This window comes from Streptomyces sp. NPDC005808 (assembly GCF_042871385.1).
In the GTDB taxonomy this organism is placed as follows: Bacteria; Actinomycetota; Actinomycetes; order Streptomycetales; family Streptomycetaceae; genus Streptomyces.
In genome coordinates this window covers 57,070-172,412 of sequence record NZ_JBIAIK010000014.1, presented here as the reverse complement: position 1 = coordinate 172,412, position 115,343 = coordinate 57,070, and the positions used below count along the sequence as shown (strand labels likewise).

The 115,343-nt window shown below is 69.3% G+C and carries 93 protein-coding genes, 3 pseudogenes and 1 riboswitch (2 of these 97 only partly in view); of the genes and pseudogenes, 51 read left to right on the top strand and 45 right to left on the bottom strand.

Annotated elements, in window-relative coordinates:
- Positions 1 to 440, bottom strand: the 5' end (the start) of a protein-coding gene (locus ACFYPC_RS28045) for a GMC oxidoreductase (protein WP_388681594.1). The gene continues 1,204 nt to the left of window position 1, outside the view; only the first 440 of its 1,644 coding nucleotides appear in the window; the start codon lies at positions 438 to 440; the stop codon falls past the left edge of the window.
- A gap of 347 nt (positions 441 to 787) precedes the next feature.
- On the opposite strand from ACFYPC_RS28045, the gene ACFYPC_RS28040 reads away from it, so the two are divergent.
- Positions 788 to 1,237: a DUF1931 family protein gene (locus ACFYPC_RS28040; RefSeq protein ID WP_388681592.1), complete on the top strand. Its 450-nt coding sequence runs from the start codon at positions 788 to 790 to the stop codon at positions 1,235 to 1,237.
- A gap of 126 nt (positions 1,238 to 1,363) precedes the next feature.
- On the opposite strand, the gene ACFYPC_RS28035 is transcribed toward ACFYPC_RS28040, so the two are convergent.
- Complete coding sequence (locus ACFYPC_RS28035; RefSeq protein WP_388681589.1) at positions 1,364 to 1,756, bottom strand: DUF2267 domain-containing protein; 393 nt, start codon at positions 1,754 to 1,756, stop codon at positions 1,364 to 1,366.
- Positions 1,757 to 1,785: 29 nt separating this feature from the next.
- Positions 1,786 to 1,974 carry a hypothetical protein gene (locus ACFYPC_RS28030; protein WP_388681791.1) on the bottom strand — a complete coding sequence of 63 codons (189 nt, stop codon included), beginning with the start codon at positions 1,972 to 1,974 and terminating at the stop codon, positions 1,786 to 1,788.
- A gap of 388 nt (positions 1,975 to 2,362) precedes the next feature.
- On the opposite strand from ACFYPC_RS28030, the gene ACFYPC_RS28025 reads away from it, so the two are divergent.
- Positions 2,363 to 4,123 (top strand): PucR family transcriptional regulator, encoded by a 1,761-nt coding sequence (locus tag ACFYPC_RS28025; RefSeq protein WP_388681587.1) that lies wholly within the window; start codon positions 2,363 to 2,365, stop codon positions 4,121 to 4,123.
- Between the two features lie 176 nt (positions 4,124 to 4,299).
- Here ACFYPC_RS28025 and ACFYPC_RS28020 read toward each other — a convergent pair whose 3' ends face one another.
- Positions 4,300 to 4,833 carry a GNAT family N-acetyltransferase gene (locus tag ACFYPC_RS28020; protein WP_388681585.1) on the bottom strand — a complete coding sequence of 178 codons (534 nt, stop codon included), beginning with the start codon at positions 4,831 to 4,833 and terminating at the stop codon, positions 4,300 to 4,302.
- 191 nt (positions 4,834 to 5,024) lie between these two features.
- On the opposite strand from ACFYPC_RS28020, the gene ACFYPC_RS28015 reads away from it, so the two are divergent.
- The 5 genes from ACFYPC_RS28015 (at position 5,025) to pknB (ending at position 12,253) form a co-directional block, all read left to right on the top strand.
- Positions 5,025 to 6,170: a VOC family protein gene (locus tag ACFYPC_RS28015; RefSeq protein ID WP_388681583.1), complete on the top strand. Its 1,146-nt coding sequence runs from the start codon at positions 5,025 to 5,027 to the stop codon at positions 6,168 to 6,170.
- A 28-nt stretch (positions 6,171 to 6,198) separates the two neighbouring features.
- Positions 6,199 to 7,185 carry a fumarylacetoacetate hydrolase family protein gene (locus ACFYPC_RS28010; RefSeq protein WP_388681581.1) on the top strand — a complete coding sequence of 329 codons (987 nt, stop codon included), beginning with the start codon at positions 6,199 to 6,201 and terminating at the stop codon, positions 7,183 to 7,185.
- Positions 7,182 to 9,155: an acetoacetate--CoA ligase gene (locus ACFYPC_RS28005; protein ID WP_388681579.1), complete on the top strand. Its 1,974-nt coding sequence runs from the start codon at positions 7,182 to 7,184 to the stop codon at positions 9,153 to 9,155. Before ACFYPC_RS28010 ends, ACFYPC_RS28005 begins: the two co-directional genes overlap by 4 nt.
- Before the next feature lie 227 nt (positions 9,156 to 9,382).
- On the top strand, positions 9,383 to 10,030 hold the full coding sequence (locus ACFYPC_RS28000) for a TetR family transcriptional regulator (protein WP_388681577.1): 648 nt from the start codon (positions 9,383 to 9,385) through the stop codon (positions 10,028 to 10,030).
- A gap of 195 nt (positions 10,031 to 10,225) precedes the next feature.
- Entirely contained in the window at positions 10,226 to 12,253 is a 2,028-nt protein-coding gene (gene pknB / locus ACFYPC_RS27995) for a Stk1 family PASTA domain-containing Ser/Thr kinase (protein ID WP_388681574.1), read from the top strand.
- A 101-nt stretch (positions 12,254 to 12,354) separates the two neighbouring features.
- Here pknB and ACFYPC_RS27990 read toward each other — a convergent pair whose 3' ends face one another.
- The 14 genes and pseudogenes from ACFYPC_RS27990 to ACFYPC_RS27925 all read right to left on the bottom strand — a co-directional run bounded on the left by ACFYPC_RS27990 (position 12,355) and on the right by ACFYPC_RS27925 (position 27,925).
- Positions 12,355 to 12,990, bottom strand: a complete 636-nt coding sequence (locus ACFYPC_RS27990; RefSeq protein WP_388681571.1) for a TetR/AcrR family transcriptional regulator — start codon at positions 12,988 to 12,990, stop codon at positions 12,355 to 12,357.
- A 194-nt stretch (positions 12,991 to 13,184) separates the two neighbouring features.
- Positions 13,185 to 14,465 carry an MFS transporter gene (locus tag ACFYPC_RS27985; protein ID WP_388681568.1) on the bottom strand — a complete coding sequence of 427 codons (1,281 nt, stop codon included), beginning with the start codon at positions 14,463 to 14,465 and terminating at the stop codon, positions 13,185 to 13,187.
- Entirely contained in the window at positions 14,462 to 15,706 is a 1,245-nt protein-coding gene (locus ACFYPC_RS27980) for an ATP-grasp domain-containing protein (RefSeq protein ID WP_388681565.1), read from the bottom strand. Before ACFYPC_RS27980 ends, ACFYPC_RS27985 begins: the two co-directional genes overlap by 4 nt.
- Positions 15,703 to 16,917, bottom strand: a complete 1,215-nt coding sequence (locus ACFYPC_RS27975; RefSeq protein WP_388681562.1) for a pyridoxal-phosphate dependent enzyme — start codon at positions 16,915 to 16,917, stop codon at positions 15,703 to 15,705. Before ACFYPC_RS27975 ends, ACFYPC_RS27980 begins: the two co-directional genes overlap by 4 nt.
- Positions 16,914 to 17,921: an ABC transporter substrate-binding protein gene (locus ACFYPC_RS27970; RefSeq protein ID WP_388681559.1), complete on the bottom strand. Its 1,008-nt coding sequence runs from the start codon at positions 17,919 to 17,921 to the stop codon at positions 16,914 to 16,916. The genes ACFYPC_RS27975 and ACFYPC_RS27970 overlap by 4 nt, the downstream gene beginning before the upstream one ends.
- Positions 17,918 to 18,757, bottom strand: a complete 840-nt coding sequence (locus ACFYPC_RS27965; protein WP_388681557.1) for an ABC transporter ATP-binding protein — start codon at positions 18,755 to 18,757, stop codon at positions 17,918 to 17,920. The genes ACFYPC_RS27970 and ACFYPC_RS27965 overlap by 4 nt, the downstream gene beginning before the upstream one ends.
- Positions 18,758 to 19,882 carry a FecCD family ABC transporter permease gene (locus ACFYPC_RS27960; protein ID WP_388681555.1) on the bottom strand — a complete coding sequence of 375 codons (1,125 nt, stop codon included), beginning with the start codon at positions 19,880 to 19,882 and terminating at the stop codon, positions 18,758 to 18,760.
- A gap of 58 nt (positions 19,883 to 19,940) precedes the next feature.
- Positions 19,941 to 20,729, bottom strand: a complete 789-nt coding sequence (locus ACFYPC_RS27955) for a class I SAM-dependent methyltransferase (RefSeq protein WP_388681553.1) — start codon at positions 20,727 to 20,729, stop codon at positions 19,941 to 19,943.
- A 246-nt stretch (positions 20,730 to 20,975) separates the two neighbouring features.
- Positions 20,976 to 21,138, bottom strand: a pseudogene (locus tag ACFYPC_RS27950) (pyridoxal-phosphate dependent enzyme); the annotation flags it as partial.
- A gap of 279 nt (positions 21,139 to 21,417) precedes the next feature.
- Positions 21,418 to 22,440: an LLM class flavin-dependent oxidoreductase gene (locus ACFYPC_RS27945; RefSeq protein WP_388681551.1), complete on the bottom strand. Its 1,023-nt coding sequence runs from the start codon at positions 22,438 to 22,440 to the stop codon at positions 21,418 to 21,420.
- A gap of 67 nt (positions 22,441 to 22,507) precedes the next feature.
- Complete coding sequence (locus ACFYPC_RS27940) at positions 22,508 to 24,382, bottom strand: dipeptide ABC transporter ATP-binding protein (RefSeq protein WP_388681549.1); 1,875 nt, start codon at positions 24,380 to 24,382, stop codon at positions 22,508 to 22,510.
- On the bottom strand, positions 24,364 to 25,290 hold the full coding sequence (locus ACFYPC_RS27935; protein ID WP_388681547.1) for an ABC transporter permease: 927 nt from the start codon (positions 25,288 to 25,290) through the stop codon (positions 24,364 to 24,366). Before ACFYPC_RS27935 ends, ACFYPC_RS27940 begins: the two co-directional genes overlap by 19 nt.
- The gene (locus ACFYPC_RS27930; protein WP_388681545.1) at positions 25,287 to 26,246 is read right to left on the bottom strand and encodes an ABC transporter permease; all 960 of its coding nucleotides are present in this window, start codon (positions 26,244 to 26,246) and stop codon (positions 25,287 to 25,289) included. Before ACFYPC_RS27930 ends, ACFYPC_RS27935 begins: the two co-directional genes overlap by 4 nt.
- A 62-nt stretch (positions 26,247 to 26,308) precedes the next feature.
- On the bottom strand, positions 26,309 to 27,925 hold the full coding sequence (locus ACFYPC_RS27925) for an ABC transporter substrate-binding protein (RefSeq protein WP_388681543.1): 1,617 nt from the start codon (positions 27,923 to 27,925) through the stop codon (positions 26,309 to 26,311).
- Positions 27,926 to 28,315: 390 nt separating this feature from the next.
- Positions 28,316 to 28,425, bottom strand: a riboswitch (SAM riboswitch).
- A 341-nt stretch (positions 28,426 to 28,766) separates the two neighbouring features.
- On the opposite strand from ACFYPC_RS27925, the gene ACFYPC_RS27920 reads away from it, so the two are divergent.
- The gene (locus ACFYPC_RS27920) at positions 28,767 to 29,633 is read left to right on the top strand and encodes a YoaK family protein (RefSeq protein ID WP_388681541.1); all 867 of its coding nucleotides are present in this window, start codon (positions 28,767 to 28,769) and stop codon (positions 29,631 to 29,633) included.
- Between the two features lie 229 nt (positions 29,634 to 29,862).
- Here the strand turns inward: ACFYPC_RS27920 and ACFYPC_RS27915 are convergent, their stop codons facing one another.
- A complete protein-coding gene (locus tag ACFYPC_RS27915) occupies positions 29,863 to 30,936 on the bottom strand; it encodes a lipocalin-like domain-containing protein (protein WP_388681538.1) in 1,074 nt (357 codons plus the stop codon).
- A 500-nt stretch (positions 30,937 to 31,436) separates the two neighbouring features.
- On the opposite strand from ACFYPC_RS27915, the pseudogene ACFYPC_RS27910 reads away from it, so the two are divergent.
- The 5 genes and pseudogenes from ACFYPC_RS27910 to ACFYPC_RS27890 all read left to right on the top strand — a co-directional run.
- Positions 31,437 to 31,736 (top strand): annotated as a pseudogene (locus ACFYPC_RS27910) (hypothetical protein); the annotation flags it as partial.
- A 262-nt stretch (positions 31,737 to 31,998) separates the two neighbouring features.
- A complete protein-coding gene (locus ACFYPC_RS27905; RefSeq protein ID WP_388681535.1) occupies positions 31,999 to 32,199 on the top strand; it encodes a hypothetical protein in 201 nt (66 codons plus the stop codon).
- 26 nt (positions 32,200 to 32,225) lie between these two features.
- Positions 32,226 to 32,450: pseudogene (locus ACFYPC_RS27900) on the top strand (transcriptional regulator); the annotation flags it as partial.
- Between the two features lie 413 nt (positions 32,451 to 32,863).
- On the top strand, positions 32,864 to 33,067 hold the full coding sequence (locus ACFYPC_RS27895) for a cold-shock protein (RefSeq protein ID WP_126388790.1): 204 nt from the start codon (positions 32,864 to 32,866) through the stop codon (positions 33,065 to 33,067).
- Between the two features lie 290 nt (positions 33,068 to 33,357).
- Positions 33,358 to 34,911 carry a DEAD/DEAH box helicase gene (locus ACFYPC_RS27890; RefSeq protein WP_388681533.1) on the top strand — a complete coding sequence of 518 codons (1,554 nt, stop codon included), beginning with the start codon at positions 33,358 to 33,360 and terminating at the stop codon, positions 34,909 to 34,911.
- A gap of 63 nt (positions 34,912 to 34,974) precedes the next feature.
- Here the strand turns inward: ACFYPC_RS27890 and ACFYPC_RS27885 are convergent, their stop codons facing one another.
- Complete coding sequence (locus ACFYPC_RS27885; RefSeq protein WP_388681530.1) at positions 34,975 to 35,475, bottom strand: cysteine dioxygenase; 501 nt, start codon at positions 35,473 to 35,475, stop codon at positions 34,975 to 34,977.
- Positions 35,472 to 36,374, bottom strand: a complete 903-nt coding sequence (locus ACFYPC_RS27880; RefSeq protein WP_388681527.1) for an amidohydrolase — start codon at positions 36,372 to 36,374, stop codon at positions 35,472 to 35,474. The genes ACFYPC_RS27885 and ACFYPC_RS27880 overlap by 4 nt, the downstream gene beginning before the upstream one ends.
- Positions 36,375 to 36,517: 143 nt before the next feature.
- On the opposite strand from ACFYPC_RS27880, the gene ACFYPC_RS27875 reads away from it, so the two are divergent.
- The gene (locus ACFYPC_RS27875; protein ID WP_388681524.1) at positions 36,518 to 37,531 is read left to right on the top strand and encodes a LacI family DNA-binding transcriptional regulator; all 1,014 of its coding nucleotides are present in this window, start codon (positions 36,518 to 36,520) and stop codon (positions 37,529 to 37,531) included.
- Positions 37,532 to 37,601: 70 nt separating this feature from the next.
- Here ACFYPC_RS27875 and ACFYPC_RS27870 read toward each other — a convergent pair whose 3' ends face one another.
- The 3 genes from ACFYPC_RS27870 to ACFYPC_RS27860 form a co-directional block, all read right to left on the bottom strand.
- Positions 37,602 to 38,588: an endonuclease/exonuclease/phosphatase family protein gene (locus ACFYPC_RS27870; protein WP_388681768.1), complete on the bottom strand. Its 987-nt coding sequence runs from the start codon at positions 38,586 to 38,588 to the stop codon at positions 37,602 to 37,604.
- Positions 38,589 to 38,697: 109 nt separating this feature from the next.
- Complete coding sequence (locus ACFYPC_RS27865) at positions 38,698 to 39,834, bottom strand: sensor histidine kinase (RefSeq protein ID WP_388681521.1); 1,137 nt, start codon at positions 39,832 to 39,834, stop codon at positions 38,698 to 38,700.
- A complete protein-coding gene (locus ACFYPC_RS27860; RefSeq protein WP_388681519.1) occupies positions 39,827 to 40,522 on the bottom strand; it encodes a response regulator transcription factor in 696 nt (231 codons plus the stop codon). Before ACFYPC_RS27860 ends, ACFYPC_RS27865 begins: the two co-directional genes overlap by 8 nt.
- Positions 40,523 to 40,736: 214 nt before the next feature.
- On the opposite strand from ACFYPC_RS27860, the gene ACFYPC_RS27855 reads away from it, so the two are divergent.
- The 5 genes from ACFYPC_RS27855 (at position 40,737) to ACFYPC_RS27835 (ending at position 45,607) form a co-directional block, all read left to right on the top strand.
- Positions 40,737 to 41,672, top strand: coding sequence for an ATP-binding cassette domain-containing protein (locus tag ACFYPC_RS27855; RefSeq protein WP_388681517.1), 936 nt, complete (start codon positions 40,737 to 40,739; stop codon positions 41,670 to 41,672).
- Positions 41,669 to 42,496: an ABC transporter permease gene (locus ACFYPC_RS27850; protein ID WP_388681514.1), complete on the top strand. Its 828-nt coding sequence runs from the start codon at positions 41,669 to 41,671 to the stop codon at positions 42,494 to 42,496. Before ACFYPC_RS27855 ends, ACFYPC_RS27850 begins: the two co-directional genes overlap by 4 nt.
- A 103-nt stretch (positions 42,497 to 42,599) precedes the next feature.
- Positions 42,600 to 43,913, top strand: coding sequence for a sensor histidine kinase (locus ACFYPC_RS27845; protein WP_388681511.1), 1,314 nt, complete (start codon positions 42,600 to 42,602; stop codon positions 43,911 to 43,913).
- Positions 43,910 to 44,587 carry a response regulator gene (locus tag ACFYPC_RS27840; RefSeq protein WP_388681509.1) on the top strand — a complete coding sequence of 226 codons (678 nt, stop codon included), beginning with the start codon at positions 43,910 to 43,912 and terminating at the stop codon, positions 44,585 to 44,587. Before ACFYPC_RS27845 ends, ACFYPC_RS27840 begins: the two co-directional genes overlap by 4 nt.
- Before the next feature lie 162 nt (positions 44,588 to 44,749).
- Positions 44,750 to 45,607 carry a DMT family transporter gene (locus tag ACFYPC_RS27835; protein ID WP_388681506.1) on the top strand — a complete coding sequence of 286 codons (858 nt, stop codon included), beginning with the start codon at positions 44,750 to 44,752 and terminating at the stop codon, positions 45,605 to 45,607.
- Between the two features lie 27 nt (positions 45,608 to 45,634).
- Here ACFYPC_RS27835 and ACFYPC_RS27830 read toward each other — a convergent pair whose 3' ends face one another.
- From ACFYPC_RS27830 to ACFYPC_RS27810, 5 genes are all read right to left on the bottom strand, one after another.
- Positions 45,635 to 46,465, bottom strand: a complete 831-nt coding sequence (locus ACFYPC_RS27830) for an aldo/keto reductase (protein ID WP_388681504.1) — start codon at positions 46,463 to 46,465, stop codon at positions 45,635 to 45,637.
- Between the two features lie 91 nt (positions 46,466 to 46,556).
- Positions 46,557 to 48,059, bottom strand: a complete 1,503-nt coding sequence (locus ACFYPC_RS27825) for a CoA transferase (protein ID WP_388681502.1) — start codon at positions 48,057 to 48,059, stop codon at positions 46,557 to 46,559.
- A 115-nt stretch (positions 48,060 to 48,174) separates the two neighbouring features.
- A complete protein-coding gene (locus ACFYPC_RS27820; protein WP_388681500.1) occupies positions 48,175 to 49,137 on the bottom strand; it encodes a 3-hydroxyacyl-CoA dehydrogenase NAD-binding domain-containing protein in 963 nt (320 codons plus the stop codon).
- A 101-nt stretch (positions 49,138 to 49,238) separates the two neighbouring features.
- Complete coding sequence (locus ACFYPC_RS27815) at positions 49,239 to 49,973, bottom strand: acetoacetate decarboxylase (protein ID WP_388681498.1); 735 nt, start codon at positions 49,971 to 49,973, stop codon at positions 49,239 to 49,241.
- A 183-nt stretch (positions 49,974 to 50,156) separates the two neighbouring features.
- Entirely contained in the window at positions 50,157 to 51,158 is a 1,002-nt protein-coding gene (locus tag ACFYPC_RS27810; protein ID WP_388681496.1) for a helix-turn-helix domain-containing protein, read from the bottom strand.
- A 162-nt stretch (positions 51,159 to 51,320) separates the two neighbouring features.
- Here ACFYPC_RS27810 and ACFYPC_RS27805 point away from each other — a divergent pair, with 162 nt between their 5' ends.
- Together ACFYPC_RS27805 and ACFYPC_RS27800 are read left to right on the top strand one after the other, a co-directional pair.
- Complete coding sequence (locus ACFYPC_RS27805; protein ID WP_388681493.1) at positions 51,321 to 55,583, top strand: hypothetical protein; 4,263 nt, start codon at positions 51,321 to 51,323, stop codon at positions 55,581 to 55,583.
- 302 nt (positions 55,584 to 55,885) lie between these two features.
- On the top strand, positions 55,886 to 59,155 hold the full coding sequence (locus ACFYPC_RS27800) for a S8 family serine peptidase (RefSeq protein ID WP_388681490.1): 3,270 nt from the start codon (positions 55,886 to 55,888) through the stop codon (positions 59,153 to 59,155).
- 86 nt (positions 59,156 to 59,241) lie between these two features.
- Here the strand turns inward: ACFYPC_RS27800 and ACFYPC_RS27795 are convergent, their stop codons facing one another.
- Positions 59,242 to 61,245, bottom strand: coding sequence for a hypothetical protein (locus ACFYPC_RS27795; protein ID WP_388681488.1), 2,004 nt, complete (start codon positions 61,243 to 61,245; stop codon positions 59,242 to 59,244).
- A 243-nt stretch (positions 61,246 to 61,488) separates the two neighbouring features.
- On the opposite strand from ACFYPC_RS27795, the gene ACFYPC_RS27790 reads away from it, so the two are divergent.
- Genes ACFYPC_RS27790 through ACFYPC_RS27770 form a run of 5 tightly spaced genes read left to right on the top strand, consistent with a single transcriptional unit; the run spans position 61,489 to position 67,517 of the window.
- A complete protein-coding gene (locus tag ACFYPC_RS27790; RefSeq protein ID WP_388681485.1) occupies positions 61,489 to 62,880 on the top strand; it encodes an ABC transporter substrate-binding protein in 1,392 nt (463 codons plus the stop codon).
- The gene (locus ACFYPC_RS27785; RefSeq protein WP_388681482.1) at positions 62,877 to 63,815 is read left to right on the top strand and encodes a carbohydrate ABC transporter permease; all 939 of its coding nucleotides are present in this window, start codon (positions 62,877 to 62,879) and stop codon (positions 63,813 to 63,815) included. Before ACFYPC_RS27790 ends, ACFYPC_RS27785 begins: the two co-directional genes overlap by 4 nt.
- On the top strand, positions 63,812 to 64,666 hold the full coding sequence (locus ACFYPC_RS27780) for a carbohydrate ABC transporter permease (RefSeq protein WP_388681479.1): 855 nt from the start codon (positions 63,812 to 63,814) through the stop codon (positions 64,664 to 64,666). The genes ACFYPC_RS27785 and ACFYPC_RS27780 overlap by 4 nt, the downstream gene beginning before the upstream one ends.
- 8 nt (positions 64,667 to 64,674) lie before the next feature.
- The gene (locus ACFYPC_RS27775; RefSeq protein WP_388681477.1) at positions 64,675 to 66,522 is read left to right on the top strand and encodes a glycoside hydrolase family 36 protein; all 1,848 of its coding nucleotides are present in this window, start codon (positions 64,675 to 64,677) and stop codon (positions 66,520 to 66,522) included.
- Positions 66,519 to 67,517: a LacI family DNA-binding transcriptional regulator gene (locus ACFYPC_RS27770; RefSeq protein ID WP_388681475.1), complete on the top strand. Its 999-nt coding sequence runs from the start codon at positions 66,519 to 66,521 to the stop codon at positions 67,515 to 67,517. Before ACFYPC_RS27775 ends, ACFYPC_RS27770 begins: the two co-directional genes overlap by 4 nt.
- Before the next feature lie 94 nt (positions 67,518 to 67,611).
- Here the strand turns inward: ACFYPC_RS27770 and ACFYPC_RS27765 are convergent, their stop codons facing one another.
- Positions 67,612 to 68,538: a LysR family transcriptional regulator gene (locus tag ACFYPC_RS27765; protein ID WP_388681473.1), complete on the bottom strand. Its 927-nt coding sequence runs from the start codon at positions 68,536 to 68,538 to the stop codon at positions 67,612 to 67,614.
- Positions 68,539 to 68,645: 107 nt separating this feature from the next.
- Between ACFYPC_RS27765 and ACFYPC_RS27760 the strand changes: the two genes are divergently transcribed.
- Positions 68,646 to 69,938 carry an MFS transporter gene (locus ACFYPC_RS27760; RefSeq protein ID WP_388681470.1) on the top strand — a complete coding sequence of 431 codons (1,293 nt, stop codon included), beginning with the start codon at positions 68,646 to 68,648 and terminating at the stop codon, positions 69,936 to 69,938.
- 169 nt (positions 69,939 to 70,107) lie between these two features.
- Here ACFYPC_RS27760 and abc-f read toward each other — a convergent pair whose 3' ends face one another.
- Positions 70,108 to 71,760: a ribosomal protection-like ABC-F family protein gene (gene abc-f, locus ACFYPC_RS27755; protein ID WP_388681467.1), complete on the bottom strand. Its 1,653-nt coding sequence runs from the start codon at positions 71,758 to 71,760 to the stop codon at positions 70,108 to 70,110.
- Between the two features lie 270 nt (positions 71,761 to 72,030).
- On the opposite strand from abc-f, the gene ACFYPC_RS27750 reads away from it, so the two are divergent.
- Entirely contained in the window at positions 72,031 to 72,603 is a 573-nt protein-coding gene (locus tag ACFYPC_RS27750; protein ID WP_388681765.1) for an FABP family protein, read from the top strand.
- 32 nt (positions 72,604 to 72,635) lie between these two features.
- Here the strand turns inward: ACFYPC_RS27750 and ACFYPC_RS27745 are convergent, their stop codons facing one another.
- Together ACFYPC_RS27745 and ACFYPC_RS27740 are read right to left on the bottom strand one after the other, a co-directional pair.
- Positions 72,636 to 73,424, bottom strand: a complete 789-nt coding sequence (locus ACFYPC_RS27745; RefSeq protein WP_388681464.1) for an SAM-dependent methyltransferase — start codon at positions 73,422 to 73,424, stop codon at positions 72,636 to 72,638.
- 339 nt (positions 73,425 to 73,763) lie between these two features.
- Complete coding sequence (locus ACFYPC_RS27740) at positions 73,764 to 75,476, bottom strand: xylosidase (RefSeq protein ID WP_388681462.1); 1,713 nt, start codon at positions 75,474 to 75,476, stop codon at positions 73,764 to 73,766.
- A gap of 393 nt (positions 75,477 to 75,869) precedes the next feature.
- Between ACFYPC_RS27740 and ACFYPC_RS27735 the strand changes: the two genes are divergently transcribed.
- The gene (locus tag ACFYPC_RS27735; protein ID WP_388681459.1) at positions 75,870 to 77,096 is read left to right on the top strand and encodes a glycoside hydrolase family 88 protein; all 1,227 of its coding nucleotides are present in this window, start codon (positions 75,870 to 75,872) and stop codon (positions 77,094 to 77,096) included.
- A 118-nt stretch (positions 77,097 to 77,214) separates the two neighbouring features.
- On the opposite strand, the gene ACFYPC_RS27730 is transcribed toward ACFYPC_RS27735, so the two are convergent.
- Positions 77,215 to 77,880: a GNAT family N-acetyltransferase gene (locus ACFYPC_RS27730; protein ID WP_388681457.1), complete on the bottom strand. Its 666-nt coding sequence runs from the start codon at positions 77,878 to 77,880 to the stop codon at positions 77,215 to 77,217.
- An 814-nt stretch (positions 77,881 to 78,694) separates the two neighbouring features.
- Between ACFYPC_RS27730 and ACFYPC_RS27725 the strand changes: the two genes are divergently transcribed.
- From ACFYPC_RS27725 to ACFYPC_RS27650, 16 genes are all read left to right on the top strand, one after another.
- Positions 78,695 to 79,726 (top strand): hypothetical protein, encoded by a 1,032-nt coding sequence (locus tag ACFYPC_RS27725; protein ID WP_388681454.1) that lies wholly within the window; start codon positions 78,695 to 78,697, stop codon positions 79,724 to 79,726.
- A gap of 85 nt (positions 79,727 to 79,811) precedes the next feature.
- Positions 79,812 to 81,083, top strand: coding sequence for an FAD-dependent monooxygenase (locus tag ACFYPC_RS27720; RefSeq protein WP_388681451.1), 1,272 nt, complete (start codon positions 79,812 to 79,814; stop codon positions 81,081 to 81,083).
- 77 nt (positions 81,084 to 81,160) lie between these two features.
- A complete protein-coding gene (locus ACFYPC_RS27715; protein ID WP_388681449.1) occupies positions 81,161 to 82,558 on the top strand; it encodes an MFS transporter in 1,398 nt (465 codons plus the stop codon).
- 40 nt (positions 82,559 to 82,598) lie between these two features.
- Positions 82,599 to 83,447: an FAD binding domain-containing protein gene (locus ACFYPC_RS27710; RefSeq protein WP_388681447.1), complete on the top strand. Its 849-nt coding sequence runs from the start codon at positions 82,599 to 82,601 to the stop codon at positions 83,445 to 83,447.
- Positions 83,444 to 85,798, top strand: coding sequence for a xanthine dehydrogenase family protein molybdopterin-binding subunit (locus ACFYPC_RS27705; RefSeq protein WP_388681445.1), 2,355 nt, complete (start codon positions 83,444 to 83,446; stop codon positions 85,796 to 85,798). The genes ACFYPC_RS27710 and ACFYPC_RS27705 overlap by 4 nt, the downstream gene beginning before the upstream one ends.
- Positions 85,795 to 86,328, top strand: coding sequence for a (2Fe-2S)-binding protein (locus tag ACFYPC_RS27700; protein ID WP_388681442.1), 534 nt, complete (start codon positions 85,795 to 85,797; stop codon positions 86,326 to 86,328). The genes ACFYPC_RS27705 and ACFYPC_RS27700 overlap by 4 nt, the downstream gene beginning before the upstream one ends.
- Positions 86,329 to 86,331: 3 nt before the next feature.
- Entirely contained in the window at positions 86,332 to 87,030 is a 699-nt protein-coding gene (locus ACFYPC_RS27695; RefSeq protein ID WP_388681440.1) for an SRPBCC family protein, read from the top strand.
- Positions 87,027 to 87,689, top strand: coding sequence for an isochorismatase family protein (locus ACFYPC_RS27690; protein ID WP_388681439.1), 663 nt, complete (start codon positions 87,027 to 87,029; stop codon positions 87,687 to 87,689). Before ACFYPC_RS27695 ends, ACFYPC_RS27690 begins: the two co-directional genes overlap by 4 nt.
- On the top strand, positions 87,686 to 88,564 hold the full coding sequence (locus tag ACFYPC_RS27685; RefSeq protein ID WP_388681437.1) for an alpha/beta fold hydrolase: 879 nt from the start codon (positions 87,686 to 87,688) through the stop codon (positions 88,562 to 88,564). The genes ACFYPC_RS27690 and ACFYPC_RS27685 overlap by 4 nt, the downstream gene beginning before the upstream one ends.
- Before the next feature lie 77 nt (positions 88,565 to 88,641).
- The gene (locus tag ACFYPC_RS27680; RefSeq protein ID WP_385729731.1) at positions 88,642 to 89,124 is read left to right on the top strand and encodes a MarR family winged helix-turn-helix transcriptional regulator; all 483 of its coding nucleotides are present in this window, start codon (positions 88,642 to 88,644) and stop codon (positions 89,122 to 89,124) included.
- Between the two features lie 70 nt (positions 89,125 to 89,194).
- On the top strand, positions 89,195 to 89,965 hold the full coding sequence (locus ACFYPC_RS27675) for an Asp/Glu racemase (RefSeq protein ID WP_388681434.1): 771 nt from the start codon (positions 89,195 to 89,197) through the stop codon (positions 89,963 to 89,965).
- Positions 89,966 to 89,969: 4 nt separating this feature from the next.
- Positions 89,970 to 91,223: an XdhC family protein gene (locus tag ACFYPC_RS27670; RefSeq protein WP_388681432.1), complete on the top strand. Its 1,254-nt coding sequence runs from the start codon at positions 89,970 to 89,972 to the stop codon at positions 91,221 to 91,223.
- Between the two features lie 664 nt (positions 91,224 to 91,887).
- Positions 91,888 to 93,408, top strand: a complete 1,521-nt coding sequence (locus ACFYPC_RS27665) for a purine-cytosine permease family protein (protein ID WP_388681429.1) — start codon at positions 91,888 to 91,890, stop codon at positions 93,406 to 93,408.
- A complete protein-coding gene (locus tag ACFYPC_RS27660; protein ID WP_388681428.1) occupies positions 93,405 to 96,053 on the top strand; it encodes a hypothetical protein in 2,649 nt (882 codons plus the stop codon). The genes ACFYPC_RS27665 and ACFYPC_RS27660 overlap by 4 nt, the downstream gene beginning before the upstream one ends.
- A 337-nt stretch (positions 96,054 to 96,390) precedes the next feature.
- Positions 96,391 to 97,314 carry a peptidase gene (locus ACFYPC_RS27655; RefSeq protein WP_388681426.1) on the top strand — a complete coding sequence of 308 codons (924 nt, stop codon included), beginning with the start codon at positions 96,391 to 96,393 and terminating at the stop codon, positions 97,312 to 97,314.
- Positions 97,315 to 97,708: 394 nt separating this feature from the next.
- Positions 97,709 to 99,061 (top strand): MFS transporter, encoded by a 1,353-nt coding sequence (locus ACFYPC_RS27650; protein ID WP_388681424.1) that lies wholly within the window; start codon positions 97,709 to 97,711, stop codon positions 99,059 to 99,061.
- Between the two features lie 229 nt (positions 99,062 to 99,290).
- Here the strand turns inward: ACFYPC_RS27650 and ACFYPC_RS27645 are convergent, their stop codons facing one another.
- Complete coding sequence (locus tag ACFYPC_RS27645; protein WP_388681422.1) at positions 99,291 to 99,698, bottom strand: nuclear transport factor 2 family protein; 408 nt, start codon at positions 99,696 to 99,698, stop codon at positions 99,291 to 99,293.
- Positions 99,699 to 99,775: 77 nt separating this feature from the next.
- Positions 99,776 to 100,339 (bottom strand): isochorismatase family protein, encoded by a 564-nt coding sequence (locus ACFYPC_RS27640; RefSeq protein WP_388681420.1) that lies wholly within the window; start codon positions 100,337 to 100,339, stop codon positions 99,776 to 99,778.
- A 212-nt stretch (positions 100,340 to 100,551) separates the two neighbouring features.
- On the opposite strand from ACFYPC_RS27640, the gene ACFYPC_RS27635 reads away from it, so the two are divergent.
- The 4 genes from ACFYPC_RS27635 (at position 100,552) to ACFYPC_RS27620 (ending at position 104,755) form a co-directional block, all read left to right on the top strand.
- On the top strand, positions 100,552 to 101,802 hold the full coding sequence (locus tag ACFYPC_RS27635) for a serine hydrolase domain-containing protein (RefSeq protein ID WP_388681417.1): 1,251 nt from the start codon (positions 100,552 to 100,554) through the stop codon (positions 101,800 to 101,802).
- A gap of 418 nt (positions 101,803 to 102,220) precedes the next feature.
- Entirely contained in the window at positions 102,221 to 103,396 is a 1,176-nt protein-coding gene (locus ACFYPC_RS27630) for an epoxide hydrolase family protein (RefSeq protein WP_388681414.1), read from the top strand.
- 305 nt (positions 103,397 to 103,701) lie between these two features.
- Positions 103,702 to 103,959, top strand: coding sequence for a hypothetical protein (locus ACFYPC_RS27625; protein ID WP_388681411.1), 258 nt, complete (start codon positions 103,702 to 103,704; stop codon positions 103,957 to 103,959).
- 85 nt (positions 103,960 to 104,044) lie between these two features.
- Positions 104,045 to 104,755: a chitinase gene (locus ACFYPC_RS27620; protein ID WP_388681408.1), complete on the top strand. Its 711-nt coding sequence runs from the start codon at positions 104,045 to 104,047 to the stop codon at positions 104,753 to 104,755.
- A gap of 227 nt (positions 104,756 to 104,982) precedes the next feature.
- On the opposite strand, the gene ACFYPC_RS27615 is transcribed toward ACFYPC_RS27620, so the two are convergent.
- From ACFYPC_RS27615 to ACFYPC_RS27595, 5 genes are all read right to left on the bottom strand, one after another.
- Positions 104,983 to 106,875, bottom strand: a complete 1,893-nt coding sequence (locus ACFYPC_RS27615; RefSeq protein WP_388681406.1) for an SMI1/KNR4 family protein — start codon at positions 106,873 to 106,875, stop codon at positions 104,983 to 104,985.
- 342 nt (positions 106,876 to 107,217) lie between these two features.
- On the bottom strand, positions 107,218 to 107,940 hold the full coding sequence (locus ACFYPC_RS27610) for a dienelactone hydrolase family protein (RefSeq protein WP_388681404.1): 723 nt from the start codon (positions 107,938 to 107,940) through the stop codon (positions 107,218 to 107,220).
- A gap of 207 nt (positions 107,941 to 108,147) precedes the next feature.
- Positions 108,148 to 109,851 carry an alpha-amylase family protein gene (locus ACFYPC_RS27605; RefSeq protein ID WP_388681402.1) on the bottom strand — a complete coding sequence of 568 codons (1,704 nt, stop codon included), beginning with the start codon at positions 109,849 to 109,851 and terminating at the stop codon, positions 108,148 to 108,150.
- A complete protein-coding gene (locus tag ACFYPC_RS27600; protein ID WP_388681400.1) occupies positions 109,842 to 110,846 on the bottom strand; it encodes a TIGR03885 family FMN-dependent LLM class oxidoreductase in 1,005 nt (334 codons plus the stop codon). The genes ACFYPC_RS27605 and ACFYPC_RS27600 overlap by 10 nt, the downstream gene beginning before the upstream one ends.
- A 323-nt stretch (positions 110,847 to 111,169) precedes the next feature.
- Positions 111,170 to 111,970, bottom strand: coding sequence for an anti-sigma factor antagonist (locus ACFYPC_RS27595; RefSeq protein WP_388681398.1), 801 nt, complete (start codon positions 111,968 to 111,970; stop codon positions 111,170 to 111,172).
- A 134-nt stretch (positions 111,971 to 112,104) separates the two neighbouring features.
- Between ACFYPC_RS27595 and ACFYPC_RS27590 the strand changes: the two genes are divergently transcribed.
- Positions 112,105 to 112,458, top strand: coding sequence for a helix-turn-helix transcriptional regulator (locus ACFYPC_RS27590; protein ID WP_388681395.1), 354 nt, complete (start codon positions 112,105 to 112,107; stop codon positions 112,456 to 112,458).
- Positions 112,459 to 112,605: 147 nt separating this feature from the next.
- Here the strand turns inward: ACFYPC_RS27590 and ACFYPC_RS27585 are convergent, their stop codons facing one another.
- Both ACFYPC_RS27585 and ACFYPC_RS27580 read right to left on the bottom strand, forming a co-directional pair.
- Positions 112,606 to 112,818 carry a hypothetical protein gene (locus ACFYPC_RS27585; RefSeq protein ID WP_388681393.1) on the bottom strand — a complete coding sequence of 71 codons (213 nt, stop codon included), beginning with the start codon at positions 112,816 to 112,818 and terminating at the stop codon, positions 112,606 to 112,608.
- 136 nt (positions 112,819 to 112,954) lie between these two features.
- Positions 112,955 to 113,524: a pyridoxamine 5'-phosphate oxidase family protein gene (locus tag ACFYPC_RS27580; protein WP_388681390.1), complete on the bottom strand. Its 570-nt coding sequence runs from the start codon at positions 113,522 to 113,524 to the stop codon at positions 112,955 to 112,957.
- Positions 113,525 to 113,575: 51 nt separating this feature from the next.
- Here ACFYPC_RS27580 and ACFYPC_RS27575 point away from each other — a divergent pair, with 51 nt between their 5' ends.
- Positions 113,576 to 114,394 (top strand): SAM-dependent methyltransferase, encoded by an 819-nt coding sequence (locus ACFYPC_RS27575; RefSeq protein WP_388681387.1) that lies wholly within the window; start codon positions 113,576 to 113,578, stop codon positions 114,392 to 114,394.
- A 492-nt stretch (positions 114,395 to 114,886) separates the two neighbouring features.
- Here ACFYPC_RS27575 and ACFYPC_RS27570 read toward each other — a convergent pair whose 3' ends face one another.
- Positions 114,887 to 115,343 carry the final stretch of a glycoside hydrolase family 2 TIM barrel-domain containing protein gene (locus ACFYPC_RS27570; protein ID WP_388681385.1) on the bottom strand. 2,531 nt of this gene lie beyond the right edge of the window, so 457 of the gene's 2,988 nt are visible here — the last part of the coding sequence; the start codon falls outside the window, past its right edge; its stop codon occupies positions 114,887 to 114,889.

Genomic DNA, 115,343 nt, shown 5'->3' with positions numbered 1-115,343 from the left:
CCGCCCATCTCCTCGGCGTCCAGGATCCCGGTGTAGCGGGGGACGTCCTTGTCGATCGGGAAGCCGAGGAAGTTGCTCAGGGGCTGTTTGGTCCTGGTGCGGAGCCAGTAGGACCGGTAGTCCGGGGTGGTGGTGTTGGCGAAGATCTTGCCGTCCGTGCCGGGGGTGTCCCAGGCCATGCCCATCTCGATCATGTGGACGTCGACGCCTGCCTGGGCGAGACGCAGGGCGGCGACGGCGCCGCCGTACCCGGTGCCGATGACCAGGGCGGCGACATGGGCGCCGGGGGCGATCGGACCGGCCGCCGCGACCGCCTGCTCCTTGGCCGACGCGACGTGAGCCGAGAGAGTTACGGCCCCAAGAATAGAACCTGTTCCAGTGATGAAACTGCGGCGGGAGACGCCTCTGGTGGGCTGGTCGTGGATGGTAGTGTCGTTCATGTGACACTCCTCACTCTTGACGAGTGAGAACACGTTCTACTGTTGCGAGCGTGTTAAGTCACTACATACCTATAGGTAACTTGCGTCCGATTTCTGGACGGAGGGTGGCTCCCGGCCGGGGGAGCCTCTACGTGAGGCCGCTCCGCGTCGCGGTGGTACCCCTGCTGTTGATCCGCACGCTCGTCCGACTCCGCAGGCAATTGGACGCCTGGGCCTGGCAGAGCAACGCAGGGAAGGTAATTGGGCCCGGCATGCGCATGCGTTCGCGCGCTCCCGTCGGCAAGGCTGACTGGGAAGCCAAAGAGTGCCGGGAGCCACCCCGGCGCCCGCAGCCGGAGGTTGCCGTCATGACCGTGATGTCCATCGCCAGGTTCGAAAGGTTCTTCCGCGCGGCAGCGGGGCTGGACGTCGACAAGAACGATCTCAAGCGCTACAGCGACTTCGTCGACGCCAGGCTCTACGATCTGCTGACCGTCGCCCAGGCCACTGCCAAGGCCAACGGGCGCGACATCATCCGGACCTGTGACCTGCCGATCACCAAAGGCCTGCAGGAGAGCATCCACCACTTCCGGAAGATCGACCAGGATGTAGAACTCAAGCCGATCCTGGAACAGCTCGCCACCCATCCCGCTCTGGACCGCGTGCCCGACGAGGAGACCGAGGCGGCCTACCCGGACATCATCGGCGGGCTCAGCCTGGCCCTTGCCCAGAGCTTCAAGATCCTCCACCCCGACCTGAAGAACCCCCGGACCCAGCACTGGGACGAGGCCCGAGCCGTCTTCGACCTCCTGCTCTGAGGGGCGTTCCCGGCCAGGCGGTTCTGAGTCCGTCGGAGCGCCGCGGCCACGTCGAACTCGTCGCGGGGCGGGTGGCAACGCCCGACGCGCGCTGGGTGCTTCACGGGCTCAGCTCGCCTTCACGGCTCAGTCCGCGAGGTCGGCCTTGCCGAACAGGACCGCGTAACTTGAGGGGAGTTGGCTGATGATCTGGTTCAGTTCTCCGCCGGTGACAGCGTCGGCAACGGTGGTCAGGACCGCGCTGGCATCCCACTGCGCCGTACGCGGCCGGGCATGGGTGCGCTCGGCGACCCGGCGGTAGAACTCTTCGATCCCGAAGCTCCGCGCCTGTTGCGGCGTGGCACGGTTCAGAACCTGTCCCAGTGGGCCGGGCAGCTGGGACGCGAGGTCCTTGACCTCTCCCGGGCTGATCCGTTGGGCCAGTACTTCCAGCACGGCGTTGGTGACGTCCGCGGCTTCGTCCTGGTCGTTGTATTCGCCCAGCTCTCGTACACGGGCGAGGAATCCGTCGTACTTCATCGCTGCCTCCTTCTGCCCCGGTCACCTGGTCATGGGGGTCGCCCGGTGTGCTGGGTCGACGGCCGTGCTGCGCTACGCGCGGCACCCTTCGCCACGATCTCGCCGGGTTGACGCTCGTGGTGGGGTCCTTGCCGGCGTACGACCGTGGACTCGCCGCCCTCTCCGACGGCGATCACCGAGCTCGTGGTGCCCAGGTCGATGCCTTCAGCCTCGGCCACGAGGAACTCCTTCCGCGACGGGCGGCCCCGTTCGCCTCGGAGTCACGCCCGGTCCCTCCGTACTTGCTCAGCGGACGGCTGGACCGCTCCGCGGTGGCTGCCGGCTGTGCTGCACGAAGCTCACCGAGGCGAAGTGCCCGCGGCCACGCTGTGCCACGGCACTGGTACACCGGCGATCCCTGACAAGCCCAGAGTGGCAAGAGCGCCGCGCGCTCCGCCTGCACCCGACAGGTCGGAAATCGGCGCAGTCGGTCGGTCCACGAGAACAAGGCGTATATGCGGACAAGTCGCTCGGTCTTGCCTACGCTGGGTACTCAGGACTCGTCCAGGCGTGGATCCCACGACTCGCTGGATCGCCTCCGATGACCGGAGCAGAACGGAGTGATCTATGGTCTGCCGTCCGTCACAGAGGCTGTCCACCGATGTCTCCGACCAGGAACCGACCAGCCGCCCCGGCAACACCGCGGCCACCGACCGGCACGACCCCCGTCCGCTCGCGGCGCTGGACCCGCACGGGCTGCTGGTGCTGTCCCACACCCTGTTCGGCTGCGCGGAACAGAGTGAGATCGTGCGGTTGGCCATGCGGCACGTCAGTGCCCTCGGTCCCTATCGCGCCGAGGCCGGATACCTCGCGACGGTCGACGGTTTGTCCCGCGTCTCCGGCCACGACGCGGGAGCGCCAACGGTCGACGACGAACGGATGACGGAGCTGGGCGAGGCTGACGGCTCCGTATCCCTTCCAGAGCGGTCCTGGAACTGGGCGTTCGGCCTACGCGGGGCCGGGGGTCTGCTCGGTTACATCGTGGTCTCCTCCCACTCCGGGCCCGATGAGCGGGGGCACTTCCTCCTCTCGACCCTCGTGAGGCTCACATCGGCGGCCCTGTCGCTGACGGTCACGCGTCCGGCGCACCACGACGGCGCCGGTGACCTGAGCCGTCTCCGTACCGAACGGGACACCGCGCTGCGGCAGCTGGACACCTTGCACTCCGAACTGCACCTGCAGCAGACCGTGCACGAGACCCTCGCCCGTGTCGCTGCCCGGGGCGGCGGCGAGGATGCCATCACCCAAGCGCTGTACGAACTCACCGGGCTGCCGGCGCTCATCGAGGACCGGTTCGGCAACCTGAGGTCCTGGGCCGGTCCCGACCGGCCCGACCTCCATCCGGTCCGGTCCTCGACCTACCAGGAGGAGATGCTGCGGCAGGTCGCGCGCGAGGCGGGCCCGGTCAGAGTCAAGGACCGGCTGATCGCCCTGGCCCGCCCGCGCGGCGAAGTCCTCGGCGTCCTCGTCATCGAGGACCCCGAGGTGACGGCCGACGAGCACACCATGTTCGCCCTGGACCACGCCCAGCGGTCGCTCGCCCAGGAGCTCATGCATATGCGCGAACTCACCGAGGTCGAACTGCGGCTGCGCCGCCAGCTGATCGACGACCTGTTGGAGGGCACTGACGAGACGAGCGCCTACGCCCGGGCCGAAGCTGTAGGACATGACCTGCAACGTACGCACTACGTCGTCGTAATGCACTGGCCGGGCAACGCCGCAGACGGCTCCTACACCCGTGCCGTGGAGCAAGCGACGGCCACCACGACGACCCGTCCGCTGATCACCCGTCGCGGCGACCGGGTGGTCCTGCTGACCGAAGCGAGGCCCGACGACGATGCCGTGCACGCGGCGCTCGCCCATGAGCTGGGGACGCCCGACGGGGCGATCGGGGTGAGCACCCGCTGCGAATCCCCGGACGGCATCCCCCGCTGCTATCAGGAGGCACTGCGGGCCCTGGAGGTGCGGCAGAACTCCCGCCAGCGCAGCGGGACGACGTTCTTCGACGAGCTCGGGCTGTACCGGATCCTGGGGCCCGGCAACGATCTGCGGGAACTCGAAGGCTTCGTGCATGAGTGGCTCGGCCGGCTGATCGACTACGACGCAGGGCACGACACGGAGTTGGTGGAGACGCTCTCACGCTACTTCGACAGCGGAGGCAACTACGACGATGCGGCCGCCGCGCTGACGGTGCACCGCAGCACCCTGCGCTACCGGCTGCAGCGCATCCGTGAGATCAGCGACCGCGACCTGGCGGATGTGGACACCCGGCTCAATCTGCAGGTGGCAACACGCGTCTGGAAGATCATCTTGAGCGGGAGGCGCTGACCGCGGATACCCGTCCGCCAGGGCCGGGGCTGGTGCGCCACGAAGGGCGGGTCATCGCCCGGCAGGCCAGGGCTGCATTCACGGGCGTCCTGCGCCCGTGGGTGGGGAACACCTCCCCGGACGCAGGCCCGGCCCGCCTTCACAAGGGGCCGTCCCGGGGCTGTACGCCGCCGGGATCAGCCTTCGAACTCGGTGAGATCGATGGCGTGAACGTGCAGCGGATAGCCGTACACCGGGTGGGTCGTCTCGCGTTCCTGCACCATGCCGAGCTTGGTGATGATGTTCTCGGATGCGTCGTTGCCCATCCGGTTGATGGCGATGACACGGTCGAGGCCGCGGTCCTGAAGGGCGAACTCCAGCGTGGCATGGGCGGCTTCGGAAGCGTATCCCTGGCCCCAGAACTGGGAGCCGAGACGCCAGCTGATCGCCACGGCGGGCAGCACCTCCGGCAAGAACTCGGGCACGGACAGACCGACGAAGCCGGCCACTTCGCCGGAGGCGAGCAGCTCGACCGCGAAGATCCCGAATCCCTCCTCGTCCCACTCCTCCTCCCACCGCTCGATCTCCGCGGCGGAGTACTCCGGGTCGCGCACCGAGCCGTCGTCGATCCAGTGCATGACCTGGGAGTCCGCGTTGATGTCCGCCATGGGCGTGAGGTCGTCGGCGTACCAGCGGCGGAGGAGGAGGCGGGGGGTGTGGATCTCGGTCATGGCGCCCATCCTGCCTCATCCGAAGGCTCGGTCGGTCCCGGGAGCGGCCCTGCGTCGAGTCCGGCCAGGGAGACGACTGCAAGTAGATAGCAGTCTTGATAAATGCATCATTCACTGCGGTAGGCATCTTGACGAGGAGTCCGTCACAGTTGATGATTTCATCACTGCAATGACGCGGCTCGGAGGGCACCATGTCTGAAACCCATGTCGACGGTGCTGATGTCAGGACGGCCCACCAGGACCTCCACAGCGAGCAGGGCGCCCTGCGCGGTGAGCATCCGGGCAGATCCCGGAATCCCGTGATCAAGGTGGCGGACCTGGCCTGGCTGGAGTTCGAGAAGCCCGACCTGGACCGGGCCGAGGTCTTCGCCCGCGACTTCGGCTTCCAGATCGCCGGGCGCACCGAGAACGAGCTGTGGCTGCGGGGCACCTTCGCAGGCTCGCCCTGCATGGTGATCCGGCGCGGGCGTACGTCCCGTTTCATCGGCCCGGCGTTCCGTGCCGCCGAGCGGGCCGACCTGGACCGGCTCGCCCGGGCGACGGGGACGGACGTACGGGACGCGGACGTCCCCGGTGGTGGCAAGGTGGTCGGCCTGCTCGACCCGTCCGGTTTCCCGGTACGGGTCGTGCACTGCGCCGAACCGCTCCCCGAGCTACCGGAGCAGCGGCCGCTGCTGCTCAACTTCGGTACGGAACACCGTCGTACGAACGCAACCCAGCGCCCGCCGCGAGAACCGTCCCGCATCCAGCGGCTCGGCCATGTGGTGCTGGAGACACGGGTGTTCGCCCGGGCCCTGGACTGGTATCTGGATACCCTCGGAATGATCGTGTCCGACTTCCTGTTCCTGGACGGGCAGCGCGGATGTGGCCCGTCCATGGCGTTCATACGCTGCGATCAGGGCGCCCTGGCCGTCGACCACCACACCCTGGCCATGCACCTCGGGCCGGGCAACGCCTATGTGCACTCCGCCTATCAGGTGGCCGACCTCGACTCGATCGCGGCCGGCGGCGAGTACCTGAACGAGCGCGGCTACAAGCGCAGTTGGGGCATCGGGCGGCACGTCCTGGGCAGTCAGCTCTTCGACTACTGGCGCGACCCGGACCGCTTCATACTGGAGCACTTCGCCGACGGCGACCTGTTCTCCTGTGACCTCGAACCCGGCTGGGCGCCCATGTCGACGAGCGGGCTGGCTCAGTGGGGCCCTCCCGCCACCAGTGACTTCATCGGCGCCAGCCCCTCCCCGCAGCGGGTCCGCGACGTCCTCGAAGCCCTGCGCGGCGACAACGAGATCGACCCGGCGCGTCTGCTGGGTCTGCTCAAGGCCGCCAAATCCTGACCCCCACCCCTCTGATGAAGGCAAAGACATGAGTACCAACGTCCTGCGCACCGCCGACGGCTGGTGGGCCGTCCGCGACGGCCGCGCCGTCCTCGTCGACACCAAAGCCGTCACCACAGCCGAACTGATCGCCGACCGTGCCGCCGTGCGAGAGGCAGCCACTTCAGGCGAAGCGGGCACGCCGGTCGCCGACTTGGTGGCGCTCAGCCCGGTGACCACCCCTTGTCGAGTGGTCGCCCAGATGATCAACTACCGCAGCCACGCCCGCGATTCGGGCTTCACCGGTGACATCCCGCCCGCCTTCTTCCGCAAGGCGTCCGGCTCGGTCAGCGGCCCGCGCGAGAGCATCGTCCGGCCCGGCCATGTGAATTTCCTCGACTACGAGATCGAGCTCGGCCTCGTCATGGGCGCGCCGCTGCCGGTGGGCACGGTGGTGGCGGAGGGGGACCTGCCGTCGTACGTCGCCGGACTCGTGATCACCAACGACGTCAGCGCCCGTGACGTACAGCTGACCAAGACGCAGTTCTACGAGAGCAAGTCGTACCCGACCTTCACACCGACCGGTCCCTATCTGGCGCTCCTCGATCCGGAGGACTTCGCCCGTTTCCTCGATCTGCGGCTGAAGTTGTCGGTCAACGGTGAGCTGCGCCAGGACCGCACCCTCGCCGACATGATCGTCCGCCCGGCGCAGGCCCTCACCCTGCTCGCCCGCTTCCAGACCCTGGACCCCGGCGACCTGCTCCTGACCGGCACCCCCGGTGGGACCGCTCTCAAGGCCCCGCCGAAGCCGCTCGAGAAGATCGGCGCGCTGCTGCCACCCGCCGTGAAGTGGAAGGCGTTCTTCAAGAGCCAGGCCAGGAACCCGCGTTACCTGCACACGGGCGACGTGATCACGGCGACCATCGCGACCCCGGACGGCCGGATCGACCTCGGCGAGCAGCGCACACCCGTCGCACACGCGAATGAGCCGCACATGAGGGCCGAGCACAATAGTTCGAGGAGCGCCGCACGATGACCAGCCCGTACCCGGAACCCTTCACGACACCCGATCCGCAGGCCGTCGCCGACAGCCGCATCGTGGACTTCGCCCGCCATGTCGGCCTGGACGGCACCGACTACGCCGCCCTGCACCGTTGGTCCGTCACCGATCTGACGGGCTTCTGGGGTGCGGTGTGGGAGTACTTCGACATAGACGCGGACACCCCGTACGAACAGGTGCTGGCCGAGGAGACCATGCCCGGCGCCCGCTGGTTCCCGGGTGCAACCCTCAACTACGTTCACCACGCTCTGCGCAACCTGTCCTCCGACGGTCCGGCGATCCTCGCCCTGGACGAGACCGGCAGCAGCTACGAGGTGACCGGAGAACAGCTCCGTGCCCAGGTCGCCTCCGTCGCGGCAACCCTGCGCGAACTGGGCGTGGGGATGGGCGACCGGGTGGTGGGTTACCTGCCCAACACCCCGCACGCGATCGTCGCGTTCCTTGCTGCCGCGAGCCTGGGTGCCGTGTGGTCGGTGTGCGGACAGGACTACGCGCCTCAGGCGGCCGCCGACCGGTTCGGCCAGCTCGAACCCACCGTGCTGGTCGCCGCCGACGGCTACCTCTTCAACGGCACCACCCATGACCGCCGCGACGCCGCTCTCGAACTCGCCGCCGCGCTCCCGGCGTTGAAGGCGACGCTGCTGGTGGACCACGTGGGCCTGTCGTGGCCGTCGAGGGCGTACCCGTCGCTGGTGGTCCCGTGGGAGGACGCCTCCACCCGCACCGAGCAACTCGCCTGCACGCCGGTGCCGTTCGACCACCCTCTGTGGGTCGTGTTCTCCTCCGGCACGACCGGTCTGCCCAAGGGCATCGTGCACGGCCATGGCGGCGTGCTGGTGGAGCATCTGAAGTCCCTGGGGCTGCACTCCGACCTGGGTCCCGGAGACCGCCTCCTGTGGTACACCACCACCAACTGGATGCTGTGGAACATGGTCGCCTCGACGCTGCTGACCGGGGCCACGACATGCACGTACGACGGCAGCCCGGCGCCGTTCGCCAAGCTCGACATCCTGTGGGAGCTGGCGGCGCGCCACCGGGTCACCGCGTTCGGCACCAGCCCTCAGTACCTGCTGGGCATGGCCAAGTTCGGTATCGATCCGTCGGGACACGATCTGTCGTCCGTCCGCGTGGTGGGCTGTACCGGCTCCGCGCTGCCCGCCTCCGCCTACCCATGGGTCCGCGACCACGTGGGCGAGGACGTGCTGCTGGGCTCGGTCTGCGGTGGCACGGACGTGGTGGCCGGCTTCGCCGGCAGCGCGCCCAACACACCCATCTGGGCGGGGGAGTTGTCGGCGCCGCACCTGGGGGTTTCCCTGGCGGCCTTCGACGACGAGGGCTTCCCGGTCGTGGACCAGGTCGGCGAGCTGGTCGTGACCCGGCCCATGCCGTCGATGCCGTTGTACTTCTGGAACGACGCCGACGGCCGCCGCTACCACGACGCCTACTTCTCGACGTATCCCGGCGTGTGGCGACACGGAGACTGGATCACGGTCACCGGACACGGCTCGGTGATCGTGCACGGCCGTTCGGACTCCACCCTGAACCGCAACGGCGTACGGCTCGGCAGCGCCGACATCCACGACGTCGTCGAACGGCTTCCGGAGATCACGGAGGCGCTGGTGATCGGCGCGGAGGAGCCGGACGGCGGCTACTGGATGCCGCTCTTCGTCGTCCTCGCCGCCGAGGCGACCCTCGACGACACCCTCCGGGAGAAGATCCGCGGCGCCATCCGCAGCGGAGCCTCCCCGCGCCATGTCCCCGACGAGATCCTCGAGGTGCCGGGCATCCCGCACACCCGCACCGGCAAGAAGCTGGAGGTCCCGATCAAGCGCCTGCTTCAGGGCGCCCCGGTGGACCAGGTCGTCAATCGGGATGCCGTGGACGAGCCCACCCTCATCGACTACTTCGCTCGGCTGGGCGCCGAACGCCGGGACCGGTCCGTGTGACAGCCGCACAGATCGCCCTCGCCGTCGTCGCACGAGGGAGGTTCCAGGCGGCCGGCCCTCGGATCGGCCACGGGTGACCCGCTCCACTCGTCCAGGGATCGCGTACGACTCCCGTGGCGCTGCCGCGGGAGCCGTCGGCGTCCGCTCGGATCGGCCACGGATCGAGCCGGGCGTACGTGACAAAATGAAGGGCCCGTTCTTTGTCCTGCCTTCATCGAGGTTCTTCCGTGTCCCAGCCCGTCGGCCGCGTGCCGCAGCGACGCAACGCACGGTCCAACCGGGCGCGGATCCTGGCCACCGCGCGCCAGGAACTCGGGCGGAACCCCGACACCACCCTTGAGGAGCTGGCCCGCGCCTCCGGTGTTGTCAGGCGCACTCTTTTCGGGCACTTCCCCGGACGGGCGGCGCTCCTGGAGGCGCTGGCCGAGGAGGCCGCCGAGGCGGTCCAGGCCGCCGTGGCGGTCGGAGAGACGGTGACGGAGCCGGCCGAGCGGGCACTCGCGCACTTCTGCTTGTCGGTCTGGCCGGTCGGCGACCGGTACCGGATGCTGCTGGCGCTTGCCCAGCGGGACCTGGGCAGGGAGCGTGTTGCCGACATCCTTGAGCCCGCCCGAGTCAAGGTCACGGCCATCGTGGAGCGGGGGCAGCGGGACGGCGTCTTCCCTTCCCATCTGCCACCCGCCGTACTGAGTGCCGCTCTGGAGGCGATGACGGTCGCGCTGCTGACGGAGGTCAACACCGGGGCGCTGGAGGACGACGGCACACGCACGGCCGTCGCCACGCTCATCGCGGCCGGTGTGCCGGAGAAGCAGGCGCGCTTCGTGGTCGATGCTGTGGTCGATGAGGCGGCCGCCAAGGCCGCGAGGAGCCTGTAGCCGACGGCTGAGCCGCGGCGTGGCCGGCGACAAAACGGTTCGAACGGACCCCGGCGCGAAGGTGCCTGGCTCTTCCCGAATCTGACAGCTTCTTTAATTACCCTCTGCTGTGCAATTATCTGCTCGTGCTCCGGTGGCTTGGCGGGTCGGCCCTCTGTCGATCCCTGCTCAGACCCCGACTTCCCCGATCCCGTAGTGGAGAAGCCAGTGAACTTCGGCGGACCAGACGACCTGACCTTCTCCCCTCCGGTGCCGACGGCCGTCATCGGGGGCCGCTACGAGCTGCGCCTGCTGCTCGGCTCCGGGGGCATGGCCGAAGTACATCTCGCGCACGACGCCCGACTCGACCGACTCGTCGCCGTGAAGACCCCGCGCGCCGATCTCGCCCACGACGCGGTGTTCCAGGAACGGTTCCGCCGGGAGGCCATGTCGACGGCATCCCTCAACCACCCCGCAATCGCTGCGGTGTACGACACGGGCGAGGACGCCTCCATGTCGTACGGCGGTGCATGGGCGGGCGCCGGTTTCCCTCTGCCGTATCTCGTGATGGAGTACGTCGACGGGACGACCCTGCGTGAAGCCCTCTACTCGGGACCGCAGTTGACCCTCGAACGGGCCCTGGACCTGACGGCCGGCGTCCTGCGGGCCCTCGACCACTCCCACCAGCAGGGCATCGTGCACCGGGACATCAAACCCGCCAACGTCATGGTGACGCAGGCCGGTCAGGTCAAGGTCATGGACTTCGGGATCGCCCGCGACGCGCGGGACGTCGGCATGACACAGACGTCCGTAGTCATCGGCACCGCGCAGTACCTCTCGCCGGAACAGGCGCTCGGGCAGGACATCGACGCACGGTCCGACCTGTACTCGGTGGGCTGTCTGCTGTACGAACTGCTCACCTTCCGCACGCCGTTCACCGGTGACTCGCCGATGGCGGTGATGTACCAGCACATCCAGGAGGCTCCGAGTCCGCCGAGCCTCTACAACCCCGAGATCGGTCCGGCCGTGGACGCGATCGTCCTGCGCGCCCTTCAGAAGGAGCCCTGGTACCGCTACCAGTCCGCCGGGGAGATGATCGCCGACATCGAGGCGCTGCTGAGTACGGGTTCGAGTACGGGAACGGCGGCGGGTGCTGCGCCCCGGACGGAGTGGACCGGCGATTCGTACGACGGCGGTGGCTCGTACGACGGCGGTGACTCCTACGACCGCGACGGCTCGGGTGGTGACGAGGAGGAGGCCGGCCGCCGCCGGGGGAGCGTGGCGCTCGTCGTGGCCGGCGTCGCCGTCCTTGTCGCGACGCTCCTTGTCGGCTGGCTCATTTTCGGGCGGGGCGGAGCCGACGACGGCAAGGTGGCCGTGCCGGCGCTGGTCGGCATGACGGTCGACGAGGCTCGGAGCGCGGCGGACAACGTCGGCCTCACGCTCACCGTGGCGAAGCGGGAGTCCTGCGCCGACCAGCCCACGGACCACGTCTGCACGCAGAGCCCGACGGACGGCGAACTCGACAAGGGGGAGGCCGTGTCGGTGACTGTCTCCACCGGGGCGCCGAAGGTGGAGGTGCCGGATGTCGTCGACAAGAACGAGGACGACGCGGCCGGCATCCTGGACGACGAGGGTTTCAAGGTGAAGCTCGTGCACGTCGAGTCCAAGGAGGATCCCGGTACCGTCCTCGAGCAGGATCCCGCGGGTGGCGACCAGGTCGAGAAGGGCACCGAGATCACCCTCACGGTGGCCAAGGAAGCCGAGAAATCCACCGTCCCGGACCTCACCGGAAAAACGGCGAGCGAGGCCCGGGAACTGCTGGCCGAACAGGACCTGAAGCTGGGTGACACGACCGAGGTCGACAACGGTGCCGAGGCGGGCACTGTCGTCGGACAGAGCGTCCCCTCCGGCGAGGAGGTCGACCCGGGCTCCACTGTCGACATCCAGGTCGCCAAAACCGTGGAGACCGTGCAGATCCCCACCGACATCATCGGCAGAACCCTCGCCGAGGTCCAGAACGAACTGGGCGGGCTCGGGCTCCAGGTCAGCGTCGTCTCCGGGTACTCCCAGGCGTCCGACGCCGTGGTGACGTCGAGTTCCCCGCAGGCGGGAAGCGAGGTCGAGGCCGGCAGCACCGTGATCGTCGTCACCGAGGACACGAGTGACGAGTCGTCGGACGACGAGACACCGGCCGACGACACGGCGACGGCGGCGACTTCACCGACGGACGGCGCTCAGTAGAACCTCACCAATGCCGGACGTCACCGAGCCCTCAAACGGACCGTGTGCGGTTGAGGGCTCGGGTGTGCGACGACGGCGTTGGTCCCCAGGGCTTTCCCTCGTCAGCAAAGATCGGGCAGGGGGCGCCAGGCGATTTCACGGGCGTCCTCCGGCGGGACGCCCAGCATGCGCAGAAGCATTTCCACCAGGCTCGACGCCGCCTCGTCGCCATCGCGCTCGGGGTAGGCGAACCGGAGCTCCACCAGCGCCAGCAGGGAACCGCCCAGGGCGGTCACCGCGGCGGTCGGGTCGGTGATGGTGAAACGGCCGGAGTGCATGCCGGCCTCCACGTCGCGGATGGCGCGCGGAGCCAGGCCCGAGTCCGAGTGGAGGTGGCTGAGGGCGCGGTGACGCAGGACCTGCATCAGTTCGGGCCGGGAGTTGGCCAGACGTGCGGTGAGGCGGAAGCCACCCGCAAGGAGTTCCGCAGGGTCGTCGATGTCCCGCAGGTGCTCGTCGAAGGCTTGGCCGAGCTCTTCGAGGGCGTCCAGCACCGCCGCGTCGAACAACTCGGCCTTCGACTCGAAGTGGTTGTAGAAGGTGCCGAAGCCGACGTCCGCCCTGTCGGCGATCGCCTGGATGCTCGCGCTGGTGTCGCCGGTCTCGGCGAGTATCTGCCGGGCCGCGCGGACGAGCGCCTGACGCGTCTCGGCGCGGCGTCGTTCGAAGCGGTTGCGAGGGGGCGCTGACGTGGGCATACGGGCGACTCTACCAATGTGACCCATCCGCCACAGTTCTGATGAGCTGGTCAGTACATTGCTGATGTATTCATCACCGCCTTGAGGCCGGCGGCGCCCCACGAGAGGCGGCCCGGCGGCCAGAGCCGGGCTGAGGTCGCGGTTGGCCGCCTCGAAGAGACCGACTTGACGCAGCCGTGTCCGTCCCGTCGGCGTCAATGTGTCCGTGCCGTGGCCGGGCAGCCCGGGTCCGCTGTGGTGGGGCAGGGGCGGAGGCGGCGCAGCGTAAGGATCAGCAGCGGGGGAAGCAGGGCGCCCTGCACCGCGATCGCTGCCCAGAAGAGTCCGGCGTGACCGGACCGCTCTGCCAGTTCGTAGCCCTCGCCTCCCGCGATGCCGCTGGCGAACGCGCCAACTCCGGCCGCCAGACGTTGGTGGCCGAAGATGACGGCGGGACTGCGGCTGGACCGCCTCAGGGCTTCGAGGTCGTTCTTGAGGAAGAGGATGATCTCGCCGAGGCAGATGAGCAGGGCTCCGGCAAGGATGGCGACCGGGCGGCCGAGCGCGAGGGTGACCATCCCGGTGGCCAGAGCGGCGAAGCCGAGTCGCAGGGCGCGGGCATAGGGCTGGCGGGCTATCCAGTCCGACATGAGGGGCTGTGCGACGACCAGAAGCAGGGCGTACAGCGCGAGGACCAGGGCGTAGAAGAACGTCGAGGTCCGGGGTACGGCGTAGACCGCGAGGTAGTGCTGGAAGAACATGAAGACGTACACGCTCAGCACGGTGATCGCGAAGGGCATGAGGGACAGTCCGGCGAGTGTTTTCTCCCGGCGCCGGGGCGGCCCCTCGGTGTCGACTCTCCCTTCGTCCGGTCGGCGGTCGGGTTTCTCCACGGGGAGCAGCGCGTGCCCCACTGCGATCGCGGCGAACAGCAGGGAGACCACCGTGAACAGCCCTGCCGAGGAGTTGAGGACGAAGGGCGCGGCGGCGATCGGGCCCAGCGCGACACCGGCGTTGAGGGCGGAGCTGCTCGCGGACAGCAGCAGTGGGCGCTGCTCCTCCTCCACCTCGTGCACCAAGTACCCCTTGTTGGCAGGCAGATAGAGCGCTGCGCCACAGGACACGAGGAACAGCGCGGTGACGGCTGCGGCCGGCTGACTCAGTCCCGGCAGGAAGCAGGTGAAGCCCGCCGTGCGGATGGCCAGGGCGAGCAGCATGGTGCGCTGCAGCCCGATCCGCTCGGCGATCGCCGCCCCGACGACACCGCCGGCGAACTGCACGAGCGAGGCGACGGCGAGCACCACACCGACGGTTCCGAGTCCCATGCCCAGCCGCTCGTGCAGCAGGATCGACATGAAGGGCAGCACGGCGTAGCTGCCCAGAGGGATCAGGAACGATCCGGCCAGCAGGAAGTACTGCGGGCCGGTGAGCGACTTGAGCGGAGCCAGGCGGGAGCGCGGACGACCGCCCGCCTTCCGCGACGAGGTCGTGGTCATCCCCGGTCTTCGTCGTCCGTCGAGATGACCGGCCGTACGCTCCCGGCGGCGCTGAGCGCCCGGTGCAGGGCGAGCTCGGCCGTCGCCGCCTCGGCCAGGACGATGCCTGTGCAACTGCGCTGGTCGCTCAGGTGCTCCACGCGCCGCCCCGGCACGGCAGTGGGGTACCACTCGGGCGAGCCGGGGAAGGCGGACAGACCCTCCAGGCCGGTCCAGCCGGTGAGGGTGCCGGGCCGGTCGGGGTAGACGAGCACGAAAGCGGTGGCAGGACCGGGCATGTCATCGACGGCGACGGCGTCCAGCAGCGCGGGACGGCGGCCGAGAGCCGTGTCGACCATGGCGTCGTAGACGTTGGTCCCCAGGGCGCGGCAGAGTGCCTCGCCGACGAGCGCGCCGCCGATACGGCGGTTGATCTCGACGAGTTCCGGGCCCTCGGCGGTGAGGACGAACTCCACGTGTGCGAAGCCGCTGTCGTGGCCCGCGATCTCCAGTACGCGCGCCACCCAGTCCTGGATCAGGTCGAGTTCGAGGTGGGGGAGGGCGACGGGGAAGGCCGCCGCCTCCTCGCGTACGGAGGGCTCGGGGGACATCTGCCGGCTCAGGACGCCGAGCAGCTTCGTCTCGTTCTCCCAGCTGAGGGTTTCCGCGCTGTAGACGGGGCCGGAGAAGAAGGGCTCGGCGAACAGCCGCCCGTTGAGGGGGCGTTGGGCAGCCTCGGTGAGGGCCGTGCGCAGTTGGTGTTCGTCGCGTACCGGCCAGACGTTGCGGGAGGAGGTGCCCGCGGAGTCCTTGAGGATGGCGGGCAGACCGATCTCACGGAGGATCTCGTCGGCCGCCGCGGAGGGATCGGCGGGGACGGCGAGAGCGCCACCGCGGCTCAGCCCGCGCTCGTGGAGGAGGTTACGCACCCGGCTCTTGTCCCGCAGTTGACGGACTGCGTTCGGGTCCGGTCCCGGCAGCCCGTATTTGGCGGCGAGGTCTGCGCCCGGGACGCTCCAGGTGTCGGTCGAGTTGATGAGCCCGCGCAGGTCGGGCACGGCGGCCAGAGCGGCGGCGCATGCGGCTTCGTCGGTCGTGTCGAGGTCGACGATGTCGAGTGCCTTGGGGGCGAGGTGGGCGAGTTCGTGGCGGTAGACGTCCCGGTTGCCGGTGAGCAGACACAGGCGGTGTCCGGCGTTGTCGGCCGCCTCGATCAGACGTCCCAGGCCGAAGGTGAGTGCCTCCAGGGCGGCGATGGTCACGATGCCTGGTCCTCCTTGGTCGGTGCGGCGAGCGAGGCCGTTGCCTGCGCGGGAACAGCGGTAACAGCGGGAACAGCAGGAACAGCAGGAACAGCAGGAACAGCAGGAACAGCAGGTACGCCGGGTACGGCGGGAGCAGAGGGCACGACGGGAGCGGAGGACACCGCGGATTGCCGTACGTCGTACCGTCGCCGCTGCCAGTCCATGACCGACCAGGGCAGCGCGAGGTCGGTGAGGCTGGTGATCTGGTGCGGCTTGAGCGTGCGAGGGTCGAGGGCCTCGTGATGGCGGGCGAAGACGCGTTCGGTGTAGCGGTGGCCGGTGTCGGCGCCGATGACCAGGTGTGTGCGCTCGGGGTCGCGGGCGGCCTCCCAGCCGGCGACGAGGTGGGCGGCTCCGGTGGACAGGCCGGCGAACACGGCGTGTTCCCGCAAGAGGCCGACGGCGCCGGCCATGGCGTGCCGGAAGTCGAGCCAGTGGAGGGTGTCGTAGAGGTCGTGGCGGACGTTGTCGAAGGGGATCGAGCTGCCGATCCCGGCGATGATCGCCTCGGGGTCGCTGAACCCCTCGCTGCCGAAGGTGACGCTGCCGAAGGGCTGGAGTCCCAGCAGGCGTACGTCTCGCCCGCGTCCGCGCAGCGCCTCGGCCAGCCCGCCGCTGGAGGAGCCCGTGCCGACGGCTCCCACGACGGTCAGCGGCACATCGGGCAGTGCCCGGTCCACCAGGTCGGCGAACTCCTGGTAGCCGGTGTAGTGGACGCCGTCGTGGTACTGACGCATCCAGTACAGGCCCGGCCGTTCGGCCAGCAGCTGCCGGACCCGGCGGACCCGTCCTTCCTGGTCGAGTCGCAGGTCCTTCGAGGGCGGCATCTGGTCCACGGTGGCGCCGAGGATCTCCAACTGGGCGCGCATCGTGGCGTCGACGGTGGTGGAGGCCACGATGTGGCAGTGCAGGCCGTAGCGGTGGCAGGCCATCGCGAGGGCGAGGGCGTAGATGCCGCTGGAGCTGTCGACGAGGGTCTGGCCCGGTTTCACCGTCCCGCGCTCCAGCAGGGTGCGGACCGCGCCGAGGGCGGCGTACACCTTCAGCGTCTCGAAGCGGGCGAGGACAACGTTGCCGGACAGCCGCAGCAGGTCGGGAGCCTTGATCGCGTCGGTGATGTGCTCGTGGACCGGGGCGGCGGGTGCGATACGCGCCGAGGTCACCGTCATCGCCCGACCGAACGCAGGTAGCGGCCCAGGTCTTCGGCACCCGTGACATTGCGCGGGCCGCTGACAGCGTCGCCGTAGGACATGACGAGGAAGTGGTTGCCCTTCACCGCCGGTATCGACTTCAGGCCGGGCAGCGACTTGAGGTAGGCGATCTTGTCCTTGGCCGGCTGGTCGGCGTAGTCGATGATCACGATCACCTCGGGCTTGGCCTCGATGACCGGTTCCCAGCCCACCGTCGTCCAGCCCTTGTCGAGATCACCGAAGACGTTGGTGCCTCCGGCCGCGGTGATGATGTCGTTCGGAGCGGCGTGGCGGCCGGCGGTGAACGGCTGGTCGGTGCCCGAGTCGTAGACGAACACCTTTGCCGGGTCGCCCCCGGCGGGCCAGGTCTTCTTCAACGCGGTGACACGGTCCTGGAGGCCGGTGACGAGTTCGTCGGCCCACTTCTCGACGCCGAAGATCTTCCCCAGGTTGTCGAGGTCGGTGTAGAGCGCCTCCAGCGGTGTCGCGTCGACGCTCTTGTCGCCGTAGTCCCAGCAGGTCTCGGTGTGCAGATAGCTGGCGATGCCGACCTTGTCGAGCAGGGCCGGGGTGATACCGCGTTCCTCGCTGAAGCCGGAGTTCCAGCCGGCCAGTACCCAGTCGGCCTTGGCGTCGACGACGATCTCACGGGTGATGCGCTCGGTGCCCAGCCGTTCGACCTCGGTGTAGTCCTCGCGCCAGGGCGAGCCCTCGATGGACGGGTCGCCGAGCTCGTTCATGACGTAACCGCGCATCTCGTCGGCCAGGCCGAGGGAGAACATCTTTTCCGCCCCGCTGACGTCGTAGGCGACCGGGCGCTCCGGGCGGGTGTACGTGACGTCCTCGCCGCAGTTGGAGAGGGTGACGGTGTCCGGCTTGGCGTCCGCCGCCGGTTCGACCTCGGCGCCACAGCTGGTGGTCAGCAGGAATCCGGCCGCCATCAGTCCGGCGGTGAGGGCGCGGGGGAGCGGTGGTCTGATCACGAGTGTGGTCCTTCCGGGGGAGCGTCGGCTGGTGTGGGGGTGCCGGCGGGCGCCGGATCGAGGTCGTAGAGCAGTTGGGGGGTTCCGGTACGTGGATGGGGCACGACCATGGCGTCGACGCCGAACACCTTGCGGACCAGCTCGGGCGTCAGGACCTCCGCCGGAGTGCCCGAGGAGACCAGACATCCGGAGCCGAGTACGGCGATGCGGTCGCAGACCTGGGCCGCCAGGTTGAGGTCGTGCAGGGCGGTGAGGACGGTCAGTTCGGATGAGCGCAGGAAGGAGAGCAGCTCGACCTGGTGCCGTACGTCCAGGTGGTTGGTGGGTTCGTCGAGGACCAGGACGCGGGGCTCCTGGACGAGGGCGCGGGCGACGAGAACGCGCTGGCGCTCGCCTCCGGACAGGGTCAGCACGCTGCGGTCCGCGAGGTGGGCGATGTCCAGCCGGTCCATCGCCTGCCGGCACAGCTCGCGCTCGCGAGCGGTCAGCGGATGGTTGCCGCGTGCGTGCGGAGCGCGGCCGAGGGCCACCACCTCCTCGACGGTGAAGTCGAGTTCGGTGTGGCTCTCCTGGGTCAGTGCGGCGATCGAGCGGGCGCTGTCGCGCAGCTTCAGCGAGGTGAGGTCGGTGCCGTCGAGCAGGACGGCTCCGGAGGTCGGCTTCAGCGCCCGGTAGACGCAGCGCAGGGCGGTGGACTTGCCGCTGCCGTTCGGTCCGACGAGCCCCACGATCGAACCGGCGGCCACGTCGATGTTCAACCGGTCGACGAGCGCCCGCCCGGCCGCTTCGACGGACAGGTCGCGCAGCGAGAGGACAGAGGGGACAGAGGGGGCCATCTACTGACCCCCGAACAGATAGCCGCGCCGCCGCATCAGCACGACGAACACGGGCACCCCGATCAGCGCGGTGATCACTCCGAGCGGCAACTCCTCGGGCGCGAAGGCGGTACGGGCCACCAGGTCGACCCAGACCATGAAGCAGGCCCCGGCCAGCGGCGCGACGGCCAGCACCCGCCGGTGGGTCGAGCCGACCCAGATCCGTACGACATGGGGAAGCACCAGGCCGACGAAGCCGATCGCGCCGCTGACCGCCACGATCAGGCCTGTGACGGCTGCCGTGAGGACGAACAGTCCCCGGCGCAGGGCGTCCGCGTCCACGCCGAGGCTTGCCGCCGTCTCGTCCCCCAGCGACAGCACGTCCAGCGACCGGCTCTGCCGCAACAGCACCACGACCGCGACCAGAACAGCCGCCGCCACCAGCGGCAGCGACTCCCAGGTCGCCGACCCCAGGCTGCCCAGCAGCCAGAACAGCACCGTCCGTGCGGCCTGCCCGTTCGGGGAGAGAAAGACCAGGGCGCTCATCAACGCCTGGAATCCGTACGCCAGCGCCACCCCGGTCAGCACCAGCCTCAGCGGTGTCAGGCCCAGCGGACCGCGTGCGGCGAGGTACACCAGCACCGTCGCACCGAGGGCACCGAGGAACGCGGCGGCCGACAGGGCGAACACCCCGAGCCCCGCGAAGATCCCGAACACCACGACGGCCGTCGCCCCCACGGACGCACCCGACGAGATGCCCAGCACGAACGGATCCGCCAGGGCATTGCGCACCAGTGCCTGGATGGCGACGCCGACGACGGAGAGCCCGGCGCCGACGACCGTCGCGAGCAGCACCCTGGGGGTGCGCACATGCCAGACGATGGAGTACCCGGTCACCTCGTCCGCCCCGATGCGGCCGCCGGTGAGAGCCGCCCACAGGAAGTGCACGACGTCGGCCGGTGGTACGACGGTCGGCCCCAGCGCGATGCCGGCCACGACGGAGACCGTCAGCGTGACGGACAGCGCCACGAGTATGGTCAGCAGCCTGCCGCGGCCTGCGGGGCGCTCCTCCGGATCCTGGTGCGGCTCCCTCTCCGAGGAGACGGCGGGACCTGCGGAAGAGGTCCCGGATGAGGCCCCGGTCATGAAGTCCCTTCATTCGCACGGAAATGGTCGTCCGGGCGCCTCGAACTCCGCCCACTGATCAGTAGTCGGAGCGGGGTGCCTCAGAGTTCCCGCGTATCGACGGTGAGTTCGGCCGTGTTCCGCGCACAATCAGCCGCCGCGCGTGGTTGTCGTACGGGCCACCGTCGAAGTCGCCGTAGCACCGCACGTCGGTGAAGCCGGCCGCCTCGAACAGGGCGCGCAGTTCGGCCGCGCTGTAGAGGAAGGAGGTGATCGACGCCTCGCGCGCCTCGCCGTCGCGCACCAGCGTCCAGTCGGTACGCAGCCGCGTCCAGTCGTCCAGGACGGTGTCGCGCTGCACCACGTACGCTCCGCTGTCGAGCTCGACGAGCTGGGGCCGGCCGATCCAGCCGGCGAGGACCTCCTTGCCCAGCAGGTCGATCAGCAGCAGTCCGCCCGGTGCGAGCGAGTCGTGGGCGTTGCGTAACACCCGTGCGTTGTCGGCCGGTTCGTCGAAGTAGCCGAACGATGTGAAGACGTTGAGTATTACGTCGTACGACTCCGGCTCGACGTGCGTCAGCATGTCCGCCTGGATCAGCCGGACTTCGACCCCGGCCGCCGCGCAGGCGGCTTCGGCCCGTTTCAGCATGACCGGGCTGAGATCCACCCCCGTCACCTTGTGACCCCGACGGGCCAGCGGCACCAGATACAGGCCGGGCCCGCAGCACAGGTCCAACACCCGGCTTTCGACCGGGAATTGCAGCAGTGGCGATTCGGCGACGACGTCCGCCGTCTCCGCTCGCCTGCGCTCGGAGAACATGGTCTCGGAGAAGTCCGACCAGAATCCGTCGTCCTCGTACCAGTGCATACGGCTGCAACCTCTCACCGGGGCCGGGTGGGGCCGGGCGCCGGGGCGCCGCGACCTCGCGAGTGCGGGGCGTCTCCTGCAGTTGTCGGATGCCGGTGGGCTCTGGTTCCCGGCCGGCTTCGAGAGGGGGGCGGGCCGAACGTCCCCCGGCTTCGGGAGGGTTCGAGGGCCGCGGCCCGCACGCCCTCCGGATTCCGGCGTCGACGAAGAGGCGGTGCGGTGAACTCGGGCGTGCCCTCTCGGCTAGGACGGGCAGACGATGACCTCGGCGCCGTAGGCCCGCAGTACAGCGATCTTTTAGGCTGCCACCGGGATTGACGTACTCCAGTTTCATGTAGACCGGCGTGGACACCGCGCCGGTGACACGGTTGAGCCACACCAGTGGGGTGTTGCCGACCACGTCGGCCAGGGATGCGTGGACGTCCGAGGCAGTGCTCCTTGCGTCAGGCTGTGCCGCCGAATTCGGGACACCCGCACAGTGCCCGGGCCACAGTGGGGTCCGGGACGAACGCGACGAGGCCGCCCGCGTACGGCGGCGGAGGCCTCGCGTCGGACCACTCGGCTATGAACTCGTCCGGCAGCAGAGTCGCGGTTCCAGACGGCCCGAGACCGGCGCCCGGCCGGCCGACCGGCCTTCCTCCGCGACGCCGGCCCACTCTTCCCCGACGGCGGCCCGGTCGTACGGATCTCATCGCACGGCCTCCAACTGCGCGGGCTGCCAGCCCAGTTCGGGCGCGACCAGGTGGCGTACGTCGTGCAGGATCTGCTCGTACTCCTCCCGCCGGAACTCGTACGGCAACTCGATACGCAGCTCCGACACCGCCGAGACCACCGGGTCCGCCGCCAGCTGTTCCAGGATCTGCTCCGCCGTGCCGACCACATCGGGGGCGAACAGGATCCGCTTCGGGCCCTGCGGGGCCAGAGTGCGGGCGTGGCGGCTCGCCGCGTACTCCAGGTAGCGGGTGCGGGTGGCCCGGTCGGCGCTGTCGAACGGCACGATCACGCGGCCCACCGCGACGCGGGCGGTGGACCGGGCACGCCGGTATTCGGTGAGGAGGTTCAGCTGGGCCGTGGTGAAGTCGTCGGTGTTCTCGCCGGTGACGATGTTGCCGGACAGCAGGTTGAGGCCGTTCTCGGCGGCCCAGCGAACCGAGCGCAAACTCCCCCCGCCGTACCAGATGCGGTCCACCAGGCCGGGGTTGTGTGGTTGCAGGCGCGGCCGTTGCGTGTTGCCCGGCGACTGGATCACCGTGTCCGGGCCCCCGAGATACTCGCCGCGCAGGTTGTCGACGACGCGGAGGACCCTGCCGTAGGACAGGTCGTAGGAGCGCCAGTCACCGTCGTACACGAGGTCGCCGAGGAGTTCGGCGTGCGGCATTCCCGTGCTGAAGCCGACCTGGAGCCGGCCGCGGGACAGCACGTCGGCCAACGCCAGGTCCTCAGCCAGCCGGAACGGGCTCTCGTAGCCGATCGGGATGACCGCGGTGCCCAGCTCGATCCGCTGGGTACGCTGGCCGGCCGCGGCGAGGAACACCGCGGCCGAGCCCACACCGTGTTCGAGATGGCGTTGCCGGATCCACGCGCCGTCGAAGCCCGAACGCTCGCCGTACTCGAAGAGTCGGAGGGTCTCCTCCAGACCGGTGTACGGGTCGTCGTCGGCGAAGTTGCCCGGGGTGAGGAAGGCCAGCGTACTGATCGTGGAGTTGCTCATGCGGTGTTCGTCCTCGTGTGGTGTCCGGCGCGGCGTTCGGTCCTCATGGCAGTGCTGTCCGGAGGCATCACCGGCTCATGTCCTTGACCGGGAGGTCCGGGGAGATCAGGTCGGCGGACTCGCTTCCGTCCGAGGACCGTCCGGCGGCGACCGCCGAGGCATGCCGCCCGCCGGGGATCGCCGCGAGCAGCTCGCGGGTGTAGTCGTGGCCGGGGCGGGTGAACAGCTCTTCGCTGGTGCCTGTCTCGACTACGCGGCCGGCGCGCATGACGGCGACCTGATGCGCTATCTGGCGTACGACGGCCAGGTCGTGCGAGATGAACAGGTACGCCACTGCGATGTCGGCCTGCAGTTCGGCGAGCAGGTCGAGGACCTGGGCCTGGACGGAGACGTCGAGCGCGGACACCGGTTCGTCGCAGACCACCAGGTCCGGAGAGAGCGCGAGGGCCCGTGCGATCGCGACGCGTTGCCGCTGCCCGCCGGACAGCTCCGCCGGGCGACGGCCGAGGACCGAGGCGGGCAGCGCCACCCGGTCGAGGAGTTCCTTCGCCCGGCCCGTCCGGGAGGCGCGGTCGCCGACCTTGAACGCGCGCAACGGCTCGGTGATCACCTCGCCGATGGAGAACCTCGGGTCCAACGAGGCGTACGGGTTCTGGTAGACGAGCTGGGCCCGTCGGCGCAGCTGCCGGGCCTCTGCTCCGCGGGCGGTGGTGACATCGGTGCCGTCGAACAGGACGCGCCCGGCGGTCGGGTCGGCGAGGCGGAGCAGCAGACGGGCCGTGGTGGACTTTCCGGAGCCGGACTCGCCGACCAGCGCCAGTGTCCGCCCGCGGTGGAGGGTGAAGCTGACGTCGTCGACCGCGCGGAGTGTGCGGGCCGAACCCGCCGCGTTCGGCAGCCGGAACTCCTTGACCAGGTTGCGGACCTCGACCAGCGGTGCCTCCTTCTCTGCTGCTGCTGCTGCTGCTGCTGCTGCGGCGGCGGGCGGGAAGGCGACCGTGGCCCGGCGGCGTGCGGTGGTGGTGGCGGGGACAGCGACCGAGGCCCGGGGGCGTGCGGTGGTCAGGCTGGGAGCGCCGGCCAGCAGTCGTCGGGTGTAGTCGTGCTGCGGGTTCTCCAGGACGTCGCGGGTCGGACCGGTCTCGACGACCCGCCCCTGCGACATGACCACGATCCGTGCGGCCCGGTCGGCCGCGACACCGAGGTCGTGGGTCACCAGCAGCACTCCGGTGCCGGAGGCTTCGGTGAGGTGTTGCAGGTGGTCGAGGATGACCCGTTGCACGGTGACGTCCAGCGCGCTGGTCGGCTCGTCGGCGATGATCAACTTTGGCTCGGCGGCTATGGCCATGGCGATCAGGGCTCGTTGCCGCATACCGCCGGACAGTTCGTGCGGGTACTGCCTGGCGCGGGTGGCCGCGTCGGGCAGCCCGGCCCGGTCCAGGACGGCGACCGCGTCCAAGGGCGCGGAGCGTCGTGTCGCCAACCGGTGGATGCGCAGGACCTCGGCGACCTGCTCACCGATGCGCTTGACCGGGTTGAGCGACACCGACGGGTCCTGGGGCACGAGGCCGATCCCCGCGCCGCGCACCGTGCGCAGCTCCCGCTCCGACAGCGAGGCGAGGTCGTGCCGGCCGAAGCGGACGGTCCCGGCGTCGATGGCGCCGTTCGCGGCCAGGAGCCGGATGATCGCATGCGCGGTCGTGCTCTTGCCGGATCCGGACTCGCCGACCACCGCGGTCACTTCGCCCGGCCACACGTCGAGGTCCACGCTCTGCACGGCCCGTACGGTGCCGCCACGGGTGCGGTACGACACGGACAGGTTCCGTACCTCCAGCAGCGGTTCCTGAGGGGCAGGCACCGGGGTCGTCCCAACCTTGTTCGTCACTGCGTCATCCGTTCCGGGTCGGTTCGTCAGCGGGCCCGTCATCGCTGCCGGGACCATTCGCCGTCCAGCGCCCGCGCGATGCGGTTGGTGGCCAGCACCGTCGCGGCGATCACCAGGCCGGGCAGCGCGGTGAGCCACCAGGCGTTGCCCAGGTAGTTGCGTCCGTCGGAGATCAACGTGCCCCATTCCGGCGCCGGTGGCGGCGCTCCGTAACCGAGGAAGCTCAGTGACGAGACGGCCAGAACGGCGGTGCCGAACTCCAGGGTGGCCAGCACGATCACCGGTCCCATCGCGTTGGGCAGCACATGCCGGCCAAGGACCGAGTACCAGCGGGCCCCGCAGGAGCGGGACGCCTCGACGAAGACCGCCTGCCGTACCCGCAGCACTTCCGCACGCATCACCCGGGCGAAGCCGGCGACGCTGGCGATCCCCACGGCGACCGCGACCTTCACCGTTCCATAGCCCAGAGCGGTGACCAGGGCCAGGGAAAGGAACAGCGCAGGGATCGACAGCAGCACGTCGACGAAGCGCATCACCACGTCCTCGACCCAGCGGCCCACGAATCCGGCGACCAGGCCGAGCAGGCCGCCGATCAGGAAGGCGACGCCCACCGCGATCAGCGTCGCCTTCAACGACAGTTGCGCACCGTGCACCACCCGGGAGAACAGGTCCCGTCCCAGTTCGTCGGTGCCGAACCAGTGCGCGCCGCTCGGGCCCTGGAAGTTCTGCGACGGCACCCCCTGCAGTGGGTCCTGCGAGGTGAACAGCCCCGGCCGGAACGCGGCAAGCACCACGAGCACCACCGTGAGGACCGACGCGAGCAGGCCCGGTCGCAGCAGGAGGAATCGGGTCACCCGCCTGGGCCCGAACCCGCGCACCGGATCCGGCCCGACGCCCGGCTCGACGGGTCGTGCCAGGCCGAGCGCGGTACGTGCGGTGGCATCCTCGACAAGGGTTTCGCTCATACGGTCCGCACCTTCCTGTTCGAGGCCACCACGATCCGCGGGTCCAGCAGCGGATAGACGAGATCGACGAGCAGATTGGCCACCACGAAGATCAGGGCTCCGAACACCACCACCCCCTGGACCAACGGGATGTCCTGCGCGGTGACCGCCGCGGCCGTCACCCGGCCCAGGCCGTCGCGGGAGAACACCGTCTCCACGACCACCGAACCGGCGACGAGTTGTCCGGCCAGCAGCCCGACGATCGTCAACGCCGGCAGTGAGGCGTTGCGCAGCGCGTGCCGCAGGTGGATGCGCAGTCGGCCGGCGCCCTTGGCCCGCGCGGTCTCCACGTAGGCCTGGTCAAGCGCCGTGAGCAGGCTCTTGGCCAGCACCTGCGCGACCAGGGCGCCGGTCGGGATCGCGAGCGTCACCGCAGGCAGCACCAGACCCGGCAGCCCGTCGTTGCCGAACGCGGGAAACCACCGCGCCCGGAAGGAGAACAGCTCTACGAGCACCAGCCCGACCCAGAACGTCGGCACCGACACCCCCAGCGGCGACAACGACAGCAAGAGTTGCCGCAACCACCGCTGCGTGGTGTAGGTCGCCAGCACCGCCAGACCGCCGCCGAGAACCACGGCGAGCAGCAGCGCCGCTCCGGTCAACTGCAGCGTCTGCGGCAGCGCGTCGGACAGCGTCGAGGTGACCGGCCGGCCGGTGGATACCGAGTCCCCGAAGTCACCGCGCACCGCTTTGCCGAGATAGTCGGCGTACTGCACCAGCACCGGTTTGTCGAAGCCGTACTCGTGCCGGAGCGCGGCGAGCTGCACCGGATCGATCTGGCCCGAGTCCGCTCCGGCACCGGCCATCGCCGAAACCGGATCACCGGGCAGATAGTTCAGTACGAAGAAGGACAACGTGTACGCCGCCCACAGCACCCCGAGCGCCTGCGCGAGACGCTTGATCACATAGCGACGCATTCCCTGCGCACCTCCTGCCGTCGGCGACCGGACCGGACGCTCCCTCGCGCTTCCACCGGTTGCTAACCGATCCAGGTGTCGTGCAGCTGGATCCGGCTGGAGGCATCGAACTCGAGGTTGTGCACCTTCTTCGACACCCCCAGTTGGGTCTGCAGCTCCACCACGGGAATGACGTAGGCGTTGCCCACGATCAACTGCTGTGCGCGGCCGACCAGTTCCTTTCGCTCGGCCGCGTCGGTCGTTGCCGCCTGCTGGGTCAGCGCCTCCTCCAACGGGCTCGTCGGCAGGTGGTAGAAGTTGGCCAACTCGGTGGAGTACTGGCTGCGCAGGATGTCAGGGTCGGCGCGGGTCAGGTTGCCCCAGGACGCGTCGAAGTCGCCGGACTGCAGCATCGTCGCGAACTGGGCGGTGGGCGTCTCCTTGAGCACCACGTCGACACCCACGGCCTTGAACTGTTGCTGGATCAGCTCCAGCGTCGGCTGGTTCGTGGCCGCGTTGGCGAACCACCGGACGATCAGACGGAGCTCGGTGCCGTTCTTCGACCGGATGCCGTCACTGCCGACCTTCCAACCGGCCGAGTCCAGCAGGGACTTCGCCTTCGCCGCGTCGAAGGCCAGATCCGAGCCCTGGTCCGCGTAATCCGGTGTCGTGTACGCCAGGATGCTGGTAGCCGCCCTGGTGCCGGTCGGGAACACGGTGTCGACGATCTGCTGCCGGTCGATGGCGAACAGGAGCGCCTGACGCACCCTCACGTCCTTCAGTAGCGGGCGGGAGTTGTTCAGCCCCAGGTTGAACACCGCACCGGGATTGGCCCGCCCTTGCAGGTTCACCTGGCCGCCCGTGAGGGCCGCCTCGTTTGCCTTGCCGACACTGCTGATCGCGTCCACCTGACCGGACTGCAGGCTGCCGGTGCGCACGCCCGCCTCGGGCACCACCTTGAACACCAGCTTGTCCAGGTACGCCTCGCCCGGCTTGGTCCACAACGACGAGCCCCAGGCGTACTTGCTGCGCTTGGTCAAGGTGATGGACTGGTTCTGTACGTAGCTCTCCAGCGCGAACGGGCCGGACCCGACCACACCCTTGCTGCACTTCTCCTGCGGGCTCTGCTTGGCACTCGCCGACGACTCGATACCCAGCGAGTGCGTCGACGTCGCCTGCAGGAACTGCGCGTTCGGCTGCTGGAACCTGACCCGCACCGTGAGCGGGTCGATCACCGTGGTGCTGTCCAGGCCGCTCAAGTACCCCTGGGCCAGCGACCCCAGGGCGCCGAGCTTCGGCACCGCGTCGAAGTTGTCCTTCACCACCTGGGCAGTCAACGGTGTCCCGTCGCTGAAGGTGACACCCGATCGCAGGTGGAAGGTGAACGTGGTCGTGTCGGAACTGATGTCCCAGCTCTTCGCCAGCCACGGCACGATCTTGCCGGTCTTGGGATCCTGGTCGGTCAGCGAGTCCACGATCTGGCGCAGCGAGTAAATGGTGTCGTTGCTGCCCACCTGCTGCGGATCCACGCACCCTACGTCGGAACCCACCGCGAAGGTCAGTGTGCCGCCGGACCTGGCCGGGCCGCTGTCGCTGGTCGAGCTGCCGCTCGACGCGCAGGCGCTCAGCAGGAGGCTGCTTGTCACCAGTGCGGCGAGTGCCGCCCACCGGGTAGGTCGGGAATCCGGATGCGATATCACGGAACGGGTTCTCCTACTCCAAAGTCACCGCGCACGTGCCCGCGCATGCCAAGGCGAAGCGGCCCTGTGCAGACCAAGGCGGAGTGGCGGAAATATTCGGAAGGTGCCTGGGGGAAGGGTGCCGACGAAGGCGTGACGGCACCGCGGACTCCGACAGCGCTGTGAGAGCCCGCACGGAGTCGCCCGCGGCGTCAAAGCCGTCGGCGAGCGTCACCCAGAGAGCGGGAGGCAGGGTCGCAATCAGCCGTGACACAGGCAGCTGGTGAAGAGCTGCAGGTCGATGTGGCGTCGGCGGGAGAATCCGGAGAACACCGCAGCGGCCGCGATCGAGGCACTCAGCTCACTGCTGTACCGCACGCTGGTCCTCCCGATCTCAGGCCCGATCCAACGGTCAGGCGCTTGCGCAGTCGGTGACTCTGCCGGGCTTTCACCCGGAGCACCCCACCGCGGTGAGGAGTTGCCGGTCAACGAGCCAGGGCCTGACGCTGACACTCGATACCGCTGGGAACGCTAACGAGCGCCGCCATGATCCGTCAATGGGGACAGGCGAGTTGGGCAACGCAGGGCACGGCGGATCGAACTGCGCGAGGCTCGGCAACGGCCGGCCGAACTGTCCTGACCAGGCGCCGGCCGGGGCCTGCCGTGCCCCGACTCGAGAACTCGCGGCCCTGCCTGTTTTGTCCCCCAGGCGGCCTTCGTAGTTTTTTCCTGAAGCCTGGGTAAGGTTTCGCCCAAATATGTGGCTTTATGCGAGATGTAGGCACATCCTGAACGGAGATAAATGTGTACCTAGCAACTAGTCGGGGCGAGCTCCTGACTCCGGGCGCTTGGAGGAAAAGGCATGCAATGGAGCAGCCTGCAAAAGGCTCACGGCCGGCCGTCTCGACTCGAACGTTCTCAGGGCACTCAACCTGTCGCCCCGACCCTGCCGGTCCAGGGCGGCCGAGGAGCCGAACCTGTGGATGACCGGCGTGTGGACCTGGCCGCCGCGCACGCGACTCCGGAGCTACTGGCGATTCGAGACCGGCTGCTGGTCGCCCTGGCATTCTCGTCAGGCGTTTTCGAAGCGATCTGCTTTCTTTCTTTCGGGAAGGTCTTCACGGCGTTCCAGACCGGAAACCTGGTGTTTCTCGGACTGGGCGTAGCCGGTACCCGGCCGCCCGACGGTCCGGATCCCGTTCGCGTGGTGATTTCCCTTGCCGCGTTCGCCGTGGGGGCCGCGCTGGCAACAAGGATCCTGACCGCGTTCAACGGCGACGAGGAGATGGAGGACTCCGAGATCTTCGAAGCGTGGCCGCGTCGTGTCTCCATCGCGCTCTGCGTCGCGACGGTGGCGCAGGTCGGTTTCCTCGTCGTGTGGATGGCGACGTCCCCGTCCAGCCTTGTGTCCAACATCCTGGTCGCCCTCAACGCCTTCGCCATGGGTCTGCAGATGAACGCCATTCGGTCGCTCCATGTGCCTGGCATTTCCACCACGGCGGCCACGGCCACCTTCATCAGCTGGGTTTCCGGTATCACCACCTGGACTCTCAAGCCCGCCGCGGCACGTCGCCTCACCGGGGTCCTGGTGGGCATGGTGGCCGGCGCCTTCGTCGGAGACTGGATGCTCAGCCACGCGCACACCTACGCACCGGTGGTGCCGGTGGCCGTGATCGCAGTCGTCATCGCGATCGCCTCCGGGATGCTGAAGCAGAAACCTGCGCGATAGAGCGCCGACGAGCGGGATCCTCGCCTCGGTGCCGGTACGGCCGGCGTTACGGTCGTACCGGCTTGGGCTGACCGGCACTGTGGCCGGGATCCGGCCGGCAGAAGATGTTGAGCTCCAGCGCACGAAAAGCCAGTGGGGATGGGTACCGGGGCCCGCGCTACGTACTGACAGCGGGGCGAGTGGTAGGCCGGGAGCGCACGCGGACGCCCGTCGTCGTGCCGGATCCGGGTCAGTGCTTGCCGAAGTACATGAGTTCCCACAGAGCCGGCGCGCTCACACTGTCGACGGCCTCGCCGTGTGCGAGGTGCTCGACGGTCACCTGGCCGGTGAAGCGCAGATAGCCGCCGTTGAATCCGGCGAGTCTGGCCAGGATCCGCTTCGCCCCCTTGAGGGATTCGATCATGCGGCCCTGGACGATGGTGTTCTCGCGGCGGAAGGTGACCCGGAACCCTTCGCCGCCCTCGGAGGTGGCGTCGTAGTCGAACACCAGAGTGTTGGCCACCGGCTTCCCGGTGACCGGGTCGGAGTGTTCGTCCGACTTGGTGAAGCGGACCAGGCTGGCGCGGTCGGCGAGGATCTCGCCGTTCTTGGCGAGCATGAAGAGGGGGACCTCGGCGGAGCCGTACTTCTTCGCGGCGGTGATGTAGGAGGCAATCACGGTGTAGTCGCCTGCTTCGGCGCGAGCCCAGTACCAGTGGTGCATGAGACGCGCCATCTCGGCGTCGCCCCAGTTGTGGTCGTGATATCCGGTGCCCGTCCGGGTCTCGGTCGTGCCGTCGATGGTGAGGGTGGCCTCGACCCGCCCCTGGGGGACGGAGGGCAGCCAGGCGAAGTACTTCGGCTTCTCCTCGCCGAACGTGACGTGGCCGGTCTCCGGCCGCCAGGAGGGGACCTGTCCGGTAAGGATTACGTCCGCGACGACGCCCTCGACGTCCGCGTGGATGCGGTAGGTGTGCAGGTCACCGCTGATGCGGTTGTCGCCGATGCGGACGTCGCACCGGTCGGTGGCGAAGGCGTGGTCGTCCGGATACTCCGGTGAGGTCCGTTCGATGTGCGTGCCGTCCGGCCGGTCCAGTTCGATGGTGACCACCGGCGCGGGCGGCTGGTTGACGCCCTTGCCGACCCGGAAGTCCTTGGCCATGAAGTTGATCACCAGGGTGGATCCGTCGTCGAGGACGCAGTCGAAGTACCACCACTCGAAGGTTCCGGGGCCGCCGGGGCGCGAGCGGAAGCCGTCCTCCCAGGGCGCGATCTCGCCCCTGGTGATCCCCAGACGCTGATAGTCGGCCGGCCGATCCGCCATGCGGCAATCCTGTGTGCGGGACATCGTCGCCTCCCTTTCTCGTGGCAGTCGTGCGGTGGGTTCACCGTTGGTATCGGCTCATCCGATGCCGACGTTGACCCCTTCCCTTCGCACGTCCGCGCCGGGCTCAGCCGAGAGGCGTAGTCCTTGAGGCGTCGGCGAACGGGGAGAGAAGACGTTTCCGGTCGACGAGGGTCTTGGCCTGGTCCTCCTCGGCCTGGAGGGGCCGGCACCATCGGCGCGACGCGGTCGGGCTGGGAGAGGGCCCTCCGTAACTACTGTGTCGCATCGCCCGGGCCGGCGCAGAGCCAGGTCCTGGTCGGTACGCCGTTACCGGCGGCCGGGCCTGTTGGGTGAACCGTCCGCCCCCGCTGTCCACAGGCAGGCCGCGAATGACCGAGCCTCCTGCCGGCCGCACGTCATCGCGCGGGCCAGGGAATCCGACGGTGAGACTAAAACGTCGTGACCATGGCGCTAGGCTGCTGTGCCGTGCAGCAGACGCCGGACGGTGTCCCATCCCGGCCGTCCTGGAAGACCTTCTGCTGGTTGCCGACGACGCCGTCCTGGTGCGGGAGTCGTCGATCATCGCCGGTATGCGAATGCTTTTCGACCACGCCGGCCTGGTCGTCGAACCGTCGGCCGCGCTCGGCATCGCGGCGATCCTCGAAGACCGTCCTGATCAGGCACGACGGCACTCAGCTTCTGAGGTCGAGGGTGGCCAAATACGACGCTCAGGGGCCAGCCGGCACGCTCAGGCACAGGTGACAGTCAGAGCGGTGAGTGCAGTCGGTGCGCGATAAATCGAACACGTGATTGAATTACGGCATGGCCCGCCGAGAGGACTCGGTGCTGCCGCTCATGCCGACTCGGGCAGACGGGAGAGGGTGACGCCTCCGAAGGTCCGGCGCTTCCGAGTCCTGCCCTTCGAGGCCGCAGCGCGCCGCACCGGGGAGTGAGGAGGCCGCGACGAACACCCGGATCAGAGTCCGACGCGGGCATCCGGATCCGTGTCCAAACCGTACGAACGGGGCTGGCTCCATGTCCGCACCATTGCCTGTGACCGTGGCTCCGCCCTTGCCCAAGGGCGGGCGCCGAGTTCGCGTGAACGGCGAGAACCTGGGGGTGGCGTACAACCTTGAAGACCTCTCCGAGTTCCTGCGGCGTGCGGGGCTGGATGTGGATCCGGTGGCCGCCGCGATCTCGCCGTTCATCGACTGGCGCGGCGTCGGGCCGGAGTTCTGGAGTCCCGAGGGCCGGAGTTGACCGATCGCACAGGTTCGGTGAGTGAGGGTGGCATGGGGGCGGCGACCGCCGCGTTGGTCGAGTGGGCGATCCCGGATGCGATGGCGCTGCTGGAGGAAGTCTGCAAGGGGTGGCCGCTACGACATCGTGGCTCACCCCTGGATCCCGGACATCCTGCGCAAGCAGACCGCCCGTGGCGCCGATCAGATCTGGGAAGCACGGCCGAGATGGTTCCGCCCGAACTCCCTGCCGGGCAGCACGAAGTGACCGCGAAGAGGTACGCCCCGTTGACGTCGAGGGCGCGGCGCGCCAACCGCTCGCCTCCGTGCCACGGTGCGGCGGCGTGATCAGCCGAGGCCGATATCCGCACCCGCGGGTTCAGAAATTTGTGGAGTGTGCGGCACGGCGGGCCGGGAGCACGGGAGCGCGGGAGTACGGGAGCGCGGGAGCGCGGGAGCGCGGGAGCGCGGGAGGAGGGCGGCACGCGCCGTGCCCCGATCCGTGCATCGTGCTAGGCTTGATCCAGTTGCAGTTGTGGTTCCCGTTGACTTCAAGTGCCTTAGACGAATCAATTTCGTCGGGCATTTTTGTATTTCCGGTGCTTTTTGCCGGACGGGGTTCATCTCGGCGACGCGGGGGTTCACACAGTGCGAACCCCTGGGCTTGGCCTCGAAGGAGATTTGACATGGCTACCGGTACGGTTAAGTGGTTCAACGCGGAAAAGGGTTTCGGTTTCATTGAGCAGGACGGCGGCGGCCCGGACGTCTTCGCCCACTACTCGAACATCGCCGCCCAGGGCTTCCGCGAGCTCCAGGAAGGCCAGAAGGTGAACTTCGACATCACGCAGGGCCAGAAGGGCCCCCAGGCGGAGAACATCACTCCCGCCTGACGCTGAAGCGTCTGAGGCAGCTGGGACCCCCACCCTCGCGGGTGGGGTCCCAGCTTGTTGCTTTTTGCAGGGTTCTGCCGGACGGGCAGTGATGGCCCGATTCGGACTCCTGCGACCCGGTAGACCGATCCCGGTGGATTCGGAGAAGTCCGATACCGGCGGCTGTTTCTTACCGTGCCGGCCCGACCGGCCTATTTTTTTTGGTCTTACATTCGGCTCGTGCTTGCAATTCATTCGGCTTATGAACGCCGGGAATTCCTCGATGCGTGCCATATCGAGGAAGGTTCTCCATGAACCGCTCAGCTCGCACGAACGACCGCTACTCCAAGACTCGCAAGGACGGCTCCGCCGGTTCCGACCGAGGGGCCCGCTTCCGACCGCAGGCCCAGGATCGCCCCGGCGCCCGCACGGGCGGCAACGGGCGCCGACCGTCCGCGCCGCAGGGAGAGTTCGCGCTGCCGGTCACCATCACCCCGGGACTTCCCGCGGTTGCGGCCTTCAGCGAACTGGACATCCCCGCCGAGTTGTTGAAGGCCCTCGCGGACCTCGGCGTGACCGAACCGTTCCCGATCCAGGCCGCCACCCTGCCCAACTCCCTCGCGGGCCGTGACGTCCTGGGGCGTGGGCGTACCGGATCGGGCAAGACACTCGCCTTCGGCCTGGGACTCCTGGTCCGCACGGCGGGGCAGCGTGCCGAGGCGAAGAAGCCGCTGGCCCTGATCCTGGTCCCCACCCGTGAGCTCGCGCAGCAGGTCACCGATGCGCTCACCCCGTATGCCCGGCTGCTGAAGCTGCGGATGGCCACGGTGGTCGGCGGGATGTCGATCGGCAGGCAGGCCGGCGCACTGCGTACCGGGGCGGAGATCGTTGTCGCGACTCCGGGCCGCCTCATGGATCTCATCGAGCGCAGGGACTGCCGTCTGGACCGGGTGAGCATCACCGTCCTGGACGAGGCCGACCAGATGGCCGACATGGGCTTCATGCCCCAGGTCACGGCACTGCTCGACCAGGTACGTCCCGACGGCCAGCGCATGCTGTTCTCGGCCACGCTGGACCGCAACATCGACCTCCTGGTCCGCAAGTACCTGCATGACCCGGTGGTCCACTCGGTCGACCCGTCGGAGGGCGCGGTCACCACGATGGAACACCATGTGCTGTATGTGCACGGCGCCGACAAGTTCGCCACCGCCACCGAGATCGCCGCCCGCGACGGGCGCGTGCTCATGTTCCTGGACACCAAGCACGCTGTCGACCAGTTCACCAAGCACCTGCTGCACAACGGCGTCAAGGCCTCGGCACTCCACGGCGGCAAGTCGCAGCCCCAACGCACCCGCACGCTGGCACAGTTCAAGACCGGTCACGTCCCGGTCCTGGTGGCCACCAATGTCGCCGCTCGCGGTATCCACGTCGACGACCTCGATCTCGTCGTCAACGTCGACCCGCCCAGCGACCACAAGGACTACCTGCACCGTGGCGGCCGTACGGCGCGCGCCGGTGAGTCCGGCAGCGTTGTCACGCTGGTCACGCCCAACCAGCGCCGTGACATGACGCGTCTGATGTCCGACGCCGGTATCAGGCCGCAGATCACCCAGGTCCGCTCCGGAGAGGCCGAGCTGAGCCGCATCACCGGTGCCCGGACCCCCTCCGGTGTCCCCCTCGGAGGCGGCGGTGGCAGTAGCAGCGGGCTGGTCGCGGAGCGGCCCAAGCGCGGCGGAGGCCCCTTCCGTGGCATGGGCAGCCTCCCGGGCCGGGCGGGCCGCGTCAGTGGTGAGTCCCGCAGGGCCGCCGAAGCCCGTCAGACAGCCGAGGCCCGAAAAGCCGCGCGGGTCCGTCGCGGCGCATAGTCCGAGCGCCTGCCGACCGGGCGTTGCACCTCAAGTTCGTCCACCCGCGGCCTGCCGGGCACGTCAGGCAGCCGGGGTGTCCAGAGGCCGCAGTTCGTCCGCGTACGAGACGGAGAGCCGGCGCATCAGACCGTCGTCGGTGATGTCGTACTGGCCCAGGCGCCACAGCGGTGGCGAGTACGCGTGGACGGAAACCGCGTCGTCGGTGGCGCCGGTGAGACGGTGGATGTGTTCGGGCCCGAAGCAGAAGGAGCTGCCCGTGCCGACGGTGACGGACAGGTGGCTGCCTCCTATGCGGGGGTTGGACTCGTTCAGCGCGCCTTGGACGACGGCGACCGCGCCGGAGGAGATGTCGTGGTCGTGCCAGCCGGTGTCGTTCTGCCTGGTCCAGCACAGCAGCCAGACGTCGACGTACTCGTCGCGGTACAACGAGGCGTAGTGCCGCTCCTCGTCCGAGAAGGCCACCTGTTCGCGCCAGAGGTCGGGACGGCCGGCGAGTTCGTCGACGAGCGCCTGGAGTTCACGCTTGTCGAGGGTGCGGTCCGGAAGGCGCTGATACGTCATGGGGTGGCTCCTTTCAGCAACCGGGCGGGGTTGACGGTGCGTAGCGCGTGGACGGCGGCGTCCGCGCCGAGGTCGGGGACGACGAGGGGTGCGTAGGGGCGGTCGCTGCCGCTGACGATCACGTCGATGCCGGCGGCCCGGACCAGCGCGTCCACGGCGCGTGTTCCGTAGGACGAGGTGTCGTAGAAGGCGTCGAAGTCGATCTCGCCGCGCCCGCCGCCGCGGGCCGCGAGTCGCTCGCCGTGCAGTGGGGCCAAGCCCGCCAGAGCGGCGAAGCAGACACGCAGGCGTGGGTGCCGGGCGCGGCCGAAGGCGCGGAAGGCGAACCAGGACGTGTGCATCTGCTCCACGTAGGGGACCAGGGCCGGCCACCAGGACGGGACGTCGCGGGTGGGCGGAGCCGCGCCCGGGTGGATGAAGAGCGGCTTGTCGTGTTGGGTGAGGACGCCCAGGAGGGGTGCGCACTGGTCCCAGCCGGTCGCGTCCAGCAGTGCGGTGGCGGGGAGTTGGAGGCCTCGGCAGCCACGGCGGAGTTCCCGTTCGACTGCTTCGACCGCCTCGTGGATCGGCGATGACAGACAGGGCGAGGCCCAGACGCCGAAAGGTGCCGGCAGGGCAAGCGCGCCGTCGTGGAAGGCGGCGAGGAGCTGAGTGGACTCCGCGGGCGGCAGGTACTCGATGCCGAGCGGGCTGGACAGCGAGACCAGGGCCAGGTCGAGGCCGTCGGTCCGGGTCAGCGCGGTGCGCGCCGCGATGTCGTGGTCGGCCGGATCGACGTCGTAGGGCGGTTCACCCGCCAGGTGCAGGGTCCAGCCGTCGAGGTGAGGCGGCGCGGTACGGGCGCGCAACACCTCGACGAACTCGGGCGGCCAGATGTGCTGGTGGACGTCGGTGGGCACGCGGCAGTCCTTGGAGAGTGCTCGGGAGATTCGGTTCGAGGGTCAGGTTAACCGCTTCACTTATGCGCTTAACTTAAGCGCTTAACAAGGCGGCGTGTCAAGGGTGGGCCGCAGAGCGGACAGGTCCCGGTAGGCTTCCCGATATGGCCAGGCCCAATAAGCGCACCACCCTCCGGGAGGTGGCCGAGGCCACGGGCCTCTCCACCGCAGCCGTCTCCTATGCCCTGCGTGGCAAGCACGTCTCGAAGGAGACCGAGGAGCGCGTGCGCAAGGCTGCCGCCGAGCTCGGCTACGAGGCCGACCCCATCGCCCGCGCACTGGCCAGCGGCCGCACCAGCATGGTCGGCGTCATCGCGGGCGACCTCCAGGACCTGTGGCAGCAACAGCTGATGGCGGCCATCGGCCGGGAACTGCTCGCCGGCGACCGCTATGCGCTGATCCTGGACGCCGGCGGCGATCCCGACCGCGAGCTGGTGCTCGCCAAGCAGCTGCTCGATCAGCGCGTCGACGCGCTGCTGGTGTCGCCGGTGAACCCCGCGGCCCAGGGATGGGCGGCGATCGCCGAGGCGCTGCCGGTGGTGGCGGTCGGGGACTCGCTCAGCGCGACCCGTACGGCGGGTGAGGTCATCTTCGACAACAGGGCCGGCATCGACGCCGTACTGGAGTATCTGCACGATCTCGGCCACCGGTGGGTGACCGTGCTGACCCCGACCCGGCCGAGTACGCCGGACCGGCCTGCCGACGTGTATGCGCGCGAGGCCGCCGAGCGGCTCGGGCTGCGGGCCGAACTGGTGCCCTGCCCACAGGAGTTGGGCGAGGCTACGGCGGTCGCGCGCCGCGTCCTCGAGGGCTCGAGGCCCGCGACGGCCGTCTTCTGCTTCTCCGACTCCCTGGCGTACGGCGTGTACGCGGCGGCGGCCGAGGCCTCACTCGAGGTAGGTCGGGACGTGTCCGTGGTGGGCTTCGACGATCACCCGGTGTCCCGCGTCCTCACGCCACCGCTGACCACGGTGGACTGGGGACTGGCCGGGATCGCCGACGAGGCGGCCCGGCTGGTCGTCGCGGCGATCGAGGGGAAGCGGGTGCGGAGGAAGCGGATTCTCTGTGCGCCGCGGATGAGCGAGCGCGGCTCGGCGGTCCGGGTGCAGGGGTCCTGAGCCTGCGCCCGCGATATGTTCCGTAATCTCCTGTCCGGCCGGTTCCGACACGTCCGTTACCGGAATACGGTCACCAGCTGACGCGGGCCGCCACCGGCCGGTGGTCGCTCCCGGTGGCCGGCAGCACCCACGAACTCCGCGGCTCCACGCCCCGGGTGAGGATCTGGTCGATCCGTACCATCGGGAACTTCGCCGGCCAGCTGAAGCCGAAGCCGTTCCCGGCCGCGTCCTGGGCCGAGTGCAGCTGCGAGGTGATGCCGTCGAACGCACGGTCGTCCGTGGTGCCGTTCATGTCGCCGAGCAGTACCACCCGCTTGTTCTGCTCGGCGGCGACGGCCTTGGCGAGCGCCTCGGCGTTCCTGTTCCGGCTCGCCGTCCAGAAGCCTTCCCTGGGATTCACGCGAACGGATCCCAGATGGGCCACATACACGGCCAGCGGCCCGTGATCGGTGGCCACCGTGGCACGCAGCGCCCGGTTGTAGGCCAGCTTGACGTCGGCCGGCTTGGCGTCCCCCAGCGGCCCGGCGTCCTGCGCGATGTCGACCGGCCGGATGTCCGACAGCGGCAGCTTGCTCCACAGCCCGACCGTGCCCTGCACCGAGTGGTACTGGTACGCCTTCGCCAGCTCCTTCTCGTACACCGGCTTCGCCTGTGCGGTGATCTCCTCCAGGGCCAGGAGGTCCGCGCCGGAGGAAGCCAGGTCGCGGGCGGTGCCGGCGGGGTCGGGGTTGTCGGCGCCGGCGTTGTGGCTGACCACCGTGAGGTCGCCGCCCGCGTGCGACTTGTCGATGAGCAGCCCGCCGAAGAGGCTGACCCACATCACGACCGGCAGCAGCAGCGCGACCACCGCGGAGGCGGACCGGCGCCACAGCGCCCCGGCGAGGAGCACCGGGATGAACACGCCGAACCACGGCAGGGCGGTCTCCACCAGACTGCCGATGTTCCCGAACCGGTTCGGTATCTGCGCATGCAGCAGCAGGAGCAGGCCGAGCAGCAGCGCCGGCGCCGCGAGCACCCGGCCGCGCTTCCACGGCCCCGGCCGGGACAGGCTGCCGATCGCCCGGTGGATGACCGAACGCTTCAGGGCGGTTTCGGCGTTCTCGCTGGTTGCGGCGCGCCCCTCCGCCTGGCCCTGCTGCTGCACGTCCGCAACGTCTTGTCTTGCTTCACTCACTGATCAAGTTCCTGAACTGGTTGGCTGAATCCGGTGCTGGGGCGGGTAGTTGAACGGCGATGTGCAGGCCGCCGTCGGCGCGCGGGGTGAGGGTGAGGGATCCGTCGTGTACGTGGACGATCCGCTGGACGATGGCGAGGCCGAGGCCGACGCCGGCGTGGTCGTTGTGGATGCGTTCGGTGCCGCGCTGAAACGGTTCGGTCAGGGTCGAGACCAACTCTGGGGAGAGCTTCTCGCCGCTGTTCTCGACAGTGAGGAACGCGCTCCCGGAGCGGACGCCGGTGCGGACCCACACCGAACCGCGTTCGGGCAAGTTGTGCACGATGGCGTTGTGCACGAGGTTCGTCGTCATCTGAAGTAGCAGCGCCGGCGCCCCGGAAGCCGTGGCGATGTCACCGGAGGCGTCGATGGCGACCCCGCGCTTCTCGGCGAGCGGGAGCAGTGTCTCGGCGGCCTCTTCCACGAGCAGGGACAGGTCGACGGGCTCGCGGATGAAGGCCTGCTTGTCGGCGCGGCTGAGCACGAGCAGCGCCTCGGTGAGGTTGATCGCCCGGGCGTTGACGACGCGGAGGCGCTCGACGAGCTCGTCGACGTCGCGGTGCGGATCGTTGCGCGCCACGTCGAGAAGAGCCTTCGTGGTCGCCAGCGGCGTGCGCAGTTCGTGCGAGGCGTTGGCGGCGAACCTCTGCTGCTCGGCGACGTGTGCTTCGAGCCGCTCCAGCATGATGTCGAAGGCATCGGCGAGTTCGCGGAACTCGTCCCCGCGGCCCGGCAGCCGGATGCGGTGGGAGAGCGATCCGTTGGTGGCCATGCGGGTGGCGTCCGTGATGCGGGTCAGCGGAGCGAGCATGCGGCCGGCGAGGATCCACCCACCCACAAGGCCGAACACCAGCAGGAATGCCAGTACTGCGGCTGCCCTCGGAGCGAAGACGCTGAGAAGAGCGGACCGGACGGGGAAAACACCGCCACTGGGCCTGTCATCGGGGTTGTAGAGCATCGCACGGTCGGGGACGTACCTCAGGAGGAACACCCACACCGCCCCCATCAGCAGGGCGCCGGCCAGCATGAGGAATCCGGCGTAGCTGAGGGTGAGTTTGACGCGCACGCTCACACCAGGCTGCCTATCCACGGCTCTGCCCCTTGTGTCCGGTGCCGGTTGCGGTGTCGATGCGGTAGCCGACGCCTGGCACGGTGGCGATGCTCCAGGGTTCGCCGAGCCGTTTGCGCAGGGCTGAGACGGTGATCCGTACGGCGTTGGTGAACGGGTCTGCGTTCTCGTCCCAGGCACGCTCCAGCAGTTCCTCGGCGCTGACGACCCCGCCTTCGGCGGCGACGAGGACTTCGAGTACGGCGAACTGCTTCCTCGTCAGCGGGACATGGCGGCCGTCGCGGTGGACCTCCCGGCGGAACGGGTCAAGCCGCAGACCCGCGATCTCCCGCACGGGCGGCCTGCTGTGCGCGCGCCTGCGGTCCAGTGCCCTGAGCCTGAGGACGAGTTCCTGAAGCTCGAACGGCTTCGTGAGGTAGTCATCGGCGCCGAGCTCGAACCCGGTGGCCTTGTCGTCGAGACGGTCGGCAGCGGTGAGCATCAGGATCGGCATGCCACTGCCGGAGGCGACGATGCTCTTGGCGACCTCGTCACCACTGGGCCCGGGAATGTCCCGGTCGATGACGGCGATGTCGTACGTATTGATGCTCAGCAGCTCCAGCGCGGTGTCGCCGTCACCTGCGATGTCCGCCGCGATGGCTTCCAGGCGCAGGCCGGCGCAGATGGCCTCTGCCATATAGGGCTCGTCCTCGACGATCAACACACGCATACTCCGAGGCTACGAGCCCGGACATATCGTCGTCGTATCGAAAACCGCGAGTCATCCTTGAGGATCACAGGAGCGCGGTACCCCGGTACCGTCCGCGCGCCGGAACCAGCCCGCGGTACCGGGTTTCCAACCTTCCCCGTTCCTATCGTTGAGGCACGGCCCCCGGCGGCACCGCGCCCGGACCGGCCTCGATACGCTCACGCAGGGACGGAACATGATCGAGATACACCGGCTGGTCAAGAGGTACGGCGAGAAGACAGCCGTCGACGGACTCGACTTCACCGTCAAGCCGGGTGTGGTCACGGGCTTCCTCGGCCCCAACGGCGCCGGCAAGTCCACCACTATGCGGATGATCGTCGGGCTGGACGCGCCCACCAGCGGCTCGGTCACGGTCAACGGCCGCCGCTACAAGGAGCATCGAGCCCCGCTGCAGGAGGTGGGGACGCTGCTGGAAGCCAAGTCGATCCACCCCGGCCGCTCCGCCTTCAACCACCTGAACGCGCTCGCGCTCACCCACGGCATCCCACGCCGCCGGGTGCAGGAAGTCATCGAGATGACCGGTCTCACCCAGGTCGCAGGCAAGCGCGCGGGAGCGTTCTCACTGGGCATGGGCCAGCGCCTGGGCATCGCCGCGGCACTGCTCGGTGATCCGCAGACCGTGATGCTGGACGAGCCGGTCAACGGACTCGACCCCGAGGGCGTGTTGTGGATCCGCCGCCTCCTCACGGGCCTCGCCGAGGAAGGACGTACCGTCTTCGTCTCCTCGCACCTGATGAGTGAGATGGCGTTGACGGCCACCAACCTGGTCGTCGTCGGGCGCGGCAGGCTCCTCGCCGACACCACCGTCGAACGGTTCATCCAGGAGGCCGGGGGTCACAGCGTGAAGGTCCTGACGGGGGACCCCGCCCGGCTGCGGGAGCTCTTGCTCGGTCCGGACGTCGAGATCACCGGTGCCACGGGCTCCGAGGAGCTTCACGTCACCGGCCTGGACGCACGTCAGATCGGTGCGACGGCCTTCGAGCACTCCATTCCCCTCTACGAGCTCACCCCGCAGACCGTGTCCCTGGAAGACGCGTTCATGGCCATGACCGGTGACGCCGTCGAATACCACGGGACCACTTCCAGCACCCCCGTCGGGAGCACCGTATGAGCACCCTGACCGCCGAACCCACCGCCGCCCGGACCCGCCCCGAGTACAAGGTCACCGGCGTCCATGTGCTGCGCTCGGAATGGGCCAAGCTCTGGTCGCTGCGCTCCACCTGGATCACGCTAAGCCTGTCTCTGGTGATTCTCATCGGGTTCGGGCTGATCTTCGCCTCCACCTACTCGTCCCGGGGCGGCGACGGCCGGGGGCCGGGGTCGGATGTGCAGGACGGCATCGCCGTCGCTCTCGGTGGGATCAACTTCGCTCAGCTTGCCCTCGGTGTGCTCGGTGTCCTGGTCATGGCCGGGGAGTACTCGACCGGCATGATCCGCTCCACCCTCGCGGCGGTCCCGACCCGCCTGCCCGTGTTGTGGTCCAAGATCGCGGCCTTCGGTGCCGTCGCCTTCCTCGTCAGCACGGTCGCGGTATTCGTGTCGTTCTTCGCGACGCAAGGCGTGCTGAGTGGCACCGACCTCGCGCTCGGCATCTCGGACTCGGGAGTGGTGCGCAGTCTCCTCGGGGCCGGGGCGTACCTTGCGCTGGCAGGTGTCCTGGGTGTGGCGCTGGGTGCGCTGCTCCGCTCGGTCGCCGGTGGCATCGGACTGCTGGTCGTCACCCTCATGCTGCTGCCGGTCTTCACCGGACTGCTGTCGACCGATTTGCAGGACGACATCAGCCCCTACCTGCCCAGCAACGCCGGGGGCTCGATGTTCGCCTTCCACCAGGCGAGCAATACCCTCAGCCCGGGCGCGGGTCTGGCGGTCCTCGTCGGCTGGGTCGCCCTGGCCGTGGCCGGTGCCGCCTGGCGGCTCAGGCGCTCCGACGCGTGACGGGCGCAAAAGGGTAGGCGTCCGTGCCTCCGCGATCGCTCTACAGTGATCGCGGGGGCATGTGACCTGGGCGGAGCGGACCCGAAGGGAAGGTGGAAGCGCCGTGCGATCCGGCAACCTCCCGCGGGGCGAGCTGTTCCCGCCGGAACTGGACGTGCTGTGGAGCAGTCGGCTGGTGCGCCGGGCCGTCGGCCTGGCCAGTGCGGTGCGTCGGCTGGGCCGTGCACACCCGGTGCTGCTGGACTCCCTGCTGGCCCTGCTCGTGCTGGCGAACAGCCTGGTCGACCTGCTCGTGCCCAATGAGAGGCACGGCCTGGACGCCCGTCCTGACATCTCCGTGCTGCTCCTGGTGTCAATCGCCGGGCAAACGCTTCCCCTGATCTGGCGCCGCCGGGTTCCGTCCGCCGTCCTGGCGGCGGTGCTGCTCTGCTGCGTGCTCCAGTGGTCCCAGGGCGGGGAGTTCCGCAGCGGCGTCGGCAGCCTCATGATCGCTCTGTACTCGATGGCCCGCTACGACTGGATCAAGAGACTGCCGTGGGCGGCGCTCGGCACGGTGGTGGCACTCACCGTGGCCGCTTTCTGGTTCCAGCCGTTCGATCAGCAGTCGCTGACCATCCTCTTCTTCCTGTGCTGCTCGGTCACTGCCGCGATCGCAGTCGCCTTGGTCGTCCGGGTGCGCGAGGCCCAGCTCAGCGCGCTGGCCGACCGGGCGGCGCAGCTGGAGGTGGAACGCGCGCAGCGTGAGCAGCTCGCCGTCTTCACCGAGCGCTCCCGGGTCTCCCGGGAGATGCACGACATCGTCGGCCACAACCTGGCCGTCATCATCGGTCTCGCCGACGGCGCCGCCGCCGCGCCGGACGCCGAGCGCGGCGCCCAGATCCTGCGGATCATCGCGGGCACGGGCCGACAGGCGCTGAGCGAACTGCGCCGTACCCTGGGCGCCCTGCGTGAACGCCCGGATGAGCAGGAAGACACCGCCGCCCTGAGTCCACAGCCGGGAACCGCCGACCTCGCCGGCCTGCTGGAGCGTACGCAGTCCGCCGGCCCACGGATCTCCTACCGCACCGCGGGCCGGCACGACGCCATGACCCCGGGCGTGCAACTCGCGGTCTACCGCATCGTCCAGGAAGCGCTGACGAACAGCCTCAAGCACGCAGGTGCGGCGACCTCGGTCCAGGTCGTGCTGCGGGTCACCGAGGAAGCCGTCGACGTGAGCGTCCGTGACAGCGGACCACCCCTGGGCACCCCGAAGCCCGGACCCACAAGTCACCCGGGCCAGGGTCTCGTCGGCATCTCCGAGCGCGCCGCCCTCGCGGGAGGCAGCGCCGAGGCCGGGCCCACGGACAGTGGTGGCTGGCTTGTGCACGCCGTTCTTCCCCTGCTCCCGCCCCCAGCCGTTGGAGAGAACCGGCCATGACCACGGTGCTCATCGTCGACGACCAGCCGCTGCAACGCCTCGGCTTTCGCATGCTGCTCGACGCCCATCCCGACACAAGCGTCGTCGGGGAGGCCGGACACGGTGCCGAGGCCGTCCGGCAGACGGCATCGCTGCGCCCGGACGTCGTCCTCATGGACATCCGGATGCCCGGTGTCGACGGCATCGAGGCCACCCGCCGCATCGTGGCGTCAGGGAGCCGTTCACGGGTGCTCGTACTCACCACATTCGATCTGGACGAGTACGCCTACGGCGCGCTGCGCGCGGGGGCGAGCGGCTTCCTGCTCAAGGACGCGCTGCCGGACGAACTACTGGCCGGGATCCGCGCGGTGGCCGCCGGAGACGCGGTCGCGGCCCCCGCCCTGACCCGGCGACTGCTGGACGCTTTCGTGAAGAAGTCACCGGAACCGGCGGACTCCGGCGGCGCGGAAGCCGATGCCCGTCTGGCCGGTCTAACCGGGCGTGAGCAGGAGGTCCTGCTGGCCATGGCCCGTGGGCTGACCAACACCGAGATCGCGGAGCTGTTGGTGCTCTCGGCCTCCACCATCAAGACCCATGTCAGCAAGGTCCTCGCGAAGATCGGCGCCCGCGACCGTGTCCACGCCGTCATCATCGCGTACGAGACAGGCATCGTGGGGACCGAACGGCCCCGGTGACACGGCTGCCGGAGCCTTGTGGCGCCCCGGGCAGGCGACTTGATCGCCTTCCTCGTGTTGCCCCTGCTCCGGTGAGGCAGCCGAGCGCCGGACTCGGTGCGAGGCGCGCCGGGTGGCGCGTCACGGAAGGCCTGATGTCCCTGCAGCGGGCATGGTGGAAGAGTGATCGTGCTGGCTGTGCTGTTCGCTGTCCTGGGAGCCGCAAGTAACGCGGCCGGTACCGCCTTTCAGCGGAAGGCGGCGTCCACCGTCGCACGCGGCGGGGGACTCCGCTTGATTTTCGAACTGGCTCGGCGTCCGGCGTGGCTGATCGGGATCGCCGGGGTTGTCGCGGCCGCGGTTTTCCAGGCCTTGGCTCTGGTGAACGGGCCGCTGGCACTGGTGCAGCCCTTGTTCATCCTGGAGCTGCCGCTGGCCCTGCTGATCGCCATTCCGCTGCTGCACAGGCGTCTGCCGCGTGCGGGCTGGTGGGCCGTCGCCGGTGTGGTCGCAGGCCTCGCCCTGGTCCTCGGCTCGGCTGCTCCCTCCGGGGCAGGCGACCAGGCCGCCATGGTGAGGTGGATCCCGGTGCTGGTGCTGTGCCTGGGGGCGATGGGCGTACTGGTCGCTGTGGCCCGTCCGGGGCACCCTCCGCTGTTCCGGGCCGCGGTGCTGGGATCGGCGTCCGCCGTCGGCAACGCCCTGACCGCCGCGCTGCTGAAGTCGGCCACGGGCACCCTCGCCGACAACGGTTTCGCCGCCTTCCTCGGCGCCTGGCAGACCTACGGTTTCGCGCTGACCGGAGTCAGCGCGATCCTGCTGCTGGAGAACGCGCTGCAGGCCGGCGCCCTGGCGGCCTCGCAGCCCGCGCTGACCATCGGTGACGCGACGGTCAGTCTGATGCTGGGCGTCACCCTGTTCGGGGAGACGGTCCGTACCGGCTGGTGGCTGATTCCCGAGGCGATCGGGACCGCGGCGGTTCTGTGGGGCGTGCTGCGGCTGACCCGTGTGGTGCCCCACATTCGCCAGGTCACGGGGTAGCCGCTCGCCTCCCCGGGCGGTGCGGGATCAGAACTCTTCGTGCACCTCGGGGTCTCCGCCGATACGCCGCGAGGGTTGGTCGGAGACGGCAGCCAGCTCGGCGGCTGTCAGCTCGAAGCCGAAGATGTCGAGGTTCTCGCGCCGGCGACCGGGGTCCGCGGACTTGGGAATGGGGACCGCGCCGAGCTGCGTGTGCCACCGCAGCACGACCTGGCCCGGCGTCACGCCATGGGCCTCGGCGACCCTCACGACGGCGGCGGTGTCCAGCAGGCCGGTGCCTCGGCCCAAGGGGCTCCAGCTCTCCGTGACGATGCCCTTGTCGGCGTGAAAGGCCCGCAACTCCTCCTGGGGGAAGAAGGGATGCAGTTCGACCTGGTTCACGGAGGGCAGGACACCGGTCTCCTCCTCCAGCCGCGTGATGTGTTCCGGGGTGAAGTTCGAGACGCCGATGGAGCGGACCAGGCCCTCCGCGCGGAGTTTGACCATCGCCTTCCAGGACTCCACGTACTTGCCGACGCGGGGCAGCGGCCAGTGGATCAGATAGAGGTCCACGTATTCCAGACCGAGACGGCCGCGGGACTCCTCGAAGGACGCGAGGGTCTCCTCGTACCCGTGATGCCTGCCGGGCAGCTTCGTCGTGACGACGATCTCCTCGCGAGGGATGTCGCTGCGGGCGACGCCGCGCCCGGTACCGGTCTCGTTGCGGTAGTTGGTGGCCGTGTCGACGAGGCGGTAGCCGAGATTCAGTGCCTCGGCGACGGCTTGCTCCGCCTGCGCGTCGTCCATCGGATAGGTGCCCAGGCCGAGGGCGGGGATCTTCGAACCGTCGTTGAGCTTGTGCGAGGGGACGCTGATCACGGAAGGGCCTTCCCATGTTGCCGGTGAAAGCGGGGTGTTGATGCGCTGAGGAAGTGGACGGGCGCCGACAGCGGCCGGGCCGGTGGTCCGGTCAGGGCTGTGGCAGCCAGGTGGGGGCGCCGCTGCCGCGGGGGACCAGGACCGTCCGGAAGCGGCCCGGGGTGGCGGACATGACGACCTGGTCGGCGACGCCGGTGTACTGGCCGCAGGGGGTCTGGGCGGTGAACTGCTCGGGGGCGAGGTAGGCGTGGGCTGAGTCGGGGCCGCCGGTGCCGGCTACTTCGTGGGCGTACGCGCGGTCGAAGACACCGAGGCTGAGGATCCAGGCGGACACCCGGCTGAGACTGAGGCTGACCCGGTAGCTGCCACCCTGGGTGGCCCGGAGGATCAGGGCACGGATGATTCCGGTGGTGGCCAGCCAGGACAGCACATAGTCGTTGACGACGCCGATGGGCGGCAGCGCCGGGCGCCCCTCGGTTCCCTCCCGGAGCATGACTCCGCTGACGCAGCCGGCGGTCTGGTCGAAGCCCACGCGGTCGGCCCAGGGTCCGCTGTCACCGTGCAGGCTGACGGTCGCGTAGACGAGGCCGGGACGTACCGCCACGGCTTCCTCGGGGGAGAGGCCGATCTTCTCCAGGAAGCCGGGCCGGCGATTGGCGTAGAAGACGTCGGCCTCGCGCAGGAGATCGCGGATCCGGCTCTGCCCTTCGGGGGAGTACGGATCGACAGTGGCCGACCGGGCTCCGACGTTCGCGGAGTAGTAGGTGACGTCGTTCTCCCACTCGGTGGGACGCCACAGGTTCAGGACGTCCGCGCCGTGCTGGGCGAGGTCGCGGCCGATACCCGCGCCCGCGATGACGTGTCCCATACCCAGCGCTCGCAGACCGTCAAGGGGCTGGGAAACGCCCGGCGGCAGGGGCTCGGGCTCGCTGTCGCCGATTTTCTCGATCTTGATCAGTGGCTCGTGGGCGAGGTGATTCCTGTACTGCAGTTCGGCGAGAAACTCCTCGGTCGTGCGCAGCATCGGCATCACGACACCGGCGTCCGTGCCGGCCGTTTCCAGTTCGGCCGCGTCCCAGGTACTGATGGCCTTCGCGACGGCGGATTCGTCCGGGTAGGTCCCCAGCAGCCGGAGCGTGGCGTCCTTGATCTTCGGATACAGGTTGAGCGGCATGACCCAGCGCTCGTCGCGGGTCTCGTAGAACCGCAGGCTGAAAGGGTTGTCGGGGTCATGCGGCCGGCCAGGACTGAAACCGTTGAGCTTCTCCCACTTCTTGTCGTAGAAGGGGCACAGGCGATGCGGGGCCTTACGCAGGTCCATGGTGATGTCCTGCCCTCCACCGCCGCGGTGCCGCCACATCGACGCGAGGGCCACGGACTTGGCGGTCATGCCCAGCGCCGGGACTGCTCCCAGACGGAGGGTGGAGGGGACGATCGGGTCGGCTCCCAGGAAGGTGATCGCGCCACCGCTGTCCTTGGCCCGCATTCCGATGTCGGCCAGGACGTCGTGCAGGGCGTGGTGGATGTCGAAGTCGTCGTCGCCGGTGAGGGGGTGGGCTACGGCCTGGGAGATCTTTTCGGTGAGTGGGTTCATGGTGGGGGGCTTTCTCCACAGGGGGGAAGGGGGGAGGCCGAGCCGCGCAGGGCTGCGCCCGCTGGATGTCCTGTGCCAGGGGTGCCCTGGGCTGTGCCCGATGCTGGATCGCGTTCTACGCCTCGTGCGCGCCGGGGGTCTCGGCGAGGGCACGCATCAGGAGGACCTGCCTGCGGTCGCGTTCGGCGGCCAGCTCGTCGATCCCGGCGCCGAAGTTCCGCGCTTGTTCGCTCAGGGTCGCCACGGTGGCGTCGTCGAAGGCGACGTGCTCCTGAGCCATCTGGTCCCAGCGCTTCTCCATGCCGGGGCCCAAATGCGTGACGAAGTGCTCCAGGCCGCCTTGTCCTCCGCCGAGGTGGAACGTCTGGAAGGGCCCCGCGACCGCCCAGCGCAGGCCGATGGAGGAGGTGACGATGGCGTCCAGCTCCTGTTCGGTGACGACTCCGTCGGCGACCAGCTGGACACATTCCCGGAAGAGTGCCGATTGCAGGCGGTTTGCCACGAAGCCGGGAACCTCCTTGCGGAGCACCTGGGGGCTTTTGCCCAGTGCCGTGTAGAAGGCACGGGCGCGCTCGACCGTCTCCTCGCTGGTGAGCTCACAGGGCACGATCTCCACGAGCGGTACCAGATGCGGCGGGTTGAAGGGGTGGCCCACCACCAGACGTTCCGGCCGGCGCAGCACGGTGGCGATGTCGGTGGCCGGGATGCCGGAGGTGGAGGTGGCGAACAGGGCGCCCGCCGGCGCGTTCTCCTCGATCGTTCGCCACATCTGCTGCTTGACGTTCAGCCGTTCGGGGCCGTTCTCCTGTACGAGGTCGGCCTCGCGCACGGCGATGGCCAGGTCGGGTTCGAACCCGAGGCGCTCGGTGAGGTCCGCCGTCTCCAGCCCCAGGCCCTGGAGTACGGGCACAGTGCCGTCGATCAGTTCGCGCACCTGGTTGTCGATGCCGGGCTGTGGGTCGCTGAGGGTGACCTCCAGGCCGTGGGCGAGAAACAGTGCGGCCCAGGAGGCGCCGATCACGCCTCCGCCGACGACCGTGACGCGGCGGATTCCGGCGGCGTCGGTGGATTCAGTCATGGCGGGGTCCTCTCTGAGGAAGGGACGGTCATACGGGTGCGGTTCTGAGGAAGGGACGGTCATACGGGTGCGGCTGACCCGGAACGCGAGGGCTACGCGGCTCAGGCGAGGTAGTCGTGGACGACTTCCGCGCGGCCAAGGGTGAGGTCGGCGAGGATGTGGCTGGCGGAGACGACTTCGAGTACGGGCAGGTCGGACAGCGGTGCGAGTGCGTGGGCGAAGAGTTCCAGGCGTGCCGGCCCTGTCCAGGCGCCCTTGATGGTCACGTCGGAGATCTGGGCGCGGACCAGTTCGCAGATGCGGGGACTGCCGTCGTAGTCCGGCAGCTTCTTCAGCATGAACGTCGGCAGGGTGACTTCGTCGCGGGCCTGGGAGGGGTCCAGAAGACGGTGCTTGTAGCCCATGGTGGCGGTGGCGACGCGCAGGCTTCCGTAGTCGAGGGTGCCGACCAGGGTGTCGGAGTCGACGTACAGCCGCGGCGCACCCAGTTTCTTGGGGAAGGCGCTGATCTCACGTCCGCTGGCGATGGCCGGGAAGCTGTCGACGTACATCGCCAGGCTGTACTCGCCGCGCTCGCCTTCGTGCTCGACCGCCACGACCTGGCCGGACTCGGTGTAGTCGCCAAGACCCGTCACGTCGGGCATGCGCATGACCTCGAAGCGAACCAGGGGTTCGGGAACACGCAGTGGTTCCGGTACGACGGCACTGAGCGCCTGTGGGTCGGTGCGGTAAGTGATGTTGAGGTACTCGCGGTTGGTGAACCGGTAAGGACCCGTCGGGAAGGCAGGGGCGTTCAGGGGAGTGGTCGGAGACCGCACGACGTCGTCCGCGCGCATACAGGATCGCCTTTCTTTCTCTTCTCAGCTGCCAGGAACTCTCTGCCGGACCGGATCCCACTAGTTGCTATATACAACTTGTTGTTAGGTGCAACGGTAAATCGCAGTGACGTATTCCTGCAAAATCCATACTGACGTCTGGAGGCAGTCGGCGCTCAGGGGAGCCGGGGCGGATCCGGGCGGTCACAGCCAGCCGCGGCGGGCCGCGGTCAGGCTGGCCTGGAAGCGTGTCGAGGCGCCGAGTTCGCTCATCAGCCGGTGAATCCGCCGCTGGGTGGTGCGTTCGCTCCAGCCCTGCGAGCGGGCGATGGCCGCGTCGGTGAGGCCGGAGGCGAGCAGAGCCAGCAGGGAGCGGGTGTCCGGATCCGGCTGGACGGGAACGGCTCCGGGCTGCTGAGTGACGTTGTCGGCAGGAGGTTCGCCCGCGTGCGGCAGGGCGACGGCGCGCTCCCACTCGGCTTCGAACAGGGACTCCAACGCCACGAGCATGGGGGACTGGTGGATGAGATAGGCCGCCGACTGGCCGCCGACCGCGAGGCTGAAGGGAATGATGGCCGCCTGGCTGTCGCTGATCACCAGCTTCAGTGGCAACTCGGGCCGGACCCGGGCTTTTTCGCCGGCTCTGATGCTGGGTGCTATGTCGTTGTGCATCCTGCCCGGCCAGGCCACCGCCTCGCGGTCGTAGATCACCCGGTGCGCCACACCGTGCCGTTGGCGCTCGATCTGCCGGTCGAGGCCGCTCCCCGGGCGGTCGACGTAGGGCGGCCGGTCGAAAGCGCGCAGTTGGTGCCGGGCGTCAGCCGTCAGCCGCCCCACCGCGGAGCTGATGTCGTCGTGCTCGGTGAGCAGTTCCACGGCCATCTCGGGGTGCGCGATCCGGGCGGCCTCCCGGTAGGTCTCCATCAACTGGTGCACCAGTGATCGCGCTTCGTCGAGGCGGTGCTGCTGCTCGTCGATCAGCGCGGTGACCGCGACGTCGGGGGCGGTGGCGGAGAAGCGGGGCGGCCGTCCGGTGGTCCGGGTCGCGAGGCCCTCCTTGACCAGCACCGACAGCAGCCGTCCGGCGCCGGCCGGAGACAGTTCGCACGTCTCCGCCAGTTCGGAGGCGGTGCAGCGCGGATGCTCCACCAGGGCGGTGTAGACGTGCTCTATTTCCTCCGTAAGTCCCAGCACGTTAAATCTCATGAACCCTCCGCCGTGCACGTGGCGACTGTCCGCCACCCGGCGTATTTCGGCCACCAAGATTGCCTTGCGTCACTTCCGACTCCGTTGACATCTTCCATCAGTAAGAAGGCGGCCTGTCGCCTACCCCCGTATGCGGCAGCGCGTCCCGCCAGGCAGCCTGCCGTGCTGAACCGGAAAGGCCTGCCCGTGCTCCAAGCGCATGCCCGCCACAGACGGCACACCGCCGCGGCTCTCGCCCTCGCGGCATTGGCCACCGCCGTCGTCACCGGCGCGGCGTCAGCGGCCCCGTCGCCCGACGGAGCGCCCGTCGCTTCCCCCGCGCCCTCCGGTCCCGAGCAACCGACCATCGGCAGGACACCGTTGGACGGTGCTTCCAAGGGCGCCGCCGAGCCGCCTGCGCAACGCCAGGGAGTGGTGCCGGGCCAGGTGCTGGTCACCCTGGACCCGGACACCTCCGTCACCGGGGCCGCCCTCTCCGGCAAGGCCCAGCGCCGGCTGGACGCCCATGCGCCGCAGACCAGCGACAAAGCGCTGGACACCAAGCTCCACGCGGTCGGTGCCACCTCTCTGCAGCCGCTGCTGCCCTCGCTGTCCGCGGCCGACACCGGCTCCCTGACCGCGGCCGCACGCGGCCAACTGGGCGCAGAGGCACCCGACTTGTCGCGTACCTACGTGGTCAAGGTCAAGGAGCAGGACTCCACGGCCGTCGCCGGTGACCTGCAAGGCACGTCCGGAGTCGCGTACGCAGAGCCCAACCGCTACGTGAACACCATGAACGCCGGAGCGCAGCCGCTGCCCGCCTCGGCCGGTGCCGCCAAGGCTCCCGTGACACCGCCCGGCGCTGCGAGCGCTTCCGCGCCGACACGTGACGCTGCGAATCCCCCCGCGCCGATACACGACGCCGGGGGCGACCCCGCCGCCCTGCCGTCGAACTACGCCGTGTCCTCCTCCGCCCAGGCGTTCCTCAACGCAGGGGGAGTCAACGCGATGGGCGCCTTCTCCACTCTCCAGGACGGCTACGGCCAACTGCCCGGCACCGGCCAGACCATCACCAACGTGTCCATCGGCGACCTCACCGACCAGTCGATGGCGGACGCCGGGGACAGCTACGTCAAGAGCAACGGCCCGACCACGGTTCTGAAGGACGGGCAGCGGTACCTCGATCTGCCCTCGATGCCGTTGATCCCCACCTACGTGGCCGGTAGCGACGGCACCCTCGACCCCTCCGGCTCGACAAAGAACCAGGATCCCTCGCTCGGCGAGGTGCTCCTCGACTTCGGCGTCATGGCCCCGCTGCCTCATGACCAGCAGCGCGAGGACGCCGTCGGCAGCGGGTACACCGACCTGCTCGGCATAGCCCCGGGGGCCGACTACCGACTGGTCGTCCCCCAGGAGCCGACGATCGAGCAGATAGCCGGCGCGCTGCTGGCCGCCGCCCACCAGTCGCCCCGCCCCGACGTCATCACCGCGAGCCTCGGCTTCGGCACGGACTCGGTCGGATTCCCGGGCCGCTACCTGGAGGACGACCCCTTCGTCCGCTCCGTGGTCGCCTCGATCGTCCAGAAGGACGGCATCGTGGTGTCCATCTCCTCGAACGACGGCACCCGGCTCTACACCCCCGCCGCGGTCGGCCCCGACGGCGGCAGTACCCCCACCGACACGGCCCCGAACGCCCGCTCCGCCACCACCATCGACGACGTCGCGCTGACCACCACCCCGTCCAAGGTGCCCGACACCGGCGCCATCGCCGCGGGCGGCACGACCCTGGACGACACCCTCGCCGTACCGGCGAACGCCGACAGCCCCTACGCAGCCACCGGCACCTTCGCCGAGACCAGGATCAGCGGCTTCGGCACCTTCGCCTCCGGCTTCGGCAGCCGGGTGGACCTGTCCGCCCCCAGCGACAACCTCATCGCCTTCCAGCACAAGGGAGGCGGCAGCGCGCAGGCCGTCACCGCGGTGTTCAACGGCGGTACGTCGGCGTCCGCGCCCGAGATAGCCGCAGCCGCCGCGGTCGTCCTCCAGGCCGGCCGGCTTGCCGGGCGCGACCTGAGCCCCCAGCAGGTGCGGGACCTGTTGGAGAAGACCGGCCGCGCGGTCGAGAGCCCGCCGCAGATCGACCGGACGCTGCACGTCGGACCGCAGATCGACGTGACCGCCGCGACCGAGAAGGCGCTGGGCAGGAAGCTCAAGAGTGACGGGCCCGCGGTCGTACGGTTCTCCGTCGCCCACCGGGTCACCGTGGGCGCGCTCGGCGGCACTTTCCTGGAGACCACCGACCAGAACCGTATCGACCTCGGTGACATGGCCTCAGGCGGCACCGGCGAGGGACTGGTCGGCCCGGTGACCTTCGCCGCCGACGTCACCGGCCTTCCGCAGGACGCCAAGCCCCGGTACACGCTCACCGTCGCCGGAGACAATCCGGTCACCTTCTCCTCCGACACCCCGGCGATCCGGGTGACGCCTCGCCAGTTGCTGTCGGCGGCAGGGCTGCCGGTCGTCTCCACCACCGACCGCGACATCGAGCTCACCTTCAAGGTGCTGATCGGCGGCAGAACGCAGGCCACCGTGCACCGCACCCTGGCCATCGGCCCGAGCGACGGCCGGTACCTCCAGTCCACCGCGCCGCTCGCCCCCGCCACCGCCCAGGCCGGGAAGGCGGTCACCGTCTCCTACGACCTCACCGGCGTCACCACGGCGACCGCCCCCGAACTCGTCGTGTCCACCGTCGGCCACTGGAACCCGGTCCTCGGTCCGGTCTTCTCCGCCGGCTGGCACCAGACGCTGACCGCGACCACGGGCACCGTCACCATCCCCGCGGACGCCTTCAAGGGCGGCGGCGGAATCTACGGCATCGGCATCGCCCTGTCCGGCTTCGGCGGCAACCCCAGTCTCATGAAGTACGGCGAGTTCGCCCCGATCCGGATAGCCGGCGGCACCGCCGCCACCCGGCCGGACGCGCCGACCATCGCCGCGTCCGCGACCGACAGCACGTACGGACACACCGCCGAAGTCACCCGAACCGACCCCGACTTCCGCCTCCGCTACGACGTCCGCAGCGTCCCCGGCGCCAAGTCCGCGATCGTCGAGTTCTCCGCCCCGGCCCCGACACTGTTCGGTTCGCTGAACACCTTCAGCAACGCCAACGGCTCGGCGCTGGACGACGACGGAGTGAACTCGCCCTCCACCGCAAGCAAGAAGCTGTCCGCCACCTCTGGCACCGTCCCTCTCGACGCGTTGTCGCTGGGTCTGAGCACCTCCGCGACGTACAGCGTGCGGGTGCTCGCCCTCGACAGCCAGCAGCGGGTCATCGGGCAGGCATCCTCCGTCTCCAACCTGGCCGTTGACGACGGCCTCGCGCCCGACGGCAGTACGGTGCTGAGCTTCAGTGCCGCCGGCAAGGACTCCATCGCCGCTCTGCGTACCGCCGCCGGCGGTACCGAAGTGCGGCACTACTCCACCTCTACCGGCTCTTATGGAGCCGTACTGACCTCCGACTCCGGAAGCGGTTCGGACTACCAGGTGATCGGCGTCGCCCCGGGCACGAACCGGGTGCTCCTGGGGCATGTGAGCGAGGCCGGCGGTGATGTCCGGCTGGAGACCTGGAACACGGCGACCGACACACTTGTCGCCAAGTCGACCCTGCGGGCCTCTGAGTACCTGGTGGTCTCCGGACGGGTCGACGCCCAGCGCGACCGGGCCGCCGTACTGCTGCGCGCCAAGGTGGGCAACACCGACTCGGTGCTCCCGGTCGACCTGGCCACCGGCACCACCGGTGACCTGATCCAGGCCGACAACAACGGCAAGATTCCGACCGGTACGTACAGCCTGCTGGACATCGACCAGTCCACCGGTGATGTGTTCCTGGGCAAGATCGCCACGAACATCATCTGCCTGGGCGGCGTCGCCCCGGCCCGGGTGGACCTCGACACCGGAACCGTGACCACGGCGGAGTCCGTCTCGGCCTGCGGCCACGGCATCGCCTCGGACGGCGCGGGCACCCTCTACAGCGCGTCCGCCGTCGCGGTCAGCACCAAGGTCGCGCCGACGGCCACCCTCACCGCGTACGACGAGGGCAGCCAGACGACCGGTGACGCCTTCGCGTTGCGCAAGGGCACGCCCGTGTCGCTCGCCGTGGACGGCATGCACCACATCGCCCTGGTGTCGTTCGCGGCCCCGGAGGGCACCGTGTACTTCGGTTCCCAGCAGGGCGTCGTCTCCGACAACAACGCGACCAGCCAGACAGCGGTCGTCGACCTCACCACAGGAGAGGTGATCCGTACCCTGAACGGCCTGAGCGTCACAGGCTGGGGCGGTCTCCTCCTGCACGGCGTGCAGGACCCGTCGATCCAGCTCGATTCGACCACCCGCACCGCCTGGACCTACGGTCCGAACGGCAGCCAGATCCAGCAGTTCTCCTACTGATGACCTGTTGACCGCCACCTCATCCGCAGGGGCGGACAAAGGCCGGGGAGTTGTCGCACATGGTGTGACAACTCCCCGGCCCTCGCCGGCTTCCTCGCGTGTCTAGGTCGATATGTCTCCGTGTCTTTGCTGTGAAAGGGAGTTGAACTCGCCCGTCACCCCATCACCTCACGGGACAGTGGTCCCATTGACGAGCCCCTGACAGAATGCTGAAGCCTGTAAGGCTGAACTTCATCGGTTCTCTGCTGACCCCACCAAAGACAGGGACAACAGTGCTGCGAGCAAGACGTAAGAGTTCTTCCATGACCGCCATAGCCGGGGCGTTGACGCTTGCGGCGGCCATGACGACGGGGCTCACCATCGCACCACCGGCCGCCGCGGACGGCGGGAGTACGGCGGTCGCCAAAGCCACGACCGCCGGCCGGACAGTCACGCTGATCACCGGCGACCAGGTACTGCTCGGCCAGGACGGAACGGTCGAGGGAGTCACCCCGGCCAAGGGACGCGATGCTGTCCCCATCCAGACCATCGAGAGCGACGGGCACACCTATGTGATCCCCGCCGATGCCGAACCCCTCATCTCCACCGGGAAACTGGACCGGGAGCTGTTCGACGCGGCCGAGTTGGGCCGCTCCGAGTACGCCGACCTGGCGGGTGGCGGATCCCCCGTGATCGTCGAGTACTCCAGGCAGGACCCGGCCGCTCGCACGAGCCTGCACGCGCAGACCAGTACGCCCGTCCGGGAGCTCGACGCGGTGGACGGCGAGGCACTTGTGCTGCGCCCGCAGGAGACGGCCAAGGCATGGTCGTCGCTCACCGACACCTCGGGCGGGATGAGCGAACTGGCGCCGGGAGTGGCCTCCATCAGCCTCGACAAGGTGGTCGAGGCCGCACTGGACGTGAGCGTGCCGCAGATCGGCGCGCCGGAGGTGTGGAAAGCGGGCTACGACGGTACCGGCGTCAAGATCGCCATCCTCGACACGGGTATCGACACGACTCACCCCGACGTGGCCGGCAAGGTCGTCGCCCAGCAGAACTTCACCACCGACGCGGACGCCCAGGACCACCATGGGCACGGCACGCACGTCGCCTCGACCGCTGCCGGGACCGGCGCGGCCTCAGGCGGCAGTTACCGGGGAGTGGCGCCGGGCGCCGAACTGCTCAACGGCAAGGTGCTCAACTCCACCGGTTCGGGCCTCACCTCCGACATCGTTGCCGGCATGCAGTGGGCAGTCGAGCAGGGCGCCGACGTCGTGAACATGTCCCTGGGCGGCTCCGACAGCCTGGGGACCGACCCGCTCGAAGAGGCCGTCAACGCACTGTCCGACCAGGCGTTGTTCGTGATCGCCGCGGGCAACTCCGGCCCCGCGGCGACCACCCTCGGGACGCCCGGCGTCGCCGAGTCCGCGCTGACCGTCGGCGCCGTGGACAAGCAGAACGCCCTCGCGTCCTTCTCCTCCCGTGGGCCGCGCCTGGAAGACGGGGGCGTCAAGCCCGATGTCACAGCGCCCGGCGTGAACATCACCGCCGCCTCGGCCGCCGGCACCATGCCCAACTCCCCCCACCCCAGCCCGGAGTACGTGACGATCAGCGGCACCTCCATGGCCACCCCGCACGTCGCAGGTGCGGCGGCCCTCCTCGCCCAGCAGCACCCGGACTGGAGCGGACAGCAGATCAAGTCGGCGCTGGTCGGCTCGACCGTGCCGGGCGACTACAGCGCGTACGAGCAGGGCACCGGCCGGGTCGACCTGGTCCGCGCGACCGGGCAGACCGTCGTGGCGGAGCCCACCTCGCTGAACTTCGGTGCCGTGGCATGGCCGCACACCGACGACGAGCCGCTGACCAGGACGATCACCTATCGCAATGACGGTGACCAGGCGGTGACCCTGGACCTGGCCGCCACCGGCACGAGCCCGAACGGTACCGCCGCACCCGAGGGGTTCTTCACGCTCAGCGCCGCACAGGTCACCGTGCCCGCAGGCGGCACGGCCGGCGTCGGCGTGAGTGCGGACACCCGGATCGGTGGCGAGGCCACCGGCGCGTACAGCATCACGGTGACGGCCACCGGCGGTGACCAGACCGTGCGCAGCGTCGGCGGCCTGGACCGAGCGGCGGAGACGCACGACGTCACCTTCAAGGCCACGGCCCGGGACGGCTCGGCGCCCGGCGTCTGGGACTGGGCCGGCTACCTGGTCGGCATCGGAAACGACGCCTTCGAACTGGTCCGGGGAGCGGACGGCACGGGGACGGTACGCGTGCCCGCGGGCGACTACACGGTCGTGGGCAAGAACTTCGCGAGGGGCGGCACCGGCGGTTCGGGCCTGGATTACCTCATCGCGCCGAAGCTGACGGTCGATCACGACATGACCATCGAGATCGATGCCCGACAGGCGCAGCCGCTCGACGTGTCAGTACCGGACGCCAAGGCCGTCGGCTTCACCTCGTTCATGGCCACCACCGTCAAGGAGGATGGGGCCACGACGAGCACCACTGTCGGTCTGACGGCGAACCCGGCGAGCACGCGTACCGCCCAGATCGGCGGCCCTCTGCCGCCGGGCGAGGTGACCTCTCACCTCCTGTCGCACTGGTACAACGGCGACACCGAGTACCACATCGCCGACACCCTTGAGGATGCCTTCTACACCGGCCACACGCAGCATGTGACCTGGGACGACCTGGCCGAGCTGACGCTGCGGCAAGGAGCCTCGGTCGCCGGGGCCCTGGGGGTGAACTGGACCTCCACGCCTGATATCGCGTTCGGCGCGGTGGGGTTCTATTCCAACCTGCCGAACACCAGGACGGTGTACCTGCAGGGCGGTTATCGCTGGGGCGAGTTCTCCCAGCAGGTCTCGCCCACCAACGGCACCGTCCAGGCGGCGTACCGGCTCCCTGACAAGACGTACGCCGGCGCCGGCACTCACACCGCCACCGTCAACACCGGCGTCTTCGGCCCGGTGCTCGGAGAGGGCCTGGGACTGGTCCGGGACGGTGACACCCTCACCGGCAGCATCGTGCCCTTCGCCGACGGCGAGGGCCACAGCGGAGGAAGCGTGTACGACACGGCGTCGACCACGGTCTATCGCAACGGTAAGGAGTACGCGACGGCGGACGGCGTGCTGGACGCGGCCGCCTTCCAACTGCCCGCGGACAAAGCGCGATACCGCGTGGTGACCACCGTCGAGCGAGCCGAGACCGGGGTCGCGTCGGTCAGTTCGACGGTCACCTGGCAGGCCGAGTTCACCTCGGGCCACACTGCTTCAGCCGTCGCGCTGCCGACGAGCGTGGTCCGCTACACCCCGGAACTCGACCTCGACTCCACGGGCACCGCCGGTGCCAGGCAGTCGGTGCCGGTCACCGTGCAGGGCTCGGCCGCCGGACGCGGTCTGGGGGCACTGCAGGTGTCCGTCTCCTACGACGGCGGCGGGACCTGGCGCCCGCTCGTCGTCCGGCAAGGCACGGTGACGGTGGACAACCCGGCCGCGGGAGGCTCGGTCTCCTTCCGCGCCCGGCTGACGGACCGCAAGGGCAACACCTTCGCTCAGACGATCATTGACGCCTACCGCACGAAGTGATTCCTCATGCCCGCACGGCCGGCTTCAGCCGGCCGTGCGGGCATCAGCTCGGACCGCGAACTCGCCGGAACGAAGCAGTGTTCGCGTCAGTCGGTCACCCGCACCACCGCCGTCGCCCCCGCCCGCACAGTCGGCGTCGCATAGGTGTAGGTCACCCCCTCGACCTTCTTGGTCCGCACCCGCTGCGGGACACCATTGACCGTGATCTTCTTGTGGGCTCCCTGGAAGCGGGCTTCCCACTGGTAGGCACCGCTGCGGGCGTTGTTCGTCAGCGTGGACCTCGTCGCACCGTCGTGCCGCACGGTGATCGTGCTCGTGCCGATGGGCACGTCCGCCGTCTGGAGCCACTTCATGCCGGACGGCAGCCGCGACTGCGTGGTCACCTTGCGGTTCGCCGCGTCCGGTGCGATGCCCATGAGGCCTTCGACAGTCTGGCTGACCAGGGAGAACGACACCTCGGGATAGTCACCGTCGGGACCCTGGCTGGAGTTGATGTGCTGGATCTCCCGCTGGCCGTAGATCTTCTTCATCCACGTCCAGGCGGTGTCGTTGCGGTTGTTCTTGAAGAACATGTCGGGCAGGTACGTCGTCGACTCGATGTTGGGCGATCCCTCCGGCCCCAACTCCTGCGCCTGGATGTAGTCGAGGTAGATGTCGTTGCGCGGGCCGGGATCGAGGAGCTGCTTCATGGGTACGAACACGCTGTTCTCCTTGCCCCAGCCGGTGACCGGGGTGCCGGACGTGGTGTACGCGCGGACCATGTCGGCTCCGCTGCCGCCGCCGCTCCAGTCGTCGTTGTAGTACTCCTTCAGGTCGGCGGCGCGCCGGTCGTATGTCCTGGCCAGCGCGGTGTCCCCCTTGCCGCGCGCGAGTGTGGCCATCGCCAGATACGCCTGGTACTGCGCGGCGATGCCGTCACCGGCCTCGGCGAGGCCGTCGCCGTCCTGCTCGTTGTAGCTGGCGGCGCCGGCGAAGATGCCGTTGCCCGTGCCCTCGGCGACCTCGACCTTGCCGTTGGGTACGGCGCTGTTGTGCAGGTCGATGAACTCCTCGGTGGAGTGCCGGTAGAAGTCCCACAGCACCGGGTCGTCGACGTAGGACCTGTCTCCGGTCCAGAGGTAGGCCTGGCCGGCCTTCTCGACGAGTTCGAAGACGGCCGGTACCTCGCGCACGAAGTTGTCCGGGCTCTTGTAGTCGATGCTCAGATAGGTCCTGGCATCGAAGTTGAGGGCCCACACCGGGAAGTACTTGTGCTCCGCGGTGGACGACGACGCGTACGAGCGGAGCATCGTCTTGTTCTCGGCGTCGAGGCCGAGGATGTGGGCGCCGACGAGTTGGTGGGTCATGTCGCGGGAGTAGTAAGCGCTGCGGTTCGCGTAACCGGCCCAGTAGGAGGCCGCGTAGGGGGCGGTGCCGGTGCCGCCGGTCTGGTACTCGTCGACGTTGATCGGGCCCACTGAACCGGGCAGCTGCACCCAGCTGTTGGCCTTCTTCTTGGCCCAGTCGAACATCTCGACGACCTCGGGATCGGACGAGGTGACCTTGGGGTCGGCGGGCGCGGCGGGCGAGATCATCAGGTCGTCGGCGTTGACCCAGGCGGTGCCGGACCCGAAGGAGATCTCCAGCCGGTCGCCGGTCTTCAACTTGACGCGGCTGATGGTGTACCGGGCGTACGAGCGGCGTTCCGGCAGGGTGATCGTCTCGACGGTCCTGCCGTTGACGCGGACCGCGTACGTGCCGCCGCTGCCGGCGCTTCCGATCCAGGCGGAGAAGTCATAGCTGCCGTTCCGGGGTGCGAGGAGGGTCAGCTCGGCGCTCTTGCCGGCTCCGGCGTCGAGATAGAGGAAGCGGGCGCCGCCGTGCGCGTTGCCGGTGCCGACCCCTGTGCCGGCGCCGAAGGTCCAGCCCGTGCCGCCGTTCTCGAAGCCCGGGTCGTTCAGGGCCAGTTGGGGCGGGGAGACGGCGGCGGTGCCCGACGCGATGGCGCCGTCGGCTCCCGTCGCCGCCGTCGCCGCCGTCGCCGACAGCGCGGGGGCCATCGGCGTCAGCAGGGCAACAGCGGTGAGCAGCGCAAGCCTTGAGGGCTTCATCGGATCTCCCGGTCTTCGGTGACGGCGGGCGGGGCGGCCAAGCGGTGGCGGCAAGCTAGCAGGAGCGGAAGCGGCGGTTCAATGGTCATGCGCAGGAAACGCGCAAGAAATGCAGGCTGTCCGCGATGATTCACGGATCGCCAGATGGAAAGTTTTCACTCAACTCTTGCAAGTTGGAGAGGACGCTTGTTAGCTTCCAGCCGCGCCACAAGAGCCGCGCACTCGCCGGACCCCGGAGCAGCCATGGACGCCTCGCCCCTCAGCCAGCCACCGCCGGAGAACCGCCCGCGGCTCGGTCCGGACCGACGGCGCCTGCTCGCGCTGGGCGGTTCGCTGCTCGCCGCCGGGACCGGGACCGCGCTGCTCGGCGCCTGTTCGGTGACCGGTGCCACCAAGGCGGGGAGTCTCGGCGACCCGGACCGGGCCGAGATCACCGTCTGGAGCTGGCAGGGACCTGCCGCCGCCATGAAAGCGCTGGTTCCCGCCTTCGAGGTGCAGCATCCCGGTATCGAAGTCACCGTGCAGGACATCGGCAATCCGGCGATCTGGGACAAGATCACCACGGCCATGGCGGCGGGCGGCCAGGGTCTCGCGGACGTCCTGCACATCGGCGTCGACTATCTCCCGGCCTACACCGAGAAGTTCCCCGATGGGCTCGCCGACCTCGGTCCGCTCGGCGCCGACCGCTACCGTGACGCCTTCGCCGACGGCATGTGGCAGACCGTCACCCGCAAGGGCAAGGTCAACGCCCTTCCCTGGGAGGCGAATTCGGCCGGGTTCTACTACCGGGCCGACATCTTCGAGGCCGCAGGCGTCGACGGCGAAACACTGGCGACGTGGGACGACGCCATCGACGCCGGGAAGAAGATCAAGAAGAAGACCGGAGTGCACCTGCTGGGCATCGACAAGCCCGCCTCCCAGCCGGACGCCGCCAACTTCTTCCAGATGCTGCTCCAACTCCATGGCACGTTCTACTTCGACGCCGAGGGCCGGATCACCCTCGGTTCCCCCGAGGCCGTGACCGCGATGACCCTCATCAAGGAGATGAACGACGCCGGCCTGGTCAGCGATCTGGCGGGCGGCTGGACCGCGCTGGAGAACTCCATCAAGGCCGGCACCGCGGCCGTACTGCCCTGGCCCACCTGGTTCGGCAGCATCATCGAAGGCCTGGTCCCCAAGGAATCCGGCAAGTGGAAGGTCCGCCTCCCCCCGGCGGTGAAGCCCGGCGGCACCACGGCCGCGACCGTCAACTCCACCCATCTCGCCGTCGCGGGCTCCAGCATGCACCAGGCCGCCGCCTGGACCTTCGTCGAGTACGTCCTGACCAGACCCGCCTCGCAGGAAGCCATCTACCGCAGCAACGGCATCGCCCCCGCCCTGCTGAAGGCGTACGAGGCCCCCGTCTTCCACGAGCCGTCGAAGTTCTTCAGCGGCCGGCGCAAGGGCGAGATCTTCCTCAACGCACTCAAGGCACGCTCGCCCGCCGTCAACTACTCCGCCGACTACGCCCGCGCCCTCAAGACCGTCGCCGACGCGCAGACCCAGGTGCTGCTCAAGGGCGCCGACCCGGCCAGGGCCCTGCACAACGCTGCCGACCAGCGCGCCCGCCAGACCGGACGGGAGCTCGCCTCATGACCACGACGACCCCCGACGGCATCCTGAAAACCGCCGGCCCCGCCCGTCCCGCAACCGCTCCCCGCCCCACCGCGCGGATCCTGCGCCGACGATCCGTTCCGTACCTCTTCGTCCTCCCCGCACTCGTCCTCTTCGCCGTCTTCAAGCTGTACCCGATCGGCTCGTCGTTCCTGATGAGCCTGTACGAGAACGTGAACGGCACCCAGGAGTTCGTGGGCGCGGGCAACTACACGCGGGCACTGGACGATCCGCTGCTGTGGACCGCGCTGAAGAACACTGCGATCATCCTGGTCGTCCAGGTCCCCGTCATGCTGGCGCTGGCCGTCGGTATCGCCGTCGCCCTCCACTCCACACTCCTGCGCGGCCGCGCCTTCTTCCGGCTCGGCTTCTTCCTGCCGACGGTGACCGGGCTCGTCGCGTACGGCATCATTTTCGCCGTCCTGCTCAACACCCAGTACGGACTGGTCAACTGGCTGCTGGGCTTGGTGGGCATCGGAGAGATCCCCTGGTTGACCGACCCGCTGTGGGCCAAGGTCTCTCTCGGCCTCGCCCTGACCTGGCACTACACCGGCTACAACGCGGTGATCTTCCTCGCCCGGCTCCAGTCGCTGCCCGCCGAACTGTACGACGCGGCGGCCGTCGACGGCGCCTCCGCCTGGCAGTCGTTCCGCCATGTCACGCTGCCGTGGCTGCGGCCCGCACTCCTGCTGACCACGGTGCTGTCCACGATCGGCACACTTCAGCTCTTCGACGAGCCGTACGTCCTGACCGGCGGCGGCCCTGACAACGCCACCCTGACCATCGGCGTGTACCTCTACCAGAACGCCTTCAAGTACTTCGACTTCGGCTATGCCTCGGCCGTCGCGTACATCCTCACCGTCCTGATCGGCATCCTGGGCATCGTGCAGTTCCGCCTGCTGGGAGAGAAGTCGTGACCCTCACCGCCATCCGGCCGCGGTCCGGCCGCACGCCCCGCTCGCGCTCACTCCTGCTGACGTCCTCGCTGGGCATCGCCGTGGCGGCCGTCCTGCTGCCGTTCTACTGGCTGATCATCGCCGCCACCCACAGCTCCAAGGAGATCTTCGACAGCCCACCGCCGCTGCTGCCCGGCGGGCACCTGATGGACAACCTCTCCACCCTTGAGTCGTCGGTGCAGTTCAGCCAGGTCATCGTCAACTCGCTGCTGATCACGGGCACCTACACGGTCGCCGCGGGAGCCATCTGCACAATGGCCGGATACGGCTTCGCCAAGTTCCGCTTCCGCGGCAGCGGCGCGCTGTTCGGGCTGCTGATGCTCGGGCTCGTCATCCCCACCCAGATCACGCTGATCCCGCTGTTCAAGATGATGGTGGACCTGGAGTGGCTGGGCACCTACCAGGCCGTCATCATGCCCAACCTCGCCCTGCCGTTCGGGATATTCCTGATGCGTCAGTCGATGGCCGCGCTCCCCGACGAACTCATCGACTCCGCACGGATGGACGGCTGCGGGGAGTTCAGGCTCTTCCTCAAGGTCGTGCTGCCGCCGATGAAACCGGCGCTCGCCGCCCTCGCCATCTTCCTGTTCCTCTTCCAGTGGAACGACTTCATCTGGCCGCTGGTCGTGCTGCGCGACGCCGGTGAGTTCACGATCCCCGTCGCGCTGGCGTCCCTCCAGGGCCTGGACCAGACCGACTACGGCGCCCTGCTCACCGGCACGGCCCTCGCCGCGATCCCGATGGCCCTCGTCTTCCTCGCACTCCAGCGCCACTTCGTCTCCGGGCTCCTCGCCGGTGCCGTGAAGGAATGATCCCCGCAATGACCCCCAGCACCACTCAGCGTGTCACCCACGATGTGACCACCGGGCCCGTCACCACGGCTGAACTCCCCCCGGCACGCTACGAGCCACTCCTCGACGGCGTCCGTGTCGCGGTCCTCGCGCACGCGCCGGACACCCGCGCCCACTGGACGGTCACCGAACTGGGCGACGGACAGGCACTGTTGGAGATCCGGACGGACGGTGGTCCGGCCCCGACGGAGGTGCGGATGAGCGTGCCGCTCGGCGACTCGGCCGGCTACTGGCATCCGGGCGCAGGCTGGGAGCGCACCCTCGTCGCCGACTGGGCAGGCCGCTCGCGCGTCAGCCTCGTCGACGGCACCGCCGCGGGCTGTCTCTACGACCACGACGGCCGCACCCGCCTCACCTTCGCAGTCACCGACCCGGTCCCCGAGACCGATGTCGTCTTCGGGGTCTCGGAGGAGAACGACACCCACGTGGTGCACCTGCACCTGGCTCCCGCACCTGACGGCGGCGCGCGCCGCATCCTGCTGGCCCGCTCGGCGCCCACGGTCGCCACCGCCATGCGCGGGCTGCGGGAGTGGTTCGCCGCACAGCCGCAGTGCGCCCCCATGCCGGTCCCCGACAGCGCTCGGGCGCCCGTCTACTCCACCTGGTACGCCTTCAACCAGCGCGTGGACGCCGCGTCGGTCGAGGCCGAGGCCCGCGCCGCCGCCGCACTCGGCTGCGAGGTGCTCATCCTCGACGACGGCTGGCAGGAGTACGGCAACGGCCGCGGCTACGCCGGTTGCGGCGACTGGCGCCCCGACCCGGCGAAGTTCCCCGACTTCACCGGACACGTGTCCGCCGTACGCGCGCAGGGCCTGCGCTACCTGGCATGGGTCGCGCCGCTGCTGCTCGGCCCCGGTGCGGACTGCGCCGAGCGGCTCGCCCCCTACGCCCCCGCACCCGCCGGTGTCCCGGGCGCCCAAGTCCTCGACCCGCGCCGCCCCGAGGTCCGCGACCACGTCATCCGCCTGTGCACCCGGCTGGTCGCCGACCACGGTCTCGACGGCCTGAAGATCGACTTTCTGGACGAGGCCATGGCGTACCGCGGCAACGGCCCGCACGCCCACCAAGCAGGCACCGACATCAGCGACGTCGGCCAGGCCATGACCGTCCTGCTCACCGATCTGCGCGCCGCGCTCGAAGAGCTGCGCCCCGACGGCGAGTTGCTGCTGGAACTGCGCCAGCCCTACGTCGGCCCCGGCATGGCCCCGTTCGGCAACATGCTGCGCTCCTTCGACTGCCCGGGTGACGCCACCGGCAACCGGGTGCGCACGCTCGACACCGCGATGCTCGCCGTCGGCGGCGCGGTCCACGGCGACATGCTCCTGTGGGACCGGAATGCGCCCGCCCACGCAGTGGCCCGGCAGCTCATCGGCTCCCTGCACAGCGTTCCGCAGATCTCCGTACGGCTGACCGGCCTGTCCCGCGAGCACCGCGAGACGCTGGCGTTCTGGCTCGCCGAGTGGCGACGGCTGCGGCCGGTGCTGCTGCACGGAGACGTCGAGCCGGGCCGGCCCGACGATCTCTACACCCTGGTCACCGCGGTGCGCGGAACCGCCTGCGTCACCGCCGTGCACAGCGACCGCGTCGTGCCCGTCAACACCACCGCGTACGACGACATCACCCTGGTCAACGGAACGGCGTCGGACCGCCTCGTGATCGAGGTGACCGGTGGCCTACGCCCGTTGCGCATGACCGTCCGTGACGAGCGTGGCCGTATCATCGACGACTGCGAACGGTCGCCGGCACCGGGGCTGCACATCGTGCCCGTACCTCGCTCGGGGCTGTTGGCACTACGGGTGGCGGAGGGAAACGCATGAAGGTCGGCATCACCGAGGTCGCGGACCGGGCACGGGTGAGCGAGGCCACGGTCAGCCGCGTCATCAACCGACGCCAGGGCGTGTCCCGCAAGACCCGAGAGGCCGTCGAGCAGGCCATGGCCGACCTCGGGTACGAGCGCCAGACCCGGGGTCAACTCATCGCGGTCATCACCGAGTTCGTCTCCAACCCGTTCTTCGCCGACGTCTGCGAACGGATCGAGTCCACTCTCGCCCCGCACGGACTCAAGACCATCCTGTGCCCGTGCTTCCCGGGCGGAGTACAGGAGTTGGACTTCGTGACCTCGCTCGCCGACCGGGGCGTCGCCGCCGTCGTCTTCCTTTCGGCCAGCAACACGATCGAGGGCGCGGACCCGGAGGCGTACGAACTCCTGCGCTCCCGGCGGATCCCGTTCGTCGGCGTCAACGGCCAGTTCGAGGGTGTGGGGGAGGCGCCGGTCTTCTCCACCGACGACCTGCTGGCCGCCGAACTCGCTGTGGACCACCTCCACCGGCTCGGCCACCGGCGCATCGGCATGGCATCGGGCCCGGTCGGCAACCGCCCGGCCGACCGCCGGGTCAGCGGCTTCCTCGCCTCGCTCGCCAAGCGCGGTGTGGAGGACCCGGAGCAGTGGGTGGTCCGGCAGTCCTACACCGTGGAGGGCGGCCAGTCCGCGGCCATCTCCCTCCTTGGCCGCGGCGCCACGGCCATCGTCGCCGCCAGCGACTACATGGCTCTGGGCGCGATCCGCGGCGCACGCCGTCAGGGGTACGACGTCCCGCGCGACGTGTCCGTCGTGGGCTACGACGGCGCCATGATCATGGACTTCGTCGATCCCCCGCTCACCACGGTCCGCCAACCGGCCGACCGCCTGGCCTCGGAGGTGGCCCGAAGCGTCATCGCCCTGGTCGGCAACCGCGACGTCCCCGTCGGCGAACTCCTCTTCGACCCCGAACTGGTGATCCGCGCGAGTACGGCGGCTCCGCGGGCGGAGTGAGGCGGGGCAGCGGGGCGGGGAGGCCGCTGAGCACTGCGCGTGGCGGCCGCGATGGGGCGTAGGGCCCCAGAGGCGTCTCAGCGGCCCGGCCTGATCAGGCGTTCGGCTCAGGGCCCGCGAACGTGGCCAGTATGAGGTCGATGAGCGCCTGGGCGGCGGCGGACGGGCGCCGGTCGGCCGCCGTGACCAGGGAGATCTCGAACGCCGGTTGGGGTCGCACCGGCCGGAGGGCGACCGCGCGGGAGCCGGAGGCCAGCGACTCGCTCAGGAACGCGAAGCCGAAACCCGCCCTGACCAGTTCCACGACCGTGGGGACGTCGGCCACCTCGACGGTGACCTCCCGCCGCACTCCTGCTTCCAGGAACAGCCGGTCGACGCCGAGGCGTGTGCCCCATCCCGGTGGGAAGTCCACGAACCGCTCGCCGTCGAGTTCGGTGAGCGGGATGACGCGGCGGAGCGCCAGCGGGTGGTCCTCCGGGCAGGCCAGCAGCATCGGCTCGGAGGCCAGCGGGTACACCGTCAGGCCGGGCGGATAGTCGCTGGGAAGCGCGGCGAAGGCCAGATCGAGCCGGCCGTCGATCACCTGGCGCGCCAACTCGGTGGAGCCACCCTGTGCGGCGCTCGGGACGATCTGCACCTGCGGCCGTTCCCGGTGATAGCGGGTCAGTACGGCGGCCAGGTCGATCAGCGTCATCGAGTGCATGATGCCGATCCGCACGGTGCCGCGGAGCCCGCCGTGGACGGCGGCGACCGCGTCCCGGGCCGCGTCGACAGCGGCCAGTGCGTTGCGCGCCTCGACGAGCAGCGCCCGGCCCGCGTCGGTGAGCTCGACGTAGTGGGTGGTGCGGTCGAACAGCCGCCCGCCGAGTTCGCGTTCCAGTGCCCGGATCGACACGGACAGCGCCGACTGGACGAGGTGCAGGCGCGCCGCGGCACGGGTGAAGCTGCGCTCCTCGGCGACAGCGACGAAGTGCTCCAGGTGCCGCAGCTCCACGTCATGCTCCAGATTCATTACCGTCATGCCCAGTTTTCGTTGGACAGCATAACCGTGGCGGGGGGAGGCTCGGGGGAGAGACGCGGCGGCGATGCCGTGCTCACCCCCTTGGCAATGCGAAAAGGAACCACGTCATGACTTCTGTCATCACCGTCGGACACGAGCAGGGGGAGGGACACCCCGCGCATGCGCGGCGCCGCCGGCACCATTCGTTCGGGTTCTGGGCCGCCACGGTGGCCTTCCTGCTGAACATGGGATTCTCAGCAGTACCGACGCCCCTCTACGTGCTCTACCAGCAGCGTGATCACTTCTCCACGATCATGCTGACCGTCGTCTACGCGGTGTACGCGGTCGGGGTGATCGCCAGCCTGTTCTTCGGCGGCCATGTGAGCGACTGGGTGGGCCGCAAGAACGTGTTCGTGCCGGCGCTCCTGATCAACGTGGTCAGCGCGCTGATCTTCCTCTTCGAGCCGAGCCTGCCCGGACTGCTTGTGGCCCGGGTCATCAGCGGGGTGTCCGTCGGCCTGACAACCGCGACGGCCACCGCCTACCTCGCCGAGCTGCACCACGGAGCGTCCGGCGGCGACAAGGGCTCTCCCCGGCGTGCCCAGGTCGTGGCCACCGCGGCGAACCTGGGCGGCATCGGCGTCGGGCCGCTGGTTTCCGGACTGCTGGCCCAGTACGCGCCGCAACCGCTGCGGCTGCCGTACATCGTGTTCGCCGTGGTCCTGTCCGTGCTCGCCGTGCTGGTCGCGGTCTCACCCGAGACCGCAGACCGCCCGGTCCCCGCGCCGCGTTACCGGCCGCAGCGTGTCGCGGTGCCGGTGCACGCCCGCCGGACGTTCTTCGCCGCCATCGCCGCGGGCATGGCCGCGTTCGCGGTCTTCGGTGTGTTCAACTCGCTCGCTCCGTCGTTCCTGGCCGGCACCATGCACCAGGACTCGCACGCGGTGGCCGGAGCCGTGGCGTTCGCCGCGTTCGCCGCCGGCGCGCTCGCCCAGATCGCGATGAGCCGAGCCGGGCTGCAGCGCACGCTCCGCGTCGGCCCGCTGGTCCTCATCCCGGGTCTCGCGCTCCTGGCGGGCGGGATGTGGCTGCCCAGCCTGACGATGTTCGTGATCGGCGGAGTGCTCAGTGGCGCCGGCGGTGGCCTGGCCTTCCGCGGCGCGCTCAGCGCCGCGGGATCCACCTCCCCACCCGAGTCACGCGCCGAGGTCCTCGCCGGCTTCTTCCTCGGTGCGTACATCGGACTGTCGGTTCCCGTGGTGGGCCTGGGCATCGCCTCCCAGTACGTGGCCGCACGCACGGTGATGCTGGTGTTCGTGGTGATCGCGGCCGTCGCCGTGGTGCTGTGCACCCGCGTCGTGAGCGCGGAACTCCACCGAACGGACCGGGAGCCGGCCGGTGAGCAGATGGGCCCCCGCTGACTTCTGGCAGCGGGGTGTGCCGCCCGTGTCGGCACAGCGAGTTCTCCGCTGTGCCGTATCGAGGCACCGGCGAGCCGCCCTGCTCTGTACGACGGACGGGCCTGGACGTCGGTCGGTATCGGCTGCGCATGCCGACGGCGAAGGGTGTCGTCTGCCGGGCCGAACCAGGTCAGCGCCTGCGGCCGACGTGCAGTTCCAGCTGCTCGGCTGCGAAACGCGCACGGAAGTCGCGATCGTGCGAGACCGCGACCACCGCCCCTGGGTACGCCGCGAGCGCCGCCTGAAGGTCCTCGACCAGGTCGAGTGCGATGTGGTTGGTCGGCTCGTCGAGCACGAGGAGGTCCGCGGGCCGGGTCACCAGAATCGCGATCTGCAGCCGCCGCTGCTGTCCCACGGACAGGGCGGCGACCGGAACATGCAGGTCCTGTTCGCGGAACAGGCCCAGGGACAGGAGCTGTTCGGCGTACTCGTCCGGCAGCCCGGGCCGCCCGGTGGCGAACGCGGTGAGCAGCGGCACTCGCGTGGCGTGCGCGGGCAGTTCCTGAGGGAGGTAACCGACGCGGGCGGGGCGGCGGGCCCTGCCCGCGTCCGGCTGCAGGTCGCCCGCCAGGACGCGAAGCAGCGTCGTCTTGCCCGCTCCGTTCGCGCCCGTGACAAGGAGGCGCCCTCCGGGCTCGATCGCCAGGAACCCGTCCAGGCGCAGCCGTTCCCCGACCCGTACGTTGTCGAGTTCGGCGAGGGTGTCCTGGGCCGGGCCGCCGGCCGCCGACGACAGCGCCGTCGTGAACCTGAGCGGTACCGGCGGCTTCGCCACCGGATTGCGCCGCAACCGGTCCAGGCGCTCCCGCACCAAACGCACCTGCCCGCCGAGCTTCGCCTCGCTGGAGCGGCGGTGCTTGCCGAAGCCCTGCTTCGGATCGCGGCCGGTGGCGGCCAGCCTCCTGCCTGCGGCCTCCAGCAACTCGTTCGTGCGGGTCACCTCCTCGACCCAGTCCGCGTACCGCTGCTCCGCACCGCGCCGGGCGGCGGCCTTCGCGGCGCGGTAGCCGGCCCAGCCGTCGCCGTACCGGTGCACGGTGTGCTCGTCCCGGTCGACCTCGAGGATCGTGGTGGCGATGCGCTCCAGGAAGCCGCGGTCATGGGTGACCGCCACAACGGTGCCGCGGTGTGCGCGCAGGTGTTCCTCCAGCCATTGCACGGCAGCCGCGTCAAGGTGGTTCGTCGGCTCGTCCAGGAGCAGCAGCTCAGGTGCGGCGGCCAGGACGCAGGCCAGCGCGAGGCGCGACTGCTCACCGCCGGACAGTGAGCCGAGCAGGCGCTCCCGGGTGATCCGGGCCAACCCGAGCCCGTGCATGGCGGCATCCACACGGGCGTCCGCCTCGTAGCCGCCGCGTTCCTCGTACGCGATCAACAGCTCGCCGTACGAGGAGAGCTCCTCGGTCGACGCGTCGGCGAGGGACTCCTCTGCCGCACGGAGCCTTCGCTCCATATCGCGCAGTTCGGTCAGAGCAAGGTCGACGGCGTCCTGCACGGTGCAGCCCGCATCGAGGCCGAGGGTCTGGGCGAGGTGGCCGGTTCCGCCGGTAAAGCGGACGGTGACCTCCCCGGTATCGGGCATCTCGTCCCTGGCGAGCAGCCGCAGCAAGGTGGACTTGCCGGCACCGTTCTCACCGATGACGGCGGCCTTCTCACCCGGCCGGACGGTGAAGGAGACCTGGTCGAGAACGGTCCGGGTGCCATACGACTTGGTGACGGACCTGACGGACAGCTGCGCCACAGCGGGAACGCTGGTGGGCAGGGAGGTTCGGGCGCGGTCGCGCATAGGGCTTTCCCTGGGCATACGAAGGGTCTACGGGCAGCAGAAACGGCGGTGTCAGCCGTGCCCGGACTCAGACGAAGAAGAGGAAAGCCATGGCCCCACCATAACAAGACGAGTCGTCTCGCCTCAATACGGCAAGGGCACTCGCGTGGTCACAACCGCTGCCGCTGCGGCTGCCGAGGCTGTCGACTGCCCGGAACTGTCGCGCGCCAACGACCGCGGTCCCGCCCCGTCCGTCGTCGCCCGGCCCGACGCCCTAGGCTTCGACCCGACATCAGCCCCGGACCCGATCCCAGGAGCGCGCCGTGTTCGACCCCGTCGGAGTACCCGTACCCCGACGGCCATCGACCGGACGAGGCGCCCGCCCCGCACGCGTTGCTCTCGCCCGTGATCGGCCTCCTGGGTACCTGGTACGGCCGGGGGAGCGGCGAGTACCCCACGATCGTCGAGGACTTCACGTACGCGCAGGAGGTCACCTTCAGCCACGACGGCCGCCCCTTCCTCCGCTACGAGGCCCGTGCCTGGCTGCTGGACGCCGACGACGCACCGCTGCGCCCGTCGGCCCGGGAGAGCGGCTGGTGGCGGCTCCAGCCCGACGGCCGGGTGGAGGCACTGATCACCCAGCCCACCGGGATCGCGGAGATCGCGGTCGGCCGGGCGACCGACAGCGGGGTCGACCTCGCCACCCACGAGGTGGCCCTCACTCCCACCGCGGAGGAGGTGAACGCAACTCGCCGCCGCTACACACTGACCGACGACGACACGCTCACCTTCGTCCACGATCTCGCGGCGGTCGGTGAGCCTTTGCAGCACCACCTCTCGGCACGGCTACGCCGCAGGGGTTAACCGGCGACCGCTGCAGAGCCGGTGGCGGGCTGTCAGGGGATGCGTGCGACGGCGGCGTAGATGCCGCTGCCCTCGGGCTCGGGCGGCGGCGTTGTCTTGAACCATTCCGGGGCCGTCGTCAGGCCGGGATCGATCAGTTCAAGGCCGTCGAAGAAGCGGTTGACCTCCGGGCGGGTGCGGAAGCCGAGCGCGATGCCCCCCTTGGCGTACTGCGCGGTGACCTCGGCGGCCAACTCCGGGTAGAGGTCGGACGCGGCGTGCGAGAGCACGAGATAGCTGCCCGAGGGCAGCGTCGCGACCAGATTGCGGACGATGCCGTGCGCGTCCTGCTCGTCGGTGATGAAGTGCATCAGGGCGATCAGCGACAGCGCGATCGGCCGGTCGAAGTCCAGTACGGCACGGGCGCGTTCGAGAATCGCGTCCGGCTGCCGCACATCGGCCTGGATGTAGTCGGTGGCCCCTTCGGCAGTGCTGATCAGCAGCGCTTCCGCATGACGCAGCACGATCGGGTCGTTGTCGGTGTAGACGACCTTCGCGGCCGGCGCGATCTGCTGCACGACCTGGTGCAGATTCGGCTGCGTGGGGATGCCGGTGCCGATGTCGAGAAACTGGTCGATGCCCTGGCCGGCGAGCCAGGCGGCCGCCCGGTGCATGAACTGACGGTTCTGCCGGGCCGCGTCATGGGCTTCGGGCGGCAGCTTCTCGCCCAGGGCCTCGTCAACGGGGTAGTTGTCCTTGCCGCCCAGGAGCCAGTCGTAGACCCTCGCGGGATGCGCCTTGCTGGTGTCGATCTGCGGAGGGTGCGGGGATTCGGTCGTCATGGCAGGCTCCGGCGTGAGCAGGGATCAGCAACGAGGTGATCACCGTAGTCTGGCACAGCATTTCGACCGACTGTAAAGGGACTTGGCGGTTGTCAGCCGGGTGATCGCCACGCCGTCGTCGACTCTGCTCCGGGTCGCTGTCGCTGTCGCTGCCGGCGCCGGTTCGGGGCGAATCCGGGCACCCTCCGCGGGGCGGGGGGGGGGGGGGGGGGGGCGCCCCCCCCCCCCCCCCCCCCCCCCCCCGCGGGGCGGCGGGGGCGGGGGGGGGGGGGGGGGCCGCCCCCCCGCCCCCGCGCGCGGGGGGGGGGGGGCGGGGCCCCCCCCCCCCCCCCGGCGGCATCACACGGTGGCGATGTCGAACTGCTCCCAGTTGCCGATGCTCGTGCGGTTGGCGATCAGCGGGTCCGTCCCCTCGTTGTCCGCGGTGACGTACATGGCGTTGACCTTGGCGAGCAGGCTGACCGTGCCGCTGGAGTTGGTGATCAGCTGGAAGGTCTCGTACGAGCCGATCGCCGTGCGGTTGGCGATCAGCGGCTTCGCACCGGCGTTCTCGGCGGTGACGAAGTTGTTGTTGGCCTGGGAGCGCAGCGCGATGTTGCCGCCGCCGGCGTCCAGCACGTCGAACTTTTCCCAAGGGCCGACAGCGGTGCGGTTGGCGATCAGTGGCGAGGTGCCCTCGTCGTCGGCGGTCACGTAGGCGCCGTTGGCCTTGGCGCGCAGAGTGATCGTCTTGCCCACGTACGAGTTGACGGTGCCCGTGGTCGTGGCCGTGGAGGAGACCACCGGCTTGGTGGGACGGGTCGCGGTCAGCGCGATCGTGCCCTTGAGCATCTTCCCGCCGTCGCCGGTCAGACGCAGGTAGTAGTCGGAGGAGCAGGCTGTGCCGTCCTCGTTCAGGGCAAGCATCCCCGAGCCCGCGTTGGTGGGCACCCAGGACAGCGTCTCGGCGGTCTTGGCGATCTGGTTGCCCTCGTTGTACTCGTCGAACATCGAGATGTAGATGCCCTGCACGCCGGCGCGGACCATGTTGTAGAACTGCCGCCACATGAAGTCGCCGTGGGCACGCTGGCGGACGTTGAGACCGCCGGGCAGTACGCAGGGCTGGTAGTCGATGCCGTGCGCGGCGCATTCCTTGACATCGGGCACGGTGGCGTTGGTGTAGAAGTTGTCCGCGTCGCTGACGTTGCCGATCCGGCCGACCAGCCACGGCGAGATCATGTTGAAGGCGTGGTAGACGTCGCTGAATCCGGCACGGGAGTCGTTGTTGCCGTTCCGCCACCAGGTCGGCACGCCGCCGATGACGTAACAGCCCTGCGACTTGAACCAGTTGACCACGTCCAGGCAGGGCGCGGGCTCCCAGGGCCGCTTGGAGTCGTTGAAGCCGAAGCCCCAGATGCACACCACAGGCTTGCCGTTCTGCTTGGCGTACGCCGAAGAGGCGGTGTGCGCCTTCATCTTGTTGGTCCAGTCGGTCTTGATCTCCGACTGCATGTTCGTCCAGCTGGTGACGTCGTACATGATGTAGAACTTCCGGCCGTACGCCTCCGCGGCGCTGCGCACCTTGGTGGCCATCGCGTCGCGGATCGGGCCCTCGCTGCCGGTGGGGTTGAACCGCTGGAGTGCCGCGGTGTCGATGCCGTTCTGCTGCATCCACAGGAAGTGCGTGTTCACCGTCTGCTGGTCGTAGGACGAGAACAGGTTGGCGGCCTGACCGTTGCCGAGGTTGGCGTAGCCCGACTTGTACGTCTTGGTGTACTCCCGCATGTCCGGCCAGGAGACGATGTTGGTGTTGGACGGCGAAGGCGCCTGAGCCTTGTTCGCAGCCCAGTGCCACCAGGAGTTCATCGGGGATCCGTCGCCGGTCGCCGAGAACCAGCCCTGGTAACCGACGCTGACCTTTCCGACGACATCGCCGACGGCGCTGGCGGTGGTACCGGCCATGGCCGCCCTGGTGACCCCGAAGGCGCCGGCCGCGGCAGCGGCGGAACCGCCGAGCGCCGTGGTGAGGACCTTGCGGCGGGACCAGAACTGCTTGCGGTGGTTCTCAGACATTACGTGGTACTCCGTGGGGAGGGTCGGGCGCCAGGCACCGGCGGCTGCCGTACGTTGCGTTCAGCAGCGGACTTCGTGGGGGGTGGGGACGGAGAGGCGCGTCGAGCTTGTGGCTGCCCACCGTGCGCCAGTCCTTTTTGAACGGGCGATCGCGGCCGTCGACCGGATTCAACTTGGGTGAGTGATCGGCGGTCAAGGCGGGCCGGGCGGATGTGGGAAGTAGCTCAATCGGCCAGATTTCTGTTATCTGCGGCAGCGGCGCCGACGCGTGGCATCGACACCTCCCAGTTCACATGGATGAACCCCTGTCATGTGGGTGTACGTCAGAGTGGTTGCCATGCAAAACTCCTTCAACTTCCCTACAACGTTGTCCAGTTGGAGAGGCAGGCGACTGTGAGTATTTCCCGGCGAACGGTGCTGGCTACGGCAGCCGGCGCTACGGCGGCGTACGCTTCCGCACCGCAGGTTGCACAGGCGGCAGCCGGACAAACACCGGCGGCGACTGTGCGCACCTTGCGCGAGGCGGCCGACTACGCCGTGGACAAGATCCGCGCCGTCGCACCGGCGGTGAGCGCCTTTCCCGTAGGGACGAAGTTCGAGAAGTGGACCTACTCCCAGAACGGCGACTGGGTGGGCGGATTCTGGCCGGGGACCCTGTGGATGGCATGGCTCTACAGCGATGACGACCAGTTCAAGACCCTGGCGATCGACTCGGCGAGAAAGCTCGCTCCCCGTCAGTACGACACCACCACTCACGACCTCGGTTTCCTGTTCTCTCCGTCCTGGGTGACCGCATGGCGTCTGACCGGCGACGACACCTGGCGGACCGGAGCCCTGACGGCGGCCGATTCGCTGATCCAGCGGTACAACCCGCGCGGGCGCTTCCTCCGGGCGTGGGGCGCACTGAACGATCCGAACAACGCGGGCCGGGTCATCATCGACACGATGATGAACCTCGACCTCCTGGCATTCGCAGGCGAGCAGACCGGCGACGGCAAATACCTCGACATCGCCGTGGAGCACGCGAAGACCGCTCAGCAGGTGTTCCCGCGGCCGGACGGATCGACCCCGCACGTGTTCGACTTCGACCCGGTCACCGGCGCCCCGGTAGGCCCGGGCACCGTGCAGGGCTACAGTCCCACCTCGTGTTGGTCGCGCGGACAGGCGTGGGGACTGTACGGGTTCACCACCATCTACCGCCGCACCGGGAACCGCCAGTTCCTCACCACCGCACGCAGACTCGCCGACTTCGCCATAGGGGCGCTCACCCCGGACAACGTCCCCGTATGGGACTACCTCGCGCCGCAGCACCCCCACGACATCAAGGACGCGTCGGCCGGCGCGATCATGGCATGCGGTCTGCTCGACCTGGCGGCCGTGACGGGCAGGCAGGAGTACCGCACGGTCGCGCTGCGGATCCTCACCGCCCTGGCCAACACCTGCCTGACGGACAAGTCCTCCCGTGCCGATGCGGTCGTGGCCCGCTGCACCCGCAACCGGCCGGCCGAGGACGGGATCGAGATCTCGCTTCCCTACGCCGACTACTACCTGCTGGAAGGCATCTTGCGCGTGCTGCAGCCACAGGACGTCGACCGGGCGATCGACCTGTCCACCGTCTGACCGCGAACCGTCTCCCCGGCGGACGGTGAGGCCCGCAAAGACGCCACCCGACTCGTCTGCCGGAGCGGTGCGCTCCGTTGACCGGGCGGCTGAGCCGGGCCGGCGGGCGAGCGGGGCGTCAGCAGCAGCGGGAGGCCGGTCCATCCTCGTGCCGGAACCAGCCGGCGTCGACCTCCCTGCCGTCCGGCAGGGTATGCCGGGGCGGGCCCTCGTCCGCAACGAAGCCCGCGCGCCGCAGCGCCCGCAGGCAGGCGGTGTTCTGCGGCTCCGTGCCTGCTCGTACGGTGTCCATCCCGAAGTGGGCGTGGGCGAGCAGCGCACCGGCCCGGAACAACTCCGAGCCGAGGCCCTGTCCCCGGGAGCCGGGCGCGAGCCAGCCGCCGAGGCGGCCCTCGGGACGGTCCACTTCGAGGGCTCCGGCATACCTGCCGTTGTCGAGACGTACGCAGACAAAGAAGTCGGGCTGTCCGGGTACGGGCTCGAACGGCTCGGTCAACTGCCGGGGAATCCTGTGGCCGGCATCGGTGGCGGGACCCATCAGCAGGAGGGCCTCCTTGGTGTCGGCCGAGGGGACGATTCGCTCGGCATGGTTGCCGAGCCACCGCTGGGCCTCGGGATCCGAGGCCGCCGCGATCGCTGCTGCCGCGTCCAGCTGAGTGCGCGGTGTGAAGAGCAGCAGTCGTTCCGTGGCCACGCTGTGCCGGCCGTCGGGCGTGCACTTACCGGGAACGGGGACGGGAATTCCGGCTGCCGCTCGGCTGCGGCGTACGCGCGGCCAGACCATTTGCGAACCTCCGGCGGAAGGAGTGGCACGAGAAGCAGTCGAACCCAAGCAGCCGGCGTCGCCGGACAGACGACGGTAGCGGGTCTCATGGCAGGGCGGTCCACCGCCTGCTCCGCGCCGATGGTGCGGTGCGCGAAGGTTCACGTGAGCCAAGACGGGCGTACCGGCGCGATGCAGCCGGGCGTGCCATCCGGCGTGTGGTGAGCCTGGACTCGCCCTACGGCACCCCTCTACGGGCAGGCTGCCGTGCAGAGGCAACACGCGTCGACGAAGACTCGTACGGCTTCGCGGTGGTCTCCTGTGCGCCAGATGACGGCGAGTTCGCTGGGAGAGAGCCCCGCCTCGGCTTGCTCAGTGACTCTTCCCTGAGCTCGGCGGACGCGGACCTGAGCCTTGAGCGGTCCACGCGGCACGCGTCGCGCAGGTGCGCGGCCAGACGCTGCCGGCGCACAGGAGGCAACCGCGGAACATTTCTCCACCACGCACCACCGGCCTGAAGGCCGATGAGCGCGCCGGAGCCCAGGTCAGCGCCGCGTGCGACCGGCTCGCGCGCCCCTCCGTGGCACCGCACATCCGTGTTAACTCGGATCGCAGCCCCTTGCCAAGCGGGATAGTACGTGTTCGGATTATCTCTGTCGGGCGGCCCCCCACCGTCCCGAATCCGTTGCTCGACGCCTGTACGGCGGGGTGGGTCCGCCCTGCCTCCGCTCCCTCATCCCTCCCGGTATCGACGCGTCCCGAGTGTGGCCGCAGTGTGCCCGCGTTGATGCGGAGACCGTGTCCGGTACCCACGAGCGAGTCCTTGGAGGAACCCGTGTTCGATCTTTCGTCTGTCGATCTGCTCGATGCGTTCATCCGTGAGCTGCGGCTGTGCAAGGTGCGCAGCGGCGAGCATGTCGTCGTGCTCTCCGAGCCCGGCAGTCGCGGTGACTACGTGGAGGCCGCGTTCGGCGCGGCCAAGGCGTGCGGCGCGCATGTCATCGCCGCGACCGTGCCCGGCGGCAGCCCCGCTCCGATGCCGAGCACCCACACCGGGGCCGGTCCGGGCCTGGTGTCCGTCCTGAACGACACCGCCGCGCAGGACCTGCTGAAGTCCGCGGACCTGGTCGTCGACCTGACTCGCGAGGGCTTCATCCACGCGCCGGTCCAGCAGGAGATCCTGCGCGCGGGCACCCGCATCATCTTCGTCTGTGACGCCCCGGACGTGCTCATCCGCAACCTTCCCAAGGAGGGCGACAAGGCCGAGGTCCAGGAGGGTGTCGACCTGCTGAAGCGGTCCTCCGTCATGCGGGTCACCTCCGACGCCGGCACCGACCTCACGGTTCAACTCGCGGGCGCCAAGCCGGAGTTCCAGTGCGGTTTCGCCGACGATCCGGGCCGCTGGGACCACTGGCCGAGCACCATGGTGCTGTGCTGGCCGGAGATCTCCGACGGACAGATCGTGCTGGCGGAGGGCGACATCCTGCTGCCCTTCAAGGAGTACGTCCGCGACCGGGTCACGCTGGAGATCGTCGGCGGACACATCGAGAAGGTGTCGGGCGGCGCCGAGGCCACACTGCTGTCGACGTTCTTCGAGGACGCACAGGACCAGTGGGCGCGCAGCCTGTCCCACATGGGCTGGGGTCTGATGCGCACGGCTGACTGGTTCGCCACGGCGATGTACGGCAAGGACGACCTGATGGGCATGGACGCCCGCGCCTTCGCCGGCAACTTCCTGTGGTCGACCGGCCCCCACCCGGTGCTGGGCCGCGAGTCGTACGCCCACCTCGACATCGCCATGCGCGGATGCACCGTCTCGGTCGACGGCACCGAGGTCGTCACCGACGGGAAGCTCACCGACCGCTGAGGTCGCAGAGCGCTCAGCTCACTGAACCCTGAGCTCACCGCATCGCGCACGAACCACCCGTACACGCCCATGCGTTGGAGGAAGAGTGGCGTCCAGCCAGTCGTACGAAGTCACCGTCGTCGGGGGAGGTCTCGGCGGGCTGACCGCAGCCCTGGCGCTGCGGCAGCGCGGCCTGCGCGTCACCGTCCTGGAGCAGGCATCGCAGCTCGGCGAGGTCGGCGCGGGCATCCAGACCGCACCGAACGCCAGCCGGATCCTGATGGGCCTCGGGCTGCGCCGGCAGATGGAGGCCATCCACACGGAGCCGCTCGACCAGGTGCGGCGCCGCTGGAAGGACGGCAGCATCGTCGCTCTGACCTCACTGGGGCAGCGCTGCAAGGACGAGTTCAACGCCCCCTACTGGCACTACCATCGGGCCGACCTGCACCGCATCCTGCTGGACGCGTGCCTGGACCCCTCGGGTCCTGGCCCCGTCGTGGAGGTGCACACCGGGAGCAAGGTCGTCGAGTTGGACCGCACGGTCCCGGAACGCCCGGTCGCGGTCACTGAGGACGGCCGGCGCTACCCCTGTGACGCGCTCATCGGCGCCGACGGAGTCCGCTCCCAGGTACGCGACCTGATGGGCGCGCCCGACACCCTGCTGTTCTCCGGCGAGATGGCCTACCGGGCGCTGATCCCCGGTGACCTGATCGCCGCCGACCCGGCGACGCGGTGGCTCGTGGACCGCTACCAGAGCACCATCTGGTACGGGCCCGACCGGCACCTCGTGCACTACATGATCCGCGGCGGCGAGTACCTCAACGTCGTGGCGTGCGTGCCGTGCACGGACGAGGTGCGCGACAAGTGGGCCGCCCCCGCTACGGCACAGGATCTCGTCGACGCCTTCCCCGGCTGGGACGACCGCGTGCCGGCGATGCTGTCCAAGGCGAAGGAGGACGTCTCCGTCTTCGCCCTCTACCACCGGCGGCGCGATCCGGTGTGGATGGACGGCCGTGTCGCCCTCCTCGGCGACGCCTGCCACGCGATGCTGCCCTACCAGGCGCAGGGTGCCTCGCAGGCCATGGAGGACGCCGCCGTCCTCGCCGAGGAACTCGGCGCTGTCACGGCCGAGGGCATCGAAGGGGCGCTGCGCCGCTATGTCGACCGGCGCGCCAAGCACGCCGGGATGGTCCAGGACGCCTCGCTGGAGAACAAGACCTTCTACCACTTCCCCGACGGTCCCGAACAGCAGGCCAGGGACGAGAGCCTCAGGCGCGGATTCGACGGTGAATCCGACCTCTCCTACGACTGGCTGTGGAGCGGCACTCCGCTCAACGACCCCGATCTCGGCGCGTTCTCCTACCGCTTCGCGCGCTGAAGCCACCCGCCTCGCCCTTGGTTCCCGGCACCCGCAACCGCCGTACTCCGTCCCCGACGCGACCCCGTGGAGCGAACGTGAAGACAGGCGATCAGATAGTTCAGGACCTCCCCTGGAAATGGCCGGTCCAGGGAAAGATCTTCATCATCGGTGGCCTCGGTTACCTTTTCGACGCGTACGACATCGCGCTGAACGGGTTCCTCATGCCGCTGTTGGGCGCGCACTTCGACCTCTCGCTCGGCGGGCGGGGTCTCGTCGCCACCGCCAACCTCGTCGGCATGGCTGTGGGTGCCGTCGCCTGGGGTTCGGTCGCGGACCGGATCGGGCGCAAGCAGGCCTTCAGTGTGACGCTGCTGATCTTCGCCCTGTTCTCGGTGCTCGGCGCGCTGGCACCGACGTATCCCGTCTTCCTCGCGCTGCGCTTCCTCGCCGGTGTGGGCCTCGGCGGCTGCATTCCCGTCGACTACGCGCTGGTGGGCGAGTTCTCCCCGCGCAGGTACCGGGGCCGGGTGCTGACCGCGCTCGACCTGTGGTGGCCGATCGGGGTGACGCTGTGCGGGTTCGTGTCGACGGCCATGCTCTCCCTCGACGGGAACTGGCGGTGGATGCTCGCGACGATGGTGCTGCCCGCGTTGCTGTTGTTCTGGGTGCGCCGCGGCATCCCGGAGTCGCCGATCTATCTGACCAACAAGGGCCGGGAGGCCGAGGCCAGGCAGGTCATCGACGACCTCGTCGCCCGCACCGGCGCACCGGTCGAGCCGTACGTCATCCCCGAACCCGTCGCCGAGACCGGCGTGCGCGGAGTCGCCGCCGCGGCCGAACAACTGCGCCGGGTCTGGAAGTTCAGCCCGCGCATCACCTCGGCGGCCTGGCTGCTGTTCGCCACGATCATGCTCGTCTACTACGCGGCGCTCAGCTGGATGCCGTCCATTCTCAAGGAGGAGGGCCTCGGGGACACGGCCGCCTTCATGAGCACCACCCTGATGAGCGGTGTCGGCATCGTCGGTGTGGTGGTCTCCACCGCGCTCGTCGACGTCGTCGGCCGCAAGTGGCTCATCGGTGTCTCGGCGCCGGTCGGGGCGCTGGCGCTGGTGGTGTTCGCGCTGGTGATGAAGATGCCGACGGGGTCGGTCGTCGCGATCGCCGTGTTCGGCTTCCTGATGCAGCTCACCATCCCCGCCCTGTACGCGTACGTCTCCGAGCTGTACCCCACTGCGCTGCGGGCCAGCGGCTTCGGCTGGGCCTCGTCGGTCAGCCGGGCCCTCACCGGCTTCGCGCCGCTGCTGTTCGGCTCGGTGATGTGGCCGGTGCTGGGGCTTCCGGTGACGTTCGCGGTGCTGGCCCTCGCCGTGCTGGTGGCCGTCGGATGGATGGCGGTCGCGGCTCCGGAGACGAAGGGCCGGGCGCTGGACGGCGAGGACGAGCAACTCCCGGTGCCCGCGCCCCGGGTGGTGGCCGAACAGACGGCTCTCTGAGCGCCCCGGCCCACCGCACACAACGTACGACAGGAGGACCATGAAGCCCGCCCCCTTCCGGTATCACCGGGCGCCCGACGTCGACGGAGCCGTTCGGCTGCTGGCCGAGCTCGGCGACGACGCAAAGATCATCGCCGGCGGGCAGAGCCTTGTCGCGATGATGAACTTCAGGCTGGCCCGCCCGCGGCATCTCGTCGACATCGGCGGCATGCGGGAGCTCGACCGCTTGCACCGCGACGTCGACGGCGGTCTGCGCATCGGGGCGCTCACCACCCACCACACGGTGGAGAGCGACCCGGCGGGGATGCTCGGGGCGGGCTTCGAGGTCCTGCGGGATGCCATGAGCTGGATCGGGCATCTGCCGATCCGCACCCGCGGCACGGTCGGCGGCAGCATCGCGCATGCCGACGCCACCGCCGAGTGGTGCCTGCTCGCGATGGTCCTCGACGCCGAGTTGGTGGCGCGCGGCCCACGCGGCGAGCGCAGGATCCCGGCCGCGGACTTCTTCCTCGGCTACTACACGACGGCTCTCGACCCGGACGAGCTCCTCGTCGAGATCGTCTTCCCGCGTCCCGCCCCGCATGCGGCCCTGACCGAATTCGCCGAGCGGCGAGGTGACTTCGCGATCGTGGCGGCCGCCGTGGATCTCGACGTCGACGAAGGAGCGGTGCGCGGCGGCCGGGTGGCGCTCGGCGGAGTGGCGGCCGCGGTGGTGCGGGTGCCCGAGGCGGAGGCTGTGCTCGCCGGCGGCGGCTCCTTCGAGGACTGCGCTTCCGCAGCCGCGGCGGCTGTCGAGCCCCCCGCCGACGCGTCCGCCAGTACGGACTACCGCAAAGAACTCGTCCGGACACTGGTCCGGCGCGCCTGTGAGGAGGCGATGGCCCGATGAGCCGGAAGAAGCTGGTGGGTACGTCGGTCGCGCGCCGTGAGGATCCGCGGCTGCTGTCGGGGCGCGGCCGGTTCGTCGACGACATCGCACTGCCCGGCATGCTGCACGCCCAGTTCGTACGCAGCACGGTCGCCCACGGTGAGATCGCCTCCGTCGACCTCTCGGCGGTACGCCAGGTCCCGGGCGTCGTGGCCGCGTTCACGGCGGACGACCTGGAGCTGGGCGACATCACCGCCCAACTCGGCCGCCCCCTCTCGGAGTTCGTCCCTACCGCGATGCCTGTCCTCGCCCGCGACAAGGTCCGCTACGTGGGCGAGCCCCTGGCCATCGTCGTGGCCCGGGACGCCTACGCCGCCGAGGACGGACTGGAGGCGGCCCGCGTCACCTACACGACGCTGCCGCCGGTCACCTCCGAGGAGGCGGCGCTCGCGCCCGACGCCCCGCTCGTGCACGCCGAAGCCGCCGACAACACCCTCGTCGACGTCTCCCTCTTCGCGACGGACGGCATCGACGAGATCTTCGCGTCCGCGCCCTGCGTCGTCCACGTCGAGACCAGGACCGGCCGGCAGAACGCGCTGCCGCTGGAGACCCGCGGCGCCGTGGCGCACTGGGACGACCGCGAGGAACAGCTCGTCCTGCACACCTGCACCCAAATCCCGCACCAGGTAAGGACGGTGGCCTCCCGCAGCCTGCGCCTGGACGAGCGCGCGGTGCGGGTCGTGGTGCCCGACATGGGCGGCGGGTTCGGCCAGAAGTGCGTCGTCGGGCGCGAGGAGATCGCGGCCGCCGCCGCCGCACTGAGACTGCGCCGCCCGGTGAAGTGGATCGAGGACCGCAAGGACGCCCTGTCCGCGTCCTTCCTCGCCCGCGAACAGCACTACCAGGTGCGCGCCGCCTTCGACACGGACGGCAGGATCCTCGGCCTCGACGCGGACGTGGTCTGCGACATGGGCGCCTACTCCTGCTACCCGTTCACCGCCGGCATCGAGCCGCTGATGGCGTCCGCCGAGATGCCCGGCGTCTACAAAGTGCCCGCCTACCGGGTGCGCGGCCGGGCCGTCACCACCAACAAGGCACCCACCGGGCCCTACCGGGGAGTGAGCCGACCGCAGTACGTGATGGTCGTGGAGCGCCTCTTCGAACGCGCCGCGCGCGAACTCGGCCTGGACGCGGTCGAGATCCGCCGCCGCAACGTCATCACCGACTTCCCCTACACAGGCGTCAACAACATCACCTACGACCCCGGCTCCTATCTGGAGTCACTGAACCTCTGCGAGCAACTCGTCAAGGACGAGGGCTGGTACGGGAGACAGGACGCGGCCAGGGCCGAGGGACGGCACATCGGCATCGGCTACTCGTGCTTCAGCGAGCGCACCGGGTACGGCTCCGCCGCCTTCGCTCAGCGCAAGATGCAGGTGGTGCCCGGATTCGACATCTCCGAGGTACGGATGGACACCAGCGGCGCGGTCACCTTCACCACCGGAACCATGAACCACGGCCAGAGCCACGAGACGACGATGGCGCAGATCGTCGCCGACGAACTCCGCCTCGACATCGCCAAGGTGAGGATCCACCAGGGCGACACCGACCGCATCACCTACGGCTTCGGCACCTTCGCCAGCCGCTCCATCACCATCGGCGGCAGCGCCGTACGCCTCGCCGCGGCCAAGCTCGGCGACAAACTGCGCGCCATCGCGGCGGCCCGCTGGGACATCGACCCCGACGACGTGGAGCTGACAGACGGTGCGGCCCGTCGCCGGGACGAACCCTCCGACGCCCTCACCTACGAGCAGATCGCCGACATCGCCTACCTCCGGGCGCACCTGCTGCCCAAGGACATCGAACCGGGCCTGACGGCAGCCGCCACCTTCGACGTCTTCAACGACGGCACCTTCTCCAACGCCACCCACGGAGTCGTCGTCGAACTGCACGAAGGCACCGGACAGGTGGAGATCCTGCGGTACGTCTGCGTGGAGGACTGCGGCGTCGCCATCAATCCCCAGGTCGTCGAGGGACAGTGCCGCGGCGGCATCGCGCAGGGCATCGCGGGCGCGCTGTTCGAGCAGGTGACCTACGACGACCAGGGCGAACCGTCGGCGACGAGCTTCATGGACTACAAGGTGCCCACCGCCCACGAGATCCCCGACGTACTGATCCACCACCTGGAGACGCCCTCCGCCTTCACCGAGACCGGCGCGAAGGGCGCCGGCGAGGGCGGCACCATCGGGGCCCCGGCTGCCGTCCTCAACGCAGTCAACGACGCCCTGCGCGCCACCGGCGTCGAACTCGACAACACACCCATCACCCCGGAGACCGTGCATCGCGCCCTGCACCTGGAGGCCACCTCATGACCGAGGAAACAGCCCTGAGCGAGCGGGAGTTGCAGCTCCTCGTTCTCGACGTCAACGGCGAGCAGCACGAGGTGATCACCGAGCCACGGCGCACCCTGGTCGACGTGCTCCGCCACGAACTGCTGCTGACCGGCACGCATGTCGGCTGCGAGCACGGCATCTGCGGCGCCTGCACCGTGCTGGTCGACGACCGGCCCGTACGCGCCTGCCTGATGTTCGCCGCTCAGGCCGAGGGCGCCCGGATCCGTACGGTCGAGTCCCTGTCGCGAGGCGACGAACTCAGCGATCTGCAGCGGGCGTTCAGCGAGCACCACGGACTGCAGTGCGGGTTCTGCACGCCCGGCTTCCTGATGCTCGCCGAGGGGTTCCTCGCCGAGCGGCCGGAGGCGACCAAGGACGAGATCCGAGAGGTCGTCGCCGCCAACCTGTGCCGGTGCACCGGCTACCAGACCATCGTCGAGGCGATCGACGGGTGCGCGAAGGACCGGCGCCGGGCCTGCGCGAACCTCTGTGACAGCAAGGAGAAATGACGTATGCAGCTGACGAACACGGTCCCGGTCAAGGCCTCGCCCGACGAGGTCTTCGCCCTGATGAACGACGTCGAACGGGTCGCCTCCTGCATGCCGGGCGCCGCGCTCGACGGGCAGGACGGCGACGTCTGGAACGGCAGGGTGAAAATCAAGGTCGGACCGATCAGCGCCGCGTACGCGGGCACGGTCCGGTTCCTGGAGGTCGACGCCGAGCGACGGCGGCTGCGGGTCCACGCCCGCGGTGCCGACACCCACGGCAGCGGCGACGCGGAGGCCGAGGTCGCACTCGATGTGGTGGCGGCGCCCGAGGGCGCGCTGCTCCAGCTCTCCACGGACCTGGTGATCCGGGGCAAGATCGCCCAGTTCGGCAAGGGCGCGATCGCCGCCGTATCGGACCGGATCCTGCAGCAGTTCGCGCAGAATCTCGGCAGCCTGCTGGACGCGGACCGCGCCGGGGGAGCGGCAGCCTCCCCACGCGTGGGTGCCGACTCCCCGCGCCTGGGTGCCACCTCCGCCCCCGCCGCGCAGCCCGCCCTCGCGCAGGACTCCGAACTCGACGGCCTGGCCCTGCTGGTCGGTCCCGCGGCAGCCAAGTACGGCCTGGTCGCCGGGGCGTTCGCGTTCGGCCTCTTCGAGGGCTGGCTGCTGGGCCGGCTCACCGCCCAGGCACGGGAACTGCGGGCCCTGCGGAGGTCGTCGTGAGCACCGCGCGGTACGGCCAGGAGACCGAACAGACCTACGCGCGCGCCGGATTCGGCGCCCCCGTGCGTCGTGGCAGCCGGCCCGCGATCGTCGTGGTCGACCTCACGCGCGGCTTCACCGAAAAGGCGTTCCCGTCGGGCGCGGACCTGACCGACGTCGTCGGCGCCACGAGTGAGTTGATCGAGGCGGCACGTCCGGCGGGGATACCGGTCGTCTTCACCGCGATCGCCTACACGCCGGCCGAGGCGGCAGGTGACGCCGTCACCTGGCTCCACAAGGCGCCGGGCATGCGGTCCCTCGTCGAAGGCAGCGAGGAGGTCAGGGTCGATCCCCGGCTCCCGCGCGAGCCTGAGGACCACCTGATCGTGAAGAAGGGCGCCTCTGCCTTCTTCGGCACCTCGCTGGCTGCCCTGCTGACCGGCCTCGGCTGCGACACGGTGCTCGTGTGCGGGGCGACGACGAGTGGCTGCGTACGGGCGACGGCCGTGGACGCCGTGCAGTCCGGGTTCTCGGTGCTGGTCCCGAGCGAGTGCGTCGGCGACCGCGCGCCCGGCCCCCACGAGGCGAACCTCTTCGACATCCAGGCCAAGTACGGCGATGTGATCGCCCTCAAGGACGCCGTCGCCTATCTCGACGGCCTGCCGAGGAGCTCCCCGTGACCCCACCGCCCAAGGACCCCACGACTTCCGCCCCGCTCGCCCGTTGCCTGTCGCAGGCCGCGCTCGCCGATCTGGCCGACGTACCCGCCACGAGTCGCTGGGTGCGCTCGGGCGGCACGCGCCTGCACGTCCTGGACTACGGCGGCCCCGGCGTCCCGCTCGTCGTGCTCCCCGGCATCACCAGCCCGGCGATCACGATGGACTTCGTGGCGCGTGAACTGACCGACCTGGTGAGGCCGTTGGTCGTCGACATACGCGGACGAGGGCTGTCCGACGCGGGAGGTTCGTACAGTCTCGAGGAGTACGCCGAGGACACCGAGGCCGTCATCACGGGGCTCGGACTCGACCGGCCCCTGCTCTTCGGACACTCGATGGGCGCGCGCATCGCGGCCGTGACCGCCGTTCGGGGCAAGGTCGCGGTGCGCGGCACGGTGCTGGGGGACCCGCCGATGAGCGGACCGGGGCGCGGGCCCTACCCCACCACGCTGGACGCCTTCCTGGACCAGCTCGCCCAGGCGGTGCGTGGCACGGACGCCGACGAGGTGGCACAGGCGTGGCCGCGCTGGCCGCGCGCGGAACAGGCACTGCGGGCGCGCTGGCTGGCCGGCTGCGATCAGGACGCCATCGTGGCCACGCATCGCGGCTTCGAGGCCGAGGACTTCTTCCAGTGGTGGCCCTCGGTACCGGGCCCGACGGCGCTGCTGTACGGATCGGACAGCCCCGTCGTCACCGCCGAGGGCGCGCAGGAGGCGGCCCGGCTGCACCCCTCGGCCGTGTTCCGCGAGATCCCGGACGCCGGCCACATGCTGTTCTGGGACAACCCTCCTGCCGCACTCGCCGCGCTGCGGGAGGCACTGCGCCCGATGCTGACCTGACAGCCGCCCCTGTTCCCGTTTCCGGACCGCCTCGATCCGGGTGCCGCACCGATCAAAGGCCGTGCTTAAGTGGCCTTATGGCTGACGAAACCGCTACCTCGACCTCCACTCCGCCCCGGCCTCCCGTCGCGCTGACGGCCGCGCCCGGCTACCAGGTCCGGCGCCTCTACCAGGCCTACCTGGCGATCTGGATCCGCGCGGTGGACCCGACGCTCACGGGCCCGCAGTTCGCGGTGCTGCAGACCGTGGAGTCGGCGCCTGGCCACGATCAGCGGTCGCTGGCATCGGCGGTGGCCCTGGACACGTCGACGATGGCGGACGTCGCCCGACGGCTGGAGAACCGGGGCCTGATCGTACGCAAGACGGCCGCCGCCGACGGCCGCCGCAAGCTGCTCTATCTGACCGAGGAGGGTGAGCAGACCCTCCGCGGCGCGAACACCCGTGCGCGGCAGCTCGACCAACGACTCCTGGAGCCGTTCGGAGCCGAGCGGCGCGAAGAAATCATGCACCTGCTCACCTCCCTCGCCGACCACTGGGAGGGACTGACCGAGAACTCGTAACCCGCCCGCTGCGGGCACGCCACGGGTTCTGGGTCGCCACCGTACGGACACCAGACATCCGGAGGATGCCATGACCGACCACCACATCGGCCTGATCGTGCCCAGCTCGAACCTGACCATGGAGACGGAACTCCCGCGCATGCTGCGGGACCGCGAGTCCGTGATTCCCGAGGACCGGTTCGTCTTCCACAGCAGCCGGATGCGCATGCAGCACGTCACGCCCGAGCAACTGCGCGCCATGAACGCGCAGACCGGGCGCGCGGCCCTGGAGCTCGCCGATGCCCGCCCCGACGTGGTGGCCACGGCCTGTCTGGTGGCGATCATGGCGCAGGGACCGGGGTTCCACTGCACCGCGGAGGACGAGATCACCGCCGTACTCCGCGAGCAGGGCGCACAGGCGCCGGTGGTGTCCAGCGCCGGCGCCCTGCTCGACGGCATCAAAACCCTCGGGGCGCGGCGGGTCGCGATCATCACTCCGTACATGAAGCCGTTGACCCGCGTTGTCGCCGACTACATCGAGGACGCGGGCACAGAGGTGGTGGACGCGCTGAGCCTGGAGGTGCCGGACAACCTGGCAGTGGCTCGCCTCGACCCCGCCGACCTGCGCGATCACTGGCGGCGCCTGGACCTCTCCCGGGCCGACGCCCTCGTCCTGTCCGCATGCGTGCAGATGCCGTCGCTTGCCTCGATCCAGCCGGTGGAGGACGCGGCGGGCCTACCGGTGCTCTCCGCGGCCACCGCCACGGCGTACCGCATCCTGGCCGAACTGGGGCTGCCCACTCTCGTGCCCGGCGCCGGCAGCCTGTTGAGCGGCCGGGTCCCCAGCTCCGCCACGGCCTGAACCCATGAAGAACATCCTGGAGACCCTCGACGGCTGGTGCGCGGCAGGTACCCGGTTTGCTGTCGCAAGCGTTGTCGCCACCTGGTCCTCGTCCCCGAAGCAGCCGGGCGCGGCGATGGCCGTGTCCGAGAGCGGGGAGGTAGCGGGGAGCGTGTCGGGCGGGTGCGTGGAAGCCGCGGTCTACGAGCTGGCGCTTCAGGCACTGGAGTCCGGGGAGGTGGTCACGCAGACGTTCGGCGTCACCGACGACGACGCGTTCGCGGTGGGACTGACATGCGGAGGCACGCTGGAGATCTTCGTACGTCCCGTCTCGGAGGGGCAGTTCGCCCAGTGGTCGGCCCTGGCCGCGGCGCTTCGGGAGGGCCGTGCGGCGGTGACGGCGACGGTGCTGTCCGGCGCCACGGCGGGAGCATGGCTGCTCGTGCAGGACGACGGCAAGGCGACGGGCTCGCTGGGGGAACGTGACCTGGACGCGCAGGCCCTCGCGCGGATGCGACGGCTCAGCCCGTCAGGCGTGGTGGGGGAGTCGTGCTCGGGCGGCGGATGGGCCGCGTCGGCCGATGATCCGAGCGCGCGCCGGCCGGCCAGGTACGGCCGCGCGATGACCGCGGACGGTGCCGGGATCCGGGAGCGCTCAGCAACGGGCTTTCTGGACAACGGAGTTACCGGGGAGACGCTGCCGGACGGCCCCCGTCTCTTCGTCGAATCCTTCACGGAGCCGCCGCGCCTGCTGATCTTCGGCGCGATCGACTACGCCGGAGCCCTGGCACGCCTCGGAACTTTTCTGGGCTATCGGGTCACGGTGTGCGACGCGCGGCCCGTCTTCGCCACGGCGGCCCGCTTTCCGGATGCACACGAGGTGGTGGTCGACTGGCCGCATCGGTGGCTGAGCGGTGCGAGGGTCGATGCGCGCACTGTCATCTGCGTCCTCACGCACGACCCGAAGTTCGACATCCCCCTCCTGGAGGTCGCGCTGCACACGGACGCCGGTTACGTCGGGGCCATGGGCAGCAGGCGCACACACGAGGACCGGCTGCGGCGGCTGCGGGAGGCAGGCGTCGACGAGAGAGCCCTTGCGCGGCTCCGCTCCCCGATAGGGCTCGACCTGGGCGGACGCACCCCGGAGGAGACCGCGGTGTCCATCACGGCGGAGATCATCGCGCTGCGCGAGGGCGGCACAGGACGAAGTCTGACCGAGACCCTCGCCCCGATCCACGCCCTCCGGGCCTCGGCCTCCCTGATCGCCCAGCAGCTGTGAGGCGGCCTCGCGCTGCGCTCGGTGGCCCGGAGAGAGCGCCCGTGGACGTCGGAGGAAATGCGGTAGGCCAACCCTTGACGGAGAGACCCCATCGGGAGATAGTCAGCATCCGGACTAGTTTTCCGGCGTGGCGGATGCGGATGGACCGCGACCTCTGCCATCGCGGGCGACGGCCCCATCCCACTGGCCGACGCACCCCCTTCCACCGTGCCTCGGGACACCCCCTCATGAGGCCTCCCACTGCTCCGTCAAACTCAGCAGGACATGATGAGGATCGGCTCGAGTAGAACGGACATCTCCGATATGCGGCATGGTGGAAAGGCCCCGACACGGTCCGGCCTCGCCCGGCCGGCGGGGGCGTTCGGTGCCATGGCGAGTTCCGTGATCAATGAAGAGTCACGGATCACCCCCGAGCCGACTCCGGAACGAGCGGACGACTCCTCTTTGGAGTTATGAGGGACACGATGCCGAGCCGATGCCTTCGGTGAAGGCGGCCTCGCCCCCGGCCGGTTGACGCATCCGCTGCCCCGCCGTCCGACATGGGACCGCGATCCGGCCGCGGCACATTCCACGAACCCTCCCGCAGGACGAACTGCGGGTCGCCGGGCGACGACGTGCTGTCGCCTGCCCACCTCAGCGGCGCCATCACCGAAGGGAACAGATCATGACCGACATCACGCCACCCCTTGTCTCGCCACCCGTTGTCTCGGCGGTCGAACAGAACGGGGTGAACCCCGTCCCGGACGCGGAACGGCATGGCACGCCAGGCGGCTTGTTCCCCGTCTGGTTCTCCTGGAACGTGTCGATCCTCGGGGTCAGCCTGGGCATCTACGTGTTCGGAGTCGGCCTGAGCGCCTGGCAGGCAATCCTGGCGGGGATCCTGGGCTACGTACTGTCCTCGACGCTGGTGGGAATCCTCGCGGTCGGCGGTCCTCGTACGGGTCTGCCGACCCTCACCCAGACGCGCTCCGCTTTCGGCTTCCACGGCAACAAGTTCCCCACCTTCTTCGCCTACCTGTCCAATGTCGGCTGGAAGGTCACCCTCATCACGCTGGCATCGACCTCGGGTGCCCATCTCCTCGCCCGGCTGTGGCCGGGTCCCTTCGCCGACGGACAGGGTGAGGCGACTGTTCCGGCGATCGTGCTGTGGTACGTCGTGGTGCTCGTCGTGTCCGTGACGGTTGCGGTCTACGGCCATCAGATGATCCTCAAGGTCGAGAAGTGGATCGCCTGGCTCACCGGCGTGATGACGGTGGTGTTCATCGGAATGGTCGTCCCCCACATCCAGTGGGACCGGATCGGCGGAGAGGCGAACGGATCACTGGCCACGTTCGTCGGCGGGGTCATCCTGGCCATGACGATGGTCGGGATCGGATTCCTGCACTACGGCGGCGACTTCGCCCGCTACCTCCCGCGCAGCACCAAGGCGGCCGGCGTGATCGGCTGGACCACCTTCGGCATCGTGCTTCCCGTCGCCGTACTGCTCGTCCTTGGTGTGCTGCTGGCCGCGGGCGACTCCGGTCTCGGCACCGCGGCCGCGAACGATCCCATCGGCGCACTCACGGACCTGCTGCCCCTGTGGTTCTTCATCCCGTTCACGATCGTCATCGTGATCTCGCTGGTCGCCGCGGCGATCACCGGCCTCTACTCCTCGGGACTCGCGCTCCTCGCGCTGGGAGTACCTGTCTCCCGCGCCGGAACCACGGTCATCAACATGGTCATCATCTCCGCCGGCGCCTTCTACCTGCTCTTCCTGTCCGACTCGTTCCTTGCCACCTTCCAGGCCTTCCTGGCACTGATAGCCGTGGTCATGGGCACCATGGGCGGAATCCAGCTGCTCGACTTCATCCGCCAGCGGCGACTGGGCTGGAACGTCGACCTCGCCAAGCGCGCGGGGGAGGGCGGCCGCAGCGGGCGGTGGACGGCGCTGTTGTCCCTCGGCGTCGCAACCGTGATCGGCCTGGGCCTGGTCACCTCGTCCGACCCGAACCTCGCCAAGGTGGTCGGGTTCCTGCTGTCCGACTCGGCGAAGAAGGGCGTCGTCGGCAGCACCAACATGGGTGTCCTGATCGCGATGGTGGTCGGCGCCGGGATGTACGCGTTCCTCACCTTCGTGCTGAAGATCGACCCGAAGGGCACCTACGCACCGCGGCGCGAACCTGAGCTCGCGAGGGTCTCCTCATGACCTTCGAAAGCCCCGATCCGTGGCACGCGCCCGCGACCTACTGGTTCTGGCACCGGATTCCGACGGCCGACGAAATCCGGGAACAGCTGGACACCCTTGCCGCGGCCGGGTTCAAGTCCTTCCAGATCCAGACCCGGCTGTCGTTCCCGATCGAGGACTACCTCGGGCCCGAGTATCTCGCCGCATGCCGGCTCGCCGCCGACGAAGCGGCGAGCAGGGGACTGATGCTGGGCATCTACGACGAGTACAACTGGCTCTCCGGGCACGCGGGCGGACGTACCGTCGACGGACGCGATGAACTGCGCGAACGGCACATGTTCTGCACCACCGGGGAACCCGCCGGAGAGTACGCCGAGTGCGTGGTCGACGAGATCCGCGCCAAGGACGTGGACTACCTGCTGGAGCCCGGAAAGAACTGGGTGTTCTCGGGCGGAGTGATGCGGTGGGACGAATGGGAGATCGTCGCGGCGCTCGCCCATCCGGCAGGCGACATCGATTCCGCCGACTCCATCACGGACGTCACGGAGCACGCTCAGCTCGTCGAATCCGGTGAGTCCGGATGCCGGGTGCGCGTACCCGCCCAGGCACTGGACGGCCAGTCGGCCGTCACCGTCTTCGTCGCCGCCCGGTGCGCGTCGAGCCGCATGATCAACTACCTGCTTCCCGAGGCGGCCCAACGCTTTCTCGAAGTCGGCTACCAGCCCTACGCGGAGGCCTTCGGCGAGCACCTGGGAACGACCGTGAGCTACGTCTTCTTCGACCAGCCGCACGGCTGTTTCTTCGACTGGCGACAGCGCCGTGCCCACGTCGACTCGTCGCTGATGTACGCCCCCACCGTCGTACCCGACGACCGTCGCGTCCTGTTGTCCCTGGCGCGCGAGGTCGGCCCGCTGACGGCGGCCTGGCGATGCGAATTCTTCGAGCGCTACTCGGCCGTCGGGATCGACGCGTTCTTCGGGACGCTGTCGAAGTGGTGCACGGAGCACGGCGTGGCCCTGTCCGGCCATGAGGTGCTCGGTTACGTCTCCTCCTGGAACCCCGCCGCCACGATCATCACCGAAGATCCCCGCACGAACTTCGGCACCGACTACTTCGGCCTGGACCGCTGGCGCGACCTCACGGCCGTCGACGCACGCAACGAACACCCGCAGATCAGCGCCAAGTTCGGCGACTCCGTGGCCCGGTCGAACGGCCGCAGCGGCTGCATGGTCGAGCAGTACTTCGCGCGCACCGAGACCGGATCCCACTTCGCGGCCGGCCGCTGGGAACTCACCCTGGGGCAGTTGCGCGACCAGACGGTCCGTCACCATCTGTTCGGCGCACGGCAGTTGTTGATGCACGCGTTCTGGCTCACCGACGGCCACGAGGGCGACGAGCTCTTCACCAATCCCCGGTTCGACTTCGCACCCGGCGTGAACTTCGAGCCGTGGTTCGCCCACCACCGAGCGTTCGCGGAGGAGTCGGGCAGGCTGTCGGAGTTCCTCGACGGAACCCAGCCGCTCGACGAGATCGCCGTGCTGTATCCCCTCAGGACGAGCTGGGCGGAAGGCCCCAGCCATCCCTACGGTGAGCACACGGCGTTCTGGACCGAGTACCTGGCCCGTGCGGGACACGACTTTCACCTGGTCGACGAACGGGACCTGCGCGCGGGACGGCTCGCGGGCCGTTACCGGACCCTGGTCCTGCCCGGAGTGTCCGTGGTCCAGGACGACAAGACCCTCGACGCGCTCGCGGAGTTCACGGACGGCGGGGGAGCACTGCTGGCATCGGGGCCCGTTCCGCACGCGACCCAGACGCAGGGCACCGACGACCGGGTGAGCCGGCGGATCGGGGAACTGCTCAGCGGACCACGGGCCAGGCACTGGCCGGGCATCCCGTCAGCGGCCTCCGTCGATCCCCACCTGGACCGCTCGCTCACCGGCCACCTGACGATCGACTTCGACGGCGCGGTGTGGTCACGCCGGGCACTCGACGCCGACGGGATCCGGATCGCCCTGTTCAACGACGACGACTGCGAGCGAGCCGTCCACGTCCGGCCTTCTCAACTCCCCGCCCAGGTCACCCGGTGGCGGCCGGAGTCCGGCGTGGTCGAGGCACCGTACGAGATCGACGGCTCACTGCGTCTGAGCCTGGCTCCCGGCGAACTGGCCTGCTGGCACCTGACCCACGGCTCGTACACGGTACCGGCCCCCCTCATCCTGGACCGAGGATGGGTGCTCGCCCTCGACGCCGCCGAGCAGGCGATCGACGTCGACCGAGGCTGGGAAGAACAGGGATGGGCCGAGTACTCGGGTGTCGGTGAGTACCGGAACACCTTCGACATCAGCGTCGCCGACCTCGCCTGGCCCGACTGGGAACTCGTCCTGCCCGTCGTGCACACGAGCGCTGAGGCCGAGATCAACGGACAGACCGTAGGCCGGTGGGGATGGGGCCCCTTCCGCTGCGACGTCGCCTCGTCCGCGCTACGTCCAGGACGCAACGAAATGCGCATCCGCGTAGCGTCCACCGCGGCCAACCACTACTACGCCGGCACCCGCCACCGGGCCGGACCAGCCGATCCAAGTGGACTTGCCGCCGCGCCCCGGCTGCGACCGCGTATGGCCGGGCGCTCTTACCAATCTCAGCGAGGTGCCGGAACCGTCTAGGACGAGTCTCGTTGTGGCGGGGGAGGGCGGCCATCGGTGCACGCCCGTCGATGCCTGGATGACGCCGGGTGAGGAACCAATGCCCGGAGCATCTCCAACGGCAGTGTCACGCCAGGAGATCGCGGCCCACCGCCCTCACACGTGTCCAACTGCGGTGTGTCTACGGCGAGTTCGTCGGTCATCCGGCCCTCCAGACACGCGCAACGCGCCGTCGTTCTCGCCTCGACACTCCCGATCTGCCAACGGGTAGAGGCAACTTGGTACGTACCGTTGATCTCCCGTAGGGCCCGTGCGACAGTGAGCGCGTTTGATCACTTCCCGAACCCGGAGGGTTCCCATGCGCTTACGTCGATTTGCCCTCACCACCCTGGCCGCGGCAGCGAGTCTGTGCGTCGCATTGACGCCCGTCTCGGCCGTCGCGCAGGACCGGCCGGCCGGCACCCCCACCGGGACCGACGCGGCCGTCAACACAAAGTCACGTGCTCAGCTCGACGCCTACTGGACCCCGGAGCGGATCCGCCAGGCCAAGCCGATGCCCGCGCCCGAGGCCGTCTCCGAGGTACGGCCCTCCTCGGGCGCAGCCGACGAGGCTGCCGAAGAGCCCGTGCGCATCCCCGCGACAAGACCCACGGTCAGCTCGGGAGTTGAGGCCCAGGCCAGCGTGTGGGGGACCGTAGGACGCCTCTTCTTCACGATCCCGGGCAAGGGTGACTACATCTGCTCTGGCAACGTTGTCACCAGTAACAACGGTTCCGTGCTGGCCACCGCGCGGCACTGCGGCTTCGGTGAAGGCGGCACCAACTACCGCTTTGCTCCCAACTACAACACGGGCAACGCGCCATACGGCTGGTGGGGCTGGCGCAGCGCGGGCTGGGTCACGGGAGGCGGTCAGGAGAACGACAGCGCCTTCCTCGTCCTGGACACTCCGGGCGGCCGGCGCGTGCAGGACGTAGTGGGCTCCACCGGGCTCGGCTTCAACTGGTCGAGCAACTACGCGCACATCATCGGTCTGCCGGCCGACAAGGACTATGCCGTGTGGTGCGAGGGGCAGGGCTACGCCGGACCCGACGGGCAGCGCCTGATGAACAACTGCAACGGCCTGTCCGGTGGCGCCAGCGGCGGAGCCTGGATCGAGAACTACCAGCCTGACGGCTCGGCGATTCAGACCGGCGCCTACTCCGGCAGCTACGGATCGGCTGCCGCCACGTCGGCGTACGGCAACTCGGCGTACGACGTCTGGAACGGTGCCCAGAACAGCTGACGAGTCAGCCCTCGTAGCGTAGAAGCCGCTCGAGGGCCGAACTGACAAGCCTTGATCCGACCTTCTCTGTTCCGGGGGCGAGTGGGCTCGCTCGCATGCCGCAGCGGGCCCCCTCGGCTGGGTGTCTGTTCGGTCCGCGGCCGGAGGGTTCTGGTTCGGGCCGGTCGTCTTTCGTGTCTGCCCACCGAGGACTACTCTCGACGGCGAGTGATTGACGAGGAGCCAAGACATGGTCGGTCGTTCGAGCGCGCGTTGACGTCGTAGGCCGTGATCGGCCTGTCATCGCGTGCTGCCCCTGAAGCTGCGGCACAGCGAGCCCTTCCCGCCTCAACCGTAAGTGCGCCTTTCGCGCGCCGGTGGGCGGACCTCGTCGTCGGCAATCCAAGGGATCCTCGTGCCGTCCACTTTCTCCCCTGTCCCCGATCCGGGGCGCCCTGTTCCGTCAAGCCTGTGGCGGGACCGCGACTTCCGCAGACTCTGGACGGGCCAGACGGCCTCCCAACTGGGTGAGCACACAAGCCTGGTGATGCTGCCGCTCTTCGCCGTCCTGACGCTCAACGCCGACGCCGGCCAGCTGGGCGCCCTCCGCGCGATGGGGCAGGCGCCGATCATGTTGCTCTCGCTCTTCGTCGGCGCCTGGGTGGACAGGTGGCGGACCCGCACGGTGATGGTGCTGGCAGACGTTGGCCGGACCCTGGCCATGGGCATCGCGGCCGCGGCCGGCCTTCTCGGTTGGCTCGGCCTGCCGACGCTTCTCGCGGTTGCCTTCGCGGTCGGGACCCTGTCCGTGTTCTTCGACGTGGCCTACCAGACGTCTCTCGTACGGCTGGTGAAGCGGGATCAGTTGGTGCGGGGCAACAGTGCGCTCGAGGGCAGCCGCTCGGCGGCGCAGATCGGCGGTCCCGCCCTCGGCGGCGCGTTGGTCTCACTGCTGTCGGCGCCGATCGCTGCTGCCACCGGCGCGCTGTTCTTCACGCTGTCGTTCCTGTCGATCCGAGGGATCCGTCGCCGTGAATCGATCCCGGAACACCCGGAGAGTCCTCCTCGGATATGGCGTCGAATCCACGAGGGCCTGCGCTTTGTCGCCGGTAACCCCTCCTTGCGGACGGTGTGCCTCGCCTCGGCCGCCTTCCAAGTGTCCTTCGCGGCCATGATGACCGTCTATCTGCTCTTCCTGCCGCGGGAACTGCATCTGTCGGGCACCGCCGTAGGGCTGGCGCTCGCGGCGACGGGACCGGGCGCGCTCCTGGGCGCGCTGCTGGCCGCGCGCCTGCCGAGCCGCTTCGGTCATGGCACGGTGCTTGTGTCGGCCGCGGCACTCGGCGACGGCGTCCTGCTCTGTGTGCCCGCGCTGCACGGCTCCTCCGCGGTGACGATTCCCGCGCTCCTTTTGATCAATTTCGTGTTCGGGACCTTCGGGCAGTTGGTGAATGTCACGGTCATGGCAGTCCGCCAGGCCGTCACTCCGGACGGGATGCAGGGCCGCGCGGCCGCCACGATCACGTTTGTCGGAATGGGCCTGACCCCGCTCGGCTCCCTGCTCGGCGGATTCCTCGCGCAGGAGTGGGGGTTGCGCACCAGCCTCCTGGCGACGGCCGCGGGCATGATGCTGTCCCCAGCAGCGATGGCCCTGTCCCCGCTCGCCCGACTGGGACGGACCCTTCCGGCCCGACGGGACACGACTCCGACGGCCACCGACGCTGCAGTGCCCGAGGAGACACACCGCGACTCCGGCGCTGGAGCGTGAGTCGTCGAGGGAGTTGCCCTCGACGGTGCTCGGCCCCGCGTTCTGCGGACACGGCAGATCACACAACCTGGCTCGTGGGCAAGCGCCTTGAAGGACTGCCGCGGCGCGGCGCCCTTCTACAGGTGCCAGGCCGCCGGGCGGACCACGCCGCGCTCTCCTCGTTGGCTCCAAGAGCCAACTGCTCAGTGGCAATGGACCCTTGGAGCGCGGAAAACGGTCACTTCGGTTCTCAACTCATCAGCTCCGGCGCGAAGTAGTCGCGCAGGCGGGCGATCTTCCCGTCGCGGATGCGGAAGATCTGCACCAGCGAGACGGCCGTGTCCTCTCCGTCCCCGTCGAAGACCGTGTCGATTTCGGCGATGAACACGTCGGGGCTGGAGGTGGTGTGCAAAACGTAGCCGGACTTCTCAAGGTTCGGCGTGCGGCCGTCCTTCACCGGTTGTTCGTAGTACGCCGCCATCGCGTTACGGATCTCCTCACGACCCACCAGGCGCCTGGGGAAGGCGGCGTCAGCAGGCATGAGTGGTGCCTCGAAGACGCCATCCTCGGTGAAGCTCTCGGCCAGGGCATCGGCGTTCCGGGTGATGGTCCCGGCGTAGATGTAGCTCTCGAAGATCTGCTGCGGTGTTCTGGACACTGCGGTCTCCCTGGACGTGGACGATCACATTTTTTGCTGCGATGCAGCTGGTGTTGATGAGGGGGGTGCTCGAGGGCTCAGGCCTGGTCGGGAACCGCGGGAGCAGTGAAGTCCACATCGGCAGCAGGCAGGACACGGATGCTGCGCGCCGGGAAGTTGATGTGCCGGTAGATGGCGTTGTGGTGCAGGACGGCCCGGTCGGACGACACGAACCCGTCGACGTCCGGGCGGGCTGACGTGGTGTGTCCGTCCGCGACGAGCAGGAGGTCGTACCCGCGGCTGAGTGTCTGCCGTGCGGTCGTGTCCACGCAGAACTCGGTGGCGAACCCGGTGACGACCAATTCGGTGACGCCGAGTTCCGTGAGGAACGGGCCCAGGTCGCTGTCGAGAAAGGCGTCGGCGCTGCCCTTCCGTACGGTCTTCTCCCCCTCACCGGGGGCCAGTTCGGGCACGATCTGCCACGCTTCCGTGTCGGGTTCCAGGCCCTGGCCGTCGTGCTGGACCGTAATGACGGGCACGTTGGCGGCACGGGCACGTTCCTGGAGGAGGGCGATCGTGGCGACGGTCTCCTTCGGCCGGTGAGCGATGGCCACGGCGGCGTTCTGCATGTCGAGGACGAGGAGTGCGGGTGCATGCGGCATGAGAACACCGTAATGGGATGCGGATGGCTCGGCGGGAGTTGTCAGCCGGTGGCTGGCAACGGCGACTTCAACGGTTCTGGGTTTACGAAGTCGCAGTCGTCCGTGTCTCGGCCATCAGGTTGGCCGGACCGGGGCCCTGGAGGTATCCCCACCCCGGTTCCGGAGGCTGCCGCCATGGGCGCGGCCGGCCTGTCTCGGCAGAGTGTGAAGGCATGAGGGCAACAGGAATGATTTCGCGGGCCTGGCTCGCCACGGCCGTTGTGCTCGCTGCCGGCGTCGCGTCCATGGCGCCGGCGCTGGGTGCTACGGCCGCTCCTCACCCGGCTTTCGCGGCCACCGCTGCGTCCGTAGAGGATCGGCTCACCTCCCGGCAGCTCCAACGCGAGACGGAGCGCGTCCTTGCGGAGGGAGGGTTCGTCGGCATCACGGTGCGGGTGCGCGACGGTGCTCGCACGGTGCACGCCCGGGCGGGCGAGGCCGAGTTGCACACCGGCCGACCTGTGCCGAGCGAGGCGGAGTTCCGGCTGGGCAGCGTCACCAAGACCTTCGTGGCCACCGTCGTGCTGCAACTCGTAGCCGAGGGCAGTCTGTCCCTGGACGACACCGTCGAGCGCTGGCTGCCGGGTGTGGTGAGCGGCAACGGCAACGACGGCAGCCGCATCACCGTCAGGAACCTGCTGCAGCACACCAGCGGCATTTACAACTACGGTACCGAGGAGGACACCGGGAACACCGCAGCCGATTTCGAGCGGACACGATTCGATCACTGGGATCCCGAGCAGCTGGTCGCCGGCGCGATGCGTCACCGGCCGGACTTCCCGCCCGCACCGGCCGATGACCCCGAGCCCGACTGGAACTACTCCAACCCCGGCTACGTACTCGCCGGAATGATCATCGAAAAGGCCACCGGGCGGCCCTGGGCCGAGGAGGTACGCGACCGGATCATCCATCCCCTCGGTCTGACCGGCACCTACGCGCCTGGCGACGACCCTTACCTGAAGGCTCCGCACGCGCACACCTACCACCTGTTCCCCGGCTCGGGCACCTGGACGGACACCACGGCCAGGAACGTCTCGTCGGTGGACGCGGGCGCTGCGCTCGTCGGCACGGAGCGCGACGTGGACCGCTTCTTCGCCGCCCTGCTCGGCGGGCGTCTGTTGCCTCCCGCCCAACTCGCGGAGATGCGCAAAACCGTGTCCGTCGGCGAGAACGTCGAAGCGGGGTTCCCCGGCCTGCGCTACGGATTGGGACTTATGCGGCAGCCCTTGACCTGCGGCGGCGACACCTGGGGCCATGGAGGGGACCTCGAGGGGTTCACGGTTCGCGCCGGCTCTGTCGGAGACGGACGGCGCTCGGTTGTCGTCGTCGCCGGCGGCACCGGCGGTGGCTACGAGCAGTTGCTCGCGGCGGAGCGGGCTGTCCGCGGCCTCGTGGACCGCGCGCTGTGCGCCGGTGTCGGATGACGCGGCGCCAGTTGTGAAGAGGCAGGTACGAGGGATCAGGCACGGGCCCAGGTGCGAAGGACTAGGCACGGGGCCAGGTACGAAAGACCAGGCACGAAGGACCAGGGCACGGGACCAGGTACGAAGGGCCAGGTACATGGACCTGAGCATGGGGCGACCTGGCGCGCCGACGGCGAGCTCGCGAGTTCACCGCCGTCCTGGCGCCACGGCGCCGCACCCGGCCGGCCTGTCAGAAGTCGTCTGGGGTGGGGAGGGTGGGGAGGAGCAACTGGCGATCGAGGTCGGTCAATCAGTCCGCACAGTCCAGGCGGACGGCCGTCGAGAAGAGCCAGTCGTCCGGACGGCCGTCGAGACGAGCCAGTCGTACTCCTCTGGGCCCCGCGACGGAGGCTGGCTCCGCCGCGCTAGCATATGTGTCATGTCGGACGTATCGCCTCGCCTGGAGCCGTTCACCCTGCAGACCGGGCCCGCGGCCCTGGAGGACCTCCGCGCGCGGCTGCGCGCGACACGCTGGCCGGATATCCCGGAGGACGCCGGGTGGTCGCTCGGAGCCGACACCGCCTACCTTCGTGAGCTCGTCGCCTATTGGGCGGACGGATTCGACTGGCCGGCGCAGGAGGCGGCGCTCGCCGGGCTTCCCCACTTCCGCGCCCGGCTCGGCGGCCTGGGGATCCACTTCGTGCACGCCCGGGCCGTCGCGCCGACCGGCCCCGTCCTGCCGCTGGTCCTCAGTCACGGGTGGCCGGACTCGTTCTGGCGTTACTCGAAGGTCATCCCGCTCCTGACCGATCCAGGCGCGCACGGCGCCGACCCCTCCGACGCGTTCGATGTGGTCGTGCCCGACATGCCGGGCTACGGGTACTCCGACTGCCCGACCGGCCCGCCGCTCGACTCGATCGCCGTCGCCGGCCTGTGGGCCGAGCTCATGGGCGTCCTCGGCTACGCGCGGTTCGGCGCGGCCGGCGGGGACATCGGCAGCCAGGTGAGCCGCTACCTCGCGCTCGACCACCCCGATCGCGTCGTGGCCGTCCACCGCACGGACGCCGGCTGGCCCGCCCTCGCCGGCGACCCGGCCGATCTCACGCCCGAGGAGCGCGCCTGGTTCGAGGACACCGCGGCCTGGGGTGCGAGCGAGGGTGCCTACGGTGCCATGCACCGCACGAGGCCCCAGACCGCCGCCGTCGGGCTCACCGACTCGCCGGCCGGTCTCGCCGCGTGGATCGTCGAGAAGCTCCGGGCGTGGAGCGACTGCGACGGTGACATCGAACGGAGCTTCACGAAGGACGAGATCCTGACGAACGTCACGCTCTACTGGCTCACGGGGACGATCGGCTCGTCGATGCGCATGTACCACGCGAACTCCGTGATCCCGCCCGCCCAGCTCGCCCGGCGGCTCGAGGTGCCGTCCGGGTTCTCGCTCTTCCGCAGCGACATCGTCCGCCCGCCGCGGGCGTGGCTGGAGCGCACGACGAACGTCGTACGCGTGACGGAGCCCGCGCGCGGCGGGCACTTCGCACCGTTCGAGGAGCCCGAGCTCTACGCGGAGGAACTGCGTGAGTTCTTCCGCCCCTACCGGGCGGAGGCGACGGGCTGAGGACACCGCCGCGTGCCGACGCGCCCGGCAGGTCCCCTCTTTCGAGCGCCGCGGAAATCCACTTGCCCGGCTGTGGCATGGGTACGGAGGCTTGCGCGGTGTTTCCGAACTGTGGCCTCGCGACATGGTCTGCGACGAGGTCGATCCCGCCCGTCATCCCCTCGACAGCGCGGCGGCGGCTCGGGCGGTGCGCTCGCTCGGTCCGGCCCGGGGTCTCCCGAGCCGCCCCGACGTACCTCCGCTCGACCCTGCGATGAGTGGCTGGAGCCGGGGCGAGGCCGGCGTCTGGGCGGTTGCCAAGTCGTATGCCTTCATGGGGTGTTACGGCCGTTGGGCCAGCCATCCCGCTGGGCTCCGACGACTCGGACGACTACGACTACGACGTCGACCTCGGTGACGGCAACGACACCGCGATGGTCACCGGCTCCGCATACACCTTGATCCACGGCGGCAGGGGCAACGACGTCCTCGATGGCACCAATGCCGCTGTGTTCTACGGGGACGACGGCAACGACCGCCTCAGGAAAGCGCGCCTAGGACGGCCTGGCGCTGGGAAGGGGTAGCCGTGTCAGTCGATCACCCCCCATCGCGGCGAACTCCCGTGACTCCAAGGAGAGATGACCAGTGCTCAGATCAAGGAGCAGGACCATGTTGGCGGCCGCCCTGGCCGCGTTGTGCGGACTGCTCTTCACGGCCACCATTCCCCCCGCACAGGCCTCCGCCCCCGCCGGGCACAGCTCCCGATTCGTGGTGAGCGAAGCGCAGTTCGAGCGTATGTTCCCGGACCGGAATACCTTCTACACCTACGACGGGCTGCTCGAAGCCACCGAGGCGTACCCCGCCTTCGCCCGCACCGGCAGCGGGACCGTCCGCAAACAGGAGGCCGCAGCCTTCCTCGCCAACATAAGCCACGAGACCGGCGGTCTTTTCTATGTGCGGGCGCAGAACGAGGAGACCTACCCGATCTTCTGCGACGCCACCCAGCCCTACGGATGTCCGGCCGGGACCTCCGCCTACTACGGGCGAGGGGCGATCATGCTGAGCTGGAACTTCAACTACAAAGCCGCAGGAGACGCGCTGGGCCTGGACCTCCTCAACAACCCCTGGCTGGTGGAGACGGATCCGGCCGTGGCCTGGATGACCGCGTTGTGGTACTGGAACACCCAGACCGGCCCCGGGACGATGACCGGGCACGACGCGATCACTGGCGGTCACGGCTTCGGACAGACGATCTGGAGCCTCAACGGCTCCACCGAGTGCAACGGCGGCCGGCCCGACCAGATGCAGCACCGGGTGGACCTCTACCTTGAGTTCATCCACGTCATGCACACCGCCCCGGGCACGAACCTCACCTGCTGAGCATGAGGTCCGCGGCGGGTCCGCTCACCCGCCGCGGACCGCTGCAGGCCGGCCGCCAGCCGTGTCGAGTTGATGGTGTCGCCGCCGGAGCCGAGGTGAGTCTGCCCCACGCACACGTTGGACGTCACCGACACCACGTGCAGAGTCGGGCTCAACTTGCCCGTCCGTTCCCGTCCGTTCCCGTCCGCTCCCATCCGGAAGCTGTCCGCCGGGGGGCGTACGACTGCCTAGTGCATGCGGATCACCGTGTAGGTCTCGCCGTTCCTCGGCGGCCGCGTCCAGGAACGGGTGGTGAACGTGTGCAGCCGCCCGTGCACGATGGCATGACGCGGCAGAGTCACACCGAATTCCCGGGCCACCGCTTCCAGTAGCGAGCGTTCCGCATCGGCACCTTCCTCCGGATCACCGAAGAACCGGCTCGGATCCAGCGCTCGCGGTAACTCCCCGCTTGTCCGGACCTCGCCGTCCGCATAGGTGAATGCGTACTGCTCGACGCCGTCTCGCGCCACCGACAGGTGGAAGAACGGTTCCCCGTGCCATGCCCTCAGACCGCTCCACACCACCACAGCGCGGGTGCCCGCACTGGCGGCCGCGGCTGGGGAGGCCAAACGTCGCTGGTCGAACGGGGCGGGATCACCGTCGAAAGCGAAGCTCCAACCGGTGCCGGCCCGGCCGACCGCCATGAGAGCCCTGTCGTCGTAGGACGAGAACTCCCGTTGGTTGTGCATCGACCTGCGGCGCGACTCCCAGCAGGTGATGGGTTCGTTCAGCACGGTGCCGTCAACGTCCCCGAGCCGTCCGGGCAACTCCTCCGGTTCCACACTTTCCACCAGGACGAACCGGTAGGACGTGCGGTTGTTGCCCGGGTCCGGCTCCGCGAGCCATGTCAGGTCGCCCGAGTCGAGCTCAGCCGTCGGCGCCGGTGCCTCCCCGGCCTGCCCGCCCCTTGGAGTGGACAGCAACTCGCGGCCCCGATCCGGAGTCAGCAGCGGTCCGAGCAGGGGGTCGGCCACCCACCCCAGCGGCGCCAGGTGGTCCGGTCCCAGCGGCTCCCACAAAGGAACACTGCTGATCAGAGTCCGCCATGCTTCATCGGTGTCTCCCCAGCGCGCCAACTCCCGCGCCCGCTCGACCGCTTCCCCGAACGGCCCGGACGCCGTGTACCGGTACGTGCCGTTCCGCACACGATCCAGCGTTGCGTAAGCCAGTGACAGGAGGTTGTCGTCGGCGCCCCGGAGCTGGAACTTCAGCGTGGAGTCGTCCCGGTATGAGTGCGCCGCGTGCTCGGCAACCAGCGGTGGCAGCAGTTCGGGAGCGTACTGCGGGTCTGTCACCAATCCGTCGAAGTACACCATGTAGGTCTGTCCGAGCAGGCGGCGTATCTGGTCGCCCAGACCGGCGGCCCGCGGTCTGCCGTACCCCTTGGCCTCGTCCAGCGTCTTGACGGCCTGTTCCCAGTTGCCGCGCAGCGCCTCCCGCCCGGACTCCTCCACCAGGGCGTCCAGCTTTCGCGTCGTGTCGTTGGCGAAGACCAACTCTCCGTCGCTCCGGTGCGCCCGCAGGCTGTGGAACTCCCGGTGCATGTTCCGCATGAACTCAAGGAAGTTCGCGTGCCGTGCGGGTGGCGCGGCCCGCCAACTCGCCCACGTGTAGACGGCCAACTCGCCGTCCTCGTCCACGTCGTCGGGATCCATGAGGACGTGCGTGGCGTCGGACTCGACGTCCAGTTGCAGCCCGCGGCGCCAGAGGTCCGCCTCCCGCCACTGTTCGGGCCCGGCGTCCTCGTCCAAGTACTCCTCCATCATCTCCGCGAGTCCTGACTCGTTGTTGTGCCAGTGCGCGTCCTTGGTCCCCGCCAGCAGCCACACGAACCCACCCGCGTTCCGCCACCCGTCACTGACCTTGAGGAACTCCCGGTACGACGGGGGTATCCGTCGACCGAGGCGCTCCTCCATGGCTGCGATCCGCTTCTGGGAGGCCGGTGGGAAACCCAGCCAGCGCGCCCGTCGCGCTGCCTCGTCGTCCGCGCGCAGCGTCTCGCCTTCCGGCAGGGAATCCGCCCACTCCCCGCTCCACGTAAGCAGGAAGGAGCGCCAGTCGAATGCCTTGGTGTCCGTCATACAACAGATGCTGCCACCCACCACTGACAGTGCTTCAGGCTCTCCGCCGTGGACGCTGCGACGAGAGTTCAAGCAGCCCTGCGTAGCAGTCACTACGGCCTGTGATCAGCGCTCGGAGGGGAATTCGGCGGGGTTCTGCATGTTGCGCCCTACAGATGATGGCGGCGCTGGTGGCCGAGCGCCGCCACGGCCGGCGGTACCGATGGTGGCCGGTACCGCTTCGACCGGGGCGGTTGTGCATCTGGCGATTGCCGCTCATCGAGTCGGGCCGGGGCCTGTCCTCGACGAGCGGCGACCTGGCCGTCGTCGCTCAGCGTCTGCTGTCGGCCTGACGGCCCGGCTTCACTTCAGGTGCCGTCCGAAGAACCGGCCCCCGTCCTCCACCTCGAACCACGGTGTGCCGGTGTGCCCGCCCAGATTGGCGTGCAGCGTCTTCTCCTTGGTGCCGAAGGCGTCGAACAGGTCCAGGGCACGCTGCCGTGGGTTCCCTTCGTCGTCCCACTGCAGCAGGAACAGCAGCGGAATGGTGACCTGGCGGGCCTCCTCGCGTTGGGCGCGGGGTACGTACCCCCCGGCGAAGAAACCTGCGGCCGCGATGCGCGGCTCGGCGACCGCGAGCCGAATGCCGACGGCGGTCCACCCCGAGTACCCGACCGGGCCGCAGATCTCGGGCAGCGAAAGGAGGGCGTCCAGGGCGTTCCGCCATTCCGGGACCGCTTTTTCGACCAGCGGGCCGATGAAGGACTCGAAGATCTCATCGACCGGCTCACCGGCCTGTATCGCCCGGCGGATGTCGGCGCGGGCCCGCTCGTCGGCGGCGGAACGGGGCCGGTCACCGCAACCCGGGGCGTCGATGGAGGCCACCGCGTAGCCGTGCGCTGCGGAGTGCCGGGCCCGGGCCACCAGCCGGGATGCCCCCTTGGGCAGGCCGTTGTTGGGGGCCATCAGAATCAGCGGGGCCGGCGTGGGGGACTCAGGAGTCCACAAGGTGCCGGGGATCTCGCCGAGGTTGAATTCGCGTTCGAGGACGCCGTCGTCGAGGCGGTGTTCGGAAGTGAACTGCATGGTCGTGCCTTTCGGGAGTGCTCGTGAACGGCGCTCCCGGACGACCTATCGCCCGACCGTGACCCCAGAGGGAAGCACCCATGTCGATACTGTGTTCACGGGTACCACCTCCTCGTTCTCTCGCACGGCCCCCGGAAAAGTAGCAGTGGTCGCCGCGGATCCGCCAACGGGTTTTTGCGAAGTCGGAGGCTTCCGGCGGACGCGGTGTCAGCCGGAGGCAACAGTCCTTGCGGGGTCGTCCGCCGGGGTGCCGACGCGCAGCCACCGGTACCCGTAGGCGGGCAGTTCGACGCGGAGCAGGCCGTCGGCGGACACTGTGAGACCGGCGTGCCCTTCGTCGAGCAGATCCATGAGCCGCCCGCCGGCCTCGGTCTCGGGCAGCCGCAGCCGTACGGTGAGCGGCCCGGCCGCGAAATTGTGTACCGCCAGAACGGTCCCGTCGGTGGTGGAAGCGATGTGCGCCAAGGCCGCTCGCTCCCCGGTGTCCAGGAGGCGGTAGTCGCCCCAGGCCAGCTCGGGGGCCTCCCTGTAGCGCTCGATGAACAGCCGAATGCGGCTCAACAGCGAGCCCGGGTCGCGACTCTGCTCGTACACGTTGACCTTCTGGGGTCCGAACGCGCCGTCCGCCAGCGGGTTGGGGAAGGCGTCCGGACGGGCATCGGAGAAGCCGGCGCCCGCCTCCGGGGTCCACTGCATAGGAGTTCGTACGGCCTGGCGTCCCTCGGCGACCAGGTTCTCCCCCATGCCGACCTCCTCGCCGTAGAAGAGCACGGGGGTACCCGGCAGGGTGAACAGCAGGCTGTAGGCGAGTTCGACGCGGCGCCGGTCGCCCCCGACCATGGGAGGCAGCCTGCGGCGCAGCCCCCGGTCGTAGAGCTGCATGTTCTTGTCCGGGCCGAAGGCAGCGAACACTTCGGCCCGTTCGGCCTGGCTCAGCTTGTCGAGAGTGAGCTCGTCGTGGTTGCGCACGAACGTGGCCCAGTGGGCGTCGCGCGGGGCGGTGGGGCGGTCCCGTAACGCGGCGGCCAGCGGCCCGGCGTCCTCGCGTGCCATCGACAGGTACATCTGCTGCATCGCGATGAAGTCGAAGCACATGGTGAGCTCGTCGCCGCGGCCCGAGGCGGGGTCGCCGAAAAAACGGGCGGTGTCGTCGTAGGGCAGGTTGACCTCGCCGAGCAGTACAGCCTCGCCGTTACGGCGTCCGAGGAAGGCGCGCAGGTCGGCGAGGTACTCGTGCGGATCCGGCAGCGCTCCGGCGTCGGCCTGACCGTCGGTCTCCAGGAGGAAGGGCACGGCGTCGACCCGGAAACCGGACAGTCCGAGCTGTGTCCAGAACCCCATGACGCGGGCTATCTCGTCGCGGACCTCGGGGTTGGCGACGTTGAGGTCGGGCTGTTGCTTGTAGAAGCGGTGCAGGTAGTACTGGCCGCTGCCCTTGTCGTACTCCCACAGGCTGTTCTCCGCATCGGGGAAGACCACACCCTGGGGACCGTCCTCGGGGGGCTCGTCCTCCCAGACGTACCAGTCACGGTGGGCTGAATCCCGGCCGGAGCGGGCGTCCTTGAACCAGGGGTGCTCCGTGGAGGTGTGGTTGACGACGAGGTCCGCGATCACACGGATGCCGCGGTCCCGGCAGGTGCGGACGAACTCGGTGAACTCACCGAGGGTGCCCAGCCTGGGGTCGACACTGTAGAAGTCCGTGATGTCGTACCCGTCGTCGCGCTCCCGGGTCGGATAGAACGGCATCAGCCACACGCAGGTCACGCCGAGACGCTCCAGATGGTCGACGCGCTGCGTGAGACCCCGGAAGTCGCCGACCCCGTCGCCGTTTCCGTCCTGGTAGGTCTCGACGTCCAGGCAGTACACCACCGCGTTCTTCCACCACAGGTCGGACGTACGGGTCAGACGCATCGGTACTCCTTCTCCGTGGCGGGCAGCGGGCGGGTGACGTCGAGTCGCGGCAGTACCTCGGCCCCGAAGGCATCGATGAACGGGCTCTGTTCGCGGCCCACGTGATGCAGCATCACCGCGTCGAAGCCCAGTTCGGCATACTCCTGCAGCCAGGCGGTGTGCCTGCCCAGGTCGGACGAGACGTTGACCGAGTGCGCCACCTGCTCGGGGGTGACGTGCTCACTGACAATGTCGAACACTTCCGCGGAGTCCACGTCCCAACTGGCCGGGGGCGCGTGCACGTTGGTGCGCCATTGGTCGTGAGCCAGCGCAACGGCCTCGTCCTCCCGGGGCGCCCAGCTGAGGTGCACCTGGAGGTGCAGCGGTCCACGGCCGCCTGCGTCACGGTAGGCGTCCACGATTTCTCGCAGCTGTTCACTCGGAGCGTTGACCGTGATCAGGCCGTCCGCCCATTGGGCGCACCAAGCCGCGGTCGCCGTGCTGCACGCAGCTCCGATCAGCGGCGGTATCTCGGACGGCAGCGTCCACAGTCGAGCTCGGTCCACGGTCACCAGCCCGTCGTGGCTGACCTCCTCCCCTCGTAGCAGTGCTCGGATGACATCGACGCACTCGCGCAGCCGCGCGGAGCGGATGTCCTTGCGGGGCCAGCCCGTTCCTGTGATGTGCTCGTTGGAGGCCTCGCCGCTGCCGAGCGCCACCCAGAACCTTGCCGGATACATGGCGGTGAGACTGGCGACCGCCTGGGCGACGATCGCGGGGTGGTAACGCTGGCCGGGCGCGTTCACCACGCCGAACGGCAGCTGACCGGTGGCCTGGAGGGCGGCGCCGAGCCACGACCAGGCGAACCCGGACTCGCCCTGGCGGACGCTCCACGGTGAGAAGTGGTCCGAGCACATGGCGGCGGTGAAGCCTGCGCGTTCCGCGTGCACCACGGCGTCCAGCAGGTCCGCGGGCGGGACCTGTTCGTGCGAGGCGTGCAGTCCATAGACAGTCATGACAAGCGACTACCCGCGGGAGGGACCCTCATCCAGAGGGCTGGACCGGCCGTGGGCACGCCGGTCGTCGAGGCCGCCGGACCCTCGTTCGTTTGAACAGGCCGTGCCGGGTACTCGAACGACCGGCCGTAGACATCAGGAGGTGCCTCCCTCATGGAATCCGGCACCGGCACAGACATCCAACCGACGCATGAGAGCCGTAGGACCGGCGACGGTCCGGTCGCGCTATCCGGCACCCCGAACCCACAGCGTGCCGAAAGTACTGAACTGGAGAGCCCCGATCAGGAGAGCAACATCATCCGGGGCGAGGACTGAGAGCCGGTTCAACCTTCCCTGACGCCTTCCCTGACGCAGGAAGTTGCCGGCACCGACGGCGCTGTCCGGAGCGTGGTGACCGAGTCGGAGACCTGCGACTGGAACGATTCCGCGAGTGCGTCACCGGTGACGGCGTTGACGAGGTTGTCGGCCACGTGGTGAAGCTTGGTGTTGGTGTGCTGGGACACCGAGACAAGGACCTTCCAGGCGTCCTCAGCACTCAGGCCGAAAGAGGCCATGAGAACTCCACGGGCCAGGTCGATGACGGGCCGCGTCTGCAGGGCCCGCCGCAGCTGAACCAGTTCGATCCGCAGATCCTGGTTCGCTTCGCCGAGCGAGGTTGTGTCGCCCCCTGTGCGGTGTGCCGATCCGGAATGTGTGTCCCGGGTCCGACCGGCCTCGTCGGCTTCACCCGCTACCGCGAACAGGGACAGCGTGCCGGTGACCGAGAAAAGTCGGCGCACTGCGGTGCTGGTCGCCTGGATGGCGATGGTCTTGCCTTCGTCCAGGGCGCGCCTTCGGAGGTGCAGCAGGACGTTGAGTCCGGAGCAGTCGCAGAAGTCGACGCCGCTCAGATCGAGGTCGATGCCGCGTGCCGAGCGGGCAAGGGCTTGGCGCAGACCGTTGTGCAGTGCCTGCTCCGTGACGATGTCGATCGCGCCGGACACCACGACGAGGGTCCAGTCGCCCGCGGGGTGTGCCTCGATCCCCAGCAGCGGCCCCTGGTGACCGCTCGCCGAATGGTCTGGCGGCGCTGAGTGGACCTCGTCAGCCACCTTGAGCTGGGCGGTGAGTGTGTGTTCAGGCATGGCGTCCACTCCATTGGCATCCCGTGCTTGTGTGCCTCCTCCAGCCTCAGCCCGCCGCCCCTCACACGTCAAGCGATGCAGGAAACAAAGTTCGTCCTTTTGGATGCGTAAATCCAATGTCCTATCATGGGGTCATGCGCGGAGTACCCGAATCACACAGTGGCTGGACGTTTCTCACGAACCACGCGCGCGTGCTGGCCGCGATCGCCGACGATCCCAGCACCCGCATCCGTGACATCGCGGCGCGTTGCAGGCTGACCGAGCGCGCTGTCCAGAAGATCGTTTCGGATCTGGAGGCGGACGGCTATCTCACCCACACCCGTCAAGGGCGCTCGAACGCGTATCGCATCGAGGACGGCACCTTGCTGCGGCATCCCGCCGACCGGGGGCTCGCGGTGGCGGAGCTGCTGTCCCTCCTTGCCGCGCATGACGAGAAACACGGTGAGGGCCAGAGGGATCTGCAGTCGGCGGGCCCCCGCCCGGAATAATGCTGCGCCGTCGCTCGGAATAATGCTGCGCCGCCGCTGACCGGTGCCGGTGCCCTCCTGCCGAACGATCAGCCATGACCACGGCCTGCCTCGGATGCCGTTCCCGGCATGCCGTTCCCCGGATCTCCGGGCGGGAACGGTCACCTGTCAGGCAGTCTCGTAGTCGTGTGCCCCACCGCCTTTCCATTCCACCCACACCGGATCGTCGAGCACGTCCTCACCGAACGCCAGACCGGCGCGGCGCAGGAACTCCACGACGTCGTGGTCGGAGTGGGCCAGGCCGACGATCTCACTGCGCACGACGACCGGCCGACCGCCCGTTTCGAGCGGCCTGTGCACGACTATCGGCGCCCCTGCCATGGCTCCAGCGTGTGGCAGTGCGGCTTCATATGCCAACTCGGATCTCGCCCACAAGGCGAGCCACGCGCACCGGCGCCCCTACCGGTGGTGTGACCTCTCGGTTGACGGCGGGCGGCTCGCTCCATGCGCGGCATGGTCATGCCTTCAACGTCCCTGGCTCGTCGGATCGCGCGCTGTTGCCACTCTGCTGCTGACGTTCCGCACGCTGCTGGACGAGTTCCTCGACGGCGCTGGGCAAGGTCGTCTCGAAGTCGATCAGTTTTGTCCACGTCGGCGTCATCACGATGCGGACCATGCCGTCGTAGAGGGAGTGGACCTCGGCCTCCCACTCGACCCGTTGCTCGGCCGTCATCTCGTAGGAGCCGTTCATCTCGAGGTACTCCTCGGGAATGCCGTCCACCTCGTCGAGTTCGACAGTGCCGCGGACGAGCAGGATCTTGGGCGGGTGCACCTCGGTGTCGACGGTGATGGCGACGGCAGGGTTCTGACGGAGCGAAGCCAGCTTGGGGGCGTTCTTCGACGTGCACATCACGACCTCCTTGCCGTTCCAGGCGAAGGCGATCGGGATGTTCCGCGGTGTCCCGTCCTTGTGCGCGGGTTGCTCGAGTCGTATGTCGGGTGGGGCGTGCCGGTCATGGGCAGGAGTCGCACCGCCCTCTTCGTCATCCGGCCCGCTCGCCGGAGGGAGTCGCTGTCCCCAAGTCATGCGGCTAGGTTGCTCCTTGACCAATTATCGGCTTGATCTGGAGGACATCCCGTGACTGAGATCCCCGCCGCGTCGATCGAGGCGCGCAAGCGAATCAAGACCGACCAGCCGCACACGGCCCGGATCTGGAACTACTGGCTGGGCGGCAAGGACAACTACGAGGTCGATCAGGAAGCTGGGGACCAGATACGCCAGTTGCACCCGGGTATCGGCGACTACGCCCTCGCAGACCGGCTGTTCCTCGGGCGCGCCGTACGGTACCTCGCTGACGACTGCGGGATACGGCAGTTCCTGGACATCGGCACCGGTCTGCCTACCGCTGACAACACGCACGAGGTCGCCCAGCGTGTCGCGCCGGAGTCCCGCATCGTCTATGTCGACAACGACCCCATCGTGCTGGCCCACGCCGGGGCACTGCTGACCAGTACGCCGGAAGGACGCACTGATTACCTCGACGATGACTTGCGTAACGTCGACGCGATCCTGGAGCAGGCGGCCCGCACTCTGGACTTCAGTGAGCCGGTGGCGTTGGTGCTGCTCGGCGTCGTCATCTTCATCGATGATGACGAAGAGGCGTACGCGACCGTGCGGAGTCTGATGGACGCGCTGCCCGCAGGCAGCCACCTCGTCCTCTCGCACACCATCACCCGGCCGGACATGCCGGACGTCGACGCCGCGGTGGCCTTCTGGAACGAGCACGGCACGCCAAAGCTGACCCAGCGCACCCCGGCTGCCGTCACCGGGTTCTTCGACGGGCTGGAGCTCCTCGATCCAGGCGTGGTCTCCTGCAATCGCTGGCGCCCGGACGACGGCGAGGCCGAGCTGCCCGCCGAGGTGGCCATGTTCGGAGGCGTGGGACGCAAGGCCTGACCGTCTTCCGTCGGGGAGGGGGCGCGTACCCCGGCACGGTCGGCTTCCACGTCAGTGCGCAGAACTGCCGGGTCCGCGGTACAGCCGGACTGCAGAAGGGGGGCGGTCCGGCCGGCCTGCTGGTCAGAAGGCTTCGCCATGCGTGCACGTACGCCGTCGGCGTGGACCGGCCAGTTCGTGACGCCCGCGCCACGGCCTCGCGGATCGCCGAGGCTCTCGCGGGCCTCATGGCGACCTTTAGCGAACGAATCGGGCACCTGTTCCCGCCGGCCGCCGACCGCCGTACTCGGTGACCTGTGCGCTGGGTTCTCGGCCGCGCTCGTCCGGCCTGAGATGCGCTGGCCGGGTCGCAAGGAATGGCCCGTCACGCTGTCCGGAAGGCGGGCACGGACCTGCGCGATTGCGCATCCGTGCCCCGCTGCCCCGCACAGGGGCCCTGGCGCCGAACGGGCGGGCCTACGCCATGGTTCGACCTCACGCCATGGTTCGACCTCACGTCATGGTTCGGCCTCCCGCTATCCGGAGCCTGATCGTGCGCGCCTCCGGGCGCAGCGCGAACTCCGGCCATACGTCGGGGCCGCAGGCGCGGGAGCCGAGGCCGTGCTGGGCCGCGTCGATGATGAGGTGACTGGTTGTCGATGCCGGGAGCTCGAAGGGGTGCCGGGCCTGGGCGATCTGCTGAGGGGTGTGGCGGCTGAGGGTGAAGCCGGGACGCCGGCCCTGGGTGTCGGGCAGGGCGGTCATGCGCACCACCTGCTCCGTGTTGCTGGTCAGCGTCAGGTGCCGCAGCCGCGAGCGGTGGCCGGTCTCCTGGGGGCGCGCGTAGTCGACCGAGAGTTCGCCGACCGGCGCGGTGAAGAGTCCGGTGCGTGCGGCGTGGAGGCTGTCGGGGTAGGACTCGAACGGACCCAGCCCGAACCACTCCGCGCCGTCGACGGGGGCAGTGCCG

Excerpts from the sequence above, each read along its gene's own strand:
- ACFYPC_RS27895 (WP_126388790.1), top strand. The coding sequence starts at position 32,864 with ATGGCTACCGGTACGGTTAAGTGGTTCAACGCGGAAAAGGGTTTCGGT.
- ACFYPC_RS27825 (WP_388681502.1), bottom strand. The coding sequence starts at position 48,059 with ATGAACCCACTCACCGAAAAGATCTCCCAGGCCGTAGCCCACCCCCTC.
- ACFYPC_RS28015 (WP_388681583.1), top strand. The coding sequence starts at position 5,025 with ATGTCTGAAACCCATGTCGACGGTGCTGATGTCAGGACGGCCCACCAG.
- ACFYPC_RS28010 (WP_388681581.1), top strand. The coding sequence starts at position 6,199 with ATGAGTACCAACGTCCTGCGCACCGCCGACGGCTGGTGGGCCGTCCGC.
- ACFYPC_RS27765 (WP_388681473.1), bottom strand. The coding sequence starts at position 68,538 with ATGACGGTAATGAATCTGGAGCATGACGTGGAGCTGCGGCACCTGGAG.
- ACFYPC_RS28035 (WP_388681589.1), bottom strand. The coding sequence starts at position 1,756 with ATGAAGTACGACGGATTCCTCGCCCGTGTACGAGAGCTGGGCGAATAC.
- ACFYPC_RS27740 (WP_388681462.1), bottom strand. The coding sequence starts at position 75,476 with ATGTCTGAGAACCACCGCAAGCAGTTCTGGTCCCGCCGCAAGGTCCTC.
- ACFYPC_RS27625 (WP_388681411.1), top strand. The coding sequence starts at position 103,702 with ATGCCTTCATGGGGTGTTACGGCCGTTGGGCCAGCCATCCCGCTGGGC.
- ACFYPC_RS27705 (WP_388681445.1), top strand. The coding sequence starts at position 83,444 with ATGAGCCGGAAGAAGCTGGTGGGTACGTCGGTCGCGCGCCGTGAGGAT.
- ACFYPC_RS28005 (WP_388681579.1), top strand. The coding sequence starts at position 7,182 with ATGACCAGCCCGTACCCGGAACCCTTCACGACACCCGATCCGCAGGCC.
- ACFYPC_RS27990 (WP_388681571.1), bottom strand. The coding sequence starts at position 12,990 with ATGCCCACGTCAGCGCCCCCTCGCAACCGCTTCGAACGACGCCGCGCC.
- ACFYPC_RS27940 (WP_388681549.1), bottom strand. The coding sequence starts at position 24,382 with ATGGTCCCGGCAGCGATGACGGGCCCGCTGACGAACCGACCCGGAACG.
- ACFYPC_RS27675 (WP_388681434.1), top strand. The coding sequence starts at position 89,195 with ATGACCGACCACCACATCGGCCTGATCGTGCCCAGCTCGAACCTGACC.
- ACFYPC_RS27965 (WP_388681557.1), bottom strand. The coding sequence starts at position 18,757 with ATGGCCCCCTCTGTCCCCTCTGTCCTCTCGCTGCGCGACCTGTCCGTC.
- ACFYPC_RS27915 (WP_388681538.1), bottom strand. The coding sequence starts at position 30,936 with ATGGCGGATCGGCCGGCCGACTATCAGCGTCTGGGGATCACCAGGGGC.
- ACFYPC_RS27760 (WP_388681470.1), top strand. The coding sequence starts at position 68,646 with ATGACTTCTGTCATCACCGTCGGACACGAGCAGGGGGAGGGACACCCC.
- ACFYPC_RS27615 (WP_388681406.1), bottom strand. The coding sequence starts at position 106,875 with ATGACGGACACCAAGGCATTCGACTGGCGCTCCTTCCTGCTTACGTGG.
- ACFYPC_RS27885 (WP_388681530.1), bottom strand. The coding sequence starts at position 35,475 with ATGACGTATCAGCGCCTTCCGGACCGCACCCTCGACAAGCGTGAACTC.
- ACFYPC_RS27775 (WP_388681477.1), top strand. The coding sequence starts at position 64,675 with ATGACCCCCAGCACCACTCAGCGTGTCACCCACGATGTGACCACCGGG.
- ACFYPC_RS27840 (WP_388681509.1), top strand. The coding sequence starts at position 43,910 with ATGACCACGGTGCTCATCGTCGACGACCAGCCGCTGCAACGCCTCGGC.
- ACFYPC_RS27600 (WP_388681400.1), bottom strand. The coding sequence starts at position 110,846 with ATGACTGTCTATGGACTGCACGCCTCGCACGAACAGGTCCCGCCCGCG.
- ACFYPC_RS28040 (WP_388681592.1), top strand. The coding sequence starts at position 788 with ATGACCGTGATGTCCATCGCCAGGTTCGAAAGGTTCTTCCGCGCGGCA.
- ACFYPC_RS27795 (WP_388681488.1), bottom strand. The coding sequence starts at position 61,245 with ATGAAGCCCTCAAGGCTTGCGCTGCTCACCGCTGTTGCCCTGCTGACG.
- ACFYPC_RS27730 (WP_388681457.1), bottom strand. The coding sequence starts at position 77,880 with ATGGTCTGGCCGCGCGTACGCCGCAGCCGAGCGGCAGCCGGAATTCCC.
- ACFYPC_RS27860 (WP_388681519.1), bottom strand. The coding sequence starts at position 40,522 with ATGCGTGTGTTGATCGTCGAGGACGAGCCCTATATGGCAGAGGCCATC.
- ACFYPC_RS27660 (WP_388681428.1), top strand. The coding sequence starts at position 93,405 with ATGACCTTCGAAAGCCCCGATCCGTGGCACGCGCCCGCGACCTACTGG.
- ACFYPC_RS27920 (WP_388681541.1), top strand. The coding sequence starts at position 28,767 with ATGCAATGGAGCAGCCTGCAAAAGGCTCACGGCCGGCCGTCTCGACTC.
- ACFYPC_RS27790 (WP_388681485.1), top strand. The coding sequence starts at position 61,489 with ATGGACGCCTCGCCCCTCAGCCAGCCACCGCCGGAGAACCGCCCGCGG.
- ACFYPC_RS27655 (WP_388681426.1), top strand. The coding sequence starts at position 96,391 with ATGCGCTTACGTCGATTTGCCCTCACCACCCTGGCCGCGGCAGCGAGT.
- ACFYPC_RS27975 (WP_388681562.1), bottom strand. The coding sequence starts at position 16,917 with ATGACGGTGACCTCGGCGCGTATCGCACCCGCCGCCCCGGTCCACGAG.
- abc-f (WP_388681467.1), bottom strand. The coding sequence starts at position 71,760 with ATGCGCGACCGCGCCCGAACCTCCCTGCCCACCAGCGTTCCCGCTGTG.
- ACFYPC_RS27585 (WP_388681393.1), bottom strand. The coding sequence starts at position 112,818 with ATGGCAGGGGCGCCGATAGTCGTGCACAGGCCGCTCGAAACGGGCGGT.
- ACFYPC_RS27945 (WP_388681551.1), bottom strand. The coding sequence starts at position 22,440 with ATGAGCAACTCCACGATCAGTACGCTGGCCTTCCTCACCCCGGGCAAC.
- ACFYPC_RS27960 (WP_388681555.1), bottom strand. The coding sequence starts at position 19,882 with ATGACCGGGGCCTCATCCGGGACCTCTTCCGCAGGTCCCGCCGTCTCC.
- ACFYPC_RS27935 (WP_388681547.1), bottom strand. The coding sequence starts at position 25,290 with ATGAGCGAAACCCTTGTCGAGGATGCCACCGCACGTACCGCGCTCGGC.
- ACFYPC_RS27745 (WP_388681464.1), bottom strand. The coding sequence starts at position 73,424 with ATGACGACCGAATCCCCGCACCCTCCGCAGATCGACACCAGCAAGGCG.
- ACFYPC_RS27695 (WP_388681440.1), top strand. The coding sequence starts at position 86,332 with ATGCAGCTGACGAACACGGTCCCGGTCAAGGCCTCGCCCGACGAGGTC.
- ACFYPC_RS27665 (WP_388681429.1), top strand. The coding sequence starts at position 91,888 with ATGACCGACATCACGCCACCCCTTGTCTCGCCACCCGTTGTCTCGGCG.
- ACFYPC_RS27680 (WP_385729731.1), top strand. The coding sequence starts at position 88,642 with ATGGCTGACGAAACCGCTACCTCGACCTCCACTCCGCCCCGGCCTCCC.
- ACFYPC_RS27620 (WP_388681408.1), top strand. The coding sequence starts at position 104,045 with ATGTTGGCGGCCGCCCTGGCCGCGTTGTGCGGACTGCTCTTCACGGCC.
- ACFYPC_RS27890 (WP_388681533.1), top strand. The coding sequence starts at position 33,358 with ATGAACCGCTCAGCTCGCACGAACGACCGCTACTCCAAGACTCGCAAG.
- ACFYPC_RS28020 (WP_388681585.1), bottom strand. The coding sequence starts at position 4,833 with ATGACCGAGATCCACACCCCCCGCCTCCTCCTCCGCCGCTGGTACGCC.
- ACFYPC_RS28025 (WP_388681587.1), top strand. The coding sequence starts at position 2,363 with ATGGTCTGCCGTCCGTCACAGAGGCTGTCCACCGATGTCTCCGACCAG.
- ACFYPC_RS27800 (WP_388681490.1), top strand. The coding sequence starts at position 55,886 with ATGACCGCCATAGCCGGGGCGTTGACGCTTGCGGCGGCCATGACGACG.
- ACFYPC_RS27810 (WP_388681496.1), bottom strand. The coding sequence starts at position 51,158 with ATGAGATTTAACGTGCTGGGACTTACGGAGGAAATAGAGCACGTCTAC.
- ACFYPC_RS27955 (WP_388681553.1), bottom strand. The coding sequence starts at position 20,729 with ATGCACTGGTACGAGGACGACGGATTCTGGTCGGACTTCTCCGAGACC.
- ACFYPC_RS27850 (WP_388681514.1), top strand. The coding sequence starts at position 41,669 with ATGAGCACCCTGACCGCCGAACCCACCGCCGCCCGGACCCGCCCCGAG.
- ACFYPC_RS27875 (WP_388681524.1), top strand. The coding sequence starts at position 36,518 with ATGGCCAGGCCCAATAAGCGCACCACCCTCCGGGAGGTGGCCGAGGCC.
- ACFYPC_RS27630 (WP_388681414.1), top strand. The coding sequence starts at position 102,221 with ATGTCGGACGTATCGCCTCGCCTGGAGCCGTTCACCCTGCAGACCGGG.
- ACFYPC_RS27815 (WP_388681498.1), bottom strand. The coding sequence starts at position 49,973 with ATGCGCGCGGACGACGTCGTGCGGTCTCCGACCACTCCCCTGAACGCC.
- ACFYPC_RS27770 (WP_388681475.1), top strand. The coding sequence starts at position 66,519 with ATGAAGGTCGGCATCACCGAGGTCGCGGACCGGGCACGGGTGAGCGAG.
- ACFYPC_RS27590 (WP_388681395.1), top strand. The coding sequence starts at position 112,105 with ATGCGCGGAGTACCCGAATCACACAGTGGCTGGACGTTTCTCACGAAC.
- ACFYPC_RS27930 (WP_388681545.1), bottom strand. The coding sequence starts at position 26,246 with ATGCGTCGCTATGTGATCAAGCGTCTCGCGCAGGCGCTCGGGGTGCTG.
- ACFYPC_RS27700 (WP_388681442.1), top strand. The coding sequence starts at position 85,795 with ATGACCGAGGAAACAGCCCTGAGCGAGCGGGAGTTGCAGCTCCTCGTT.
- ACFYPC_RS27595 (WP_388681398.1), bottom strand. The coding sequence starts at position 111,970 with ATGCCTGAACACACACTCACCGCCCAGCTCAAGGTGGCTGACGAGGTC.
- ACFYPC_RS27635 (WP_388681417.1), top strand. The coding sequence starts at position 100,552 with ATGAGGGCAACAGGAATGATTTCGCGGGCCTGGCTCGCCACGGCCGTT.
- ACFYPC_RS27580 (WP_388681390.1), bottom strand. The coding sequence starts at position 113,524 with ATGACTTGGGGACAGCGACTCCCTCCGGCGAGCGGGCCGGATGACGAA.
- ACFYPC_RS27855 (WP_388681517.1), top strand. The coding sequence starts at position 40,737 with ATGATCGAGATACACCGGCTGGTCAAGAGGTACGGCGAGAAGACAGCC.
- ACFYPC_RS27640 (WP_388681420.1), bottom strand. The coding sequence starts at position 100,339 with ATGCCGCATGCACCCGCACTCCTCGTCCTCGACATGCAGAACGCCGCC.
- ACFYPC_RS27985 (WP_388681568.1), bottom strand. The coding sequence starts at position 14,465 with ATGACCACGACCTCGTCGCGGAAGGCGGGCGGTCGTCCGCGCTCCCGC.
- ACFYPC_RS27605 (WP_388681402.1), bottom strand. The coding sequence starts at position 109,851 with ATGCGTCTGACCCGTACGTCCGACCTGTGGTGGAAGAACGCGGTGGTG.
- ACFYPC_RS27820 (WP_388681500.1), bottom strand. The coding sequence starts at position 49,137 with ATGACTGAATCCACCGACGCCGCCGGAATCCGCCGCGTCACGGTCGTC.
- ACFYPC_RS27785 (WP_388681482.1), top strand. The coding sequence starts at position 62,877 with ATGACCACGACGACCCCCGACGGCATCCTGAAAACCGCCGGCCCCGCC.
- ACFYPC_RS27670 (WP_388681432.1), top strand. The coding sequence starts at position 89,970 with ATGAAGAACATCCTGGAGACCCTCGACGGCTGGTGCGCGGCAGGTACC.
- ACFYPC_RS27710 (WP_388681447.1), top strand. The coding sequence starts at position 82,599 with ATGAAGCCCGCCCCCTTCCGGTATCACCGGGCGCCCGACGTCGACGGA.
- ACFYPC_RS27610 (WP_388681404.1), bottom strand. The coding sequence starts at position 107,940 with ATGCAGTTCACTTCCGAACACCGCCTCGACGACGGCGTCCTCGAACGC.